General features: G+C 60.8%; 102 protein-coding genes, 1 tRNA gene and 1 CRISPR repeat array. Of the genes, 42 read left to right on the top strand and 61 right to left on the bottom strand.

Annotation, left to right across the window (positions count from 1 at the left end):
- Window positions 1-109 precede the first annotated feature (109 nt).
- A CRISPR array of direct repeats spans window positions 110-1,138; the repeat unit is 36 nt; unit sequence GTTTCCAATTTCTAGGGATCCCCCCGAAGGGGAACC.
- A gap of 246 nt (window positions 1,139-1,384) precedes the next feature.
- Both NW830_RS08460 and NW830_RS08455 read right to left on the bottom strand, forming a co-directional pair.
- Window positions 1,385-2,242, bottom strand: a complete 858-nt coding sequence (locus tag NW830_RS08460) for a Tab2 family RNA-binding protein (protein ID WP_414361630.1) — start codon at window positions 2,240-2,242, stop codon at window positions 1,385-1,387.
- A gap of 17 nt (window positions 2,243-2,259) precedes the next feature.
- A complete protein-coding gene (locus NW830_RS08455; protein ID WP_414361632.1) occupies window positions 2,260-2,739 on the bottom strand; it encodes a VOC family protein in 480 nt (159 codons plus the stop codon).
- 298 nt (window positions 2,740-3,037) lie between these two features.
- Between NW830_RS08455 and NW830_RS08450 the strand changes: the two genes are divergently transcribed.
- Together NW830_RS08450 and gcvT are read left to right on the top strand one after the other, a co-directional pair.
- Window positions 3,038-4,174: an energy transducer TonB gene (locus NW830_RS08450; protein WP_414361634.1), complete on the top strand. Its 1,137-nt coding sequence runs from the start codon at window positions 3,038-3,040 to the stop codon at window positions 4,172-4,174.
- Window positions 4,175-4,284: 110 nt separating this feature from the next.
- Window positions 4,285-5,409 (top strand): glycine cleavage system aminomethyltransferase GcvT, encoded by a 1,125-nt coding sequence (gene gcvT / locus NW830_RS08445; protein WP_414361636.1) that lies wholly within the window; start codon window positions 4,285-4,287, stop codon window positions 5,407-5,409.
- Here gcvT and NW830_RS08440 read toward each other — a convergent pair.
- Both NW830_RS08440 and NW830_RS08435 read right to left on the bottom strand, forming a co-directional pair.
- Window positions 5,406-6,362, bottom strand: coding sequence for a sigma-70 family RNA polymerase sigma factor (locus NW830_RS08440; RefSeq protein ID WP_414361638.1), 957 nt, complete (start codon window positions 6,360-6,362; stop codon window positions 5,406-5,408). The two genes, gcvT and NW830_RS08440, sit on opposite strands and share 4 nt — an antisense overlap.
- 575 nt (window positions 6,363-6,937) lie before the next feature.
- Window positions 6,938-8,176: a hypothetical protein gene (locus tag NW830_RS08435; RefSeq protein ID WP_414404665.1), complete on the bottom strand. Its 1,239-nt coding sequence runs from the start codon at window positions 8,174-8,176 to the stop codon at window positions 6,938-6,940.
- Between the two features lie 184 nt (window positions 8,177-8,360).
- Between NW830_RS08435 and ccsB the strand changes: the two genes are divergently transcribed.
- From ccsB to tig, 3 genes are all read left to right on the top strand, one after another.
- Window positions 8,361-9,365 carry a c-type cytochrome biogenesis protein CcsB gene (ccsB, locus tag NW830_RS08430; RefSeq protein ID WP_414361812.1) on the top strand — a complete coding sequence of 335 codons (1,005 nt, stop codon included), beginning with the start codon at window positions 8,361-8,363 and terminating at the stop codon, window positions 9,363-9,365.
- An 80-nt stretch (window positions 9,366-9,445) separates the two neighbouring features.
- Window positions 9,446-9,829, top strand: coding sequence for a LapA family protein (locus NW830_RS08425; protein WP_414361642.1), 384 nt, complete (start codon window positions 9,446-9,448; stop codon window positions 9,827-9,829).
- Between the two features lie 51 nt (window positions 9,830-9,880).
- Window positions 9,881-11,482 carry a trigger factor gene (gene tig, locus NW830_RS08420; RefSeq protein WP_414361644.1) on the top strand — a complete coding sequence of 534 codons (1,602 nt, stop codon included), beginning with the start codon at window positions 9,881-9,883 and terminating at the stop codon, window positions 11,480-11,482.
- A 34-nt stretch (window positions 11,483-11,516) separates the two neighbouring features.
- Here the strand turns inward: tig and NW830_RS08415 are convergent, their stop codons facing one another.
- The 5 genes from NW830_RS08415 to trmH all read right to left on the bottom strand — a co-directional run bounded on the left by NW830_RS08415 (window position 11,517) and on the right by trmH (window position 16,232).
- Entirely contained in the window at window positions 11,517-12,638 is a 1,122-nt protein-coding gene (locus tag NW830_RS08415; RefSeq protein ID WP_414361646.1) for an extracellular solute-binding protein, read from the bottom strand.
- Window positions 12,610-13,035, bottom strand: a complete 426-nt coding sequence (locus tag NW830_RS08410) for a resolvase (RefSeq protein WP_414361648.1) — start codon at window positions 13,033-13,035, stop codon at window positions 12,610-12,612. Before NW830_RS08410 ends, NW830_RS08415 begins: the two co-directional genes overlap by 29 nt.
- 12 nt (window positions 13,036-13,047) lie before the next feature.
- The gene (locus NW830_RS08405; protein WP_414361650.1) at window positions 13,048-14,427 is read right to left on the bottom strand and encodes a DUF3084 domain-containing protein; all 1,380 of its coding nucleotides are present in this window, start codon (window positions 14,425-14,427) and stop codon (window positions 13,048-13,050) included.
- A gap of 53 nt (window positions 14,428-14,480) precedes the next feature.
- Complete coding sequence (locus NW830_RS08400; protein ID WP_414361652.1) at window positions 14,481-15,458, bottom strand: alpha-ketoacid dehydrogenase subunit beta; 978 nt, start codon at window positions 15,456-15,458, stop codon at window positions 14,481-14,483.
- Between the two features lie 189 nt (window positions 15,459-15,647).
- Entirely contained in the window at window positions 15,648-16,232 is a 585-nt protein-coding gene (gene trmH, locus NW830_RS08395) for a tRNA (guanosine(18)-2'-O)-methyltransferase TrmH (RefSeq protein WP_414361654.1), read from the bottom strand.
- A 107-nt stretch (window positions 16,233-16,339) separates the two neighbouring features.
- On the opposite strand from trmH, the gene NW830_RS08390 reads away from it, so the two are divergent.
- Window positions 16,340-17,347 carry an o-succinylbenzoate synthase gene (locus NW830_RS08390; protein ID WP_414361656.1) on the top strand — a complete coding sequence of 336 codons (1,008 nt, stop codon included), beginning with the start codon at window positions 16,340-16,342 and terminating at the stop codon, window positions 17,345-17,347.
- On the opposite strand, the gene prfB is transcribed toward NW830_RS08390, so the two are convergent.
- A protein-coding gene (gene prfB, locus NW830_RS08385) for a peptide chain release factor 2 (RefSeq protein ID WP_414361813.1) occupies window positions 17,344-18,475 on the bottom strand; the annotation gives its coding sequence in 2 pieces (ribosomal slippage) (window positions 17,344-18,402 and window positions 18,404-18,475; 1,131 coding nt in all). The two genes, NW830_RS08390 and prfB, sit on opposite strands and share 4 nt — an antisense overlap.
- 143 nt (window positions 18,476-18,618) lie before the next feature.
- Here prfB and NW830_RS08380 point away from each other — a divergent pair.
- On the top strand, window positions 18,619-19,008 hold the full coding sequence (locus NW830_RS08380; RefSeq protein ID WP_414361658.1) for a DUF4359 domain-containing protein: 390 nt from the start codon (window positions 18,619-18,621) through the stop codon (window positions 19,006-19,008).
- Here NW830_RS08380 and NW830_RS08375 read toward each other — a convergent pair.
- On the bottom strand, window positions 19,005-20,126 hold the full coding sequence (locus NW830_RS08375; RefSeq protein WP_414361659.1) for a methyl-accepting chemotaxis protein: 1,122 nt from the start codon (window positions 20,124-20,126) through the stop codon (window positions 19,005-19,007). The two genes, NW830_RS08380 and NW830_RS08375, sit on opposite strands and share 4 nt — an antisense overlap.
- 814 nt (window positions 20,127-20,940) lie before the next feature.
- On the opposite strand from NW830_RS08375, the gene NW830_RS08370 reads away from it, so the two are divergent.
- The 3 genes from NW830_RS08370 to NW830_RS08360 are packed head-to-tail and all read left to right on the top strand — an operon-like array spanning window position 20,941 to window position 22,626.
- The gene (locus tag NW830_RS08370; protein WP_414361661.1) at window positions 20,941-21,483 is read left to right on the top strand and encodes a DUF3110 domain-containing protein; all 543 of its coding nucleotides are present in this window, start codon (window positions 20,941-20,943) and stop codon (window positions 21,481-21,483) included.
- Between the two features lie 44 nt (window positions 21,484-21,527).
- Window positions 21,528-22,253, top strand: coding sequence for a hypothetical protein (locus NW830_RS08365; RefSeq protein WP_414361662.1), 726 nt, complete (start codon window positions 21,528-21,530; stop codon window positions 22,251-22,253).
- Between the two features lie 7 nt (window positions 22,254-22,260).
- Window positions 22,261-22,626: a hypothetical protein gene (locus NW830_RS08360; protein WP_414361664.1), complete on the top strand. Its 366-nt coding sequence runs from the start codon at window positions 22,261-22,263 to the stop codon at window positions 22,624-22,626.
- 23 nt (window positions 22,627-22,649) lie between these two features.
- On the opposite strand, the gene NW830_RS08355 is transcribed toward NW830_RS08360, so the two are convergent.
- From NW830_RS08355 to larE, 3 genes are all read right to left on the bottom strand, one after another.
- Window positions 22,650-22,931 (bottom strand): DUF1830 domain-containing protein, encoded by a 282-nt coding sequence (locus tag NW830_RS08355; RefSeq protein ID WP_414361666.1) that lies wholly within the window; start codon window positions 22,929-22,931, stop codon window positions 22,650-22,652.
- Window positions 22,932-23,185: 254 nt separating this feature from the next.
- Window positions 23,186-24,988, bottom strand: coding sequence for a DUF3769 domain-containing protein (locus NW830_RS08350; protein ID WP_414361667.1), 1,803 nt, complete (start codon window positions 24,986-24,988; stop codon window positions 23,186-23,188).
- 3 nt (window positions 24,989-24,991) lie between these two features.
- The gene (gene larE, locus NW830_RS08345) at window positions 24,992-25,855 is read right to left on the bottom strand and encodes an ATP-dependent sacrificial sulfur transferase LarE (protein ID WP_414361669.1); all 864 of its coding nucleotides are present in this window, start codon (window positions 25,853-25,855) and stop codon (window positions 24,992-24,994) included.
- A gap of 179 nt (window positions 25,856-26,034) precedes the next feature.
- Here larE and ebsA point away from each other — a divergent pair, with 179 nt between their 5' ends.
- From ebsA to NW830_RS08315, 6 genes are all read left to right on the top strand, one after another.
- Window positions 26,035-26,406 carry a type IV pilus biogenesis protein EbsA gene (gene ebsA, locus NW830_RS08340; RefSeq protein WP_414361670.1) on the top strand — a complete coding sequence of 124 codons (372 nt, stop codon included), beginning with the start codon at window positions 26,035-26,037 and terminating at the stop codon, window positions 26,404-26,406.
- Window positions 26,396-28,063 carry a citramalate synthase gene (gene cimA / locus NW830_RS08335; protein ID WP_414361672.1) on the top strand — a complete coding sequence of 556 codons (1,668 nt, stop codon included), beginning with the start codon at window positions 26,396-26,398 and terminating at the stop codon, window positions 28,061-28,063. Before ebsA ends, cimA begins: the two co-directional genes overlap by 11 nt.
- Window positions 28,064-28,081: 18 nt before the next feature.
- Complete coding sequence (gene coaE, locus NW830_RS08330) at window positions 28,082-28,735, top strand: dephospho-CoA kinase (RefSeq protein ID WP_414361674.1); 654 nt, start codon at window positions 28,082-28,084, stop codon at window positions 28,733-28,735.
- 48 nt (window positions 28,736-28,783) lie between these two features.
- Window positions 28,784-29,257, top strand: coding sequence for a hypothetical protein (locus NW830_RS08325; RefSeq protein WP_414361676.1), 474 nt, complete (start codon window positions 28,784-28,786; stop codon window positions 29,255-29,257).
- Between the two features lie 57 nt (window positions 29,258-29,314).
- A complete protein-coding gene (locus NW830_RS08320; RefSeq protein WP_414361678.1) occupies window positions 29,315-31,255 on the top strand; it encodes a DNA polymerase III subunit gamma/tau in 1,941 nt (646 codons plus the stop codon).
- Between the two features lie 174 nt (window positions 31,256-31,429).
- Window positions 31,430-31,822: a hypothetical protein gene (locus NW830_RS08315; protein WP_414361680.1), complete on the top strand. Its 393-nt coding sequence runs from the start codon at window positions 31,430-31,432 to the stop codon at window positions 31,820-31,822.
- Window position 31,823: 1 nt separating this feature from the next.
- Here the strand turns inward: NW830_RS08315 and NW830_RS08310 are convergent, their stop codons facing one another.
- The gene (locus tag NW830_RS08310; RefSeq protein WP_414361682.1) at window positions 31,824-32,420 is read right to left on the bottom strand and encodes a chromophore lyase CpcT/CpeT; all 597 of its coding nucleotides are present in this window, start codon (window positions 32,418-32,420) and stop codon (window positions 31,824-31,826) included.
- Window positions 32,421-32,542: 122 nt separating this feature from the next.
- On the opposite strand from NW830_RS08310, the gene rlmN reads away from it, so the two are divergent.
- Window positions 32,543-33,631 (top strand): 23S rRNA (adenine(2503)-C(2))-methyltransferase RlmN, encoded by a 1,089-nt coding sequence (gene rlmN, locus NW830_RS08305; RefSeq protein ID WP_414361684.1) that lies wholly within the window; start codon window positions 32,543-32,545, stop codon window positions 33,629-33,631.
- 4 nt (window positions 33,632-33,635) lie between these two features.
- Here rlmN and NW830_RS08300 read toward each other — a convergent pair whose 3' ends face one another.
- The 3 genes from NW830_RS08300 to NW830_RS08290 all read right to left on the bottom strand — a co-directional run bounded on the left by NW830_RS08300 (window position 33,636) and on the right by NW830_RS08290 (window position 37,869).
- Window positions 33,636-36,551, bottom strand: coding sequence for an ATP-binding protein (locus NW830_RS08300; protein WP_414404664.1), 2,916 nt, complete (start codon window positions 36,549-36,551; stop codon window positions 33,636-33,638).
- A 132-nt stretch (window positions 36,552-36,683) separates the two neighbouring features.
- Window positions 36,684-36,887, bottom strand: coding sequence for a hypothetical protein (locus NW830_RS08295; RefSeq protein ID WP_414404663.1), 204 nt, complete (start codon window positions 36,885-36,887; stop codon window positions 36,684-36,686).
- A 391-nt stretch (window positions 36,888-37,278) separates the two neighbouring features.
- Window positions 37,279-37,869: a thioredoxin family protein gene (locus NW830_RS08290; RefSeq protein ID WP_414361690.1), complete on the bottom strand. Its 591-nt coding sequence runs from the start codon at window positions 37,867-37,869 to the stop codon at window positions 37,279-37,281.
- Window positions 37,870-38,031: 162 nt separating this feature from the next.
- Between NW830_RS08290 and NW830_RS08285 the strand changes: the two genes are divergently transcribed.
- The 3 genes from NW830_RS08285 to NW830_RS08275 all read left to right on the top strand — a co-directional run bounded on the left by NW830_RS08285 (window position 38,032) and on the right by NW830_RS08275 (window position 41,911).
- Entirely contained in the window at window positions 38,032-38,850 is an 819-nt protein-coding gene (locus NW830_RS08285; protein WP_414361691.1) for a TatD family hydrolase, read from the top strand.
- 123 nt (window positions 38,851-38,973) lie between these two features.
- Window positions 38,974-41,493 carry a GAF domain-containing protein gene (locus tag NW830_RS08280; protein ID WP_414404662.1) on the top strand — a complete coding sequence of 840 codons (2,520 nt, stop codon included), beginning with the start codon at window positions 38,974-38,976 and terminating at the stop codon, window positions 41,491-41,493.
- Between the two features lie 4 nt (window positions 41,494-41,497).
- Window positions 41,498-41,911 carry a DUF309 domain-containing protein gene (locus NW830_RS08275; RefSeq protein ID WP_414361694.1) on the top strand — a complete coding sequence of 138 codons (414 nt, stop codon included), beginning with the start codon at window positions 41,498-41,500 and terminating at the stop codon, window positions 41,909-41,911.
- Here NW830_RS08275 and NW830_RS08270 read toward each other — a convergent pair whose 3' ends face one another.
- The 3 genes from NW830_RS08270 to NW830_RS08260 form a co-directional block, all read right to left on the bottom strand.
- Window positions 41,912-42,064 (bottom strand): hypothetical protein, encoded by a 153-nt coding sequence (locus NW830_RS08270; RefSeq protein WP_414361696.1) that lies wholly within the window; start codon window positions 42,062-42,064, stop codon window positions 41,912-41,914.
- Window positions 42,065-42,123: 59 nt separating this feature from the next.
- Window positions 42,124-42,213 carry a cytochrome b6-f complex subunit PetN gene (locus tag NW830_RS08265; protein ID WP_414361698.1) on the bottom strand — a complete coding sequence of 30 codons (90 nt, stop codon included), beginning with the start codon at window positions 42,211-42,213 and terminating at the stop codon, window positions 42,124-42,126.
- Between the two features lie 96 nt (window positions 42,214-42,309).
- The gene (locus tag NW830_RS08260; RefSeq protein WP_414361700.1) at window positions 42,310-44,562 is read right to left on the bottom strand and encodes a ComEC/Rec2 family competence protein; all 2,253 of its coding nucleotides are present in this window, start codon (window positions 44,560-44,562) and stop codon (window positions 42,310-42,312) included.
- 320 nt (window positions 44,563-44,882) lie between these two features.
- Between NW830_RS08260 and NW830_RS08255 the strand changes: the two genes are divergently transcribed.
- The gene (locus NW830_RS08255) at window positions 44,883-45,083 is read left to right on the top strand and encodes a hypothetical protein (protein WP_414361702.1); all 201 of its coding nucleotides are present in this window, start codon (window positions 44,883-44,885) and stop codon (window positions 45,081-45,083) included.
- Between the two features lie 68 nt (window positions 45,084-45,151).
- Complete coding sequence (locus NW830_RS08250; protein WP_414361704.1) at window positions 45,152-46,003, top strand: prepilin peptidase; 852 nt, start codon at window positions 45,152-45,154, stop codon at window positions 46,001-46,003.
- On the opposite strand, the gene NW830_RS08245 is transcribed toward NW830_RS08250, so the two are convergent.
- The 9 genes from NW830_RS08245 to NW830_RS08205 form a co-directional block, all read right to left on the bottom strand.
- Window positions 45,973-46,626 (bottom strand): DUF721 domain-containing protein, encoded by a 654-nt coding sequence (locus NW830_RS08245; protein ID WP_414361706.1) that lies wholly within the window; start codon window positions 46,624-46,626, stop codon window positions 45,973-45,975. The genes NW830_RS08250 and NW830_RS08245 overlap by 31 nt on opposite strands.
- An 11-nt stretch (window positions 46,627-46,637) precedes the next feature.
- Window positions 46,638-48,443, bottom strand: a complete 1,806-nt coding sequence (locus NW830_RS08240; protein ID WP_414361707.1) for a mechanosensitive ion channel family protein — start codon at window positions 48,441-48,443, stop codon at window positions 46,638-46,640.
- A gap of 78 nt (window positions 48,444-48,521) precedes the next feature.
- Window positions 48,522-50,609, bottom strand: coding sequence for an excinuclease ABC subunit UvrB (uvrB, locus tag NW830_RS08235; protein WP_414361709.1), 2,088 nt, complete (start codon window positions 50,607-50,609; stop codon window positions 48,522-48,524).
- A 12-nt stretch (window positions 50,610-50,621) separates the two neighbouring features.
- A complete protein-coding gene (locus tag NW830_RS08230; protein WP_414361710.1) occupies window positions 50,622-51,446 on the bottom strand; it encodes a hypothetical protein in 825 nt (274 codons plus the stop codon).
- Window positions 51,443-52,390: a GTP-binding protein gene (locus NW830_RS08225; protein WP_414361712.1), complete on the bottom strand. Its 948-nt coding sequence runs from the start codon at window positions 52,388-52,390 to the stop codon at window positions 51,443-51,445. Before NW830_RS08225 ends, NW830_RS08230 begins: the two co-directional genes overlap by 4 nt.
- Window positions 52,391-52,468: 78 nt before the next feature.
- Window positions 52,469-53,485 carry a M14 family metallopeptidase gene (locus NW830_RS08220; RefSeq protein ID WP_414361714.1) on the bottom strand — a complete coding sequence of 339 codons (1,017 nt, stop codon included), beginning with the start codon at window positions 53,483-53,485 and terminating at the stop codon, window positions 52,469-52,471.
- Window positions 53,486-53,711: 226 nt separating this feature from the next.
- The gene (locus tag NW830_RS08215; protein ID WP_414361716.1) at window positions 53,712-55,181 is read right to left on the bottom strand and encodes a glutamate-cysteine ligase family protein; all 1,470 of its coding nucleotides are present in this window, start codon (window positions 55,179-55,181) and stop codon (window positions 53,712-53,714) included.
- Window positions 55,182-55,316: 135 nt separating this feature from the next.
- Entirely contained in the window at window positions 55,317-56,669 is a 1,353-nt protein-coding gene (locus NW830_RS08210) for a TldD/PmbA family protein (protein WP_414361718.1), read from the bottom strand.
- Between the two features lie 123 nt (window positions 56,670-56,792).
- Entirely contained in the window at window positions 56,793-57,188 is a 396-nt protein-coding gene (locus NW830_RS08205; RefSeq protein ID WP_414361720.1) for a hypothetical protein, read from the bottom strand.
- Window positions 57,189-57,296: 108 nt separating this feature from the next.
- Here NW830_RS08205 and NW830_RS08200 point away from each other — a divergent pair, with 108 nt between their 5' ends.
- Both NW830_RS08200 and ispF read left to right on the top strand, forming a co-directional pair.
- On the top strand, window positions 57,297-57,611 hold the full coding sequence (locus tag NW830_RS08200) for a TIGR02450 family Trp-rich protein (RefSeq protein WP_414361721.1): 315 nt from the start codon (window positions 57,297-57,299) through the stop codon (window positions 57,609-57,611).
- 262 nt (window positions 57,612-57,873) lie between these two features.
- Entirely contained in the window at window positions 57,874-58,347 is a 474-nt protein-coding gene (gene ispF, locus NW830_RS08195) for a 2-C-methyl-D-erythritol 2,4-cyclodiphosphate synthase (RefSeq protein WP_414361722.1), read from the top strand.
- A 25-nt stretch (window positions 58,348-58,372) separates the two neighbouring features.
- Here ispF and NW830_RS08190 read toward each other — a convergent pair whose 3' ends face one another.
- The 3 genes from NW830_RS08190 to NW830_RS08180 form a co-directional block, all read right to left on the bottom strand.
- Window positions 58,373-60,538 (bottom strand): glycogen debranching N-terminal domain-containing protein, encoded by a 2,166-nt coding sequence (locus NW830_RS08190; protein WP_414361723.1) that lies wholly within the window; start codon window positions 60,536-60,538, stop codon window positions 58,373-58,375.
- 57 nt (window positions 60,539-60,595) lie between these two features.
- On the bottom strand, window positions 60,596-61,678 hold the full coding sequence (locus NW830_RS08185) for a glycosyltransferase family 4 protein (RefSeq protein ID WP_414361724.1): 1,083 nt from the start codon (window positions 61,676-61,678) through the stop codon (window positions 60,596-60,598).
- Window positions 61,679-62,051: 373 nt separating this feature from the next.
- Window positions 62,052-62,783 (bottom strand): hypothetical protein, encoded by a 732-nt coding sequence (locus NW830_RS08180; protein WP_414361725.1) that lies wholly within the window; start codon window positions 62,781-62,783, stop codon window positions 62,052-62,054.
- A 483-nt stretch (window positions 62,784-63,266) separates the two neighbouring features.
- Here NW830_RS08180 and purF point away from each other — a divergent pair, with 483 nt between their 5' ends.
- Both purF and def read left to right on the top strand, forming a co-directional pair.
- Entirely contained in the window at window positions 63,267-64,856 is a 1,590-nt protein-coding gene (gene purF, locus NW830_RS08175) for an amidophosphoribosyltransferase (protein ID WP_414404661.1), read from the top strand.
- A 40-nt stretch (window positions 64,857-64,896) separates the two neighbouring features.
- Window positions 64,897-65,430: a peptide deformylase gene (gene def, locus NW830_RS08170; protein ID WP_414361727.1), complete on the top strand. Its 534-nt coding sequence runs from the start codon at window positions 64,897-64,899 to the stop codon at window positions 65,428-65,430.
- A gap of 148 nt (window positions 65,431-65,578) precedes the next feature.
- Here def and gltX read toward each other — a convergent pair whose 3' ends face one another.
- The gene (gene gltX / locus NW830_RS08165; RefSeq protein ID WP_414361729.1) at window positions 65,579-67,018 is read right to left on the bottom strand and encodes a glutamate--tRNA ligase; all 1,440 of its coding nucleotides are present in this window, start codon (window positions 67,016-67,018) and stop codon (window positions 65,579-65,581) included.
- Window positions 67,019-67,242: 224 nt separating this feature from the next.
- Here gltX and NW830_RS08160 point away from each other — a divergent pair, with 224 nt between their 5' ends.
- Window positions 67,243-67,593, top strand: a complete 351-nt coding sequence (locus tag NW830_RS08160; RefSeq protein WP_414361731.1) for a hypothetical protein — start codon at window positions 67,243-67,245, stop codon at window positions 67,591-67,593.
- Between the two features lie 100 nt (window positions 67,594-67,693).
- Window positions 67,694-67,906, top strand: coding sequence for a DUF2555 domain-containing protein (locus NW830_RS08155; RefSeq protein WP_414361733.1), 213 nt, complete (start codon window positions 67,694-67,696; stop codon window positions 67,904-67,906).
- Window positions 67,907-68,339: 433 nt separating this feature from the next.
- On the opposite strand, the gene NW830_RS08150 is transcribed toward NW830_RS08155, so the two are convergent.
- Window positions 68,340-68,615, bottom strand: a complete 276-nt coding sequence (locus tag NW830_RS08150; RefSeq protein ID WP_414361735.1) for a DUF4404 family protein — start codon at window positions 68,613-68,615, stop codon at window positions 68,340-68,342.
- 183 nt (window positions 68,616-68,798) lie between these two features.
- Here NW830_RS08150 and NW830_RS08145 point away from each other — a divergent pair, with 183 nt between their 5' ends.
- From NW830_RS08145 to NW830_RS08130, 4 genes are all read left to right on the top strand, one after another.
- Window positions 68,799-69,059 (top strand): hypothetical protein, encoded by a 261-nt coding sequence (locus NW830_RS08145; RefSeq protein WP_414361737.1) that lies wholly within the window; start codon window positions 68,799-68,801, stop codon window positions 69,057-69,059.
- Between the two features lie 194 nt (window positions 69,060-69,253).
- Window positions 69,254-69,901, top strand: a complete 648-nt coding sequence (locus NW830_RS08140) for an SIMPL domain-containing protein (RefSeq protein WP_414361739.1) — start codon at window positions 69,254-69,256, stop codon at window positions 69,899-69,901.
- Between the two features lie 57 nt (window positions 69,902-69,958).
- On the top strand, window positions 69,959-70,867 hold the full coding sequence (locus NW830_RS08135; RefSeq protein ID WP_414361740.1) for a shikimate dehydrogenase: 909 nt from the start codon (window positions 69,959-69,961) through the stop codon (window positions 70,865-70,867).
- Between the two features lie 132 nt (window positions 70,868-70,999).
- Complete coding sequence (locus tag NW830_RS08130; RefSeq protein ID WP_414361742.1) at window positions 71,000-72,679, top strand: hypothetical protein; 1,680 nt, start codon at window positions 71,000-71,002, stop codon at window positions 72,677-72,679.
- 50 nt (window positions 72,680-72,729) lie between these two features.
- Here the strand turns inward: NW830_RS08130 and NW830_RS08125 are convergent, their stop codons facing one another.
- The 4 genes from NW830_RS08125 to tgt form a co-directional block, all read right to left on the bottom strand.
- Window positions 72,730-73,026 (bottom strand): hypothetical protein, encoded by a 297-nt coding sequence (locus NW830_RS08125; protein WP_414361744.1) that lies wholly within the window; start codon window positions 73,024-73,026, stop codon window positions 72,730-72,732.
- 6 nt (window positions 73,027-73,032) lie between these two features.
- Window positions 73,033-74,274 carry a hypothetical protein gene (locus NW830_RS08120; protein WP_414361746.1) on the bottom strand — a complete coding sequence of 414 codons (1,242 nt, stop codon included), beginning with the start codon at window positions 74,272-74,274 and terminating at the stop codon, window positions 73,033-73,035.
- Window positions 74,275-74,340: 66 nt separating this feature from the next.
- Window positions 74,341-74,952, bottom strand: a complete 612-nt coding sequence (locus NW830_RS08115; protein ID WP_414361748.1) for a hypothetical protein — start codon at window positions 74,950-74,952, stop codon at window positions 74,341-74,343.
- A 101-nt stretch (window positions 74,953-75,053) separates the two neighbouring features.
- Window positions 75,054-76,157, bottom strand: coding sequence for a tRNA guanosine(34) transglycosylase Tgt (tgt, locus tag NW830_RS08110; RefSeq protein ID WP_414361750.1), 1,104 nt, complete (start codon window positions 76,155-76,157; stop codon window positions 75,054-75,056).
- Between the two features lie 113 nt (window positions 76,158-76,270).
- Between tgt and NW830_RS08105 the strand changes: the two genes are divergently transcribed.
- A tRNA-Leu gene (locus NW830_RS08105) sits at window positions 76,271-76,353 on the top strand.
- A gap of 104 nt (window positions 76,354-76,457) precedes the next feature.
- Here the strand turns inward: NW830_RS08105 and NW830_RS08100 are convergent.
- Window positions 76,458-76,835: a hypothetical protein gene (locus NW830_RS08100; RefSeq protein WP_414361752.1), complete on the bottom strand. Its 378-nt coding sequence runs from the start codon at window positions 76,833-76,835 to the stop codon at window positions 76,458-76,460.
- 378 nt (window positions 76,836-77,213) lie between these two features.
- Here NW830_RS08100 and NW830_RS08095 point away from each other — a divergent pair, with 378 nt between their 5' ends.
- A complete protein-coding gene (locus tag NW830_RS08095; RefSeq protein WP_414404660.1) occupies window positions 77,214-81,788 on the top strand; it encodes a GAF domain-containing protein in 4,575 nt (1,524 codons plus the stop codon).
- Window positions 81,789-82,011: 223 nt separating this feature from the next.
- On the opposite strand, the gene NW830_RS08090 is transcribed toward NW830_RS08095, so the two are convergent.
- From NW830_RS08090 to recJ, 8 genes are all read right to left on the bottom strand, one after another.
- On the bottom strand, window positions 82,012-82,182 hold the full coding sequence (locus tag NW830_RS08090) for a high light inducible protein (protein WP_414361756.1): 171 nt from the start codon (window positions 82,180-82,182) through the stop codon (window positions 82,012-82,014).
- 75 nt (window positions 82,183-82,257) lie between these two features.
- Window positions 82,258-83,322, bottom strand: coding sequence for a spermidine/putrescine ABC transporter substrate-binding protein (locus tag NW830_RS08085; protein ID WP_414361757.1), 1,065 nt, complete (start codon window positions 83,320-83,322; stop codon window positions 82,258-82,260).
- Between the two features lie 175 nt (window positions 83,323-83,497).
- A complete protein-coding gene (locus NW830_RS08080; RefSeq protein ID WP_414361759.1) occupies window positions 83,498-84,460 on the bottom strand; it encodes a CHAD domain-containing protein in 963 nt (320 codons plus the stop codon).
- 167 nt (window positions 84,461-84,627) lie between these two features.
- On the bottom strand, window positions 84,628-85,275 hold the full coding sequence (gene tmk / locus NW830_RS08075) for a dTMP kinase (RefSeq protein WP_414361761.1): 648 nt from the start codon (window positions 85,273-85,275) through the stop codon (window positions 84,628-84,630).
- Window positions 85,276-85,298: 23 nt separating this feature from the next.
- Window positions 85,299-86,399, bottom strand: coding sequence for a hypothetical protein (locus NW830_RS08070; protein WP_414361763.1), 1,101 nt, complete (start codon window positions 86,397-86,399; stop codon window positions 85,299-85,301).
- A 194-nt stretch (window positions 86,400-86,593) separates the two neighbouring features.
- On the bottom strand, window positions 86,594-87,187 hold the full coding sequence (rdgB, locus tag NW830_RS08065) for an RdgB/HAM1 family non-canonical purine NTP pyrophosphatase (RefSeq protein ID WP_414361765.1): 594 nt from the start codon (window positions 87,185-87,187) through the stop codon (window positions 86,594-86,596).
- 70 nt (window positions 87,188-87,257) lie between these two features.
- Window positions 87,258-87,923 carry a metallophosphoesterase family protein gene (locus NW830_RS08060; protein ID WP_414361766.1) on the bottom strand — a complete coding sequence of 222 codons (666 nt, stop codon included), beginning with the start codon at window positions 87,921-87,923 and terminating at the stop codon, window positions 87,258-87,260.
- Between the two features lie 3 nt (window positions 87,924-87,926).
- Complete coding sequence (gene recJ, locus NW830_RS08055; RefSeq protein WP_414361768.1) at window positions 87,927-90,371, bottom strand: single-stranded-DNA-specific exonuclease RecJ; 2,445 nt, start codon at window positions 90,369-90,371, stop codon at window positions 87,927-87,929.
- 97 nt (window positions 90,372-90,468) lie between these two features.
- Between recJ and NW830_RS08050 the strand changes: the two genes are divergently transcribed.
- Both NW830_RS08050 and NW830_RS08045 read left to right on the top strand, forming a co-directional pair.
- Window positions 90,469-90,876 carry a hypothetical protein gene (locus tag NW830_RS08050; protein WP_414361770.1) on the top strand — a complete coding sequence of 136 codons (408 nt, stop codon included), beginning with the start codon at window positions 90,469-90,471 and terminating at the stop codon, window positions 90,874-90,876.
- Window positions 90,877-91,067: 191 nt separating this feature from the next.
- Entirely contained in the window at window positions 91,068-92,096 is a 1,029-nt protein-coding gene (locus NW830_RS08045; protein WP_414361772.1) for an SPOR domain-containing protein, read from the top strand.
- Window positions 92,097-92,349: 253 nt separating this feature from the next.
- Here NW830_RS08045 and NW830_RS08040 read toward each other — a convergent pair whose 3' ends face one another.
- The 3 genes from NW830_RS08040 to NW830_RS08030 all read right to left on the bottom strand — a co-directional run bounded on the left by NW830_RS08040 (window position 92,350) and on the right by NW830_RS08030 (window position 95,295).
- A complete protein-coding gene (locus NW830_RS08040) occupies window positions 92,350-93,132 on the bottom strand; it encodes a DsbA family protein (RefSeq protein ID WP_414361773.1) in 783 nt (260 codons plus the stop codon).
- A 59-nt stretch (window positions 93,133-93,191) separates the two neighbouring features.
- Entirely contained in the window at window positions 93,192-93,719 is a 528-nt protein-coding gene (locus tag NW830_RS08035; RefSeq protein ID WP_414361775.1) for an RNA recognition motif domain-containing protein, read from the bottom strand.
- A gap of 232 nt (window positions 93,720-93,951) precedes the next feature.
- Complete coding sequence (locus NW830_RS08030) at window positions 93,952-95,295, bottom strand: glutamate-5-semialdehyde dehydrogenase (RefSeq protein WP_414361777.1); 1,344 nt, start codon at window positions 95,293-95,295, stop codon at window positions 93,952-93,954.
- 243 nt (window positions 95,296-95,538) lie between these two features.
- Between NW830_RS08030 and ctpC the strand changes: the two genes are divergently transcribed.
- Together ctpC and argF are read left to right on the top strand one after the other, a co-directional pair.
- The gene (gene ctpC / locus NW830_RS08025; protein WP_414361779.1) at window positions 95,539-96,837 is read left to right on the top strand and encodes a carboxyl-terminal processing protease CtpC; all 1,299 of its coding nucleotides are present in this window, start codon (window positions 95,539-95,541) and stop codon (window positions 96,835-96,837) included.
- 54 nt (window positions 96,838-96,891) lie between these two features.
- Complete coding sequence (argF, locus tag NW830_RS08020; RefSeq protein ID WP_414361781.1) at window positions 96,892-97,812, top strand: ornithine carbamoyltransferase; 921 nt, start codon at window positions 96,892-96,894, stop codon at window positions 97,810-97,812.
- 28 nt (window positions 97,813-97,840) lie between these two features.
- On the opposite strand, the gene NW830_RS08015 is transcribed toward argF, so the two are convergent.
- Together NW830_RS08015 and NW830_RS08010 are read right to left on the bottom strand one after the other, a co-directional pair.
- Window positions 97,841-98,266: an ExbD/TolR family protein gene (locus NW830_RS08015; RefSeq protein ID WP_414361783.1), complete on the bottom strand. Its 426-nt coding sequence runs from the start codon at window positions 98,264-98,266 to the stop codon at window positions 97,841-97,843.
- Window positions 98,267-98,269: 3 nt separating this feature from the next.
- Window positions 98,270-98,962, bottom strand: a complete 693-nt coding sequence (locus tag NW830_RS08010; protein WP_414361815.1) for a MotA/TolQ/ExbB proton channel family protein — start codon at window positions 98,960-98,962, stop codon at window positions 98,270-98,272.
- 173 nt (window positions 98,963-99,135) lie between these two features.
- Here NW830_RS08010 and purH point away from each other — a divergent pair, with 173 nt between their 5' ends.
- Window positions 99,136-100,743: a bifunctional phosphoribosylaminoimidazolecarboxamide formyltransferase/IMP cyclohydrolase gene (gene purH, locus NW830_RS08005; RefSeq protein WP_414404659.1), complete on the top strand. Its 1,608-nt coding sequence runs from the start codon at window positions 99,136-99,138 to the stop codon at window positions 100,741-100,743.
- On the opposite strand, the gene NW830_RS08000 is transcribed toward purH, so the two are convergent.
- From NW830_RS08000 to NW830_RS07985, 4 genes are all read right to left on the bottom strand, one after another.
- Entirely contained in the window at window positions 100,740-101,522 is a 783-nt protein-coding gene (locus NW830_RS08000) for a transporter substrate-binding domain-containing protein (RefSeq protein ID WP_414404658.1), read from the bottom strand. The two genes, purH and NW830_RS08000, sit on opposite strands and share 4 nt — an antisense overlap.
- A 17-nt stretch (window positions 101,523-101,539) precedes the next feature.
- A complete protein-coding gene (rplT, locus tag NW830_RS07995; protein ID WP_414404657.1) occupies window positions 101,540-101,896 on the bottom strand; it encodes a 50S ribosomal protein L20 in 357 nt (118 codons plus the stop codon).
- Window positions 101,897-101,992: 96 nt separating this feature from the next.
- Entirely contained in the window at window positions 101,993-102,193 is a 201-nt protein-coding gene (rpmI, locus tag NW830_RS07990) for a 50S ribosomal protein L35 (protein WP_414361819.1), read from the bottom strand.
- 117 nt (window positions 102,194-102,310) lie between these two features.
- Window positions 102,311-103,537, bottom strand: coding sequence for a class I SAM-dependent methyltransferase (locus tag NW830_RS07985; RefSeq protein WP_414404656.1), 1,227 nt, complete (start codon window positions 103,535-103,537; stop codon window positions 102,311-102,313).
- Between the two features lie 62 nt (window positions 103,538-103,599).
- Between NW830_RS07985 and glcD the strand changes: the two genes are divergently transcribed.
- Window positions 103,600-105,090, top strand: coding sequence for a glycolate oxidase subunit GlcD (glcD, locus tag NW830_RS07980; RefSeq protein ID WP_414361795.1), 1,491 nt, complete (start codon window positions 103,600-103,602; stop codon window positions 105,088-105,090).
- Here glcD and NW830_RS07975 read toward each other — a convergent pair.
- From NW830_RS07975 to NW830_RS07965, 3 genes are all read right to left on the bottom strand, one after another.
- Window positions 105,087-106,961, bottom strand: coding sequence for an AAA family ATPase (locus NW830_RS07975; RefSeq protein ID WP_414404655.1), 1,875 nt, complete (start codon window positions 106,959-106,961; stop codon window positions 105,087-105,089). The two genes, glcD and NW830_RS07975, sit on opposite strands and share 4 nt — an antisense overlap.
- 123 nt (window positions 106,962-107,084) lie before the next feature.
- Window positions 107,085-107,648, bottom strand: a complete 564-nt coding sequence (locus tag NW830_RS07970) for a phycobiliprotein lyase (RefSeq protein ID WP_414404669.1) — start codon at window positions 107,646-107,648, stop codon at window positions 107,085-107,087.
- A 47-nt stretch (window positions 107,649-107,695) separates the two neighbouring features.
- Window positions 107,696-108,238 carry an HNH endonuclease gene (locus NW830_RS07965; RefSeq protein WP_414361800.1) on the bottom strand — a complete coding sequence of 181 codons (543 nt, stop codon included), beginning with the start codon at window positions 108,236-108,238 and terminating at the stop codon, window positions 107,696-107,698.
- A 175-nt stretch (window positions 108,239-108,413) separates the two neighbouring features.
- Between NW830_RS07965 and NW830_RS07960 the strand changes: the two genes are divergently transcribed.
- Window positions 108,414-110,621 carry a glycoside hydrolase gene (locus tag NW830_RS07960; protein WP_414404654.1) on the top strand — a complete coding sequence of 736 codons (2,208 nt, stop codon included), beginning with the start codon at window positions 108,414-108,416 and terminating at the stop codon, window positions 110,619-110,621.
- Window positions 110,622-110,647: 26 nt separating this feature from the next.
- The gene (pip, locus tag NW830_RS07955; protein WP_414404653.1) at window positions 110,648-111,598 is read left to right on the top strand and encodes a prolyl aminopeptidase; all 951 of its coding nucleotides are present in this window, start codon (window positions 110,648-110,650) and stop codon (window positions 111,596-111,598) included.
- A 48-nt stretch (window positions 111,599-111,646) separates the two neighbouring features.
- Here pip and NW830_RS07950 read toward each other — a convergent pair whose 3' ends face one another.
- Window positions 111,647-111,823, bottom strand: a complete 177-nt coding sequence (locus tag NW830_RS07950) for a hypothetical protein (RefSeq protein WP_414361807.1) — start codon at window positions 111,821-111,823, stop codon at window positions 111,647-111,649.
- Window positions 111,824-112,577: the final 754 nt, after the last annotated feature.

Below are 112,577 nucleotides of genomic sequence, written 5' to 3'. Positions count from 1 at the left end.
GCAGCAGGCTGCCGATCGCTTGGTACAGGTGGAACGCCTCATCCAGCCCGATTCCGAGTGGGTCAAGGCCTATGCCGAGATCTACTCGGAGTTCCGTAGCCGCCTTTTCTTTTCCAATTTCTAGGCATCCCCCCGAAGGGGGAACAAGAGAGCCTCTAGCCGCCGCTAGGGGCTTTCTTTCTGTTTCCAATTTCTAGGGATCCCCCCGAAGGGGAACCACACCGGAGGGCGGCACACCCAGCCGTGCATACCTAATAGTTTCCAATTTCTAGGGATCCCCCCGAAGGGGAACCGCAGTCAAGCAGCCGAAATGCTGCTTCTAGAGCTTTGCAGAGTTTCCAATTTCTAGGGATCCCCCCGAAGGGGGAACTTATCCTTCTCTGCCTCGCCGCGGCCCTGGTGAGGCTAGGGTTTCCAATTTCTAGGAATCCCCCCGAAGGGGGAACCTCCGGGCATCAAAACCCCGGACTAGACGCTGCCGGGTTGTTTCCAATTTCTAGGGATCCCCCCGAAGGGGAACCAACTGTGCGGGGGATGTCACCGGAGGCGGGATTAGGGTACTCCGTTTCCAATTTCTAGGGATCCCCCCGAAGGGGAACCACAGGTTGATGGGCCCATCCGGAGAGAAAAGCAACAAGGATGAGTGTTTCCAATTTCTAGGGATCCCCCCGAAGGGGAACCTCTACTAAAGTCCTTCTAGACCAGCTTGGCGTCGACGTTGGTTTCCAATTTCTAGGGATCCCCCCGAAGGGGAACCCCCGGGCTGCCAACTACGTTGGCGGCCTCTCTCTGCTCCTGTTTCCAATTTCTAGGGATCCCCCCGAAGGGGAACCGATGTTGAGGTGGGTGGAAAGACCATCACCGTCGGCCAGGTGTTTCCAATTTCTAGGGATCCCCCCGAAGGGGAACCTTTCCTCGGTCCGCGAGACCGAGGGTGGTTTCATACTGTTTCCAATTTCTAGGGATCCCCCCGAAGGGGAACCGAACGTATATGCCCTTCGAGTGGTCTCTGGCTATTTGAGGTTGTTTCCAATTTCTAGGGATCCCCCCGAAGGGGAACCCGAACTGACGTCCTTCCCGCCAACGAGTACACACTAATCATGTTTCCAATTTCTAGGGATCCCCCCGAAGGGGAACCTCTACCCCTATTAAACCCAAGCGGGGCAAGGAATGCAAGACCCATTTGCGAGGGGGTCGGTCGAAGACGGCAAAAAAGGGCCTAGAAGAGGGGGGGCAAGAGGCCTGAAAGCCTTGTGGCGCAAGGCATCGAGCGGGTCAACGAAAGAATCGGCCTTTGCGGGATTTGGCGAGGCGCTCGCGGAGCTGCTGCTACCGTTTTTGTGTTGCTTTGCCAACACAGCTACGTAAGGGGCCGACAACGGTTTTAAAAAGGATGCTGCATTAGCCAAAAGCCGGCAAAGGACTGGGCCCGGAAATCGCTTTGGATGGCGAGGAAGTGGATCCCTTGGGCTTGGCGTTGGCGTTGGGCAAAGCCTTCTGCCTCCGCTTGCAGCTTTTCATCTTTTAGTTGCGCAAACAGGTAGCAATCGCTGAGGCCAGCCTCGAACAGCAGCCGTCCCTCCGCCACCGTCAAGTAGGCAGGCTCCATACCGCTTAGCCAAGCTGCTATGGGCAGCGCCCGCCGCGAGGCAATCACCAAGCCAGGAATAATGGTGTCGGGCGCCAAGGTTTCCCAGTTTAGCGGGAACAGCTCACCAAATTCCATTGGCCAGGTCTCGGCATCCCGCAGATCCCTGGCCCGCAGGGTAACGAACGCCCAGCGCTCTCCCTGCAACTTGTCCGGCAGGGGAATGGGATCCGGCGGATCCGGCTCCAATGGCGGCTCGGGGCTATAGGTAAATTGGGTTTCCTGAGGGTAAACCTGCTCTGCCCGTTCCCGCATCCAGGCCCGGAGGGCATAGACCCGGCGGCTGGGCAGCATCGGGATCCCAACGGCATTACAGGCCCGTTGCAAAATGGAGCTCATGCGGGCGCGGAAGACGCGAATGGCCGAAGGGGGCTGGGGGGCCATTTCCAGATAGCTGCGCAGCTGTTGGGCCACCCAGGTGCTATTGACCTCTTGGTTGCTGCAGTACTTGGCCTGGCGAAACTGACCCGTGGGATCGCACACCAGCAGCTCCCAAACCCGCCGCTCCTGGGCATCCCGCAGCGGGACGGCGTTGAAATCCATCTGCCAGATGGGGCCGCGCCTAGGGCCAGAACGAGGAGGTTGAGTGGCCAAGGTGTTCCTCCCGTTTGCTACGCGCTCCTGGGAGAGGGGTTCGGCAACTGTTGGCCTGGGCCGTAGGAAGCAGTATCCCCGACCAGGGCCCATTCCCGCTCCCCAAAAATGGCGGCAGGGTAGCGGTAGTACTTAAACTCCAGCAGGTTGTAGAAGGGATCCTGCAAAAAGAACGTGCCGTGCTCCAGGGGGGTGCCGACAAAGCGCCAGCGCGGCTCCTGATAGAAGAGCAATCCCCGTACCTGGGCCCGCTCCGCCAGCGCCTGCCAATCTGCTTGGGTAGGGAAGATCAGGCCAAAGTGGCGGGGGTAGATACCCCGCTGCGGCGTCAGCTCTTCCTGGGTGAGGTGGGCCACCAGTTGATGGCCATAGAGGTTCAAAATAACTGAAACAGGGGTTTCCCGACCAATTTGGCAACCCAAGCCCTCGCCGTAGTAGGTCTTGGCCAAGGCAATATCGGCAACGGGAAAGGCCAGATGAAAGCGGATGGGTTCCATGAGTTCTCCTAAAAGCAAAGTAGAAAGCAGCCTGGCCTGGCCGAAAACGGCACCGCCCCCCCGCTCAGGATCCCTGCTCTTTATCCAAGTTAGCGAACAGGATGAGTGCGGGGGTATGGCACGAATTTCAGAACTGCTGCAAGCTGGGATCCCTTCCCCAGCCGAAGGTACGCCTTTGCGCAGGAAGCCCAACCGCTCGGATGCTATAACCTAGCATGTAGTCTGCTCGCGTCAGTGGGGCAGATCCCTTTGGCTGAGTTTGCAGCAAGAGAACTCGCTGGGTGGGTCAATCTTGGCCATGAGCAGCATCTGGGTTGAGCAGCGCCGCCGTGAGGAGGAAGCGCGCCATTTTTTTTGGATGGTGGCGCTGTCCTTGCTACTGCATGGGCTGGCGCTGCTGGCCTTGCTCTCCTGGAGTCGGCTTTGGCCGCTTCGCCAGCAGGAACAGGAAGCCATTGAGTTTATCTTGCTGGAGCCAGAAGATCTCGAGCCGCCGGAAGAAGCAGAGCTGGTTTCAGAAGTGGATTCCCGCGATGGGGGCAAGCGGGTAGAAGCCCCTCCTTCCCAGGGCAGCCCACCCCAATCCCAGGCTGCCCCCCAACAGAAAGCTCCCCCACCGCCTCCGCCCCAACCCCAGCCGCCACGGCCGCAGCCGCCTGCCCCTGTGCCACCCCCTGCCCCGGCGGAAGTTGCCCTGGCCACTCCTAGACCTACCCCACCCCCCACGCCAACTGCACCTCCGGCTCCTCCTCGGCCTGCGGCAACCCCAACTGCAGCCCCACCTCCGCCCACCCCAGCCCCCAGATCCACTCCCACCCAGACCCCGCCGCCTGTGGCGGCTGCTTCCCCTGCTCCGCCAGCTCCTACGCCTCCCCCCACTGCCGAGCCTCTAGCTATGCGGCCTAGTGAGCGGGCCTCGGATCTCAGCCAATTGCAGCCGGCTGCGCCCGCTCCCCAACCGGAGGTTCTCCCCGCCGAGCGGCCCTCCGATGCTTCCCAGTTGGGGCCGCCCCTGAGCGCTTCTGCTGCCAGTGAAGGGGCCGGGATCCAGGGCCAGGGAGCCAGCGGCTTGGCCAACCCCACCCAGTCGGCTCCCAACCCCCCCAGTGTGGCGGCGCGGGCCAATGTGGACTGGGGCCCTTGGCTGGCGGCTTTGCAGCGCAAGGTGGAACAAAATTGGATCCCAGGGCAGACTGGCACTTCCCGCCGCACGGTGGTGATCTTCACGGTGGGGCGGGGGGGAGAGCTGCAGAGCATCCGCCTGGCCCGCACTTCCGGCAGCCAGCAAACCGACGACGCGGCACTGACAGCCATCCAGAGAGCAGCTCCGTTTTTGCCCCTGCCTGAGGCCTACGAGGGCAACTCGGTGACGATTAACTTCACCTTCGACATCAATGTGTTGGGACAATTAACCGTAGGTGGGTCGGCTAACTGACAACGGCTTCACGGTGCTGCCTCCCAAAACGGGGACAGAAGGCCCTGGACAAGCTCTGGGAATCGGCGACGGTGCGTTTATCCTAGTCCTTAACCTTCAGAGATCCGTTGATGGGCACAACTTCCCTGCAGCGCACCCCCCTGTTTCCCTTCCATCAAGCCCTGGGGGCGCGGTTTGTCTCCTTTGCCGGCTGGGAAATGCCCCTGCAGTATCGGGGCGTGGTGGCCGAGCATCGGGCAGTGCGGGAGCGGGTGGGGGTATTCGACATCTCCCACATGGGCAAGTTCGAGCTCTGGGGGCCGGAGCTGGGATCCCACCTGAGCCGGCTGGTGCCCAGCGATCTGGCCGCTTTGCCAGTAGGATCCGCTCGCTACACGGTTTTGCTCAATCCGCTGGGGGGCATTGTGGACGATGTCATCTTCTACCGGCATCCACCGGAAGGAGAGCTGGAGCACTGGAGCCTGATCGTCAACGCGGCCACCCGCCACAAAGATAGGGAGTGGCTGCAGCAGCAGGGGATCCCTGGACTGGAACTGCAGGATCACACTGAGTCGCAAGTGTTGCTGGCGGTGCAGGGGCCGGCAGCAGAAGAGGTTCTTCAGCCTTTTTTGGCGGGATCCCTGAAGGCTTTGCGCCGCTTTCAACACGGACAGTTTGCTCCTCAAAAAGGGGGATCCTCAGGGGCAAGGGTCTTTGTGGCCCGCACCGGCTACACCGGAGAAGACGGCTTTGAGATCTTGCTTAGCCCCCCAGAGGGCTGCTGGCTCTGGGAGCAACTGGTGCAGGCAGGAGTACAGCCCTGTGGCTTCGGCTGCCGCGATACCCTGCGCCTAGAAGCTGCTTTTTGCCTCTACGGCCAGGACATGGACGAGAGCACCACCCCCCTGGAAGCCGGCTTGGGCTGGCTGGTGAACAATCCAGGGGACTACATTGGCAAGCTGGCCCTCGAACGTCAACGCGAGCAAGGGATCCCGCGTCGGCTGGTGGGGTTTCGCCTGTTGGAGCGAGCCATTCCCCGCAGCGGCTGTGCCATCTACGCTCCCAACTCCCCTGAGCCGATCGGCCGGGTAACCAGCGGCAGCCATTCTCCTACCCTGGGCTACGGCATTGGCCTGGGGTATGTGGATTCAACCTGGGCCGAGGTGGGATCCCGGCTGGAGATTGAGATTCGGGGCCAGCGCCGGCTGGCCGAGGTGGTGAAAAGGCCCTTCTATCGCTCGCAGGCCCTGGCTTAGCTAGAGGGGTCGAGCCGTTTGCCCATCTTGGGGGTAGCATATTCCTGCTGCAGCCGCCGCAATTTCCGTAGGGCCCGCCGCTCAATTTGCCGCACCCGCTCCCGTGAAAGGCCAATGTGTTCCCCAATCTCCCGCAGCGTCATCCCCTTTGATCCATCCAGGCCATAACGGGCTACGATTACCTGCTGCTCGCGTTCGCTCAGTTGCTTCACAAGGGCGCGGACTTCCTCCCAATGAGCAACCCGATTGAGATGCTCGACCGGATCGTTGTCCTCGTCGGGGATAAAGTGCTGCAGCTCAGTGCCGTCCTCATCGCCCACGCTCACGTTGAGAGAACAGATCTCGGCCATGTGGCGGGTGATTAGCTCGCGGTAGTTGTTGCTGATATCTAGCGAATCGAAAACTTCTTCTGCAGCAGGCCGGGATCCCCGCTCAACGGATAGCTCGCGGTAGCGCCGCTTCACTTGGGAGACCTTCTCGTACATATGGGCGGGCAGCCGGATGAGGCGTCCCTTGTTTTGGATGCCCCGGTTCACGCTCTGCCGGATCCACCAGGTGGCGTAGGTGGAGAACTTGTACCCCAGGGTTGGATCAAACTTTTCCACAGCCCGCGTGAGGCCGATGGTGCCTTCTTGGATGAGATCCAGGAACGGCAAGCCGCGGTTGCGGTAGCGCTTGGCAATCGATACCACTAGGCGCAGGTTGCACTCCACCATGCGCTTTTTGGCTGCTTCCCCCTGCCTCAGGATCTGCTGCAGCTCCTCTAGGGGGATCCCTACCCGTCGGCTCCAGTCCTCCAGGGACTCGTGCTGCCGCCGCTGTTGCAGGAGGGCCATCATCCGCTGCACCTGGTGGGCCAGGCGAAGTTCCTCTTCGGGGGTGAGCAACGAGTAGCGCCCAATTGTTTTCAAGAAACGGCCTACTGCATCTTGCAGGTCAAGACTTTCCGACATATCCCACCTCACACCCTAAGCCACGCCCTGTCTGAGTTTTCGCTCCTCCTGTTGGGTTAACAGCACCTCATTCATACCAGAGGGAAAACCATTTTGTAAAGGTTTTGTCGCCCTAGAACCTTGGCTCTTGGTAAACACTTGGCTCGCCGGATCTACTGAGGCTGTCCTGCCTGACTCCGCCCACAGTGTTTTTTCAACCAGTACCTTAAGCTTTTTACACTACCTGTGGATGTTGCGAAAAATAAACAGCTTTGCTGCCCAAAATGAAAACTAATAGAAACAAACAGAGAAAAAATTGCCTCTATCGATATTTTTTCGAGATACATAACCTCTTGAATTGAGACAAAAAGCCTGGAGAAATGGATAGGTGGTTTGATTGCAGAAACCCGCCCCCTCGCCCCGCGGTTAGCCAGCCTCAGAGGCTTGCTCAGCAAGATCTTGAAAACGGTGAGCAGTTGCTTTGAGCTTTCAACTTGCCCTAGCCCAAAACCAGCCAAGGCCAACCCTAGGAAAAGCCATAACGGCGGCTATCCCAAGTTTAGAGTATACCAGGACATTTGACCCTATATATGGGGTCAAATCCTAGAGCTGAGCTCCTGCAGCAACTCGTTGCCTGAGTAGGGGCTGCGCAGCCCAGGTGGGAAAAGTCGCAGTCCCTGTGGACGCACCCGCCGCTCCGGCCAAGGAATGGGTGTAAGCCGCGGCAAAGGAGTGGCCTCGGGGGGGCTAGGCGTTGGGGTCGGTGTAGGGGTGGGTGTTGGAGTTGGCGTAGGCGTTGGGGTCGGCGTAGGAGTCGGCGTAGGGGTGGGTGTTGGAGTTGGAGTTGGAGTTGGCGTAGGCGTTGGAGTCGGTGTAGGGGTGGGTGTAGGCGTTGGCGTTGGAGTCGGTGTAGGAGTCGGCGTAGGGGTGGGCTGAGGCTGCAGGATAGCTAGGGCTTCTTCTGCTTTCAACTCTCCCCGAACCAGCTGGGAGAGGGTATCTTGGCCGCCGGGGCTGTAGGTGATTTCGCGGGCGGCACTGTTAAACACATTGCGGATGGGATCCCCTTTGCTATCGACCAGCTCAACTACTATCACGTTGCGGCCAGGCTTCCAACCCTTCAGGTAAAAAGCCTCCCAGCGATCCAGCAGGCCGGACTGACCGTTGAGGGTGTAGCGGATGCGCCAGTCACGGGGGAGGTCGGCCAGCAAGCTCTCCCGCACCGGGGCATTGGCCAGCCAAAAATCGACCAGAATTGGCTCAGCTCCGTAGCTGCCGCTGGGAGAGCTGTAGGTGAGTAGTGGCAACTGCGGCTGCGGCACGTACTCCGGCGTAGGCGCTAGCACATGGAAGCTGACTTGGGCGTAGGCCTCGGAGTTTTTAAAGCTCTCGTGCCAGGGCTTGACGGCAAACACTCGCAGAGTATGGGATCCCGGCTCCAAGTCCTTGAAAACAAGGGGAGCCTCCGCATCGTAGTGGGAAATGTAGGGGCGATTGTCCAGAACCACATGCAAGTGGGGACCAAGACCCAGCTGCGGATCTTTGAAAATTGGGTACCCCCGTACCGCCAAGCGAACCGTAACCTGGCGCTCCGGCAAGATCTCGCCAGGTTGGGGGCTGAGGATCTGCACCTGCGGACGATAGTGCTGCAAGTAGGCATCCAGCTTGGCAATTTCTGGTGGCGCCGGCACTTGCTCAACCTGAGGTAGCTGGGGTTCCTGGGGTTGTTTAGGCGCAGATCTCCCACAGGCAACCAGCAGCAAAGCTGTCAACAGCGCCATCCACCACCCCACTCCCCGTGCTTTCAAGCTGGCATTTCCCGCGCGTCCTTGCATGAGCTTCACATCCCACACTTGCCAAGCCGCAGACAAGCCATCCTCACAACATTACCAGGATGTGTCCTTCGGGGAGGATCCCCTCCCCCGCCGCCCTAGAATGGGATCGGCAGGTTTGCTCCTGTCAGGAAAAGCTTTGAGGTCATCTATGACTCCAGTGGCAGCGACAATAGCCCTCGCGGGCCTGGATCTCACTCAGTGGCAAGCTCTCCTCAACAACCTCGCCTTTGCCATTTGTTTGGGAGCCATGCTCTTTTACTGGGGTGGAGCGGCATTTCCCCAAGTGCCACTTTTGGCCGAACTGGGCTTAGCAGGGATGGTGGGGACCAACTTGACAATAGCCGCTCTGCTAACGGCTCGCTGGATCGACGCCGGCTACTTCCCTTTGAGCAATTTGTACGAGTCTTTGTTTTTCTTGGCCTGGGGGATCACTGCCTTGCACTTGCTGGCTCTCCATTGGACCCGCCGCCGCTGGGTGGGGGTGATGACTGCCCCACTAGCAACGGGTATTGTCGCCTTTGCCGCCTTGGCCCTGCCGGAGGATATGCAGGCAGCTCAGCCGCTAGTGCCGGCTCTGCAGTCCAACTGGCTGATGATGCATGTTACCGTCATGCTCCTGGCCTACGCAGCCCTCTTGGTGGGATCCCTGTTGGCCATGGCTTTTCTCATCCTCACGCGTGGACAGGAGGTGCAGCTCAAGGGCAACTCCCTCGGCCTACAATTTCGACCGCCCCGACCTGCAAGTCAGCCAGAGCTCACGGAAGCCGCTGTTTCTTCCTCCAGCTGGGAACTTGCCGGGAGCCGCTCTTCTCTGTCCGCCGCTAAACTTCCTCCCTCGCCGACCCCCGAAGGGATCCCTCCCCAACAATTGAGTCTGGCTGAGATCTTGGACAACACTAGCTACCGCTTCATTGGATTGGGGTTTCCGCTACTTACCATTGGCATCATTGCCGGCGCTGTTTGGGCCAACGAGGCCTGGGGCACCTACTGGAGCTGGGATCCCAAAGAAACCTGGGCCTTGATTACCTGGTTGGTTTTTGCTGCCTACTTGCACGCCCGCATCAGCAAGGGCTGGCAGGGCAAGCGTCCCGCCCTCCTGGCCAGCTTGGGCTTTGGGGTGGTTTGGGTGTGTTACCTAGGAGTGAACTTTTTGGGCAAAGGCTTACACAGCTACGGTTGGTTCTTTTGAAGTAGGTCACCTCTGGCACCCCCCTTTACGGGTATTCTGATGCTGGCAAGCCGTTGTGGATACCTCCCGAGGAGAAAAGGATGCGTCTGTTTAACTACATCGTCTTCTTCTTGGCCCTCCTGGGTGTTGCCTTCTTTGCCATGCAAAACGCTAGCCCGGTGGTGATTACCTTTGCCCCCGGCGTTAGCATCGAGAGCCCGTTGGTGATTGAGCTTTTGGCTTCTGCCGGGATCGGGGCTGCTTTGGCCTGGGTCTATAGCCTTTGGATGCGGCTGCAATTTAGCCTCGAAGCCCGCGAGAAAAATCGGCAACTGCAAGAGAAGGAAGTCACCATTAGCGAGCTCAAGGAAATGGTGGTGGAGCTGGAAGCCAAAGTTAAGCAACTGCCCCCCAGTAAGCGGGCTGAGCCCCAGGAAGACCTGCAGGACGTTAAGGAAGTTACCACCGAGGGATCCCCTGCCTAGGCCGCCCATGCGGTACAATTAAGCTCCTGCTTGCCTTTCCCACTAGCACCTATGCAGGTTACCCAAGAAAAACGCCCTGGTAGCCGGGTTGGCTTCAAGATTGTGGTGGAAGCTGACCGGGTTAAGCGCTCCTACGAAAAAACTCTGCGCCAGCTGGAGCGGAACATTCAAATTCCAGGGTTTCGCAAGGGCAAGGCTCCGCGCAACCTGGTAGTGCGCCAGGTGGGCCGCGAGCGGATTATTGCCAGTGCTATCGATAACCTCATCCACGAAGCTATCCAGGAGGCCCTCCAGGAGGCTCAAGTCAACCCCATCGGCCAGTTTGAGCTGGATGAAGAGGTGAAGCAACTTCTGGATCGCTTCAACCCAGAAGCCGACTTCAGCTTCTCGGGGTATGTGGAAGTGTACCCTGAGGTTCGTCTTGGGCAGTACAAAGGGCTAACCGTCACGGCAACCCGGGTTGACATCAAGCCTGAGGAAGTTGACCAGCTTATCGACCAGTTGCGGGATCAACGGGCTACTCTCTTGCCTGTGGAGGATCGGCCTGCCCAGTTGGGAGATGTGGTGGTGATTGATTTCCAAGCCCGTGACGCTGAGGGCAATCCCCTCAAGGAAATTGCCGCCCAAGACTTGCAGCTGGAGCTGCAGGAGGAAAACTTCATTCCTGGTTTTGTGGCAGGCGTTGTTGGCATGCAGCTCGACGAGACCAAGGAGATCACTGCCACCCTGCCCGAGGATTACTTTAGAGCAGAGCTGGCTGGGAAAACGGTTACCTTTACTGTCTGCCTCAAGGAGATTAAAACCAAAGAGCTGCCAGAGTTAGACGATGCTTTTGTACAGGAGGTCAGCAATTTCCAGACAGTAGCCGAGCTGCGGGAACACCTGCAAAAGCGCCTTGAGCAAGATGCCCTAAGACAATCTGAAGAAAACCTCGAGGCGGCCATCCTCAAGGCCATTTTGGCAGCTACCGAGGTGGATCTGCCCGAGAGCCTTGTTGAGCAAGAAACCACGCAACTGCTAGCCCAAGACCTGCAGTCCCTGCAGCAGCAGGCAGGGGCTAGACCGGGAGAAATGCGCAAGTTCCTGGCCCAACTGCCGCCTGAAACTCTCAACCAACTGAGGGAACGCCACCGGCCCGCGGCCATCGACCGACTGCGACGTGCCCTTGCCCTCAGCGCTATTGCTCGGCAAGAGCAAATTGCCGTCGGCCCCACCGAATTGGAAGTAGAAGTAGAAGAGGTAATGAAGGCCTATGCCCAGCAGGGCCAAAAGTTGGATCGGGAGGGGGTACGCCAAGTCGTCTACGAAAATCTGCTCACCCGCAAGGTGATGGCCTGGTTGAAGTCGCACACCACAGTTAACTGGGTCGATAGCGAGGGCCATCCCACCGAGGCACCCGCTCTCCCCCTCAGGGCTGGATCTGGGTCGGTGGCAGAGGCCGAGCTGGAGACAGCAAAGGGCTCTGGGCTCCTGGAGGCCTCTGGAGAAACGGCAGCGCCCTCTTCTAGGGCAGCTGAAGCCAAAACCGCGCCAGAGCCGGCCTCTACTGCCGAGGAGAGGTTGGATCTGGAAGCTGAATCTGCCAGCTTGCAGCTGAAACAGCCAGACCAGGCCAAGCCCAAGTCGGACAAAAAGAGCAAAAAGGGCAAGTAGACTCCTTCCTCCCTCGGGGAAGCTCTCCCAATTCCTACAGGAGACCGCGCCGCATCTGATCCCAAAGGCGGAGGTAGGACTCGGCTTCAGCTAAGCTTAGGGGCCGCCAGATCTCGGCCTGTTCCCAGGTGGAGGGGTGAAAGTCAGGCCGGCGGCGCAGCCGCCAGGAAAGTTGATCCCAATCCAGGGGCAAAACCGAAGGGATCCCGCTCAAATTGACAAGGCGAGGGGCGAACTCGGGATTGAGGACAAAGTCAATCCACTTGGCCCGCAGGGATTCCAGCTCCCTCTGCTTCTCTAGGGGCAGGAGGAGGGGCTCGGCAGCGCGGGGCCGCACCCAGACATCCCACCAGACGGCGGATCCCGAAGCCGGGATCACCACCTCCAACTCGGGGTAGCTGGCCTGGGTAGCGTAGAGATCTTGCGACCAGCCCACCGCTACCCAGCTATCGGCCAGGCGCAACATGGGCAAGTAGTCAGCGGAGGTATAGGCCAAAACTTGGCGGTGCAAGGAGCCCAGCTCCCGTCGCAGCTCCGCCTCTTCCGGGTCAAGGGGATCGTTGTAGGAGCGGCCCATCTTTTTCAGGGTCAGCCCAATCACCTCCCGCGGGTGATCCGGCAGCGTAATCTTGCCAGCTAAGTCAGGCCGCCATAGGTCAGCCCAATCCTCAATGGGCTTGCTAACGCGGTCGCGGCGGTAGGCGATGGCCGTCACCCCCCAGCGCCAGGGCACACCCCAGACCTGCCCCTCCCGCAGGGCTGCCGCCTGCCAACGGGGATCCAACTGCTGCCAGCGCTCCCCCAAGAGGCTGGGCGGCAAGGGATCCAGCCAGCCGGCAGCCAGAGCCCAATCCAAAGCGTCGGCCCCCAGCAGGCTAAGAGCTGGTACTGGCAGTCGTTGGCCGAGCCGCCACCAGGACGGCTGGGATGCCTGGAGGCTTTGGCGCAGGTAAGCCAACAACTGGCTTCGCTCATCCACCAGCTGCAAGCGAAAGCGGGCCTGGGTGCGGCGGTGGAATTCGTTGACTAAGCTGAGAGGGATCCCCTGCTTGAGGGCGAGGATGAGGGGCAAAGGGACGCCAGGCCCGCCACAGCCGGCCACTGCCAGAGCAGCCAGGTAGAGGAATTCACGCCGGCTTAGCTGCTGCTTGCCCACGCCAGTACCGCTCCACCAGAATCAAGGCCACTAGATCATCGTAGGCCTTGTCCGGCACCCGCAGCCCCTTGGGCAGCAGGCGCTGCCACCCCCGCGGCTGGTAAACCTCCCAGTAGCGCCGCCGGGCTTCTTCTGAGCTGTGGCGTTCGTCCACAACCACGATCTGCTGCGGTAGGAGGAGCGACTCCAGTTGAGCCTTCCACTGCCGCGCCGTTGTCTGATTGCCGAGGATCAGCCGCTCGGCTCCAAACTGCTGCCAAAGAGCCCCCAACCTGGGCAAGGCCTCCCCCGCAGGAACCACCTCCCGATGCAAAACTTGCCAGGCTGGCTGGGTTTGCACAACCGCAAGGCCGCATTTGTCCCGCCCTGGGTCAAAACCCACTAGCACCCGCTCCATAGCCTTGATCCCCTATCCCTCCCTGCGCCCTCTTAGCTGAGCTGGAGCGGGGCCGTGTTGGCTGGAGGCCTGCGCCATGAGAAAACTCACCCGCAGCGGTCCTGCCGTGTAGATGTCGGCGTCGGCCACTAGCTTTACATCCAAAGGGGTGGTGCTTTGGCGCAGCTGCTGCACCACCTCCAAGAACCTGACCTGGGAGAACTCCCCAACGGTGCCGGTGATGGGATCAGCAAGGAGACCTTTTTCTTGGGAGCGCTGGTTGGCCTCGTTTAGCAGCTCCAGCAGCCGCTGCTGGATTTCATTTTCGCTCAAGCCCGGCTGGATCACTCCTTGGGCCAGCACGGATCCCTTGGCAAAAAGGCGCTGGTTGGGGTAAATCTGCACCAGCACGGGCACAGGCTCACCCTTGAGCCGGTTGGTAAGAGAGAGGATGCGCACTGCCCAGCTGCCGGGTTCTTGCAGCTTTTCCAAAGCTCGCTCTGCATCCTCGCGGCGGAGGAGGATGGTGTTTTCCAGAGGGGGCACCGGCTGGGATCCCAGGGCCAGGGCCCGCTGTTCCGCCTGGGCCAACAGTTGCTCAAACTGCTGCCGGATGGCCTCTGGCTTTGCCCCTACAGGAGTCTGGACTACCCCTGTAGCTAAGACTTCGCCAGCCAAGATGGCTAGCTCCCCCCGCCGCAGTCGCACTGCCAACTGGTTGAGCTGGGCAATTTCGCGCTCAAGCTGGTTTTTCTGGGTCTCCAGTTGGTTTAGGGCTGCCTGGGCCGCCTCCAGGGAGCGCTCCAGTTGATCCCGATCCAGTTGCAAAGTCCGCTTTTGCGACTCCAGGGTGGCGATGGTTTGCCGCGCCAGTTCCACCTCTTTCTTGACTGCCGCCAGCTCTGCCTGGGCCCGCTCCAGCCTGGGCTGCGCCTGGGCCAGTTGCTCTTGGGCTGCCGCCAACTTGGCCTCGGCCTCTTGGCGCGCTTGCAGCGCTGCAGCCAGTTGCTCCCGAACTGCACTCAGGCGGGTTTGGGCTGCCGACTGCTGGCTGCGAAATTGCTCAAGATCTAGCCTGAGGCGATCCCGCTCGGCTCTAAGGGCAGCATTCTCGGTCTCCAGCCAAGCTTTTTGGCGATTGAGGGCCTGCAGCTCCTGCCTAGCCCGAGCAATTTGGTTGGTATAGCTAAAAAGGGCTTCGGAAAGGGAGCGGTTGAGAAGCAGCAGCGTGCCCAAGGTTAGGGCTGAGATGCTTACCCCCGTCATCACAGCTACCAAGACGGCCGTGTGGCGAGGGCGCAGGTTAAACCAGGTGAGGCGCTTTTTGCCAATGCGATGCCCTACCCGATCCCCAACTACGGCAATCAGGCCGCTGATAAACAGCATGTAGAGGATCAGTAGTACGCCTTGCATAGACCGGGATCCCTGCCATGGAAATCTTAGCAAGGCGCTATTTGGCCAGGGTTTTAAGCGTAGAGCAGCCGCTCCACGGCTGCCACAATGTCTTCTGGCTGCACAATGGTGGCTGCTTCCAAAGTGCCGTTGTAGGGAGTGGGAATGTCTTGGGAAGCCAGGCGCACCACCGGCGCATCCAACTCGTCAAAGAGTTCTTCCATAATGCGAGCAGTTACCTCTGCTCCGATGCCACCAGTTTTCACATCTTCCTCCACAATGACCACTCGGTGCGTTTTGCGCACCGAAGCTGCAATGGTCTCCATATCCAACGGCTTGAGGGAGATCAAATCAATCACCTCAGGATCGATCTCCTGCTCCACCAAGGTCTCCACGGCTTTGAGCACGTGGTAGCGCATGCGCGAGTAGGTAAGGAGGGTAACGTCGGATCCAGGACGGACAACTTCTGCTTTATCCAGGGGCAAAAGGTACTCCTCCTCTGGCACCTCCCCCTTCACGTTGTAGAGAAGAACATGCTCAAAAAAGAGAACGGGATTGTCGTCGCGGATGGCCGACTTGAGCAGACCCTTGGCGTTGTAGGGAGTGGAACAGGCAACGATCTTTAGCCCCGGCACCGCCTGAAAGTAGGCCTCCAGCCGCTGCGAGTGCTCAGCCCCCAACTGCCGGCCCACGCCGCCCGGCCCGCGGATGACAATTGGAATCTTGAAGTTACCGCCGGAAGTGTAGCGCAGCATGCCGGCATTGTTGGCAATTTGGTTAAAAGCCAGCAGCAGAAAGCCCATGTTCATCCCTTCCACCACGGGGCGCAAGCCGGTCATTGCCGCTCCAATGGCTAGGCCGGTGAAGCTGTTTTCACAAATGGGGGTGTCCAGCAGGCGCATCTCCCCGTACTTGCGGTATAGGTCTTTGGTGACTTTGTAGGAGCCGCCATAGTGGCCCACATCCTCTCCCAAAACAAAGACGTTGGGATCCCGGGCCATTTCTTCGTCAAGGGCGGCACGCAAAGCGTTGTAGAGGAAGGTCTCAGGCATAGGGGGCAACTGTTGCTGGAAAATGGGGCGAGTCTTTAACATTAAACAACATTAAACCACCAACCTCCCCATCCTGACCGTGTTTGCCCGCCAAAGCGGTAGCCACACCCTTGGTCAGCGCCTCTCTCGCCTGACCTGCTGCAGATGGCTCTGGCCTTCCTTGCCCTGCTTGGGTTTCGCTCTAGAAAACTACTTCATAAGCCAGTCCTCCAAAATCTGCTGGTACAGTTCGGGATCCAGGCGCGGTGTATCGTAAAGCCCTGCTTGGAGCCTTTGTCTTTGAGCCTCAAAGAGAATCACTGCTGCTGCCACCGAGACGTTTAGGCTCTGCACCATGCCCAGCATGGGGATATGGATAAGCGCATCAGCTAGGGCCAAGGCCCGCTCGGAAACCCCCCACTTCTCGGCTCCAAAGACGATGGCGGTGGGGTTGGTGTAGTCCACCTCGCGGTAGTTGCGGGCCCCCTCCTTTAAGGCAGTGGCGTAGATTTGGAAGCCTTTTTCTCGAAGGTGCTGGAAGGCCTCCTCCGTGGAGGGGTGAATCTTTAAATAGACCCACTTGTGGCTGCCGCTGCTGGTCTCGTTGAAAGTGGGCACCCCCTCCGTGGGGTTCACGGCGTGGACCCCTAGCACCCCTACAGCATCGCAGGTGCGCAGGATGGCAGAAAGATTATGGGGTTTGTGGACGTTTTCTAAAAGCACCGTGAGGTCCGGCTGCCTGCGCCTTAGAACCTCCTCCAAGCGTCTTCGCCTCTCTGGAGTGCGCTCCTTCATGGGTGGTACCTGGAGAAACCTTCGCTTTAGCTTAAAGGCCTGGCGGTGAACTACCCCAGCTCTGCTACCCGTAAGCTGGCTCTCGGTTACCTTTGGGGGAGGATCGCTTGCTGGCCCGCCTTGAAGTTTGCTGCTATTGGCGACCTTTCCAGCAGCCCTTGCGCACCCGTTATGGCTGGTGGTCAGTGCGCAAAGGAATCCTCGTCCGCCTGACGGATCTGGAGACAGGTCAGCAGGGCTACGGGGAGATAGCCCCTATTCCTTGGTTTGGCAGTGAGACCTTTGAGCAGGCTCTGGCCTTCTGTCGCCAGTTGCCGGCCAAGCTCTCAGAGGCGCAGATTAAGGAGATCCCGGCAACGCTGGCCGCCACTCGCTTTGGGCTGGAATGCGCCTGGTTGGCCTGTCGGGATCCTGGCTGGCTGACTAGGGATCTCTCCGGCCTTTCCTTTTGTGGGTTTTTGGGGAAGGCTCCCCCCCCAGGTTCCTACCCAGTCTACAAGGGCAAGGTAGGAGTGGATCCCTTCGCAACGGAGTGGAAAAAGCTGGAAAGCTGGCTGGAGCAGTTGCCGGCGGGAGCCCGGCTGCGTCTGGATGCCAATGGCGGCTTGACCCTAGCAGAGGCGCGGCAGTGGCTGGCTGCCTGCGACCGGCTCAATCGGGAGTACCCGGGCAAGATTGAGTTTTTCGAGCAGCCTTTGCCGCCAGAGCAGTACGCTGACTTAATCCAACTGAGCCGCGAGTTTCAAACCCCCATTGCCCTAGATGAGTCGGTGGCCAGCCTAGAGCAGTTGCAAGCTGTCCACCGCTCCGGCTGGCAAGGGATTCTGGTGGTCAAACCCTCTTTAATTGGGTCGGGTCTTGCCCTCAGGGACTACCTCAGCCAACACCCGGGGCTGGATTTGGTGTTCTCCTCGGCCCTGGAAACCCCCATCGGCGCTTGGCATGGGCTAGCCTGGGCGGGATCCCTGCAAGCCAAAAGCGCCTACCCTAGGGCCGTAGGATGGGGAGTGGGGGAGCTTTTCCAGGAAGGGGATCCCCTTGCCCTGGTCAAGCTCTCCGCCCAGGAGCGGGCCGCTCTAATGCAGGCAGTGTGGGAGCGCTACAGCCAGTCCTAGACGGCAGCAAGCTGCTGTTTAGCATGCTCTTGCCGCAAGTAGGCCTGGATAAAGCGCATCAGCTCCTCCGGCTCGCCATTCATAAACGCCTCGACATTGTAGGTTTCGGCGTTAGTCCGGTGGTCTTTGATTAATTTGTAGGGATCAAAAGTGTAGGTGCGAATCCGGCCCCCAAAACCCTGGGTCACTATCTCGCCGCGGATCTCGGCTAGCTTTTGCCGGCGCTTCTCCTCTTCCAATTCAATTAGCTTCGCCTTCAGGATCTGGATGGCCCGCTCCTTGTTTTGCAGTTGGGAGCGCTCTTCGCTGCAGCGCACGGCAATACCAGTGGGCTTGTGGATAACCCGCACTGCCGTTTCCACCTTGTTCACGTTCTGGCCCCCTGCCCCGCCCGAACGGCAGGTCTCGAACTCCAGATCCTCCATCCGCAGCTCAAACTCGTTCTCTTCCTCCAGGATGGGCATGACCTCCACGCCAGCGAAGCTGGTCTGGCGCTTGCCATTGGCGTTGAAAGGGCTAATGCGTTCCATGCGATGGTTGCCCTTCTCAGCGGAAAGATACCCGTAGGCATAGGGCCCCTCAATCAGCAAAGTGGCTGACTTGATGCCAGCCTCTGCCCCTTCTGAGTACTCCGAAAGGGTAACCTTGTAGCCCTGGTTCTCCGCCCAGCGGGTATACATCCTTAGAAGCATTGCCGCCCAATCCTGGGCATCGGTTCCTCCAGCGCCGGCGGTGATGGTGAGGATGGCCCCGTTTTTGTCGTAGGGGCCGGAAAGCAGTTGCTGCAGCTCCCATTGGCTGAGCTCCCGCTCCACCGCCGCCAGGGATCCGGACACTTCCGCCAACAGCTCCGGGTCGGGATCCTCTTGCAGCAGCTCCAGGGCGCTGGCGGCATCTTCCAGGCAATCCTTCCAGCGGTGAACTTGATCCCAGGAGGCCTTGAGCCTGTTGAGCTGCCGCAGATGGCGGCGGGCCGCCTCGGTATCATTCCAAAACTGCGGCTGCGCCGCCTCTTGCTCCAAAATGGCGATCTGTTGCTCTAGGCGGGGCAGGTCAAAGATAGTCCTGAGCACTGCTCAGGCGCGCGGTGAGCGATTCTAGGCTGCGTCTTAGATCGGCCAGTTCCATGGGTTTGTAGATGCTATCTGAAGTCATCGGGTCTGGGATCCCATCTTAACTTCCTAGCCCGCTGACGGGCGCATCTGGATTGGGGAAATGGCTGGAGGGATCCGAGCCCAGAGGAAGATCCGGATCTTGTTTTGGAGGCTGCCATGGCGAAGGTTCTAGGCTTGCTGTCCGGACTGGCTCTGGCCATCTCCAATCCCACCCCGGAAGCGTACGGGGCCTACGCAGGGGAACAATTGGCTGCCTATGCTACACGGGAGTACTGCGCCCAGCTCCCGGCTTTTTTGCCCACCCTCATTGAGGAATGTCACGCCCTTGTCCAAGAGCTGCAACCGGAGTTGGCAGAGCTGTTCCTGCGCCAGACCCGCCGGCAAAACTTCATCCTCTTCAGCCTCTACAGCACCGATTTGTCGTTGCTTAACTTTGGCCCGCTGGGGAGCTCCTTGCCCACCTACCACTTCCAAACTCTGGCAGTGGCAGGGCAGTTTTACACCTACGAGATCCGCGAGGGCCAGACCACTCCCAAAAAGGGCTAAACCTGGGCCCGCTCCAAGAGGGCTTGCAACTCCTCCAGAGCCGCCTGGGCCGACTGGGCCTGCTGGTAAAGGGATTGCACCATCTCGGCGCTGGCCTGGGCTGATTGCAGGGTGGATTGACTCTGGCGTTGGATGCGCTCTGCCAAGCTGCGAATGCGGTTGCTGGCTTCGGTGGTGCGCCCCGCTAATTTGCGAATCTCCTGGGCAATGGCACCAAAACCGCCGCCCCCACCCCTGCGGTTGGCCTCCACAGCCGCGTTAAAGGAGAGCAGGCGAATATAGCCCGCCACCTCTACGATCAAGTCAACGATGGTGTTGATTTCTTTGAGCTCGCGGGAGAGCTCCTGGTTGCTGTCGGCAATTTCCTGAAATAGGCGGCGCACGGCCTCTACCCCGGCAAAGGTGGCGGCAAAGGCGGATTTGCCCTTCTCCGAGAGCACCGAGCTGATCTCGATGATGCGGGCGTTGAGGCGGGCCAGCTCCTCGGAGCGCTGTTGCGCTTGCCGACGTTCCTGATCCAAAGCCAGGTTTTGGCGGAGAATCTCGGCTTTTTGCCGCTCCAGATCGCGGGCGTACTGAAGGCTGCGGTTTTTTTCCTGCTCCAGCTCGGCCAGGATCCGTTGCATCTCCTCCTGCTGTTCCCGCAGCTTCTGCTGCGTAGCCAGATGTACCTGAGACTGGGCCACCAACAGCACCGGCACGTCCAAAAGGCGGTAGTCCTGGGGACCAACTTGTACCACCACCGGGTCGTAGATGGTCTCCTGGGGCCGCCGGAAGGCCTGGCTGGCCGCCGCGAGGACATCGCAGTCGCCGGGGAGCAGCAAAAAGCCCCGTCCGTGGAACTCCACCAAGGAGCTGATGGGCCGCTTCAAAAACACCTCTAGGCCATAGGGCTTGCTCAGCATCCACTCCAAAATGGCGCGGCGGGTCAACATCCCCCTCACCTGCGATTGCTCATCCAACACGACTACCCCCGAAAGGCTGGGATCATCTTCTAGGCGGCGCACCACGTTCTCACAGGGGGTGGACTCGTTCACCTGAAAGTCCACCAGGTCTAGATCGCGCAGCTTGGTATCGATCGATAGGGTGGGAGTGGGCGGATTGGTCAAAATGGCCATCCCAGGGATCCTCAGAGCGGCTTGGGCAGAGACAGGTGGCTATGTATAAGCAGGAACATGACTCCACTCGGCTTTCCAAGGGACTAGGGGCAGAGCGAGCCAGTCATCTCCAGTTTGCCTCGTGATCCTACTAGCTACAACTCTCCAGGGGACTTTGCGAAAAGAGGCCCTTGATTGGTGGGCAGGCAAGGGACCCGACCAGGATCCGGGTGGATAGGTAGGCATTTGTGGCCAATCTTTGCCGTGGGAGTGGAGAAGCTGCCTCCGTTGAGAGAAGGCCCACCGCTTCAAGCTTACTGTGGGGCTGGAGATGCTTCCTCCTCCCCCAGAGGTTTCTTCGCCCAACAGCTTTGGCAATGCAAAGGCTCACCCCCGCTTGGACAGCCGTTGCTGCCGTTTTCCGCCTTGCCGCTTGACTAGGGTTGCGGACTTGGGGGTAGGGCCTGGTTACCAAGCAGCCTGCAAAGCGCTTCCGGCCGACAGCGGGAGTCTGCAAGCGGGCAGAGGGGAGTCTTTGCAGCAGAGGTAGCAATGGCTTGACTGTGGGGTTATTCCGCTTGGCCGCCTTGGCGGCAGCTGCTACCTGTCAGTGCGCCAGGTTACAAGCCGAGGGCAGAGGGATGGCAACTTCCAATTTTGGAGCTGGCGCTTATAGGGCAGGGCTCCTGTGGATTTTAGCTGGAAAACCCTTGGCTGGCGGTCTTGGTGGGCTTTGTCGGCGCCAGGGCGGGCCAAGCATGTTCCTCTCCCCAGCTTCTCAGAGCGGTTAGTCTAGACGATGATAGGGAACAGTCGAGGGGAGCAGAGCTAGTCAATGGACACTACTGAGGCCCTCCAAGTGCTCAATCTGCCGCCAGATGCCAGCGAACAGGAAATCCGGAGGAAATGGTTCCGGGAATACCAAGCTCTCACTGGCGCTCTTCTTGAGCTGGACGACGAACGCCAAAGGCCCCTGCTGGAGGCGCAACTGGCACGGCTAAATGAGGCTCGGGATGTACTGCTGGGCGGCGGATCCCAGACCGAGACGGTCTCGTCTTGGACGAGTGCAGAAGACCTGCCCCCACAGGTGATTGTGCTGCTGTACCGAGCCAATGGCCAGGAAGGGATCTGCACCCGCCAAATTGGCGGCAAGGACATTGTCATTGCCTTTGAGAGCATCTTTGGGGCGAAAAAGTACGCCCAGAGGTTGGCCCAGCAGGGGTTGCCCAAACCTGTGACCGAGCGCTTTGACACGCGGGAGATCGTTGATTTTTGCCGTGAGGGGGGCTATGGGTTGATGGTGGTTCCAGCCAACGAGGTGCTGGAGCCACTGCCAGAGAGTACGGAAGCGGCGCGCAATTGGCAAGACCAATCCTGAGGAGCTGAACTGGAGTCCACTCACCTCGGTCAGGAGGGTCTTCAATGATCACTGCTGAGCCGATCTCTGCAGAGGAGTTTCACCAGATCCTGGCGGCGGATCTAGAGGCTTGCTGTGAGGCCTTTGGCTTGAGGGCGGAGTACTTGCGTCTGCAACAGCAACAACTGCGTTTCTGGGTCATGCTGGCCCTCTGCCTGTTGGTGATTGCTCTGGTGATCCTCTTGGGAGCCCGCGATCCCGGCTATTGGCTGCTCTATGCAGTGGCAGTCTTGTTGCTGGGAGTAGTTTTCCTGGGGTTGCTCTGGGCTCTCCTGGAGTTGCGGCAAAACCTGCAGCGCATTCGTCAGCGCTGGAAAGAGGCCCATCTCCTAAATAGCCCTGCCAAGATCATGGAGTTTGCCAGTGACCTAGCCTGCAAGGTTAAGGAATACAACCACTGGGTTCAGGAGCTGCAACAGTCTTTGGAGGAGGGCCGTTATTGGCAAGACTTTCGCCAACTCAGCGAGGCAGAAAAGCAGTACATCCAGTCGCTGCTTTTGCAGGTACGAGCTCAGTTGATCACGGCCTTGCAGATGTGCAGAGCCTTGATGGAAAACCCAGGGGCCTCCGTGGAGCAGTATTTTCGTCAAGTGGTTTCCCGGGATCAGCAGTTACTCGAGCAATTTATTGCCAAAAACTTGACCGCTAACCGCTACGCCGCAATAGCCCGCCAACTCTCGGCGCTGGAAGCAGATCTGCAAACTCGGATCAGTGCCCTGGCCTTCCGCTAGTTTGGCTATGCTCAAGCCCTTGGTGAAGAGAACCCTCATCGTCCTGCTAGCTAGCGGACTGGGCCTGCTGGGATGCGGGGATCCCAATGTGCCGCTAACCCAACCTCCCCCCGATGCTTTCCGGGTCAGCACCCCCCGTCCGCCACGCCTGGATCTTTACCCTACCCCACCACCACCGCCCCCTTCTACGCCAGCGCCGCCCCCCAGCCTGCTAGAGCTCACGGCTCGCTGGCTCGGGATCCCGTGGCCGCCGCCCCAGCGCGAGACCAGCCCCCTGAGGCTGAGCGCCCGTTTTCTCGAGATCCCCCTGCCACCCAAGCCCTCCCCTCGCCCGGCCAGGAAAGAGGAGAGGCGGCAAAGCCACAAGACCTAAGTTCTACTCTGTGGCCTGGAGGCTTAACCAACCACCGTCACCGGCTCCGTTTCTCTCACACGCAGCTTTTCGCAGGGGATGATGTCTGTCAGGATGGAGCTGGCCATCATGCCTGTGTGGATCTCCAGCTTGGCTCCTGGCAGCGCCTCAAACAGCAGCCGCTGCCCAGGAAAAACTACCCGCTCAAAGTACCAGTTTTCAATGTTGGTAATGCGAGCCACCTGAATTGAGCTGGTTGCATTGATATAGCTACAGGTTATTCGCTCTGCTTGTTTTTTCGCGGGGATGGCATCGAGAGTTTGCATAATAGCTCACCAGCCTGCCTTGCTCAGCTTGTCATCTAAGCTAGCACCGTCTGGGGATCATTGCAGTAGCCTGCGATACGGCGATCCCAATTAACAAAAACTAAGTCCCAAAAGACCTCTGTTCTTACGGTTCCGATTTCTAAAATGCCTTTTGGGAACAGGCTGGATTGAGCCAGGGATCCCTTCCCGGAGGGGCGCAGTTGCTATAGAAAATCTCCAGATAGCAGTAGCCAGAATTACATTTTTTTCCTTGCTCAGGACTCTGGGAGCAAAGCTCCTCGAGGCTCGAGAGGGTCGCCGCTGGGATCCCAGTTCAGGCCTTCCACCCGTAGCTCTAGCGCTCCTGACTGCCGCAGCGGATTGTATTGCAAGCTAAGGCCATAGGTGCGGCGGTCATAGCTGAGGCGGTAGGTAATATCCACTTGCTGGCCTGACTGCAGATCCAGGGCCGTCTCTGCCCCCACTCGCAGCGGGCCATACAGCTGCTGCAGAAAGCCCAAGACCAGCTGCTCCCGGGTGGTGATGCGGTCAAACAAAAACGGCGAGGCCCCGGCCAGAAAGCCATTGGAGTAGGTTACCCTCAAGTTGGTGTAGTCAAAGGCATCTGCTACAAAAGCCCCAATCACCGCCTCCAGGCCAATGCTGCCGGCGGTGTAGCTTTGGGTGCGGCCATTGGAGTAGAAGGACTGGCTGCTGCTGAGGCCAGTGTTGAGCCAGATCCCCTGTTCCACGGGCAAAGCGGAAAAGCGGGGCGGCGGCTCGGCTGCACTCTTGGGGGGCCGCCAGAGGGGAAAAGAACGAGTTAGGGTTGCCCCCAGCTGCAGACGGGCAAGCTGGATGCGCTCCTTGGTATTGGCCAAAGCCCGCTGGGGATCAGGGTCGATGGTGCCGAGCTGTCCGAGGGCGTCGAGGTAATCGGCAGCTAGGCGGTAGCGGAAATCCAAGCCGCTGTTGCCAAGGCGAAGGGTGGGCGAACTGTAGCTAGCGCCAAAGCGATTCTCCACGATCTGGAACCCCAGGCGCCCGCTAAAGAAGCGCTCCCGGTAGGCGTAGGTGTAGGTCACCTGGCCGCCGTTGCCGGTGGTAACGCGATGTTCGAGCTGGGCTCGCAGGCGCTGGGCAAACTCCTCAAAGACAACCCCCCGCAGCTCGGCAAACAGGGAGGTTTGGGCAGGGGGCTGCTGCCAGCGCAACTCCGCTCGCAGCCCAACTCCGTCGCGGATCCCTTGGAGGCTCCCCCAGAGGCGCTGGGGATACAGTTGCGGGGAGAACACCAAACTGAGATGGGGATCCTGCAGCAGCTCAATGTTGGCTTGCAGGATTAGACCGCGCCGCAGCTCTTTTCGGTCGAAGTCATCGTAGAAAAGGCTAAGGGGCGGTTGGCGCTTCAAGGAGTCAAAACGCAGCCGCAGGGGCAGGGGCAAAAAAAAGACCTGGTCGAAAACCACCTGCCCCACCTCAGCAAGCAACAGGCTGGAGCCATCGGCCTGCAAGGTGGAAGTCACCCGTGGGCTGCGGATCTCCAGCTCCGGCGGCTCCAGGGGATCGTTGGTCAACTGCACCCGCTCCCCTTCCCAGCTGTTGGCATCAAAGCGGATGCGAGCAGCCCGGAAGCGCACCAGACGCTGGGGGGAGAGTCCGGCAGCCGGCAGCTGGCCAAGATCCACCTGGCCAAAGGCTTCTTCTAGAACTCCTCGCTCTTGCTCAAAGTCGTATTCCAGGCGGGATCCCTGGAGGCGCTGCTGCTCCAGCTCCACTGAGACATTGCCCTCGGCCACCGCCCGCCGCTGCTGCAGCTCAAGGCGCAGGCGGTCTGCCCGCAGTACAGAGCGGCCCAGCCGCATCTCAACGTTTCCTTCGGCCAAGAAAACCTGGGCCCGCTGATCAAAGGTTTGCCGGTTGGCGCGTAGCCGCAATGTGCGATCCGCAAGGGCTGCGAGGGTACTTGTCTCCACAGGCTGGGCGGCTGCCACTTGGCCTTTCTGGGCTGACGCAGGAGCAGCCGTGGCCAGACCAAACACCCCCAAGCAAAGCCAGAGCCACCAAAACCCCTTCATGCTTCAGCTCAAACTCCCAGGCTGGGGAGGGTTGAGGGCGCGGTTGAGCTTGCCACTGCGGTAGCCCTCCAAATCGAGACTGACGTAGAGGTAGCCAAACGATTGCAGAGCCCTGACCAGCGCTTCTAGATCGGTTTTTTGCACAAACTCTCGGATCTGGTGGGGGGGGAGTTCAATGCGGGCAGTATCTTTTTCCGAGCGCACTCGCACCTGAGGCCAGCCCAAGCTGCGCAGATAGCGCTCAGCCAATCCCACCCGCCGCAGTTTCTCGGCAGTGATGACCTCGCCATAGGGAAAGCGGGAACTGAGGCAGGGTTGGGCCGGCTTATCCCACCAGGGCAGACCCAAGTGGCGAGACAACTGCCGCACCTCCAGTTTGCTCATCCCCACCTCTGCCAAAGGGGAGCGCACGCCACGCTCCCGGGCGGCTTGCACCCCTGGCCGGTAGTCCGCCAAATCGTCGGCATTGAGGCCATCGGCCACGTAGTCGTACCCCTGGGTTTTAGCCAGCTGGAGCAGCGTGGTGTACAGGTAACTTTTGCAGAAGTAGCAGCGGTTCGGGGGGTTGGCAGCATAGCGGGGATCCTGCAACTCCTGCGTCTTGACGATCTGATGGCGAATGCCGATGTATTGGGCTTGCCGGCTGGCCTCCTCCAGGTCTTCGGGCAAAAGCGCCGGGGAAGCGGCGGTGACAGCCAGAGCCTGCTCCCCCAACTGATCCCAGGCCAGTTTGGCCACCAGGCTGCTATCGATCCCTCCCGAGTAGGCCACTACAACCCGCTTCATGTCGGCGAAGATTTGGACAAGCTGCCGAAACTTGTGCCGCAAAGCGGGATCTAGGGTGGCAGGGCCAACAGGTGCGTGCATGAGGCTAGGCAGGCAGTAAGGTTTGGGCCAGAGCAGAAAGCAGGGGGTGTTTCCTTAGTCTATTGTTTCCTGGAGCTTCCTGACTATCCAAGGCTTTCAAGGCCCCTCTCTAGGCCAGTGGGCCACCGACGCGGTAGGCTGGATGGCAGGGAGATCCCTGCCTCTCCTTCTGACCTGCCATGACTTTTCAGGTTGAACCGGCCAGCCCGCCAGAGGTGGCCCTCTATCAGCCCTACTACGCCCTTGCCCGCCGGCAGTACCTGGCTCTAGCCGTGGGCCTTTACAAGAAGGGCAGCCTAGAGGGACAGCGGCCCATTGAAGGAGACAAGCCCGTCCCTTTCTTGGCCAGTTGGCCCGTGTTGCCTCTGCCCTCCGACCTAACGGTGGTGCAGGTTATCTTCGACCAAGACCCAGATCTGACCTATCAGCTCTCCCTAGCCAACTATGAGTTTGTGGACTACCTCATCGATGTGGTAGCGGCAATGCAGCGGGGCCAGCCGCCCAATTTCACCACCGCCTTTTACAAAAAGCTGATGCGGTATGAAGACTGAGGCCAATTCTCCAGTTGCCATCACCCTCTACGACACGACGCTGCGGGATGGGGCGCAGCGGGAGGGGTTGTCCCTGTCGGTGCAAGATAAGGTGCAAATTGCCAAGCTGCTGGATCGCCTGGGGATCCCTTTCATCGAAGGCGGCTGGCCGGGGGCCAATCCCAAGGATGTGCAGTTTTTCTGGCAGATGCGGGAAGAGCCGCTGGAGCAGGCGGAGCTGGTGGCCTTTTGCTCCACCCGCAAACCAGGGCGGCGGGCGGCTGAGGATCCCCTGCTGCAAGCCATCTTGGCAGCGGGCACCCGCTACGTGACGGTGTTCGGCAAGTCCTGGGATCTGCATGTTACTGAAGGGCTGGGCACCACCTTGGCTGAAAACCTGGCCATGATCCGCGACACCATCACCTATTTGTGCTCCCAGGGGCGCCGAGTGATCTACGATGCTGAGCACTGGTTTGACGCCTACCGCCACAACCCCGACTACGCCCTGCAAACCCTGGCAGCGGCTGCCGAGGCAGGGGCGGAGTGGCTGGTTCTCTGCGATACCAACGGCGGCTCCCTGCCCCACGAGATTGCCGCCATCACTGCAGCCGTTTTGGCAGAATCCCATCACTTGGGGCATTTGCCCATCGGGATCCACACCCACAACGACTCCGGCACTGCTGTGGCCAATGCCCTGGCGGCGGTCCAGGCGGGAGCGCGCATGGTGCAGGGCACCATCAATGGCTATGGGGAGCGCTGTGGCAATGCCGACCTGTGCAGCGTCATCCCCAACCTGCAACTGAAGCTGGGCTACCGCTGTCTCCCTGAGGGCAAGCTGCAACTCCTAACAGAAATCTCCCGGGCCATTAGCGAGGTGGTCAACCTGGCCCCCGATGACCATGCCCCCTTTGTGGGCCGGTCGGCCTTTGCCCACAAGGGCGGGATCCACGTTAGCGCTGTCCAGAAAAACCCCCTCACCTACGAGCACATTGCCCCGGAGCAGGTGGGCAACTGCCGGCGCATCGTGGTTTCGGAACAGGCGGGGCTCAGCAATATCCTCAGCAAGGTGGCCGGCTTCGGGATCCGGCTGGACAAGTCGGATCCGCAGGCGCGCTTGATCCTAGAGCGGCTGAAAACCCTGGAGCTGCAGGGCTACCAGTTTGAGGCGGCCGAGGCCAGCTTTGAGCTACTGGTGCGCGGCCTGTTGGGGCAGCGCTCCCAGCCCTTTGAGGTGCTCAGCTTCCATGTCAGCGCCACCACCCGCTCTGACTGGAGCAGCAGGAACTGGGATCCCAGTGGTGAGGCAGCGGAGGTGCAGTCCTTAGCAGCGGTGAAGATTGCCGTGCGGGGGCAGACGCGGGTGACGGCAGCGGAAGGGAATGGGCCAGTGGCCGCTTTGGATGGGGCGCTGCGCAAGGCCTTGCTGGAGTTTTACCCGCAACTAGAGGTCATTCACCTGACCGACTACAAGGTGCGGATTCTGGATGGCCAGGCCGGCACTTCAGCCAAAACGCGGGTGCTGGTGGAGTTTAGCGATGGCCACCGCCGCTGGACCACGGTGGGAGTTTCCACCAACATCATCGAAGCCTCCTGCCGGGCCTTGGTGGAAGGCTTTGAGTACAGCCTCTTGCCAGAACCTTGCCTTTCCCCACCCTCTGCCCAAATGGCTGCACCTTGAGGGGGATCTTCAACCACCATGAGAATCATCGGCCTGACGGGCGGCATAGCCACTGGCAAATCCACGGTGGCCCGCATTTTGGAACGGCACGGGATCCCAGTGGCCGATGCAGACCAGATGGCCCGCCAGGCCCTTGCGGTGGGATCTCCCATCCGCAAGCGGGTGCTGCAGCGCTACGGCCCGGCCATTCTAGATCCCTCTGGAGAGCTGGATCGCCGGCGGTTGGGGCAAATGGTGTTCGCCGATGCTTCCGAGCGGGCCTGGTTGGAGGCCCAGATCCACCCCTTTGTCAAAGCGCGGCTGCGGGAGTTTCTCGAGTCCCACGGAGCTTCTGCGCCGCCTGCAAATCCTCAAAAGGACGGCTCTCCCACCGTTTGCCTGATGATCCCGCTGCTGTTTGAGGCCCACATGGAAAACTGGGTCAGCGAGATCTGGGTGGTAACCTGTACCCCTGAGCAGCAGCGGCAGCGCCTGGCCCAGCGGGATCCCCTGCTGACGCCAGCAGAAATTGAAGCTCGCCTGGCCAGCCAGTGGCCCCTAGAGGAAAAGGCCCGTCGTGCCCAGGTGGTGCTGGACAATTCCGGATCCCTGGCGGAGCTGGAAGCGCAAGTGCAACAAGCCCTGGCGGCAGCGGGGCAGAAACCCTTGGCCTCGCCGCAGCAGGCTGGATAGAGTAGCGGATGGAGATCCCTTGCGCTTGGGTGAGTGGAGGCAAACGCAATGCAAGAAGCGCTTTGCGGCGGTGAGACGCTTGGCAGCAGCAGGCCGGAGTCCTGGTGGGCGCAAGCCCTGGCGGCGCGGGAGCAGGAGATCCAGGCTTTGCAAGAGCGCAACCGCCTCCTGCAGAGCCAAATTGATCTTTTGGAGTTGCGCCAAGAAAAGCAGCAGCGGCAACTGCGCAGCTACGAGGCAGAAATTGAGCAGCTCTACCAAGAAAAGCAGGTGTTGGAGCATCTGCTCCAGGAGCTGCCGCAGCTCTACCGCAGCAGGCTGCAGGCCCGCCTACAGCCCATCCGCGAGCGCATTGCTGCCCTTCAGGCAGAAAACCGCCGGCTTAAGCGGGAACTGGACCAGCTCAGCTACCGGCTGCAGGGCATGGATCAGTTGGATACCCCAAGCTGGAAGCTGCCCCTCCCCCCTCTCCCTGGCCTGCGCCGCTGGGATCCCCAGGACCCCTCTCCGCCTCGCCCTTGAGTTTCGCCCCAGCCCTAGGAGCGCAGTCGAGGCGCTGCTTGCTCGGAGATGTGGGAAATGGCCTATGAGCCCCTGCACCTAAAATACCGCCCGCAGCGCTTTGCCGAGGTCGTCGGTCAAGGAGCAGTAGTGCAGACTCTGGCCAATGCCATCCGACAAAACCGGGTGGCGCCGGCTTATTTGTTCTGCGGGCCGCGCGGCACGGGCAAGACCTCCAGCGCCCGCATTTTGGCCAAGTCCTTAAACTGCGAGCAGGGGCCGACGCCGGATCCCTGTCAGGTGTGCAGCCAGTGCCGCGCCATCACCGCCGGCTCTTCTCTGGATGTGATTGAAATTGACGCCGCCAGCCACACCGGCGTGGACAACATCCGCGAGCTAATCGAGCGGGCCCAGTTTGCGCCGGTGAGTAGCCGCTACAAGGTCTACATCATTGACGAATGTCACATGCTCAGCAACGCGGCCTTCAACGCTTTGCTGAAGACCCTGGAAGAGCCGCCCCCCCGCGTGGTGTTTGTCCTCGCCACCACCGACCCGCAGCGGGTTCTGCCCACCATCGTTTCCCGCTGCCAGCGCTTTGACTTTCGCCGCATCCCCCTCGACGACATGGTGGCCCACCTGGGCAAGATCGCCGCCCAGGAAGGGATCCCCATCACAGCAGAAGCCCTGCAGCTAGTAGCCCAAATTGCCCAGGGCGGGCTGCGGGACGCCGAGCGCCTGCTGGATCAGCTTAGCTTGCTAGAGGGATCCATCACCCCAGAAGTTGTCTGGGATCTGGTGGGCGGGATCCCGGAACGGCAGCTTTTGGAGTTGACGGATGCCCTGCTGGCCCAGGATGTAGAGGGGGTGCTGGCTCAAACGCGGCAATTGCTGGAGCGGGGCAAAGAGCCGCTGGTGGTGCTGCAGAACCTGGCGGCTTTTTACCGGGATCTGCTCCTGGCCAAGACGGCCCCCCAGCAACGGCAGTGGGCGACGGTAACGGATCCCACCTGGGCGGCCCTGCAACAGCGGGCCCCTCGCTACTCCGTAGAGATGCTGCTGGCAATCCAGAGCCATCTGCGCCAGTGCGAGCCGCAAATTCGCCAGAGCGGGCAACCCCAGCTGTGGCTGGAAATTGCTCTGCTGGATCTGCTGGGCCAGCTGCGCCCAGGGGCTGCAGCCAGCGCCGCGATCCCCCTTGCCTCTGCGGGCTTACCTTCTGCTGAGAAAACTGTCGATGCCTCCCCCCGCACCCCAGCAGAACAAAAGCAGAGGGCTACGGCAACAGCCACCCCAGAGTCCTTCACCCCTTCCCCTAGCCCAGCAGGGGACTTGACGCCCCTGGGACCCAGCCCACAAGAGCCGCTCCCTCCGGAAAAGGCAAAGGATCCGGCGCCTGCCCAGGTGTTGCGGCCCCACTGGGAGCAGTTTCTTGAAAACCTCCGCCCCATCACGCGAGGGCTATTGGCATCTGGCCATTTGCAGCAGGAGGCTCTTGTTTGGCTCGATGGGACGGAGACCTTGGAAATTACCCTTGCTTTTCCCAATAAGGGCCTGGTGGAGAAGGTGCGCAGCAAAGAAGCCGAGGTCCACTCTGCTCTTTACAACCTGCTGCGGCGCCCGGTGCGGCTGAAGCTGGTGGTACAGCCACCGCCTCGCCTACGGGAGGGGCATGCTGGCCCAGCTGCGGCCCGTGACTCAAGGTTGGAGAGCAGCCCTCCTTCCCCCGAGCTCTCTCTTCCAAGACAGGCGGAGCTGAGGGCCCCGCAATCTACTGCCCCAGTGGTGCAAACCGCAAGGCCACCCTCCTACGACCTGGCCCATGAGCTGGCGGAGGTGGCCCGCCGCTTTGCTGACCATTTCAGCGGCAGTCTGGTGGATTTGCAAGGGATCCTGGCCGGGCCCCCAGAGACAGCAGCGGACCTGTCTGCCCTGGAGGGGTCTCCAGACTTGGGTGAAACCGACGGCTTGTTGACAGGCCAGGCCCCTCTGCCCCCCGAAGAGGAAGGGCAGCCTTTTTAGCGCTAGGCTGGGATTGTCTCAACCCCTGCGTCTTGATGGATGATCTTCCCCATCTCGCCCTTGATCCGCTTCTCAGTCCAGGCACTGTACTGGGCGCTGGTCCTGCCCCTACCGCTGTTGCTAGCCCGCTAAGGAACGCCCCTAGCGCTGGGATCCCTGCTGGCGGCACTGCTGGTGGGATGGGGGCTGCTCGTGGGATCCCTAAGCCAGCAGGTTCAGGTGGACGAGGTGGGCATGCAATCCACCTACCCCGCCTGGGTTCCGCCTTGGCTGCGCCAGGAGTGGCAAATCCGCTGGGCCGATGTCGAGCGCCTTGAACCCCGCTCCACCAGCCAAGGGGGCCTGGTGTACTACCTGGTCAGCCGAAGGGGGGATCGCGTCCTTTTGCCCATGCGGGTAGCCCGCTTCCGGGAACTGGTGGCGCTGGTGCATTACCACACTGGCCTTGCGATAGATGGGCTGCGCCCCTATGTCCAGCCCTGGATGTACGCGCTACTGGGCGGCTGCGCCCTGCTGCTCTTGCTCTGGGATGGGATCCTTGCCTTCTGGGTTTGGACGGGGGGCTAACTTAGCTCCAGCGGGGCAAGTAGCAGGAAAAATCCTGTTTCTTAACAAACCGAAAGGGCCCGGAAAGGGATCCCCAGACCACTTGATCCGTTTCCGGGTCGCGGCCCTGATCCAGGCTGTGGAAGTAGTCGGCCCCAATCTCGAACTCGCTATAGAGGTAGGTGGTTCTGCCCTTGCGCTCGACGATACAGCCTTTGCCGGGCACGCTGCGGCCCCGGTAGCAGGATCCCGTCCACTCCACCTGGATTACACAGCCGGGCAAGAGTTCCAGCTCTGCCGCCGTCAGGCCGGCCAATTGCTCCAAGTTCCGACCGGCACATTTATAGGCCTCTGGAGAGGTCAGGGCGTAGTTTTGGATGCGGATCCCGTCGGGGGTCTCGAAGAGATGGATGACCCGCTGCCGGTAGGGCTGGTCGGGGTAGATATCGTACAGTTGCTCCACGTAAAACCCTATCCCCTGAAACACCGACCACGGCAGGGGGCATTGGTAGACGTGAATGTTGGCAAACCAAACCGGCTCGGCCAGCGCCTGGTGCAGATTGTTGAAATGTCCGGCCATCCAGGTGGCCAGTTGGGCCAGTTGCGGCGAAACCGACATAGCGCGGGCAAAATCCTAACCAAGGGCAAATCTATTATCCAAGACGCTCGTCCTAGCTGCCAAAGCAAGCCTTTAGGGCCGCGAGCTAGAGTAGAAGAATGCAATCTGTTGCCACTTGGCCTATGTCTGCGGCACCTCTTCCTCTGCTGGGGCAATCTTTGGCTGCCTTGAAAGAGTGGGCAGTTGAGCAGGGGCAGCCGGCCTACCGCGGCCAACAACTGCACACTTGGCTCTACCAAAAAGGGATCCGCTCCCTGCAGGAAGTGACGGTCTTTCCCAAAGCCTGGCGCGAGGCGCTGCAGGATTATCCTGTGGGGCGCTCCCAGGTTGTGCAGCGGATAGAATCCCGCGACGGCACCGTTAAGTTGCTGCTGCAGCTAGCGGATGGGGAGTTGATTGAGACGGTGGGGATCCCAACCGCCAAGCGGCTAACTGTCTGCGTTTCCTCCCAGGTGGGCTGCCCCATGGCCTGCGACTTCTGCGCCACTGGCAAGATGGGCTACCGGCGCAACCTCAAGTTGCACGAAATTCTGGATCAGGTGTTAACGGTGCAGGAGGACTTTGGCCGCCGCGTCAGCCACGTGGTCTTCATGGGTATGGGGGAGCCCCTGCTCAACCGCGACACCGTGGTGCAGGCCATCCGCCGCCTCCACCAAGATATCGGCATTGGCCAGCGGCACATTACCCTTTCCACCGTGGGCGTGCCCCGGCAAATTCCCTGGCTGGCAGAGCAGAATCTGCAGATTACCTTGGCCGTCAGCCTGCATGCCCCCAACCAGGAGCTGCGGCAGCAGTTGATCCCTTCCGCAGCCCACTACCCCTTAGAGGCCCTGATCCGGGATTGCCGCGACTACATGCTGCGCACCGGGCGGCGGGTCAGCTTTGAATATACGCTGCTAGCGGGGGTGAACGATCTGCCCCTCCATGCCCGCCAACTGGCGCGTCTGCTACAGCAGGCCAGCCAGGCGGGGGCCCGCCTGCACGTCAACCTGATCCCGTACAACCCCATTGCCGAGGCCAACTATCAGCGCCCCCACCCAGCGCGAGTGGCGGAGTTCGTCCGGCTGCTTGAAGAGCACCACGTGCGGGCCAGCGTGCGCCAAACCCGCGGCCTGGATAGCAACGCCGCCTGTGGTCAACTACGGGGATCCTTTCTGACCGCTTCCCCCCCGCCCTTGCCTTCCCCTGGGCCAGCCCTTGGCCGTCCCTAGACGCTCAAGTCCCCAGTTTTTTTGCAGTTGCCACCGGCGGGGCAGAAGGCAGCCAAACGCGAAAATGCGTCCATCCTTCCGAGCTGCTGACGGAAATCTGGCCCCCCATGTGCTCCACCAGTTGCTTCACCAAGGCCAGCCCCAGGCCGGTGCCGCCGTGCTTCCAGCGATCCGACTGCGGGATGCGGTAGAACTTCTCAAAGATGCGGGGCAGCTCCGATTCCGGAATCTCGCTGCTGTTGCTGCAGACAAAGAGGATCCCTTCTCCTTCCCGGGCCCCCTGCAGGTGGATGGATCCCGCGGGGGCGGTGTATTTGACGGCGTTGTGCAGCAGCTCGCGCAAGATGCGGCCCAGGGCTGTGGGATCCGCCTCAAGGGGTGGGATCCCCTCTTCTAGATGCAGTTGCAAACTTTGGTTTTTGGCCTGGGCTAGGGGCTGAACTGCTGCCACCAGATCCCGCAAATAGCGCGGCAGGAAGATCTCTTCGGGTTGGAGCAGATACTTCTCGGCTGCCAGCCGCTGCATGTCCAGCAGGTCGTTGATGAGCTCAATTTGGCGGTTGCATTCCTTGAGGGCGATGGCGAAATAGTGCTGCTGCTTCTCGGGATCATCGCGGGCTATTTGCAACATTTGCAGGGCCATGCGCACATTGGTCATGGGGGTGCGCAGCTCGTGGGAGACGGTGCTCAAGAAATCGTCTTTGAGCAGGTTGAGCCGCTCCAATTCCTTCACCTGGGCCTGGGCCGCCTCATACAGACGGGCCTGCCGCAGAGCCAGAGCAGACAGGTTGGCCACCTGATAGGCCAGTTGTCTCTCCGCTTCGGAAAACTCCTGCTGCCGCTCCAACAGCAACAGCCCCAGCCGCTCTTGCTTGTCCCAAAGGGAGCAAGCCAAAAGCTGTACCCAGTGCCCCTCTCGCTCCTTTTGACAACAGCAGTGGACTTCCCAAGGCTGCTCGAGAAAAGCATGGGAGTGCAGCAGGTGCCTCAGCTCGGGATCGTTGAGGTAGGCGGGATCCGCCCTCTCCGGAAACGAGCAAGCCGGGATCCAAGAGGATCCATCGGCGCCAGTCAAGAAAACATGACAGCCGGTTAGGTTGAGGGCCTCGGCCAGGCTCTTGACCACCTCTTCCAGGATCTCCCCCTCCTTGAGGCTGGCCACCATCTGGCTGCTGAGGGAGCGCAGCACCGCCTCAAAGCGCAAAGCCTGCTGCAGCTTAGCGGTACGCAGCGCCACCTGGGCTTCCAGCTCGCGGTTGAGGGCTTCTAGCTGCTGTTGGATCCGCTTTTGCTCGGTGATCTCCCGCCCCACCGACAGGATCTCCACCAGTTGGCCCTGGCTGTCGAAAATGCCCTGATCCACCCAGCTCACCCAGCGGGATTGGCCATCTTCGCCGGGGTACTCCCGCTCGCTGCGGTGGTAAGGGTGCTCAGGCGTCAGAGCCGCCAGCGCCTGCAGCACCGCGGCTTGCTCTTCTTCCGGGAGCAGATCCCGCCAAGGTCGGCCCAACACTTCTTCTGGGGAACAGCCAAAAAAGCGCAAGAGCGCAGGGTTGCCGTAGGTAATTCTCCCATCGGGCTGAAAGCGGCAGATCAGCTCCGTCTGCTGCTCCACCACAGCGCGGTACTGCTGCTGCTGTTGCCAGAGGCGATCCAGCAAAGCTTGTTGGTTGGTGGCCGCCTGCTGCCAAGCTTTGGCCAGGGTCTGCACTTCTTGGATAGGGCCGGGATCCACAGGGGGCCAGGCCGGGATCCCAGTGTGCACAAATTGCTCCGCTATTTGGGTAAGGCGGCGCAGCGGACGAGAGAGGGCTTCGCTGAGGAGGATCCCGGCGGCCAAAAAGCCCAGCAGCAGCCCACCCCCCAACAGGGCCGCCTGCCGAGCACTGGCATAGACGGGGGCTAAAAGGGCGCCCTCCGGGATCCCGCAGATGAAGTAAAAGACCAGCCCCCATTGATCCTGAATGGCCGTCACCTGCAGCCGGTAGGGGATCCCGTCCACCTCAAGGCGCAGCAAACCCTTAGCGGCAGCCGTTGTCCAGGATCCCACCTGCTCTTGCACAGCCAGCAGCAGCGGGTGGGGAGAGAGCTCCTCCGTGCCGGCCACCACCTGGCCCTCTTCATCCAGCAACCAGCTCACCCCTGGATACGCCAAGCTGGCCTGCAGATCCTCCAGAAAAGCCTGCAGTTGCTGAGCCGAGAGAGCAGCCACCCAGCTGCCGTAAACCCGCCCCTCCGCCCCGGCCAAGGGCAGCGCTGTCAGGATCAGCCGCTCCGGCCTCTGATTGGGAAACTCGACAAAAAAGTTGCTCACCACCCAGGTACGGCGGGCCCCTTCCTGTTGTAGGATTTCGGAAAACCAAGACAGCCGCCGCAAATCCACCCAGCCCAACTGCCGCGTCAAGCCGGTGGGAGCCCCGCTTTCCGGATCCCGCTGGCGGCCCTGGACGGATCCTGGCTTCAGGCCCGGCGTGTGGTAAGTCCAAATCGACCCATCGGCGTGGCGGCGGGCGGTTACAAACCCCCCCTCCGCTGAGACAAAGCCGATGTAGCTCAGCTCGGGAAACTGCTGCAACTGGCGGGCAAAATAGGCCTCAAGCCTCTCCAGATCTTGCGGCTGAAGCGCGGCCAACTTGGGCAGTAGCTCCCACTGCACTGCCCCTTGATTGAGGGCATTGACCTGAAGGGGAGCTTGGAGATAGCCCCTGAGGTGCTCTTCAGTGCGATGGTGAACCTCCCTCTTCAGGCGCTCGGCCAACTGCAGCGCCATCTGCCGCCCAGCCCGCCAGGAGAGATAGCCCACGCCGCCTGCTCCCCCAGCCACCGCCAACAGCAGCAGCAGCAGCAGCGCAACCCGCAAAGGGATGGGTTGGAGAGGCCAGCGGGATTGCCCCTGGGAAGAACTCCAGGAAGATTGCATGGGATCCCTAGCCTAGGCCTGGGAGATGCTCCCCGACGGTCATCTTCCCAATGGGCCGAGAAAGCTGTCCCAGAAAATACTCTCTCTACTCTAGCAAGGGTTAACCTACCACCAGGGCCAGATTTTGAGTGGCTAGGCCGCAGAAGCCGAGATTGGCTTTTCCACTGCAACCTTTTGGCTAAGCAGCGCCAGGGTCAACTGATCCAGAATTTCTAGGTCGGCCTCCGAGTAACGTCCCTGCAAAAGCAGTTCGTTGATGAGGCTCTCTTGCTCTAGGCTGAGGAAGCTACTCTGAAACACTTGCGCAACTACTTCCTGGATACCGGGGGTATTCATGGCTGTCTCCGTTTGGGCTTTACTTACTTCAGGGACGCTTGAGCCTTATCTGCAGCAGGAGCCTTGTCCTGCCACTTTAGAGAAACCCTCCGCAGTTTCCCCAGGGAGAGGTTCTCGCTCAGCACCATTGCCAAGCGGTAAGTCCGGTAATCTAGGGTTAAGTCGAGAGGGGCCTGCATGCTGTTTTCTCCGTACTTCTAACGAGTTTAGCAAGTGCTCCGGGATATCACGTAAGCGATTTCTACGTTTTTTGTACACGATCTGGCGGAAACAAGCAAGGAGGAGCAACCCCCCGCAAGGGGGGTTGCCTGCGAGCCTATGCGCCAGGGCGAAGATGGGGTGACCGCGGCAGCAGCTCTCCGGGAAGCTCGGGATCCGCCCTGCGGGAGGCTTAGGCTTGCTTGAAGTAGTCAGGCTCGTTGCCGGGCTTCCACTTGATGTTGCAGCCGAGGCTGGGCTTTTGGTTGGGATCGATGGGCTTGCCTGCTAGCAGGTTATCCAGGGCTGCCCGCAGATCTTTGCCGGTGACTGGCACATCCGTCAGGCTGGGACGGCTGTCATCCAGTTGGCCCCGGTACACCAGCTTGCGCTCTGCATCGAACAAGAAAAAGTCAGGGGTGCAAGCAGCCCTGAAGGCCTTGGCCACCTCTTGGGTTTCGTCGTAGCAGAAGGGGAAGGTAAAGCCCAAGGTCTCGGCCATTTTCTTCAAGTTCTCGGGGCTGTCCTCGGGGTAATTCTCCACGTCGTTGGCGCTAATGGCTACAATGCCGACGCCGCGGTCCTTGTAATCTCTGCCAATACGGGCCAGCTCTTCTTGCACATGCTTCACATAGGGGCAGTGCTGGCAGATGAACATCACTAGCAAAGCGGGCTTGTCGGCAAAGGTGGAGAGGGAAATGGTTTGTCCAGTTACCACATCCGGCAGGCTGAAGTCTGGGGCCGGGGTGCCCAAAGGTAGCATGGTCGAGGGAGTACGGGCCATAGCAAACCTCCAGCGTAAGGTTTCCTTAATCATCATGGCTCATCCCCCTCCCCAGAAAACCTCACCAGGGGATCGCGCCAGTAACTTGAGGATCCCAAGTAGGCCGGGAACAGCCTTTACAATTTGGATGAAGTCCGTAGCACTTTGTCCAGGAGCTAAGCCTTGAGCCCCACCGTCTTGTCCGCTGCTCCCCTAGTGGACACCCACGTCCACTTGAACTATCCCGACTTTGCAGAAGATCTGCCCCAGGTGGCCGAGCGCTGGCGCCAGGCCGGGATCCGGCACCTGGTGCACTCCTGTGTAACGCCAGCAGAGTTTCCCCAGCTGCAGGCCATTGCCAACCAGTACCCCGAAGTCTTTTTGTCGGTGGGGCTGCACCCTTTGGAGGCGCGCCAGTGGCAGCCGGATCTGGCCGAAAAGATCGCCCAGTTGGCCGCCAGCGACACGCGGGTGGTGGCCATCGGGGAGACGGGCTTAGATTTTTACAAGTCCGACCCGGCGGATATCGAGCGGCAACAAGCCTCCTTCCGTGCCCACATTGCCATTGCCCAGGAGCAGGATTTGGCCCTAATCGTCCATTGCCGTGAGGCGGCAGCAGCCACCTACGAACTCCTCAAGGAGGCCCTGGCCACCGGGGGGCCGCTGCGGGTGGTGATGCACTGCTGGAGTGGATCCCCGGAGGAGACGCGGCTCTTTGTGGAGCTGGGCTGCTTCATCAGCTTTAGCGGCATCGTGACCTTCAAGAACGCCGAGACGGTGCGCCGGTCGGCCTTGGAGGTGCCCCTGTCCCAACTTTTGGTGGAAACCGATTGCCCTTTTTTGGCCCCCACCCCCTTCCGCGGCAAGCGCAACGAGCCGGCCTACGTGCAGCGGGTAGCCCAAACTCTGGCGGAGCTGTTGCAGATCCCCTTGGAAGACCTGGCCCAACAGACCAGCCAAAATGCCGCCCGCCTCTTCCGCCTACCCCAGCTTCCTTTGTGAAGGAGAGTGGAGAACTTTTGAATTCTTTAAGCTTTTCCCTTGCGGCTCTGTAACTTCCCGGCAGGGGGCGCTATCGTGAAAGAGGGAGTGTAGCTTCCAATACTTTTGCTCCTTTATGTAGAGATGGCTACGGAAAACTTGGCCCCTGCAGCCTGCACCAGCCGGGATGTCCTCATCAACCGCATTACCCACCAGATCCGGCAATCTTTGGAGCTGGATCAGATCCTGAGGGCAACCGTAGAGGAGGTGCGGGCCTTTTTGGGCACGGATCGGGTCAAGGTGTACCGCTTCGACCCGGAAGGTCATGGAACGGTGGTGGCGGAAGCGCGCCAGCCGGGGCGGCTGCCCTCTCTCCTGGGTTTGTCTTTTCCGGCGGGGGATATTCCTGAGCAAGCGCGGCAGCTGTTTCGCCTGGCCCAGGTGCGGGTCATCGTGGATGTGGAGAGCCAGACCCGCTCCCTCAGCCAGCCGGAGCCCCTGGGCCGCTTTGCCCAGGCCCAGCCTTTGCCTCTGGGAGAGGTGCCGCAGCGGCCGGTGGATCCCTGCCATGCCCATTACCTCAAGTGCATGGGGGTGGCCTCTTCCCTGGTGGTGCCCCTCCTGCATCACCAGCAATTGTGGGGGCTCTTGGTCTCCCACCACGCCGAGCCGCGCTCCTACTCTGCTGAGGAGCTGCAGGTGGTGCAGTTGGTGGCGGATCAGGTGTCGATTGCCATTGCCCAGGCGGAGTTGCTGGAGCAGGCGCGGCAGAAGGCGCAGCAGGAACGCTTGATTAACCAAATTGCGGCGCTGGTGTACTCGCCGCTTCACCCCGAAACCACCCTGAGCACCGTCCTGGAGCAGCTTACCGCCCAGCTCCAAGGGATCGGGGCACGGCTGCGCCTCCAGTTCCTGGGCTTGGAGACTCTCCACTGCTATGGGAGCCAGCCGCCGGCAGGATACGACGCCTGGCTGCAGGAGCAGGTGGGAAGAGGCAAGTCGGCAGGGAACGGGGTGAGAACCTGGTCGCTTTCGCAACTGGACAAGTGGCCAGAACTGCAGTTAGAGGTGCAGCAGACGCCCATCCGCGGGCTGCTGGCGGTACCGCTGCTTTGGAACGAGCAGGTGGTGGGCTGGCTGAGCGTGTTTCGTGGCGCCATCTGCCAAGAGACCCACTGGGCCGGCTACCGCTGGCCCGCCCAAGGGGAAGGTTGGGAGGATCCCCGTCAACAACTGCCCTTGATCTCTTTTGCCGCCTGGCGGGAGCTGAAAATTGACGAGCCCAAGGCGTGGTCGGCCTCTGACCTGGAGCTCGTCAGCCGCGCTGCCGTGCACCTGGCCCTCTCGATCACGCAAAACCAGCTCTACCGCCAGTTGCAAGATCTCAACGCCCGTCTGGAGCAGGAGGTGCAGGAGCGGACCGCGGCCCTGCAGCGCTCTCTAGCAATGGACGCCCTCCTGCAGCGGGTTACCGACCAGGTGCGCACCACCCTGGACGAAGCCCAGATCCTGCGGGCAGTGGTGCGGGAGTTGGCCCTAGGGCTGCCCATCCAAGGCTGCGATCTCTGTCTCTACGATCTGGAGGCCGGCCAGGCCACGGTGCGCTACGAATACACCGCCGCCCTGCCGCCCGCCGGCGGGATCACTCTAACCCTAGCCGACTACCCGGATCTCTACCGGCAACTGCAAAGGGGGCAAGCGGCGCAACTGTGCCATTTGTCGGGGCAAAGCTGGATCCCGCGGCGGGAAGGGCTAACCCTCTTGGTATGTCCGCTGCGGGATGGCCAGGGGTTGGTGGGGGATCTCTGGCTAGTGAAGCCGGCAGACGAGTGCTTTGATGAGCTGGAGGTGCGGGTAGTGCAGCAGGTGGCGGATCACTGTGCCATCGCCATCCGCCAGGCCCGTCTCTACCAGGCCTCGGTGCAGCAAATCAGTGAGCTGGAACGCCTCAACCGCCTCAAAGATGATTTTTTAAGCACCGTCTCCCACGAGCTGCGCACCCCCATCACCAACATGAAAATGGCCATCCAACTGCTGAAGCTGGCCCGCACCCCGCAAAAACGGGAGCAATACTTGCAAATCCTGGAGCAGGAGTGCGAGCGCGAGGCGGAATTGGTCAACGATCTGCTGGATCTGCAGCGGCTGGAGCAGGGATCCAAACCCCTTCATCTTGAAGAAGTGTCCCTGGCCGCCTGGCTGCCCACTGTGCTCCAGCCCTTTGTGCAGCGGGCCCAGGCCAATCAGCAACAGTTGCGGTGGCAGATTGACCCGAAGGTGGGCAAGATAGTGACGGATCAGCTGGGTCTGGAGCGGGTGGTGCAGGAGCTGGTCAACAACGCCTGCAAGTACACCCCGCCTCACCACCGCATCACGGTGACGGCGGGCCGCCTCAGCGCCGACCAGGTGCAAATTCGGGTCATCAACGAGGGGGTGGAGATCCCCCGCAGCGAGTGGGAGCGCATCTTCGAGAAGTTCTACCGCATCCCCAGCGGGGATCCCTGGAAGCGGGGCGGCACCGGCCTGGGGCTGGCTTTGGTCAAGCAGTGGATGCAGCGGCTGGGAGGCTGCGTCTGGGTAGAAAGCGGCCACGGCAAGACCTGCTTTACCCTGCTGTTGCCGCAGGGATCCCTGCAGCAGCCGCCCCTGAGTCGCAACTGTGCCTAGACCCATGAGCGATGGCCACCCAGAAGCCCTGCAACTGGCCGTTGGGCAATTCAACCGGGGGGAGTTCTACGCCTGCCACGACACCCTGGAGGCGCTGTGGATGGAAGCGGTGGATCCGGAGCGGCGCTTCTACCAGGGGCTGTTGCAAACCGCCGTGGCCTACTACCACCTGCAAAACGGCAACCGCCGCGGCTGCATGATCCTGCTGGGGGAGGCCAACCGCAAGCTGGCCGATTTTCTGCCCACCTACGCCGGCTACAACCTGCAGGCTCTCTGGGAAGCCAACCAGAGTCTCCTGCAAGAGCTCTTTTGCCTCCAGCCTGAGGATCCCTTGCCCTGGGTGGCCCCTCCTGTCCTGAGAACCGTTGACGACAGGCCCGATCGCGAGGCTTCTTGGAATCTCCCAGAACCCCAGTAGCTACCGCCGCTTGGAGCGACGAGCTTGCCGTTCTGCCTCGTGGCGCCGCCGCCGATCCCGCCAGTCAACAAAGGTGATGTAGCCAACCCCCAGCGTTACAGCCAGCAAGAGCAAAAAGATGCTGCCGTAGGCAAGGCGGACAACCCAGGACAAGTCAAGTTCCATAGAGCAGGAGGAAGTCCTTTAGCAACAACAGGGCCAGGCGGGATCCCCTACATGCCGTTACGGCCCCAGACCACAAAGGCAATGGAAAGGGCAAAGAAAGCAGCAACGGCAACCCAGCCAAGGGTAATGATGTCCATAGCTCTAGCTCAGCAAAGAGAGTCCATCGAGGTAATCCCATTTTAGGGGATGGGATCCCCCCGCCTCCCCCCTCGAGCCCGACTGGGGGGGAGGAGCTAGAGATCTTGCGCCCTCAAGGTTTGCACGCCCCGGGGCGACCAGGTTACCGCTCCAACGCGCTCGGCAATGTAGAGGGGCCGCTGCTTTTGCCGAAACCAGGTGGCTACTGCCTCGCCAACAGGGCCGGAGCTGATGCCTGCCTGCACCTGAAAGCGCTCCAGCAAGTCCAAGATTATGGATCCCCCATCCCACCACAGCCAGTCGATCTGGGCCGGCAGCAGGGGGGATCCGGTTAGCTCAGCCTGGACGTTGGTGCCGGCGGATCCCAAGAGCAGCCAACGGGATCCCTCCGCCTCCAGGGTCAACACCAGAGGGTTGGTGTGGACAGCCTGCAGCTTGAGCCGCTCCGAAAAAGGGATCCAATCCGCAGGCCGCAAGACTTGATAGGGGATCCCGGCAGCTTGCACGGCGCTAAGAGAGCGCAGGTAGCTGTCCGAGGCGGCATTGACGCCGCCCCCGTCCCAGAACTGCCCGATGGAGAAAGCTGAAAGCAGGATCTCCCAGCCCCCATTGGCCGAGCCGGCAGAGGTCATGGCCACCGCCCCCTCCAGACGGCGCAGGCCCTGTTGCCGCAAAAAAGGGAGCACCGTACGCTCGGCCAAGCGGGGATCGCCGCTGTTCAGTAAGAGGTGGCGTCCTTCGGCTTGGATGGCCAGGATGGGGATACGGCCACTGGCCAAAGCCGTGATTTGAACTGGCGGCCCCGGCCACAGCCTTGGCCCCAGCAGGATGGCGGCCATAACCAGAGCAGTGCCCTGCCAGCGGAAAGCCCGCCGCCAGCGGGGCCAAAAGGTCAGGGCCACCAGCGCCCCGTAGAGGAGCAGGCACTGCAGCAACGAGACCCTGCCGGTGTAGTAGGAGCTTAGGGGCCAGCTGGCCATCCAGCTCACCCAGTTAATCAAGGGGGTGAGCAAAAACGTCAAGGGCCGGGCCAGCAGGGATCCCAGCCCCGGCCAGATTAAGGCCACCAAGGCCGCCCCAAACCCTGCCACCAGCAGCGGCACCACTAGAAGCAATAGCAGCGGGTTGGCCAGCAGCGAGTAGGTGGGGATGCGGCCAAAGATAACCACCTGTAGCGGCAGGGTCCAGATCTGGGCGGCCAGCGGAACGGCCAGAGCGGTAGCCACCGCCGGCGGCAAGAAGTCCAGCCGGGACACGATCGGCGCCGTCCCCACCAGCAGTCCCAGGGTGGCAGCAAAGCTAAGCTGAAACCCCAAGTCCGTAATCCACAGGGGCTGGTAGATCAAGAGCAAAACTGCCGCCACCAGCAGCGTCCCCAGGGGGTCAAGCCTAACTTTTCCTTCCAGTCTGGGCTCCGTCAGCACCAGCATGGCCGCCACCCCCATCACTGCCGCCCGCAACACCGAAGGCGTAAACCCCGTCAAGGTGAGGTAAAGCCCCAAGACCGCCAGGAGGATCCCTTGCTGCAGGCGCACCGGCAGCCGTCGCGTTAGGACAAACACCACCCCCACCACCAGGGACACGTGAAACCCAGAGGCCGCCAGGACGTGGGCCAGACCGACTTCCCGAAAGGCATCCTGCAAATCAAAATCCAATTGCGCAGCGCGGGATCCCAGCACCAAGGAAGCCAAGAGGTTCCCCTGCCGCTCCCCCAGCCCGGCAATGAACGCCTCCCGCACCCGCCGCCGCACCACCCAACCTCCCCAGCCTCTTCCTCCTGGCTGCGGGATGACCTCGCGGGCGCTGAACCCCGCAAAAGCCCCCTGGCGCTGCAGATAGGCCTGAAAATCAAAGCTGCCTGGGTTTAGGGCGGGACTGGGGAGGTAGAGAGATCCCGTCAGGCGCACCCGCTGGCTGGGATGGAGATCCTGGCTTGGGAGAGCTTCAGGGCTGGCAGTGACGTAGAGCTTGCCGCTCACCTGGCGAGCGGTGGAGTTGGGCTCCAACACCTGCTCCGCCTCAAGCCAAAACTGCCGCCGCTCGCTGCGGGTGGGACGGGGTTCTGAAAGAACGGTGCCCACCAGACTCATCTGCGGCTGTGGGGCCAGCAGGCTGATATCCGTCGGGCCGGGAACCGGCTGTCGCCAGCCCAGGTAGGTCCAGGCTAGACACCCCACCAGCCCCATCGCCAGCCAGGTGCGGGCCAAACGCCGTTGCCGCCGCCACAGCAGGGATCCCGCCAATCCCAACGCCAGCGGGATCCCCCACCCCCAGCCCCCTACTGCTGGCCAGGCCCGCAGCAACAGGCCTAGGATCCAGCCCAGCCCCAGCAGATAGGTTTTCTCCATCCCCTTTCAGCGCCCTTGCTCCCACTCTACTGTTGCGCTCAGGTGGGATCCATGGCGTTGTCTTAACCTTGAACGCTTGCCAACCCCGCAAGACAATTGCCACCAGCCGCCTTCTCCCGGCAGAGGGGCAACGCACCCCCCAATCCCTAGCCCGCAAACTTCCTCTTGCCAGTTTTGCGAAAGATGGCCCACTGGCTCGTGAGGGCGATATCCTAGAGTTGAGGCTACTGCGAGGGGAGGCGGATCCGCTCCCCTCTGTTCCATCCCATTTGGGAATGTCGTTAGGGTGATAGTGGGCTTCGCAAGGTGGGGAAGCGCACATGGACAGCACTTTGCTGCAAGCAGCTCGCCAGATCTACCAGCTTCATCTTCAGCACCGACCAGAGGTGGTGGAGCAGCCACCGCGGGGTGTGGTCATCCACCGCCGTACCCTGCGAGGGGATCTGATCTTTTCTGAGTTTCCCATTCTGCTACCCCAAGAAACCTTCATCCCCCTGCAGCAGCTGGAGTCGCTGCAGTGAGGCAGAAGGGCTACCCTTGCTTTGGCTGCCCTGCTCAACCTTCTGCGCTGCTAGGCAGCGCTTGCGCAATGTGGCTGAGCAACGTCGACACGAACAGCCCCTGGGAACTGCGTCTGCTGGGTTGGGTGCTGGTGTTGGTCCTGGGGGCCTGTGTGGGCAGCTTTATCAACGTGGTGGTCTACCGCCTGCCGCGGGGTCTCTCTCTGCTCTATCCCGGATCCCATTGTCCCCACTGCAAGACCCCCCTGAGCCCCACGGAAAACCTCCCCCTCCTGGGTTGGTTCCTGCTGCGGGGTCGCTGCCGCCACTGCGGGGATCCCATTGCCTGGCGCTACCCTGCCGTTGAGGCCTTGACCCTGGGGCTGTTTGGCCTCAGCATCGCCATCTTAGGGTTTTCCCCCCGCGGGATCCTCACCTGTGTCTTGTTGAGCTGGCTGCTGGCGCTGGCCCTGGTTGACCTAGATACGTTTCTGCTGCCGGAAGCGCTCACCCGCTCCGGCTTGGTGGCGGGGCTGCTGGCCCGCTTGCTCCTGCCCTGGTTGGAAGGGTCGGGATCCCTGGCGGCCATGGGCTGGTCAGTGGTGGCCGGGATTGCTGGCGCGGTGCTCGGCATTTGGCTGTTGGAGGGTATTGGCTTGGTGGCCCGCCAGGTTTTGCGGCGGGAAGCCCTAGGCGGAGGAGATGGCAAGTTGCTTGCCCTGATTGGTATGTGGCTGGGCTGGCAGGGGGTGGGGGTGACCCTCCTAGTGGGTTCGGGGTTGGGCTTGCTGGCTAACTTGCTGGCCCTGGCCAAAGGAAAGGCCCGCCTGGGCAAACCCGTCCCCTTTGGACCCTACTTGGCTCTAGGCGGAGCTGTGGCTGCCTTGGCAGGCTCCCCGCTGGTCGAAGCCTACCTGCGCTGGTCGGGGTTGCTGGAGTAGGGGGAACGCCTATTCAGCTCCTGCCAGTCGCGGTAGGGAGGGCCGGGCCTGCGCAAGGACTGGCGATGGCAAAACCCACAGACAAACCAACGCTCCAGCTCGGCGGCAGGGGTGGGGCAGCCGCAGGCAGGGCAGGGGAACAGGTTTTGCTGGGTCTGGTGCTGTTTCACTCGCTGAGCCCAGCGCTCAAAGGCAGCTTTGACCTCCTCAGAAGAGGGAGGTAAGCCAGAGCAGCAAGGGGCAGCAGGCCGCTTTGGCGGTGCAGGGGAAAGGGGGTAGAACTTGTCCACCAGCTCCGCATCGGCAGCAAAAGAGTTAGCCAAGCCAGATCTGGCATGCCAAGCAGCGGGGCTAAAGCGGATATCAGTGAGGGGAGAGGGCAGGCGGCTGTTGAGTTTCTTAAGAATCAGTTGGCGCTGCAAGGTGAGGTTCTGAGCCCAAGCGGGGGTAGAGGTGGCCACCTGCAGCACCTGACGGCGCAGGTTGACGGGATGGGTTTGCGCGGCTACCGCTTCTCCCACCACTTCCGGCCAGATCTGCCGCAGGGTCTGCATTTGGCTAAGCTCGGCCCAAAGGGGGTGAGCGCTGAAACTTGCCAACACATGCTCTAGGCTTTGCAGCATGGGGTCTTGCCCTAATCGGAAAGGCCGCTTTTGTCTTCCAGGAACTGGGCTGCTTCGCTGAGGGCCGACTGGATGGAAGCGGCATCAGGTAGAGAACGGGATCCGCCATTGGGGCTGAGGGAAACTAGTCCTTCCAAGCTGCGGATGTGGATATCTTGCTGGGGGAAGGGGATGCGGATCCCACGCCGCCGAAACTCTGCCTCAATGGCAAAGTTGAGCTCGCTAATCAAGACAAATTGATCCTGAGGACGGTTGATCCACACCAGCAGCTCAAAGTTAAGGGAAGAGGGCCCAAAAGATCTAAGCCACACCTGCGGAGGCGGGTTGGTCAGAACCCGCGGATTCCCTCTAGCAACCGCAAGGAGGGCTTCGGTAACCACGGCCGTATCGGAGCCATAGGCTACACCTACGGGAATGTGGATGCGGCAGCGGGGATCCCGGTAGCTCCAGTTCACCACCTTCGACTCGGTGAAGCGGGAGTTGGGCACAATCACAAAGATGCGATCCAAGGTGCGCAGGACAGTTGCCCGCGGGCCAATGTGCTCCACCGTGCCCAGCAAGTTATCCACTTCGACGAGATCCCCAATCTGGATGGGGCGCTCCAGGAGGATGGCGAGGTAGCTAATGTAGTTGTTGGAAAGGTTTTGCAGGCCAAAGCCAATGCCCAAGCCCACCGCCCCCGCAATCACAGCTAAGGAGCTGAGGTTGAGGCCACTAAAGGGCAGCACCAGCAGGATCCCAAAGAGAGTGAGGACGTATTTGAAGATGGCCGCCGTCGACTCCTGGGTGCCCAAGTCTAGCCCAAGGCGACCTAATAGTCGCCGCTTCAAGCCAACGCTGATGTAGTGGGCAACCGTAAAAACCAGAGCGGCCAGGACAAAGAAAACCAACAGGCTAGCGATGGAAACATTGGAATTGGGCAGCGGTTGGGTGAGAACGCCCAGCGCCGTGTCCACCACCTGCTCCAGGCGCGCGTAAAAAGCCCGCTGAAAGGGTCGCAGGGGGGGTATGAAGCTGATGCCGCGATCCAGCGAGATGCCGGCAATCAGCATTGCCCCCAGGCTGCGCAGCAGGGATCCTCCCACGTCAATCCAGCTGCCCCAGCCTGGGTCGGCCCGGAGCTCTAGCCACCTCTGCAGGCGGACAAGGCTGCGGTCAAACAGCCGCCAGAGAAAGAACCCCAGCGCCAAAGTGGCCAGCCCAGCTAGGAGAGTGAACAGCAGCACGCGCGGATCCCGCGTCCGCTGCAGATCCAGCCGATCCTGCCGGTACTCGGCAATGGCTTGTTCCAGCCGTCGTGCCCAACTGTTGGCCACCAGACGCACATCGTTGAGGCTCACCTGGCCCAGCGGTATCCTGCGCTCGGCAGCCGCATCGGCATAGGTGACAGTAAACAAATACCGTTGGGTGGCCTCAAAGCGGCCTCTTTCTCCCAGACGGAGGACGTACTGCCCATTGGCCTCCTGGGCCACCCGCACCTCTGGCTCTGGCAACTGGCCTTCTTCTAAAAAGCGCTCGATGATGGCCCGCACGTTATCGGCCCGCACGTCACTGGGGTACTCTGCCGTCTGCAGGCGAAACACGGGGACCTTCCCCACCAAGACTTCTGTGCCCTCTTGGCCAGTCAACGGGATCGGAGGGGGGGATCCCTCAGGGGCAAGGCCAGGAGTCTGTAGCTCGAGGGCCTGAGCCAGGCGGCCCTCAAGGGGGGCAGAGACGGCAGGGGAAAGCCAGAGACCGATCCCCACCGTCAGCCCTAGCACAGCTCCCTTCAGGAGGATGGACTCTCGAATGGCGCGGCGGAGACAAACACCCATGGTTGCAGAGATCCCGGGGAGGCTTGGCGGTATGCCTATGGTGGCACAAGCAGATCCCAAGGGAGGTAGGCTAAGCGTTCAGAGGCTCTGAGGGTGGCCCAAAAGCCGTTGGCGCAGCTTTTTAATCTGGTCGCGCAGCCGGGCAGCTTCTTCAAATTCCAAGTTTTTAGCCGCCGCCTTCATCTTTGCATCTAGCTCGCTAATTAGCTCTGGAATTTTTGATAGCGGGATCTCATCTGGTGCTGGAAAGGCTTTTTCTAGATCCCTGCCGTTGAGTTTGCGGGAGATAGCTAAAAAAGACAAAATAGCATTGCTGTTTTTCTTAACGATGGGCTTGGGGGTGATGTTGTGCTGGCGGTTGTATTGCAATTGAATTTCCCGGCGGCGCTGGGTTTCGGCAATAGCCCGGGCCATGCTGCTGGTGAGAGTGTCGGCGTACATCACCACCGTGCCGCGAACATTGCGCGCTGCCCGCCCAATCATCTGGATTAGGGATCGCTCCGCCCGCAGAAATCCTTCTTTATCCGCATCCAAAATGGCCACCAAGGAGACTTCCGGCAAATCCAACCCTTCCCGCAACAAATTGACTCCCACCAGGACATCAAAAGCTCCTTCCCGGAAATCTTGGAGGATCTCGATGCGCTCGATGGGGGTAATCTCAGAGTGTAGGTAGCGAACGCGGATGCCGCGTTCCTGCAGGTATTCTGTGAGATCTTCGGCCATGCGTTTGGTGAGGGTGGTCACGATTACCCGTTCGGCAGGGCCCTGCTGCGAGCGCTCTAGCCGCAGATAGATCTCCCCCAGCAAATCCTCCATCTGCCCGGCGGTAGGGCGCACATGCACCTCGGGATCCACCACGCCGGTGGGCCGAATGACCTGCTCTACAACCCGACCCGTACCCGGCACATAGAACTTTAGGGTTTTGCCGTTTTCCACCACTGTTTCAAATTGGGCTCCGCTCTGCTCCAGTTCCCAGTTGCCGGGCGTGGCGGAAACAAAGATGCATTGGTGGACTTTGGCCCAAAACTCTTCGGCTTTGAGGGGGCGGTTGTCGAGGGCACTGGGCAGGCGAAAGCCGTGATCCACTAGCACCTGTTTGCGGGCGCGATCCCCATTGTACATGCCACGGATTTGCGGCACCGTGACGTGGGATTCGTCCACCACCAAGAGCCAATCGTTGGCCTTAAAGTAGTCCACTAAGCAGGCAGGTGGCTCTCCTTCCTTGCGCCCTGTCAGGTGGCGGGAGTAGTTTTCAATGCCGTTGCAATAGCCCACCTCCCGCAGCATTTCCAGATCAGCGCGGGTGCGCTGCTCTAGCCGCTGGGCTTCCAAGAGCTTGCCCTGGCAGCGAAAGAGAGCTAGCTGCTCTTCCAGTTCCTGCTCAATGCTGCGGATGGCCTGTTCTAGCCGCTCTTCTGGTGTTACAAAGTGGCGAGCTGGATAAACCCTGAGGGCGCTGACGCTGGTGAGGATTTGACCTGTTACTGGGTCAATGAGGCGAATGGCCTCAATCTCGTCGCCAAAAAACTCAATGCGAATGACTCGGTCTTCGTAGGCAGGCACAATTTCCAACACATCCCCTTTGACGCGAAACCGCCCCCGCGCCAGTTCCAGATCATTGCGCTCATACTGGATGCTGACCAGATCCCGCAAGACTTGCCGCTGGTCAATTTGCTGGCCAACTTTGAAGGGGATGGAAGCCTTCAGGTATTCCTCCGGCATGCCCAAGCCATAGAGGCAGCTTACAGAAGCCACAACGATGACATCCCGCCGTTCAAAGAGGGAGCGGGTAGCCGAGTGCCGCAGCATGTCAATTTCTTCGTTAATGGAAGAGGACTTGGCAATGTAGGTGTCGGTACTGGGCACATAGGCCTCCGGCTGGTAGTAGTCATAGTAGCTGATGAAATACTCAACAGCATTGTAGGGAAAAAGCTCGCGCAGCTCGTTGCACAGTTGTGCGGCCAAGGTTTTGTTGGGGGCCATCACCAGGGTCGGCCTGCCAATCTGCTGGATAGTATGGGCAATGGTAAAAGTTTTGCCAGTTCCGGTTGCCCCCAGCAGAGTTTGAAAGCGATGGCCCTCCAAAATTGACTGCACTAAGCCAGCAATTGCCTTAGGCTGATCCCCGGTAGGTTGGTAGGGCGAAACCAGTTGAAACTCGGACATAGGTCTAATCCTTTACAAGCTGTAGATTTGTCCATCTACCAGCAGGTAAGTAATGCCTTTTTTTTGCAACTGCGAGCGCACAATTTCCAGAATGTAGCCGGGAAATTGGATGACCCGGTAGGGCGGGTGGGTGTTGCTACCCCGGCGGCTCATTTCGGAAAAGCGCCGAGCCACCTTGTGGTTGTCAAAAATGGGCAGCGTATTGGCATTCTCGATCCCTTCCAAGCATCCCGGCCCCAAAAATTCTCTGAGGGGGCGGGTGGCCAATTCTTGGTAGCGATCCACCACCACATAGCAGGTCTCAGGCGGATTCAGCTCCTCCAGGGGGAGCACCCGAATTTGATGGACAGGCTCTGCGAGGAGATCTGGTCCTGCCTCTGCGCTGTCTAGAAAATCGTCGCTAGGGTCCTCCTCGTCTTCCTCTTCTTCTTCCAGCTCTCTGTCTTCGTCTGCGGCCAGATCTGCCTGTAGCTCAGCCACCAGGTGGGCCGGCAATGCTTCAGGAGGCAGTTCTGCTCCTGTTGTCCCCTCTCCCTCGCCCGCCTGAGGGGAGGCGTCGGCAGCCTCTGGAAACAGACCCTGTTGCGGCTGGGGTACCTCGGGAGTGTCTAGGGGAAGGGTAAGTTCCTTGCCCTTGTCTTTGCGGCGGGCTGCTGAGCGTTTGAGCTGAATGAGCCGCTGGTACTCCTCAGGAGGGATATTTTCCTTGAGAACGCGGGTGATGGTGGAGAGGCTGACTCGGAATTGCTCCGCCAATTCAGCAACAGTAGCCACCGAGCTGCGGTAGGCATTGACAATCTGCTGGTGTTCCTGCTCTGAAAGTTTGCTGCGAGTCATGGCCATTCCCCCCTCCCAAAACTTATGGGCAGGTGGCGGTTGAGCGGCACACCTGCTTGAGGCCGGCGGCCAGGGCTTCCCGGTCTAGCCCCTTGCCAGTGAAGACCCTTTTGGACAGGCGCCGCTCCCGGGGATCCCCTGCTCACTCCAACGAGAGGGTCCGCCGACAGCCCAGCTGGTGAAACATAACCCGCTGTGGCTCGTCCACCCCACCCCAGTACTCCCTTAGCGCAAACAAGGGTCTCCGGCACCTCCTGCCGCCAGTCCCCCAGCGGCTGCTGCAGTTGAAAGCTCAGGGATTGGCTCCCGTCTGGGGCTAGGCGGTGGCTGGGGTAGGCGTGAGCTTCAGCCTCGGCAGCGGAGAGCTGGGGATTCCAGAGTTCCGGGCAAAAGGCGTGCACCTCCAAAATACGGGCCAGGGGAACTGGGGTGGTGAGCAGACAAGAGACCGCAGAGTTGTAGCGGCGCAGGTCAAGTTCAGCAGCGGTGATTCCATCCGCTTTGTTGAGCAGCAGGAGGTCAGCGCCGCTAATCTGGTGGGCAACAGTTTGGGAGCGCTGGAAATTGCGCCAGTACTTGGCCCCGTGGCCCAAGGTTACCACGGCCGCAAGGCGCAGCTCCGGGCGGAAAGTTTTCTGGACAAATAGCTCGGTTGCGTGCCTGGGATCCGCTACCCGGTAGTCCAACGCCTGGGCAGGCGGGGGCAGCTCCCCAGCGGCCCCTTCAAGGTCCTGCCGCACCCTGCCCCAGAGACAGCCATTGCTAAGCTGCAGCAGCGCTCCTGCAGCCAGGTGGGCTAGGTTGCCCTCGAGGGAGATCCCACCCAACTCGTTGCGGATCACTCCACTGCCCAGCCCCTCCTCCTGCAAGAGGCGCCTGAGCAGTGGGGTTTTGCCCCTGCCCCAAAAACCCGTCAAAATCGTAACCGGAAGCTGGGCTTTCATTCTCCCTGCGGCTGACCGGCGGCTTCTCTTCAGGAGCTCTACTAGCTTAGCTCCAGGACTGCTTGTGCATCTTTCAACTCAACCCGCTAGCGAGTAGCGCTCCATCAGGTAGCAGAGGCAATCTTGGCGGATGATGCGGCTATTGAGGGTGAGCATGCCCGGCACCAGGGGCACGCGGGTGCGAATTTCCCCATTCTGGGTATAGAAAAAGCGCTCCGCCACATCTTGGCCTTGCTCGTCTTGGACCTCCAGGTGGAAGCCGTTGTTCGTCCAGCCGATGCAGGTGTGGGGAGGGAGCTCCCGAAAATTGAGGAGATCCAAATCGGGGAGAAAGCGCAGGTGTGGCTGGGATCCCTTGGGTGCTTCCCCCGCTTCTCCAAAGCTAAAGCTCACCTCCTCCGGGATCTTGACGATGGCGACGCTGTGAAATAAATCAATATCTTGTCGCAGGACGGGGCGTTGCGGCAGCGCCGACAGGTGCAGGCAGGCTTCCAGAAATTCGTAGGCATGTTGGGTGCCGTGGGGCTGATCCGGCTTGCCACATTCCAGGGTTACCGCCGGGCAGAAGCGCCCAAAGGCCATACTCTGCACCCCTTCTGGCTTGGTGAAATAGAGGACGGTGCGCCCAAATAAGGTGGCCAGGTGCAAGGTAGAGCGATCTAAGTAATTGACACAGGCGTAGTGGGGATTGGTGCCCGTGTTGTTGTGGAGGTCAACGCTGGCAAACACGCCGCGTTGCTGCATCTGCCGCAGGACGGCCTGAGCCATAGCGTGTTCGGGAGTGGAGCCGGGGCCCCAAATGCGGTTGTAGTCCGGTTGGCCGTCTAGCCGCCGTTGCCCGTGGCGGGCAGCTTGCACATTGCCAATGAACAGGGAAAGGGAGCGAGGCAACTCCCGCCCGCGGTAGCAGCGCAGAAGCTGGCGCACTGCCTGCCAGCCGGTAGTCTCGTTGCCGTGCAGCAGGACGGAAACAAACAGAGGGGGATCCCGCCGTCCCGCCAGATGGATGAGGGTTGGCCCGCCCAATCGGTCATAGAGGTGATGGGCTTCTAAATCTAGGAGTTGCTCCGGCAGGTGATCAAGAACGGTGAGCATACGGTTTTTTGGGCAAGCACCTCAACGCAAACCTTTTGGCTGCTTAAGAAGCCCTCACCCCCAGCCCCTCTCCCGTTGGGAGAGGGGAAAGGGAGATTGGGGTAGCGAACTGTCTCATCCTTAGCTGGAAATCAACAACTGGCTGCCGTGCTTGTGGCTTAGGTCGTCGTCCTGACTTTTGAGAAAGCATCCCTCAAGCGGTGACTTATCCCCCCTGCCGGCTTCCCTAGCCGAGATCCCAGGTGTGTACCGGCTGACCTTGCCGCTGTCGTTCCCAGTAGGCACAGGTCAATTGTTGCATATCTTTACCATGCCGAGCCACGTAGCGGCGCTGCCAGGTGGCCCCATTCTGCCCCGACTCGACACGGGCCCGGAGAATGCCCAGGTACTCCTGGATATCCTGGGGGTCCAAGTCCAGTTGCGCCAAGCCCGCCTCTGCTTGGGGGAGCAGCTCTTGCAACAACAATTGGCGCAGGGATCCCTGCCACCCCTTGAGCCAGGTGATGGGGGCCTCGAGGCCAAAGCGGGCAGCCGCGTAGAAATTGGCGCGGCACTGGGCAAAGCTCAGCTCCTGCTCCGGAGGAAGGGGTTGGGATCCTAGAGCTTGCACCAGGCCAAAGTAGAAGGCCGCATTGGCAATCATGTCCGGCAGGGTGGGGCCTGCTGCAGTCACCCGCTGTTCGATGCGCAGGTGGGGAACGGGATCCAAGCCGATGAGGGGGCGGTTCCAGCGCCAGATGGTGCCGTTGTGCAGGCGCAGATGGGCCAGCTCTGAGGGAGCAGCAGCTAGCCTTTGCGGCAACACCACCGGGTAGCGGTGCAGATTTTCCCAAAACAGCTCCATTAGGGATTCCTGGACATAGCCTTGCCCGAAGGTAACGCGAGCTTGGTGGGTGGGGGCGAGGGGGGGTGGGCCATCCAACGCCTGCTCAAACACCGGGATGCGGGTTTCCGCCCACAGGTCGTGCCCAAACAGATAGGGAGAATTGGCTGCCAGGGCCACCAGGGGGGCCGACACCAGGAGAGAAGCATTGAAGTAGCGGGCTGCCTGGTGGGGCGACACCTGCAGATGGATCTGAAAGGAGGTGGTGGCTGCCTCCAGCATAACGTTTGGGTGGGTGACGCGCAGTAGGGTGGCAGGCCCTGCAATCGCCAGCCCCAGGGGCGGGATCCCTGAAGGTTGCTCGCGCCGGTGCAGGTTGAGGATCTGCTCGTTGAGGGCCAGGTAGCGCTTGCGGGGCGAGATCATCTCCAAAGTGAGCTGCTGCTGCTGCAGCGTGGGCAAAATGCCGATCATCACCAGCCCCGCCTGCAGTTGCTCGGCCACTCGGCAGCAGTGAGCCCAGGTCTGCGCCAGCTCTTGCTGCAACTGCCGCAGAGCCGAACCGACCAAAACCTGAGGCCGGCCGTTGATCTCGATGTTGAAGCGGGCCAGTTCCGGCACCACCAGCGGGTTGTTGACGGCCTCCAGGTAGGCGGAGTTGATCGGGGCCGGCTCTCCCTGGGGGGTGACCAGCCAAGCTTCCAGCTCAAACCCGCCCACCAGGGATCCCTGGGCAAAGGGCCGACAGGCGGGATCCAGCCCCGGCACGCCGGCCAGCCAGCGCTCGAGCAAATCTGTTTCTTGCTGCAGCCGAGCTTTGAACTCAGTAAAGTCTTCGTCGCTAAAACTCAGGCAGGTGATCTCCTGGCCCATGGAAACAACTCCGCGGCTTTTGGGAATAAGACCACTGTATCGCTGCTACTGGGGATCGCGGGGGGTGGCAGTTTGCCGCTGTCGCTTCCTGGCCAGGTCCTAGCCTAAGGGTGCTGGCTAGGCCACTGAGCTGGCTCAGCCTGCCGTGATCGAGACATCTTCAATGCGCAGAGCGGGAAAGGCAGCCGTGCCGTTGAAAACGGTTACTTCCTGGGAGATGGCAGAGATATTGCGCAAACAGTCGTAGAGGTTGCCGGCAATGGTGGTCTCCAGGATGGGGCGCTTCTCGCCACCCTTGACCAAAAAGCCCCCCTTCACCACCCCAGAAAAATCCCCTGTGATGGGGTTGCTGCTGCCGGAAAGCCGCGTGACAATGATGCCCCGCTCCATCGCGTACAGCTCCGCCAGGGGCGTCGTTCCCGGGGTCACCCTCAAACAGGCTGGCCCCACTCCTGGCAAGCTGCCCGCCCCCCCGGTGGCGTGGCCATTGGAGGGAACGCCAGCAGCCCGGGCTTCGTAGCTGTTGTACATGAAGTTGCAGAGGATCCCCTCGTGGATCAGGGGGGTAACCTGGCGTGGCATCCCCTCGCGGTCAAAGGGCTCAATGAGATAGCCGGGCAAGCCCAGTCCCTCGGAAACCAAGGTCAACAGGGGGCTAGCAATCAGGGATCCCATCTTCTGCGCCAGGGGGCTTTTGCCCTTGCGCACCGCGTCCGCCCCCAGCACAAAGAGGAGGTCTCCCAGAAACTCCTCCACCACCTCCGGGGGCAGGACGATGGGACCGCGAAAACTCTCCCCCTCCCTAGCCCCTAGAGCCCCCACACACTTTTGCACAAAGCGATTAAAAGCCCGCTCCAGGGCCGGCACCAGATCCGCCCGCTTCTGGACACTGTCGCCGTCGTAGGCAAAGCTGCCCACCTCATCCCCATCGATGGCCATGCCAAACAGGGATCCACCCGCCTCGACGCTGTGGTAGTTGGCGCGGATGCCGGTGGAAGAAGCAATGGCCACGGTGTCCTCTTCCACGCTAAAGGAGCCGCTGTCAATGGTGATGCGGGGGTCTTGAGAGCGTACCCACTCCACCAGTTGGGATCCCAGTTGCGTCAGCTCGGCAGCATCCAGTTCCAGTAGGCCCGGGTCGAGGGCAAAGGGCACCTGGGGCAGAGGCTGGGGATCCGGCAGGCCGTTGAGGGGATCCGCCGGCGAGGCCTTAGCCATGGCCACCGCCTCAGCTGCTGTCTCGGCCAGATCCTCTGGGCGGTTGGAAGTGGCAAAGCCCAGCCTGCCGCCGCAGAAAACCCGGATGCCAAACAGGGTCTCACAACTAGTGCGAACCAGGTTGAGGTCATTTTTCTCAAAAGTTACTTCCGTCTCGCGGCCTGAGTTGGCAAACACCTCTGCTTGGTCAGCTCCGGCAGCCAGGGCCTTTTGCACCCCCTGTTCGCAGAGATCCAGCAGGTTTTCAGGAGCAATGACGGAGCCGGCCATAGAACTTGAGATTAGATCCTGCAAGAGAACAGTTCTATTATCGACCCTGCTGCCAAGACCCGCCCTAGCAGCAGGGGGCAGAGGGGTTGCTCAGGCTCGGGAGTTTTGCGGATCCCTGCCGCATCAGGGCTGCTCCAGCGGCTGATCCGAGAACAGCAAGGGGGCAATGTTGGCGGCTTGGTTGAGCGGGATCTCGTCGTGGATGGGGTACTGATAAAACTGATCCAGCCGCTGACACAGACCTTCTGGGGTCAAAGCTTGCACATTGGAGCTGATGATGTAGCTCTGGGCAGGAGAGGCCCGAAACGCCTGAAAGGCTTTGCGACAAAACGCCTGCTTGGCCTCAGGATCCGCCTGGCGCCACTCCGGCCCTGTGAGTTTGCCAGAGAGTGCCGGCTCAGTTGCCGCCCAAGCGCTGGACGCCACCAGGGGCAGTCCCGTTGCCCAAACCAGGCAGGCCAGGAGGAGCAGCAATACCTGCTGCCAAGAGAACCCAAGCCGTTGCTCGTGCTGCACCATAGGTAGATAAGCTGAGGTAGGTAGCTTGGAATGCCGAAGCACCCTTAGCGATCCTATCGCCCCCGGTCTCCCCCATCCAGCCAAGGACAGCCCTGGAGCTCTCTACTTATGGCTCGCAGCAAACCCCGCCGAAAACAGCGCTTTCCCCATCTGCTGGGCTCCAAGTGGACTTCTGTTCAGCCTGTGATGGGTTGGCGCCATTTTCAGGTCACCGCTCGCCAAGAGGGGCAAGGGGGGCTAGTGTTTGCCGAGCTGAGGGCCGTTTGCGATCCCCAGGTGCGCCTCTGGGTCAACGCCGCCACCCTCAAAAACCGGGATCTCTGGCAGCCGGGCTGGACGCCGCTGGAAGACGGGATCCCCTGCGGAGCTGGCTCTCTGGGGGTTCAGGGATCCCCGGATCCCTCTAGCGCTGTATTCTTCTAGCTACAAGACTTTTTTGAGGAGAAAACGATGCCCAGGTGTGATGTCTGTGGGAAAGAGCTCGGCTACAGCGACTATCAATGGGCCAAGCGCTGTACCAATCCCTACGGGAAGTCCCACCTTATCTGCTTCGACTGCTACAGCGGTTCCTCCTGTCCCATCTGCTACTCTCCTCTCGAGTCAGCAGAATAGATAGCGGCAGTTTCACCTCTGCGGGGGGGAAGTTGGCAAAAGTCTCGCTGGTGTTCCCAAGGGAGCCGCAACAGTGCGTATTGGCCAGGGCTATGACATCCACCGCCTTGTAGAAGGGCGCCCCTTGATCCTGGGCGGGATCCGGATCCCTTATGAAAAGGGTCTGCTGGGCCACAGCGACGCGGACGTGCTCACCCACGCCATCATGGACGCCCTCCTAGGAGCCGCCGCCCTGCGGGACATCGGCTACTACTTTCCCCCGGAAGAGGAGCGCTGGAAAGGGGCAGACAGCATTCTCCTCCTGCAGCAGGTGGTGCAGTTGGTAAGCCAAGAGGGCTGGCGCATTGCCAACGTCGATAGCATCGTGGTGGCAGAGCAGCCCAAGCTCAAGCCCCACATCCCCGCCATGCAGGCTCGTCTAGCCGAGGCCATGCAACTATCGCCCAAACAAGTAGGCGTGAAGGCCACCACCAACGAAAAACTCGGCCCCGTCGGCCAGGGGGAGGCCATGGCTGCCTTTGCCGTGGCCCTGCTGGTGGAACGCTGAGGGTAGCTGCTTCTGGGCTGGATCCCTACCTCACCGTTAGCTCCACATCCCCTGTGCTCCTAAGGACGTTGATCCCCACCCCTCCTGCCTGAAGATACAGGCCAATGTCCAGGGATCCCCGCCCCACCTGGATGTTCTCAAGAGTTACATAGGGCAGCCACAGGGGCAGGGTGGGCTGGGTGAGGCGCACCTGCTGGGCCAGCCCGTCGATCTCCAGGCCTAGGCAGGCTTGCAGCAGCAGGAACACACTGGCCGCTGCCCAGGACTGGGGCAGACAGGCCACCGGGTAAAGAGTGGGGCCTTCCCGCTGGCGCCGGCGAAAGCCACAGAACAGCTCCGGCAGCCGCCGCAGCTCTAGAAACTGGCTGGCATCAAACAGGGCCGTCAATACTTGGGCTGCCTCCGCCTTGTAGCCATAGCGGGCCAAACCTGCTGCAATCAGGGCGTTGTCGTGGGGCCAGATGGAGCCGTTGTGGTAGGACATGGGGTTGTAGCGCCCTTCCCCTTCCGCCAGGGTGCGGATGCCCCAGCCGCTGAAAAAAGCGGGCTCCAAAAGTTGCCGCGCGATGCGCTCGGCATGCTGCGGGTGGGCGATCCCGGAAAACAGGCAGTGGCCCATGTTGGAGCTGCGCACACGGCAGGGCTGCTTGCGCCCGTCCAAAGCTAGGACATAGCCGCCCAGCTCCTCGCACCAAAACTGCTCCCAAAACCGCCGCTGCAGTTTCTGGGCCTGCTGGCGCAGTTGCGCTGCTTGCTCGTGCCGCCCCAACAGCTCCGCCATCTCCGCCGCCAACAACTTGGCCTCGTAGGCGTAGCCCTGCACCTCGCACAGGGCTATGGGTGGCTCCGCCAGGGATCCGTCGGCATAGAAGATGGCATCTTCCGAGTCTTTCCAGCCCTGGTTGCGCAGGCCCCGCCGCGCCTTGCCGGCATACTCCAAAAAGCCGTCGCCGTCGGGATCCCCGTAGGTGTCCATCCAGTGGAGAGCTGCCTCGATATTCGGCCACAACTGCCGCAACAGCTCGAGATCCCCACTGCGGCGCACATAGCGCCCTGCTAGCACCACAAACAAAGGAGTGGCGTCGATGCTGCCGAAGTAATTGCCAAAGGGGATCTCGCGCGTCTTGGCCATCTCGCTGTAGCGCTGCTCGTGCAGGATCTTGCCGGGCTCGGCATCGCGGCTGGGATCCACCTCCTGCGCCTGGTGGGCTGCCAGGTACAGCAACACCCCCCGGGCCAAGTCGGGGAACCACCAGAGGGTGGCCAAGGCGGTGATTAGCGCGTCGCGGCCAAAGACCGTGGCAAACCAAGGCACCCCGGCGTGGGGATAGAGCCCATAGGGGGTGCGGGCCAGCATCATCACCAGGTCGTCCCGCGAGGCGTTGAGCCACTCGTTAAACTGGGCGTTGCCGGTATCGATGCGGTGGGCCAGAGCTCTTAGCGCCGCCCGCTGCTCCCGCTCCGCCTGCAGCGCCTCCTGGTAGGTTAAGGGCGGGATCTCCTCGCCGCCATAGCTGCAGACGACCCTCACCTCCAAGTCCCGCTCCTCCTGCGGCGCCAGCGGCACCCACCACTGCGCCAGCTTTTCCGAAACCATGTCCGGAGGAGGGGAAAACAGGATCCGGGTTTGCCGCTCCACCCCGTCCAGGCCGTGGTAGCGCAAGGTTACCCCTTCTGAGCTCACCTGGGCCGGCAGCAGTTGTCCCCGCTTTGTCCGCCGGATGCCGCGAATCTCAAACATATCGGCAAAATCGGCCTCAAAGCGCAGGGTAAGGGGCACGCGGAGCGTCTCCAAACCGTAGTTGTGAAGGTGGATCCGCTCATAGGCCACGTTGTTCCATAAAAAAGTGGTGCGCAGGACGTGCAACGTCTCCTGCTCAATGAACTGCCCCTCCGAGGTGGTGAACTCGGGGTTGGTGAGATCCACCGCCAGAATATCCTTGTCTTCCCGCACCTCCGAGCTGAGCAACAGAAACTGCTTCCCCTGCAAATCCAAGACGAGCCGCGACAAAAAGCGGGTATCGTCGCGGAACAGGCCGTGATCCCGGATGCCGAGGGGGCGCATGTTGCCCAGGCGGTCAAAAATAGCAAAGCAGTTGTCCTGCTTGAGGACATGGGGACGCGCCTCCACCAAGGAAGCGCTGGCGCGGATGTAGTACTGATCCTGAATCTGGATGATGTCTTCGGCCATCTGCGTCTTCCCACCCAACCAAAGGAGCAAAACAGGAGCCCCCAGATAGCCCCAGCTTTACCTGGGCAGGGTTGACAGGCCGGGGGTGGCTTTCTTCGAGCGCTCCTGCCGTTCGTTCACCAATTGGTTGTAAAGAGCTTCGTATTCCGACACCATCCTCTCGACGCTAAACCGCTCCTCAAACGCCTGCCGCACCCCCGCTCGGTCAAGGGATCCCACCTTTTCCAGCGCCTCCACTGCCTCCTCCACCGAGTCAACAATAAAGCCCGAGCGGCGGTCGGCCATCACTTCTGGCACCGAGCCAAAGCGAGTGGCAATCACCGGCGTGCCACAGGCCATCGCTTCAATCATGACTAGCCCAAAGGGTTCCGGCCAGCGGATGGGAAACAGCACTGCATAGGCCTTGCCCAAGAACTCGCTCTTCTCTTGGTCAGTGATTTCCCCCACGATCTCCACATTGGGGTGGCGCCTGGCCAAAGGCTTAATCTCTAACTCGTAGTACTGGCGATCCACGGCGTCAATTTTGATAGCAGCTTTCAGGGGCATCCCTGCCCGCGCGGCAATTTCAATGGCCGTGTCCAGCCCTTTCTCCGGCGAGACCCGGCCCAGAAAAGCCAGGTAATCTCCCTTTTCTGGATAGAAACGGTGGAGATTCAGGGGCAAGCCATGATAGACCGTCCCCACCCAGCGCGCCTGGGGCAGGGGCCGCCGCTGGGCGTTGGAGATGGAGACCACTGGGATGTCCTGAAACTCGGTGTAGAGCGGCTGCAGCTCCGGAATGTCCAGTCGCCCGTGCAGGGTGGCCAAAAAAGAAACTTCAGGGTGGCGGCGGGCCAGGGCGTAGGGGTAGTAGTCAATGTGGCCGTGGATGATGTCAAACTCATTGGCCATCTGAAAGGCTTTCTCCACCATCAGGATGTGGGGAGCCACCGTGTCAATAGCCGTGGGATCCAAGCGCAAAGCCCGCTCCCGAAAAGGGATGAGACGCGCTTGGGTTTGGGAGTCGCCGCTGGCAAATAGAGTCACCTCGTGCCCACGTCGCACCAGCTCTTCAGTTAACCAAGAAACCACCCGCTCCGTACCGCCGTAGAGCTTGGGGGGCACGCTCTCGTGCAACGGGGCAATCTGGGCAATGCGCATCGTTATCCTCCCAACTAAGTAAGTAGCCGTCCAGGGTGGTTGGTGTTTCTGAGCGCTGACCCTGGCCCTACAGTTTTGTGAATTTTCTTGCTGCGGCTAAAGCAGGATAAAAAACAGGATAAAGTAAGGGAGCCCGCCAGAGCCAGGCCTAACCCCCTAGGCCAGCTGGTTAAGCTTGCTGCAGGGGTTGCGAAAATTCCCCAAATCTGCTCGATCTTTTCCAGGTCCAGCAAGCGAGGAGCCTCGGCAGCATCCTCAGCGGCCTCGAGGGGCAGAGGGCTGGCCGTTGGGTTGAGGCTCTTCCCTCTGCCGACTTGAACAGCTGCTGCCCTGCAGGCACTCCAGATCCACTGCAAAGAACTGTCTCCGCTGGTTAGGTGGGTCTAGGGCTAGGTGTTGGCGTAGGCGGAAAGCTGGGACGAGGGGAAGGGCTGGGCGAAGGCGACACGGAGGGAAAAGGATTGGGCGTGCCGGTCGGGGTTGGCGCCACGGGCGGCGGCAGTACCCGCAAGGGGGCTTTGGCGGAGGCAATGCGGCCTTGGCTGTCTGCTACCATGGCCGTAACCTCGTAATCTCCAGGGGGGGCAGAGGCCGGAATGGTGATGGGAAGGGTGCCGATGCAGGTTCTGCTGTTGGGCTGGCAGCCGGCGGCAGCGGCGGTGAAATCAAACGTGAGGGTGAGAGAGTTCTGTCGGATTTCCACCCGGAAGCTGATGCCGCTGCCCAAACCCGCAGGAGTTGTAACGGCCACCAAGACATTGAAGGGTACCATCTGTCGGGCGTCCGTCAGGGCCACCACGGCAATCGAAGGTGGCTCTGCTGAGAAAGGTGTGGTGGGGGAAGGACTGGGGCTGGGGAAAGGATTCCAGAGTGGAGTGGGGGTCGGGGTGAGCGAAGGCGTCGGGAGAGGACTGGGGACGAGAAAAGGCGTGGGCGTTGGCGCCACAACCGTTACTGGCACAGGAGTAATGGTGACTGAGGGTTGCTCGCGGCCATCTTCTTGGCAGGCCACCAGTGACAACGACAGAAAGGCGGCTACACTGGCTTTCATCCAAGAGACCGCTAGCGCCCAACTGCGGCGAAATCCAGAGGACGGCTGTTTCATGGGCTTTAGCTCCTCACAACACAAGCTTGGGGGTTTTGTTAGGAAAACCGAGTCTCGGCAGTGTTCAACTCAAAACCCGCACAGTCCTGCTCCCTTGACGGCGAAAGCAGAATCTCGCAGGTGCTCCTAACACTATAGATAGAGCCTCATCTTTTCGCAAACACTATGAGTGGCTCCTGCTGCGGATCCGCCCTGGCGGCGGGATCTCAAGAGCGCTCGGGTTAGCCCCGCACTGCATGGGTGAACTGTGATTACTCCAGAGCCAATCAGGGTCGGGATGAAAGCCGTTCGTGCCACAATTGAGGAGAGCAAGTTCACTCTCTAGAGAGTTTCCCGCGGTGGGTTGCACGGTGGCATCACGCTGAGACCTCTGGACCAACAAGTCGGTGAAGCAGGAAGCCGTACTCTATTCGCGCAGCGTGGCGCAAGCCATGTTGACTCGACGAAGAGGAGTGTTGGGAGTCGTTAGCAAGACGAGAATCCATGGCAGCGAAGGTGGGAGCAGAACCATCGCCAGCTCAGGAAGGGGCGCAAGAGCGGCCTGCCGAATCCTGGAACAACCAGGAAGGGCCCAAAGAGGCCTGCGGAGTATTTGGCATTCTGGCTCCAGGGGAGGAGGTGGCTAGGCTGGCCTACTTTGGGCTATTTGCCCTCCAGCATCGTGGCCAGGAATCGGCGGGCATTGCCACCTTTGAGGGAGCCTTTTGCCGGGTTCACAAGGCAATGGGGTTGGTCTCGCAGGTTTTTGATGAGGTCAACCTAGCCCAGTTAACGGGTGAGTTGGCAGTAGGCCACACCCGCTACTCCACGACTGGATCCAGCCGCATGGCCAATGCTCAGCCGGTGATTGTGGAAACCCGCTTGGGGCCCCTAGCTTTGGCTCACAATGGGAACTTGGTCAATGCCGAAGAGCTGCGCAAAGAACTGGAAGCTGCCGAGTGCCACCTCACCGGTAGCACTGATTCGGAGTGCATTGCCCACGCCATTGCCCAAGCGGTGAACCAAGGTCAAGACTGGGTGGGAGCCACCTGTCAGGCTTTGCGGCGCTGCCGCGGGGCTTTCAGTTTGGTTATCGGTACGCCAGAAGGCCTGATGGGGGCGCGGGATCCCTATGGCGTGCGCCCGCTGGTGTTGGGGTTTTTGAGCAGCAACCCTGCCCTAGAGGAGCTGCTGCAGCCGGAGATGGCAGGGATCCTCTGCAGCGACGGCACGTTCAACCCCCCTGAAGCCCGGCCGCTGCACTACGTGTTGGCCTCAGAAACCTGTGCTTTGGATATCATCGGGGCGGATTATCTGCGCCAGGTGGAGCCGGGGGAGCTGGTGTGGATTGACCGTCAAGGGCTGCAATCCCTGCGCTGGGCGGAGCCCAACCCCAAACTGTGCATCTTTGAGATGATCTACTTTGCCCGCCCCGACAGTTGCATGCATGGAGAGAGCCTCTATTCCTACCGCGTGCGGCTGGGGGAACAACTGGCCAAAGAAGCCCCGGCGGAAGCTGACTGGGTAATAGCAGTGCCTGATTCCGGCACACCGGCAGCCATTGGCTATGCCCGCCAGTTGGGGATCCCCTACACCGAGGGGCTAATTAAAAACCGCTACGTGGGCCGCACCTTTATCCAACCCACCCAGTCGATGCGGGAGCGGGGCATTCGTATGAAGCTCAACCCCCTCGAAGACGTGCTGCGGGGGAAGCGGATTGTGATTGTAGACGACTCAATTGTGCGGGGCACCACCAGCCAAAAGATCGTCAAGGCCCTGCGCCAGGCGGGGGCCACCGAGGTTCACATGCGCATCTCCAGCCCGCCGGTTACCCATCCCTGCTTCTACGGCATTGACACCGACAGCCAAGATCAGTTGATTGCCGCCAAGTATTCGGTGGCAGAAATTGCTGAGAAGATTGGGGTGGACTCACTGGCCTACTTGAGTTGGGAAGGCATGCTGGCCGCCACAGGCCAGGATCCCAATTCCTTCTGCTCTGCTTGCTTTACCGGTCACTACCCCATTCCCGTTCCTGAAGGGCTGAAGCGCTCCAAGCTGGCTCTGGAGACGGCAGCCAGCCGCAAGGATCGCTAGCAAATGCTGGAGAGTCTGCAGAGGGGTCTGAGAGCACGTTATGACCTTGCGCCTGCGACAACTAGGGGATCCCATCCTAGGGCAAGTAGCCAACCCAGTGACAGAGTTCAGAACGCCGGCCTTGCAGGATCTCGTAGAAGGCATGTTGGCTACCCTGAAGGAGGCCCAGGGGGTGGGCTTGGCTGCTCCTCAGGTGGGATCCCCCCTCCAGGTCATCATTGTGGCCTCCCGCCCCAACCCTCGCTATCCCGACGCACCCCAAATGGAGCCGGTGGTCATGGTTAACCCCCGTCCCTTGGCCTTGAGCCAGGAGCAGGTGCTGGGGTGGGAAGGTTGCCTGAGCGTACCCAACTGCCGTGGCCTAGTGGCCCGCGCCCGCGAGGTGGAGGTGGAGTATTACACTCCAGAAGGTGTCCAGCAGAGGGTAACTTGGCAGGGCTTCCCAGCAAGGATTTTCCAGCACGAATACGATCACCTCTTGGGCCAGTTGTTCCTAGATCGGCAGCCGCAGCAAGTGCTGACTGAAGCCGAGTATCAAGCCCAAATTCTGGGGCGGGAGTACACCTTGCCCTAGCTGAGGCGTCTAGCCACCCTAGGCTAGGCTGGGGCTATCAAATCCCATGGGCGGCGCTTTTGTTGTCCAGCCAGGGGAAGCCGACCTAGCCCAAGAAAACTGGGTTCGCCCCACTGCTGCGCGGTTTGGTCGGCGGCCAGAGAGATAGCTAGGCCGCTACCTTCCGCACTGCTTCCAGCCGCCCCAGAGCCCAGCCTCGCCGATGCAATAGCGCAAAAGAGGTCAGTAAATCCGGTCCCTGCAGCTCCCCTGTCAAAGCAGCCCGCAGGCTTTTCATGAGCAAGCCCTTTTTCATCCCCTGGCTTTGAGCCACCTGCTCCACCAGCGGCTGTAGGCTGTCGGCAGTAACTGGCTGGGGCAGCTCGGCGGTGGCCAACGCAGATGCTGTGGCGGCCATCGCCTCTACGACTCCTGGCAAGCGCAACTGTTCCAGGGCAGGCAGGCTGTAGCTAAGGGGCTCTACAAACAAGAAGCGACTCAGGGGAGGGGCCTCCGCCAGGCGGTCGATACCCTCAGCCACCAGGCAGGCCACATCCTCCAGCCAGGTGGGATCGGGCACCGATGTCAGATCAAATCCCGCCGCCTGCCAAAAGGGGGTAAGTCGCTCCACCAACTCCGCTGGCGAAAGCCGCTTGATGTACTGGCTGTTGATCCAGTTCAGCTTGTCCCAATCAAAACGAGCAGCGGCCCGGTTGACCCGGTCGAAGTCAAACATCGTAGCCGCCTTTTCCAACGGGAAAATCTCTTCCCCATCCGGGGGAGACCAACTGAGCAAAGCCAGGTAATTTTTGAGGGCCTCTGGCAAAAAGCCCATTTGCTGAAACTCGGTTACCGATGTGGCTCCATCCCGCTTGGAGAGCTTCTTCCCTTCTTGGTTCAGGATCAAGGGAGAATGGGCAAATTGCGGCGGTTCATGCCCCAGTGCGCGGTAGAGCAAGATCTGCTTGGGGGTGTTGCCAATGTGGTCTTCGCCGCGGATGACGTGGGTGATGCCCATGTCAATATCGTCGACCACCACTGCCAAGTTGTAGAGAGGGTAGCCATCTGCCCGCGCAATTACCATGTCCCCCCCTAAGTCCTGGGTGTTCCAGGTAATGGGGCCACGGATGAGATCCACCCACGACACCTCCATCGGCTCCTCAATCTTAAATCGGATCACCGGCTGCCGCCCCTCGGCCTCGTAGGCCCGTCGCTGCTCCTCCGTGAGAAAACGGTGGCGGTTGTCGTAGCGGGGGGCTTTGCCGGCGGCCTTCTGGGCAGCCCGCATTGCTTCCAGCTCCTCCTCAGTGACGTAGCAGCGGTAGGCCAACCCCCGCTCCAAAAGCTGCTGCACCACTTCCCGGTAGCGCGCGATGCGGTTGGACTGGTAGATAGGCCCTTCGTCCCAGTCCAGTCCCAGCCAGGCCAGCCCCGCTAGGATGTTACGGGTGTAGCGGGGGGAAGAGCGCTCGCGGTCCGTGTCTTCGATGCGCAAAATGAACTGGCCACCGTGGCGGCGAGCGTAGAGCCAGTTGAACACCGCCGTCCGGGCAGTGCCGATGTGCAAGTTGCCAGTTGGGCTAGGGGCAAGACGAACGCGAACACTCACAGGCAACAGCTCCCGAACAGAGCATCCCGATCCTAGTCGGCAAGGGGATCCCTTGTCACGTTGGGATCCGCAAGCGGTTGCCAGTTGGCGCATTTTGGGTAGAATCCGCCTTAGCTGCCGGTCAAGAGGTAGGCTCCTCAGGGGTAAAAGTTGGTGGGCAAAGCCCAGATCCTGCTTTTTCCGGTGTTGAGGAACAAGCTGTAGCGTAGGAGGAACCACAGCCCATGCGTCTGACCTTGGCAATTGTTCTGGGCTATCTGGCTGCCGGGATCCCGGTTGGATCGGCTTTTGCCCAAATTGCCTACCCTTCTTATCCGGTGGGGGAGGCTCTAGATCGAATCTTGCTGGATACGGGCAAGGAGGCCGATCCAGTCATTTTCCCTGAGGAAGTGGTGCGCTCCCAGGCCCAGCAAGTTACCGCCTTCTTCACCACTTTGCTGAACCAGCGCACCAACATCCCGCCCTTGCGCTCGCTGGATTTGCCCAGCCCCTATCAAGCCTCGGTTCGCACCCAGGCCGGCTACTATCGCGTCACCCAGACAGAGCCTGTTTTAGACTCCGAGCTCCTCCGCTAGTCAAGGCAGATCCCAGCCTGCCCTGTTGCAAATTTGCGTTTTCGGCCAGGGGGCGTCGGGCCGAGAGGCTAAGATCGGCTTGTAGTGTTTCAGGCTACCTATGTCTGCCCGATCCAAAGTAGAAGCCAGGGATCCCCGCCAATTCACTGCAGCCGATGTGGCGGCCATTGCAGAGCGGCTGGAGCGCAACGAGTACCCTAACGTCTTTGACTGCTTAGAAGATTGGCACACCCTGCGGGCTATTGCCTTTTACTCTCCCGAGCTGGTGGCTCCCTACGCCCACCTGTTGGAGTGGGAAGTGGATGAGGACTAGATTTGCTCAGAAAGAATCCCCCCTCCTCAAGTAGAAGGGGGAGAGGAAGTCTGCGAATAAGATAGCGCACTTCTTCGAGGAGAACGTTAAACCTCTGGTCATTCTCGATCTGACGCTGGTTGATGGCCTGGATGGCGCGTTCGTGCTCTTGTTGCAATGCAGTAAGAGTGATGAGAGCTTGAGTTACTTCCTCAGCCCATTCAGCCAAGTGTGCTAAATCTGAGCGGGTCTCGCGGACAACTTCCTGTAAGTCTCTCAAACCTTGCGCCTGGGCCATATTTTGCTCGTGGCTTTCTCGGATGGCCTGGCGTAGCTCTTGGATCTCGCGGCTGTTGGCCGCAATCTGCTCGGCTGCCTGAGCTAGGAGTTGTTCTGCTCGATCTAAGCGGTCTTGGCTGTTCATTCTGAAACCCTCGGATACCCACTGGGGGAACTACAGACCCATCCCTGCCAATGTGTCGATCACTTGCTCCAGGATCAGGGTGAGGTTGGGGTGAGAGGTTTCAAATAGGGCCAGCGCTTCCCCAATGCGATCTTTGCGCCCTTGGTTTTGTTGGCCCTTGCTTGGGGATCCCAGCTCGGCCAGCACCGCCTCTACCTCCTGGCGAATAGCGGCAATGTGCTGCCGCTGCTTTTCATCCAAGCCAGGGGTTTTTTGCAGCTCAACATCCAGGTCATGCAGCAGTTGTCGCAGTTTCGAGGCAGCCATTCTCAAAAAGACCTTATTAAAATCGAGTTTTGACCACGCTGACTCAATCATACGCCCTGTGGGCAGGAGCGGGGATCCCTCTTTTGGGAGCGGCTGAGGCGGCAAAGGTTAACTTTTGCAGCCGGGGATCCCAGCCTTGGAGCAACTCCCATAGGATGGGCAATAGCCTTGCTGTCTATCCCTATGTCTGAGCTGGCATTGGCCCTGCTGGGGACAGTGGTTGCCGTTGCCCTGTTCCTGGGAATTTTTGTCTGGGAACAAAGACGCAGCCAGGAGCTGCTGCAGCAGTGGGCGGCAAAGCATGGCTACTCCATTGTGAGCCGGGAGCCGCGGTATTGGCGGCTGGGGCCTTTTTCCGGCAGCACTTCCATGTATCAACGGTATCAACGCGTGTTTTATGTGCGGATACACAATCCGGGGGGCAAGAACGCAGCGGCTGGGTGAGGTTAGGGAACTGGTGGCTGGGGCTTTTGTCAGATCAGGTGGAGGAACGGTGGGAGTAGGCTGGGGTTAACGACTGAAAGGGGGAAGCAATGGACAGGCTCAAGGGGTGGAAAAGGCTGAAGGGGGTGGCCTGGCTGGGCGTGGTACTGGCGCTGGCACTGTTGGGTTGGAACGCAATCGCTGGAGGCGGGGCAATGGCCAGTCCCGGTGAGGGATCCCGAACCTTGACGGTAACCGGCCAGGGATCTGTTGCAGTGGAAACCTCCATTGCCGTAATCCGGCTGGGGGTGGTGCTTCAAGGGGAGACAGCCCAAGCGGTCCAGCAACAGGTGGCCGAGCGCTCGGAACGCCTGGTGAACCGCCTCAAAGAGCTGCAGGTGAGCGCCCTGCAGACTACCGGCATTTCTCTCTATCCCCAATACGACTACCAGCAGAGCCCACCCCGCCTGACTGGGGTACGGGGGCAAAACAGCCTGCAATTTGAAGTACCCATAGCCCGAGCCGGAGAGGTGCTGGATGAAGCCGTGGCGGCTGGAGCCACCCAGGTGGAATCGGTCAGCTTCCAAGCGGATGAGGCCACCTTGTTGCAGGCACGCAGCCGTGCCCTGACCCAAGCCGTGGAAGATGCCCAACGTCAAGCCAGCGATGTGTTGAAGGCCTTGAACCTGAGCATCCGTTCTGTGGAGGGCATCCAGGTTCACAGCGATAGCTATGTTGCACCCCTGCTCCCTCTAGCAGGCAGCGGTGGAGCCGAGTACGCTCGTCTACAGGCAGCCTCCACGCCAGTGGAAGGAGGGCGGCAGACAGTGCGTGCCCAAGTTACCCTTGAGATCCGCTACTAGCTGCTCCCCTGCGCTTCTGGATCTGAGGACGTTAGAGGGATCCCTTAAGGGACTAGAGTGGACAGACGGATTTCAGGAAGCACCCAGTTACTGGGCCTGATCGGGGATCCGGTGGCCCACAGCCTATCCCCGGCAATGCACAACGCCGCTTTGGCGGCCATGGGAGAAGACTACTGCTATGTGCCCTTTCCGGTGGCGGCAGAGCGCTTGGCGGTGGCGGTGGCCGGGCTGGCGGCCATCGGGGTGCGGGGGTTTAACGTCACCATTCCCCACAAGCAGGCGATTCTGCCTTTGCTCAGCCAGGTGGAAGCGCGGGCGGCAAAGGTGGGAGCAGTAAACACGGTCTACGCCTTGCCGGAGGGAGGCTGGGGCGGCACCAACACCGATATCGACGGCTTTGTTCAGCCTTTGCGGGGCTTGGAAAAGGGGATCCCGACCCTGATCCTGGGCTGTGGCGGGGCGGCGCGGGCGGCCATCCAGGGCTGTTTGGAGTTGGAGTTGGGGCCAGTACGGGTGGCCGGGCGATCCCCTGAGAAGTTACAGGCTTTGCAACAGACCTGGCCGCAGGTGGAAACGCTGAGCTGGGCCGAGCTGGATCGCCACTTGCCCGAGACTTCCCTTGTGGTCAACACCACCCCCGTGGGCATGTACAAGCCGGGATCCCCTGCCGAGCTGTCTCCCCTTAGCCGGGAGCAGCTGCACCTTCTGCCCGCCGGCGCCGTTGTCTACGATCTCATCTATGTACCGGATCCCACTCCCCTGCTGCGGATGGCCGCAGAGTTAGGCCATACCCCCATCAGTGGCCTGGAGATGCTGATCCACCAGGGGGCCAAGGCCCTCTCCCTCTGGCTGGGGGGCAAGCCTGTGCCGGTGGAGGTGATGCGGCAGGCGGCCCGGCAGCAGTTGGCCCAGATTGAGGCAGATAGGGCAAGGCATCCCAAGCCCCAGCTCTCCTCTCCAAGTTGAGCGCAATTGGCTGGGGGCGGGAACAATTGCCTCGGGCCTGCCGATCTCTAGGGGGAGATAGAGCTAAAGCAATTCTCGATGGGGTTAAGGGTGTTAAGGTTGCCGAGGCGGCAGCGGAAATGGCTTGTAGGTGTGCTTGGCGCACTGATGTGGCTGGGATCCGGAATTGCCGCCCAGGCCCAATTCCCTAGGTTTGGCCATTCTCTTTTCCCGGACTCCGGTTCCGCGCTTCAGGGCAGCGAGAACCAGACAGGATCCCTGTCTGCTCCTCAGCTCGATGCCTTCTGCCGGCAACCCCCTGAGGAAGTGGAGCGCAAGGCTCAACTGCGCCAGCGGGCCACCCAGTCAGAGGCCGCTTGGGCCGAATACACCCAAGTCTTAGCCGAACATCGCGCTGCCTTGATGGCCTGCCGCAGCCGCCGTTGGCCGCAAATCCAAGCCATTTGGGTGCGCTTGCATCCCTGTGATGCCAAGCCGGGCGTACTGGATCAGGTGTTTGACCAAGTGGTGAACCTGGGCTACAACCGCGTTTTTATCGAGACGCTTCACGATGGCCGCGCCGTTCTGCCCGATGGAGCGGGCGGGATCTGGCCCAGCCTGCAGCCCAATGCTGATTTGTTGGATTTGGCTTTCAAGGCGGCGCGACGGCGGGGGCTATCGGCCTATGCCTGGGTGTTTTCCCTCAATTTCGGCTACAGCTACGGGCTTCTCCCAGATCGCCAGAAAGTTCTGGCCCGCAACGGCCGTGGCCTCACCACCGTCTTGGATCCGGCGACAGCCCTTGCGGAAGATTTGGGCAGCCCGGATGAGGTGTTTGTGGATCCCTTCCATCCCGTGGCGCGACGGGATTTTGCCGAGCTAATCCGCCGCATCCTGCAGCGGCAGCCGGATGGGATCCTCTTCGACTACATTCGCTATCCGCGCGGCTCTGGGGGATCCAGTGTGGCAGCCACTGTTCGGGATCTGTGGATCCATGGGGAGGCGGCCCGGCAAGCCTACCTGGATTTGGCAGAAAACCCGGCGGGCCGAGCCTTGCTGGAGCGTTACCTCAGCCAGGGCTATATTACTGTGGCGGATGTTCTCCATCTGGATGCCACCTATGCCGAAGAGCCCCGGTGGCGCCAGCCAGGGAATCCCAAGCCTAGCGCAAGCAGGGAGCGGCCGCTTTCTCCAGAACTAAGGGACGGGATGGCCCAAAGCAGAGCAGCTGGGAATGGGGATTCCACCCCTGCTGATTTAGAAGGTGATTCAGGGAATAGCGGTTTAGAGAATTTGGCGGCTCCCCGTCCAGAAGCAGCGCCGCCGGATCCCACGCCCACCCCTAGCGCCGCTCTCCGACAGGAGCGCTGGCAAGAGCAGCTCTGGCAGCTCAGCGTCGAGTTTGCCCGCCATGGGATCCTCGATTACCTACGGCAAGCTGCCCAACCGGCCCAAAGCCTTGGGATCCCGACCGGGGCCGTCTTTTTCCCCGAGGGCAATCTGGAGGTAGGAGAGGGGTTTGATGCCCGTCTCCAGCCTTGGGATCGCTTTGATCCCGGCATGGAGTGGCACCCGATGGCCTATGCCAAGTGCGAGGCTAGCTCCTGTGTAGTGCAGCAAGTGGAGCGAGTCTTGGCTGTGGCTTCTCCTCAAACCTTTGTGTGTCCGGCTATTGCCGGCCTGTGGGGACAAGCGCAGCGAAAACGGCCCAGCTTGGAAATTCAGATGGCAGAACTAGCCCGCCGCTTCCCCCAGTTGCCCTGCGTGAGTCACTTTTCCCTCTCCTGGATTGAACCGGAGCTGGAGCACAGCCGTCGCACTTGTCAGCTCTAAGGCTGGCCAGCATGCAGGGCGCTTGTTGAGGGAGTACTGTAGAGGGCTTGCTATGGCTCCTGGGCCTCAGGATCAGCCGACTTCACCAACTGCTGCAAGCAGTTTAGAACCTGGGCTTCAACAGCGGCGTCGTAGAGCCGCAAAGTTAGGCGAGGTACCCGCAAGGAAGCGGTAATTCGCCCTGCCGGCAGATCCAACCACACCAGTTGCTTTTGAAAACAGCGGCAGGTGGCCCCTATCTCCTGCGCCAGCTCTTCCACCTCCGGCCAGCTCAGGCAGCGCGGCAGCAGCAGGTCTGTGGCCCAGCCCCTTCCACACTCTCGCCGCCTCAGGATGCGCACCTGCATGGATCCCTAAATCCGCTCGGCGTAGAACTCACACCAGGGATCCCCTTTCTCTCTGGCTTTGGTCTCCTTCCCGTGAAACAGCCCACCCCGCTGGAAGAGGCGGTTGTAGAAGACTTGATCCAGAATCGGCTTCTGCTGAATGTTGCCGTTGTAAACCAGGTTCATCAGCGCCGGCACCGCCCCTTGGGCAAAATAGCAGCTCGGATAGTCTGCCCGTGGGTAGGAAGCCAAAAAGTAGTTGGTCTCGTAGTTGCCGTCAATAGCCACCCGGCAGGAATGATCGCTCACCACCTCCAAAGCCTGCCAACGACCGAACCCCAAGCTGCTGGCTACAGCATAGGCCCCGTGGATCCAGTCGGTATCCTTTTCCAGCATTGGCCCCACAAGGGTTTCCCACTCCAGGGACTCCATGATGTTGCCCAAGGTGTAGAAGACACAGACATGGCCCGATTCGCGAATTAGATCCTCTGCCACCTGCTGCAGACCGGGTTGCACTGCTTTCAGCTCTTCCAAAAAGCGGTACTGGATGCGGTTGTAGTAATTGGCAGGCATGCGCGTGAGCAGCACGTTGAAGGCGCGAATCTGCCCCCGTTTATCTCCTGCCAAAGGCAGGCTCCACAGAGCTTCGTTGACCGCGTCATAGTCCACCGCTGTTATCGGCTTGGGCAGATCGGCTGGACGTTCAATGAGCTTGCCCATGCCGGGGCTAGGAACCAAAGTCTGAGGCCGTGGCAGCCGAGTAGCCTGGATCAGGCAGCGATCCTTGCGCGTAACCGCCATGCACTCCGTTTCCTCTGCCGTGTAGCTGCCCAGCTCGCCAAAAGTGGCATCCAGCGCCGCCGCCACATAGCCCACGGCTAGATGATCGATGGGGCGGGTGCGGTTAGCCTGATCCCCGTACTTGCTCAGCCAGCCTTCTGCGTAGTGGGAGTGGGTGAGCTGGGCTTCGCCACCGCTGGGGCTGGCCTGCAGCTCCAGTCGCCCCAAGCCGAGAAAGCCGAACAACTGGCACGCCACCGCCAGCCGCTCTGCTGCCTGCTGCACTCCCAAGGTTTTAAAAGCGCCCTGGAGCAAGCTGTAGAAAATCTCCTGAGCTGCCGTGCGCAGGATGCTCACCCCATCAATCCAGTCGGGATCCTCAATGGTCTGCTGCAGAAATAGGTTGTAGTGGTGGCAGTGGAAAATTACCGGCTCGCCGAAGAGAGAAATTAGCTTGCGAGCGCGGTCAAGGCGTAAATGCTCCAACATAGATGGCCTGAGCTCGAGGGGATAGGAAGGGAGAACAGTTAACGACTCCCACAACCTTAGCCTTCTTTAGCTAGGCAAGGCAATCGGCAGATGTTCTCTGCCCAAAAGATCGGCCACCGCTTTGTAGAGAATGCGCAGCTCCTGTCGGTTCAGGGTGCCTTTTTCAAGGCGGTTGCGGTCAATGCCCGTTTTCAAAGACAGGCGCAGGGCGACAAAGTTGGGATCCGGAGCGTAGCGCTTGGCGTAGCTAATCAAAGCCTGAGCAGTGGATAGAGTGTCGTCTTGAACAGGGGGCAGCAGTGGTTTGCCGTCGATGAGGATGGCCTTAATCCGGTCTGAAATCGCCTTGAGGTCGGTGATGGAACGGGTCAGAAACAAAACAAAGTAGGGGCTTTTGGGAAAGGCTTTGATGACAACCCGCAACGCCGGAGTACCTGCCAAAAGGTAGTCCGCCTCTTGGCCGGGGCTAACGGTTTGACAAAGGCGGCTATTGGCCTGCAACAAGTCGCCGGCGTAGGTGCCTAAACGTTCTAGGGCTTGCTCCTCTTGGGAGTCGCTGGCATAGGTTACTTTGGCTACTGTGGCACCGTCAGTGACCCGCCCTATCAAGACGGCAATGAGGCCAGGGAGTCCAGCAATATGCTGCTCAATTACACTTTGCAGGGTGCGGACAGCCATGCTCTCCTCTGAGGTTAAGACTAGGTTATCCCCTTATTGTAGCGATTAGGAAGCCTAACCTACGAATATTTACCGATGTTAACGAAGCTCCCCGAGGAGGCTCAGCCCTCGCGCCACGGATCCCAGTTCTCATGAAATTTGCCTTCCAGAATGGCCTGGCGCATTCTTTGGGTGTAGCGCACGAGCTCCGTGATGTTGTGGATGGAAAGCAGAGTGTAGCCCAGGAGCTCTTGGGCGCGGATGAGGTGGCATAAATAGGCGCGGCTGAAGTGGCGGCAGGTGTAGCAGGGGCAGTCGGGATCGATGGGATCCAGGCTGCGGCGGTGTTCGGCATTCTTGATGTTCCAGCGTTGGCCGCGGCTGATCACGGTGCCGTGGCGGGCATAGCGCGTGGGAATGACACAGTCAAACAAGTCCACGCCGGCAGCCACTGCCGCCCGCATCTCGGCATAGGTGCCCACCCCCATGAGATAACGGGGGCGATCGGCTGGCAAGAGGGGGGCTGTTTGTCGCACCACCGCGTGCATTAGCTCCACCGGCTCTCCTACGCTGACGCCGCCGATGGCATAGCCGGGTAGATCCAGCCGACAGACTTCTTCCGCTGCCTGCCGACGCAGCTCCGGGTAAACCCCCCCCTGAACAATGCCAAACAAAGCCTGGTCGGAGCGACGGTGGGCTTCCACGCAGCGCTTCAGCCATTGAGTAGTCCGCCGCACCGCTGCCGCCACCGCCTCAGGGCTGGCAGGATAGGGGGGACACTCGTCAAAAGCCATGATGATGTCTGCCCCCAAAGCATTTTGGATCTGGATGGAGAGCTCAGGAGTGAAGTGAATAATTCGCCCATCGTAAGGCGAGCGAAACGTTACCCCTTCCTCGTCGATTTGGCGGATGGCGCTGAGGCTAAAAACTTGAAAGCCGCCTGAATCCGTGAGGATGGGACCGGGCCAGCCCATGAAGCGGTGCAGGCCCCCCGCCGCTTGAATGATCTCTTCGCCGGGGCGTAGGTGCAGATGATAGGTGTTGCTGAGGATAATGTGGGCGCCGGTCTCCTTGAGTTGAGCAGGCGTGAGGGTTTTCACATTGGCCAGCGTTCCCACCGGCATAAAGCAGGGGGTCGGGATCTCGCCATGGGGGGTAATGAAATAACCCGCCCGCGCCTGTGTGTTGGGGCAGGTGCCCTCGCAAACAAAAGTAAAAGCCGCCAAGGTCAGCGCTCTGGATCCATTGCGTGCGCAGCCGAGCTTAGCATAAGATCCCCTTCTAAACCCCCCCAGCCCTTGACAGGGATCCCCTTTCTTGGGCATGCTTATAGATCGCTGCGGAACTGGCGGAATGGTAGACGCGCTAGATTCAGGTTCTAGTGGCAGCAATGCCATCGGGGTTCAAGTCCCCGGTTCCGCATTTCTTTGGATTGGTCGCTACCTACCCCATTACCTCAACGTAGAGTACCTCAATGCAGAGCAAGCTCTAAAAGAATCTTGCTTGGCTGCGGAACTCCTGTGAGGTTAGAGAGTCAGCTCTTTTTCAATTTGGGAGAGCTTGATACGAGCAAGAGCCAAGTTGCCTTTCTCTCGATCCAAAGCCAGATAGAAAAATAGCCCAGGTATGTGCTTAATTAGATACATCAGGTGATACTGAGTCTCCAGAATAATAAGTATCTCTTCGATTCTGTCGGTGAGCTTAAGAGACTCTGCAGCTCGCATCTTGGCGCGGATCACCTCGGTGTTTCCGGCAATGGCCAGCTCCAGGTTAGCTTCGGGAAAGGCAGGGCTGTTGGTGCCCTTAAACCCCAGACACATTCCGGTCTTCCAGTCCCCCAAAGCGATGCCCAGTGCTCCGTCAATGGTGAGAGCCTTCACCAGACTGTCTTGAAGCTTGTTCATAAGGCTGCCCTACCCCCAAAAGCCTGATCCTGAAGTCTGTCCGACCATCATAAGTCTCTAATCGGAAAGTTTCAACTTAAAAGTACTAGAACCTGCTTATTTTTAAGATAAGTAAAACTAATGCTAAGCGAGGGTCGTCGAGATTTTCTTGCCTTTACGTGATAGTTTCTTGAAAGCCAAGCCCCTGGGATCACCCTCCCAGAACAAGGGCATTTCCCTCAAGTCAGGCAGTACGGCTCCCGCTTAGTTCGTTTGGGGGCATAAGATCCCTAAGGATTCCGGCAGGGCGGTCGGGGAGTTATGCTGGGGTTGTCTCTTTTACCAGGCTGCTGAGGTTCACCCACGGCAGCGCCGGATCCCGTCTCTCCAGCTTGACCTATGCCCAAGGCTCCCCTTCCCCCCAACGAAGAAGAGCGGCTGGCTGCCCTACGAGAGTATCAAGTTCTCGATACAGCCCCTGAAACTGCCTTTGACGAGATCGTCCGGCTTGCTGCCTACATCTGCGGCACGCCCGTCTCGCTGGTCTCTCTCATCGACGAGCATCGCCAGTGGTTTAAGGCTAAGTTCGGCATTGAGGGCATCGAGGAAACGCCGCGGGATGTGGCCTTCTGTGCCCACGCCATTCTCTCGCCCAAAGAGCCGCTGGTGGTGCCGGATGCCACCCAGGATCCGCGCTTTGCCGATAACCCTCTTGTAACCCAAGAGCCGCATATTCGCTTTTACGCCGGTGTGCCCTTGGTAACGCCGGAAGGGCACGCGCTGGGTACCCTCTGCGTGGTGGACTACCAACCCCGCCAGCTCAGCCCGGAGCAATTGGAGCAGCTCAAGGCCCTGGCCCATCAGGTGACAGCCCAACTGGAGCTGCGCCGCACCTTGCGGGAGTTGGCCAAGGCTCCCTTGCTTCCCAAAGCTGGCGAGAGCAAGCCTGCTCGCAAAAACCGCTTTCTCCTCAAGGTCAGTGCTGGCCTGGGCCTGGCTGCCCTGATCTTGGGCGGGATCGCCTACTCTGCCCAGCGCAACGCCAGTCGCCTGCCCCAACTGACGGAGCAAGTGGCCCATACCTTGGAAGTGATCCAGAACCTGGAAGGATTGCTCTCAGAGCTCCGTGCTGCCGAGGCAGGTAAACAGGGCTACTTTTTGACCAACGAGACTCGCTACCTCGACGAGTACAAGGCCAGCCTTGAGGCCATTCCCACTCGTCTTAGCTGGCTGCAAGAGTTGACAGCCGACAACCCTCTCCAGCAAGGGCGCCTGAAGTGGCTGGAGCTGCTTTTGGAACAGCGTCTGAACCTTGCCCAAGATCTTATCCGGCTCCGGGATCAAGAGGGGCTGGCCGCTGTTCAAGAAGCCTTGAAGAGGGGCGAAGGGCAAAGGTTGATGGAGCGGATCGCCAACCTAGTGGAGGCGCTCCAGGAGCAAGAGCGGCTTCTGTTGCAGCAGCGCAGCGGGCAGTTCCAGCTTGCTTGGGTTAGAACCAATGCCATCCTGCTGGGGGGGCTAGCTTTTACCTACTTGCTGTTGGCCGCAGTTTATGTCCTCATTCGCCGCGAAACTGCCGAGCGGGAGCGGGCGGAAACCTTCCTCAAGCAGGAGCGGGACTTTACCAACGCCATCCTCGACACGGCAGGCGCTGTGGTGGTGGTCATGGATCCCGAAGGGCGCATCCTGCGCTTTAACCGCGCTGCCGAGCAGCTTTCTGGCTATTCGCTGGCAGAAGTCAAGGGCCAACTGCTCTGGGACTTGGGCTTGATCCCGGCGGAGGAGATGGCCGGCGTGAAGCAAGCTTTTCAACAACTTAAGGGCAGTCGCTCCCTTTTCTTAAACCGCCATGAAAACTTCTGGCGCACCAAGCAGGGGGCGCTGCGGCTCATTGCTTGGACCAACACCGCCTTGGTCGATGCCAAGGGTGAGGTGGAGTTTATCATCAGCACCGGCATCGACATCACCGAGCGCAAGCTGGCGGAGCTGGCTCTCAAAGAAAGCGAAGAGCGCTACCGGGATCTCTTTGAAAATGCCAGCGATCTCATTCAGGCTGTCAATGCCGAAGGGTACTTTCTCTACGTCAACCGCGCCTGGAAGGAGACCCTGGGCTACGACGAAGCTCAAATCCACCAAATGAGGGTTTTCGACATCATCCACCCCGACTATCGAGAGCACTGCCAGGTCGCTTTCCAGAAGCTTTTGGCTGGCCAACCTCTGGACAAGGTGGAGACGGCCTTTGTCACTGCCAAGGGCGAAACCATCTGGGTGGAGGGAAGTGTTAACTGCCGCTTTGAAGATGGGGTGATGGTCTCCACGCGGGGCATTTTCCGCAACATCACCGAGCGCAAAAAAGCTGCCGAGGAGCTGGAGCGGCAGAGCCGGCGGGCCCAACTGCTGGCCGATCTCAGCTTAAAGATCCGCCAATCGCTGGATATTGCCGAGATCCTGGAAACGGCAGTAACGGAGATCCAAGCCCTGCTCAAGGCGGATCGCGTTTTGGTCTACCGCTTCCAGCCGGATGGATCCGGGATCATCTCCAACGAGAAAACCCAGCCCGGCATCCCTTCCCTTTTGGGCGAGGTGATTGAGGATCCCTGTTTTCAGGAAAAATATGCTGAGCTCTACAGCCAGGGCCGGGTTCGCGCCATCAGCGACGTGGAGGCCGAAGGGCTGGAGCCCTGCTACCTGGAGCTGCTGCAAACAATGCAGGTGAAGGCCAACCTGGTGGTGCCCCTCTTCATGGAGCAGCGGCTATGGGGGCTGTTGTTGGCCCACCAGTGTTCTGCACCCCGCCAGTGGCAGCCGTTTGAGATCGAGCTGCTGGTGCAACTGGCCAACCAAATCGGCATTGCCCTCACCCAGGCAGAGCTCCTGGAGCGGGAGCGGCAGCGCAGCCTCGAGCTAGAACAAGCCCGCAAAGCGGCAGAGCAGGCTTCTCAGGCCAAAAGCAGCTTCTTGGCTACCATGAGCCACGAGATCCGCACCCCCATGAACGCGGTGCTGGGGATGACGGGCTTGTTGCTGGAGACACCCCTGACCCCAGAGCAGCGGGACTTTGTCGAGACCATTCGCATCAGCGGCGATGCCCTGCTGACCCTCATCAACGACATCCTGGACTTCTCCAAGCTGGAAGCCGGGGAGATGGAGCTGGAGATCCTGGACTTCGACCTGAGGGCCTGTTTGGAGGAGGTGGCGGATCTCTTTGCCCCCACTGCCCATGCCAAGGGCCTGGAGCTGGCGGTGCTGATGCCGCCGGAAGTGCCCCGCTATCTGCGGGGGGATGCGTCGCGGCTGCGCCAAATCCTCAACAACTTGGTGAGCAACGCCATCAAGTTCACCCATCAAGGGGAGGTGGTCATCCAGGCCGAGCTGCTGCAGGAGACGGCCACCCATGTCCAACTGCGGCTCTCGGTAAGGGATACAGGGATCGGGATCCCCAAGGAAGCGCAAGCCAAGCTGTTTCAGCCCTTCACCCAAGTGGATGCTTCTACCACCCGCAAATACGGGGGCACAGGCCTGGGCCTAGCCATTTGCAAGCAACTGACAGAGCTGATGGGGGGCAAGATCTTCCTAGAGAGCGAGGTGGGCCGCGGCAGCACCTTCAGCCTCGAGCTGACCCTGGAAAGACAACCCTACCCCCGCCAGATTGCCCAGAACCCCGCCCGCATCCCTGTCGATCTTCAGGGCAAGCGGCTGTTGGTGGTGGACGACAACGCCACCAACCGCAAGATCGTCCGCTGCCAGGCCACCGCTTGGGGCATGGTGGTGGAAGAAGCCGAAAATGCCTACCAGGCTCTGGACAAACTGCGCCAGGCCGTGCGGGAAGGGATCCCCTTCCCCTTGGCGGTTTTGGACATGCAGATGCCGGAGGTGGACGGGGAGACCTTGGGCCGCTGGATCAAGGCGGATCCCGAACTGTCCCCGACGCAACTGGTGATGATGACCTCGCTGGGGTTGGGGGAGCACTCCCGCCGCGCCGCCGAGATTGGCTTTGCTGCCTACCTAACCAAGCCGGTCAAGCAAACGCGATTGCAAGAAGCTCTGATCATGGCGCTGGGCAAGTCTTCCGGCCTGGCCACCGCGCTGCTGGGCATGGGCCCACCCCTTTCGCAAAGTGCGCCCTCCGCCAGCCGTCCCCAGCAACCCCTGCGCATCCTCTTGGCCGAAGACAACCCCGTCAACCAAAAGGTGGCCCTGCGCCAGCTCCAGAGCTTGGGCTACCTGGCGGATGTGGTGGCCAACGGCCAGGAGGTTTTGGATCTGCTGCAGCGAGTCAAGTACGACCTCATCCTCATGGACTGCCAGATGCCAGTGATGGACGGCTACGAGGCCACCCGCCGCCTGCGCCAGCAGGAGCGGGGATCCGGCCACCGCACCGTCGTGATTGCCATCACGGCCAACGCCATGCAAGAGGATCGGGAGCGCTGCCTGCAAGCGGGTATGGACGACTATCTCAGTAAGCCGGTGCTAAAGGAGGATCTAGAAAAAGTGCTCAACCACTGGAGCCAAAGGATCGCCCCTTCCGCAGCAGGAGCAGCCAACGGGGCGGCTTCGTCCGATCCGCCTTCTCCTGAAGCTGCCGGCGGTGACCCTGCTCCCACGCTGCCCTACCCCATCGACGCCGCCTACTTGGAGCGGGTTACGGCGGGCGACCGCCAGTTTCAGCGGGAGCTGCTGCAGGTGTTTGTCCAGGATTGCCAGGAGCAGTTGCCGCGGCTGCGCCAAGCTCTTGCAGCGGGTAATGCCGAAGACTTGAGGAAAATTGCCCACCGCCTCAAGGGAGCCAGCGCCAACGTGGGGGCCAATGCCTTTTCTCAAGCAGCCCGCGAGCTAGAACACCTGGGGGTGCAACTGGCGCAGCCGGGATCCCAAGCTGATGACCCAAAATGGGCAGGCGCTTCCCAGAACCTGGAGGAGCTGGAGCGCATCTTGGCCGACATTTGCCAGTACCTGCAGGGATTGAAAGGCTAGGGCGATCCCAGACTTGTTGCCCTCACCTCCAGCCTCTCTCCCAAAGGGAGATGGGGATCAAGTGGGGAACCGTTGGGGGCAGAAGGAACAACTACTTTCGGCTGTTTGGCTTCGCTCTGGCTCGGAACTGCAGCAAAAGCCCGGCTGCTTGATCAGTCCGGAAGAGGACAGCCGGGCAAAAAGGTGTCTAGCTAGTGCTTCGACCCAATCAGGCGGGCTGGGATTACATCAGGCCAATTTGAGAGAGGATCCCTTGGCCCGTCAGCAGCTCGGTCAAAACGCCAATCACAAAGCCCAACATTGCCAGACGGCCATTCCATTTTTCGGCGAAGGTGGTAAAGCCGAACTTAGCTTCTTGGTTTTCCATGGTTGCAACTCCATCAAGGGGTGACATCTCCAATCTGGCTCAGATATTAAAAAGTGTCAAGTTTTGTGTCGAGAGCTAACAAGGTGAGGTCGACAAGGATCCCTAGCTGCTTTTGACGGCAGTCCAGACAGCGTCCACGAGACGGAGCTCCTCCTGCGACAGCACTTTGAGGTACCTCAGCCTAGCAAAGGTTGCCTCATCGGGATAGATAGCTGGGTTTTGGCGATCCTGCGGATTAATCTTAGGCAGGGCGGCAGCATTGGGGGTGGCAAAGCGGTTGTAGTTGCTCAGTTGGGCGCCAATTTCCGGCTCCAGAAGGAAGTTGATGAAGCGGTTGGCCAGCTCCGGGTTAGGAGCTTTGGCTGGGATGGCCATCACATCTAGCCAGATGTGAGCGCCCTCGCGAGGGACAAAGTAGCCAATGTTGGGATTTTCCTCAGCAGCTTGCAGGGCATCGCCGCTGTAGACAACCGCCACGTTGGCTGTTCCGGAGACCAATTGATTTTTGCCGCCCACCCCGCCAATAAGTCCAGCGCTGCGGCGTTTGGCTTGAATTAACAGCTCCTGAATCTGCTGCAGCTCCGAGGGAACGGTAGTGTTGGGGTCAAAGCCTAGATAGAAAGCAGCCGCCGCCAGCATAGAGCGCATCTCGTCGATCATGACAAAGGGGCCGTACTGCTGCTGCGGGTCGAAAATCAGCCCCCAGGAGCGCTCGAAGTTTTCCGGCAGGCGGTCTTTGCGGTAGCCAATGCCGGTGGTGCCCCACTGGTAGGGAACCGTGTAGGTGTTTTCTGGGTCAAAGGGCAAGCCGACAAACTTCTCCCCCAAGTTGCGGAGATTGGGAATCAGGGCTTTGTTGAGAGGCTGCAGCAGGCCCAGCTCCACCATGTTGGGCACAACGTAGTCCGTGGGCACGACGACGTCGTACTGGCTCACGCCGCCCCCCCGCAGCTTGGCAATCATGTCCTCGTTGGACTCGTACACACTTACCACCACGCGGCTATTGGTGGCTTTCTCAAAGGCAGTGAGAATGGCCGGGTCAATGTATTCCGACCAGATGTAGAGTTGAAGGGTTTGTTTTTGGGCAGCCGTTCTCAGGGGCCAGAAGAAAAGCAGAACCCCTAGACAGCAAAGCAAGGCAGTGGCCCTGGCGATTCCCTTTTTCATGGGCATTTTCAGAGAAGGGGCAGGAAGCTACTGGGCAGGTGGCGGTGAAGGTGTCAGGACGTCCTCGGTGAACAAAAGCCGACCTCCCCTAGCGTTGACACAAAAGCAGGTCTCAACGCCGTCCCTGCAAATTAGCAGGCCATAGACTGAGAGCAGGCTTGTCCACCCCTACGCCCTAGCCTACCACCTGAGCTTCCCCGTTGCTGCTTTCCCTAGCCGAGAATAGCAGTTGATATAGCCGCTGCTGCTCAGCGGGGTTGCAGTAGCGCTGTTGCTGCAGGGGCCAGTCCTGGAGAGCCAGCTTCTGCTGCTGCTGCAGCCAGTTTTGCAGACTTAAGTCGGCAGGTAACTTGGCCCGCAGAACTTGCAAATCGTGAAAGCGGCCCAACTGTTCCTGCAAGCCCTTGAGGGTCTTCACCCAGTCTTGGAGAGCCTCCCCGTAGAAAGGAGCAAAAAACTCTAGCTGGTAGCGCAGGCGTTTGGTAGCTTTGCGCAGGTCGTGCAGTTGTTCAGCCTGAACTTCAGTTTCCGGGAAGGCCGGGATCCGCCAGCCCGGCTGCAGGAACCAGGCAGCTAGCAAAGGGGCCAACAGGTGAGGTAAGCTCTCCTGCAGGGAAAGCTGGGCCGCAGGCCGGTAGCGAGGGGAAACCAGCCACTCTTCGCAAGCGGCCTGGAACTCAAGGAAGTCTTCCTCTGTCAAAATGCGGCGGGAGTGTTTCTCAGCTTGGGCTTGGCGCCGCTGCAGCTTTTCCCTCAGCTCCTCCAGCTCCCCCTGCTGGTCTGCCGGGATTTGCTGCCAATAGGGCTCTTGGAGGATTTCCAGCAACACGTCCAAATCCCGCTGCTGGCCCAGGGTTCTGGTCAACTTTTGCAGACGTTTGGGCTTGAGTGGCTTGGGCAGGCGCACGGATCCCTGAAACACCTCCACCCAGGTGCCGATGCGGCGCAGGCCCACCCGAATCTGATGGAGGGACTCTGCTGCCTCGGGGTGTTGGTTGAGCACTCTCCCCACGTGCTTCTGCAGCCGCTGCCATTGCTGGCTTAACAATTGGTGGGCCCAAGCGGCCACGGTGGGTGGAGGGGAAGACGCCAGCAGGATCGAGTGCTCGCTTTTCTGCTCAGCAGCAATGGCATTCACAGCAAATCTCCTCTACCTCTTAAAACAGGGCCTAAAAAGGGCAGAAGGCTTTCCCTGCATAGCCCACTTACCTTACCCTGAGGTCACCCGCGCCCTCTTCTTTTTTAACCTAATCTTAACCTCTGAGCAGGGTATGGCCAGGGAAACGGTTGAGACCGCCCTTCGAGCTAGGAGGGCGGAGCCTTTGGTAGGCGGGGCCTGACCGCTGCCCAGATGCGGGTGGCCACCTCTGCTGGGGATCCCTCGCCGGGAATGCGAACAATCCGCTGCGGGAACTCGGCAGCTAGAGCTTGAAATCCGCGGTAAACTCGGCGGTGAAACTCCAGGTGTTCTCGCTCGAGTTTGTCGGCCTCTGACTGTGGGGAACGGGTAATTGCTACGCGACGCTGACGCGAACGCGCCAGCCCCACCTCAGGGGGGAGATCCAACCACAGGGTGAGGTGCGGCTGCAGCCCGCCGGTAGCCAAGTGGTTGAGCTGGCGGATCTTCTCCAAGTCCAGCCCGCGACCATACCCCTGGTAGGCCAGGGTAGAGTCGGTGAAGCGGTCACAGAGCACCACCTGCCCGGCTGCTAGGGCGGGAAGGATGCATCTTTGCACGTGCTCGGCCCGGTCTGCCGCGTACAGGAGCAACTCGGCCAGCGGCGTTATGGGATCCCCGTGCAACAGCAGCTCCCGCAGCGCTCGGCCTAGGGCTGTCCCTCCCGGCTCGCGGGTACACAGGCAGGCATAGCCTTCTAGAGTAAGCCGCTGTGCCAGCAGCGTCTGCTGAGTGGTTTTGCCCACTCCTTCTCCACCTTCTAAGGTGATGAACACAGCAGTCTCCCTAGAAAGGAGAGCTAGCGCAGATTAAGCTGCGGTTGCAAGTTAAAGGAGTGGCCCGGGATCATCACGTACACGTCGGGGATGTTGGTGGGCTCTAGGCTTTGCAGGGCCAGCCCCTCGAGGTTGGAGCGCAGGGCGTCGTTGATGGTGGTTTCCAGTTGGGAGAAAACCTGGGCCTCATTACCCTGACTGGCCAAGCCAGGAAACTGGTTGTAGATGGCGCGGGCCAAGCTGCTGGCCAGAGGGAGCTGGATGAGGGTGAGGTTGGATCCCCCCAGTTGCGGGCCTAGGGTGTTGGCTCGGCCACGGATGCCCAAGGCCTGCAGGGCGTTGGCGGTTTGGCTGACGGGGATGGTGCAGGTGTCCATCTTGTAGACGGGCACAGAAGCCATGGTGAGGGCGGAAACGCTGGTTAGTTGCACCACGGTAAAGGAAGCCGTGCCGTTGTAGGCAAAGCAAAAATCCCGAAAGGCCGCTGGTACATTGGCCGCGCGGATGGGGCGCTCATCGTCAAAGCCACCCGACTCCGCGAAGAGGTTGCGGATGGCAAACCCCCCAAAGAAAGCCAGCAAGGCCACCACCAGCAGGATTGTCAGATCCGAAGAGGAGACTCCCCCTGAGGAGCTGCTGCTGCGCCCTCCACCTCCATACCCCCCACTTCCCCCCGAGCCGGCAGGGTAGCCGTAAGTTGCAGAACGGCTGTACTCGCCCCGGGAGGAGCCGGCATAGGCGGCGGATGCCGCGTAGCTCCGGTTGCTGGAGACAGGGCGCCGGGGAACCAGGGCCTGTCCAGGACGGCTGGCCCCCGGCCGCGAGGACCCTGTCTCGGCATCTTGCGAAGAGCCAGCCCTTCCTTCTCTTCCGGTATCCTCTGCTCGCGGCGCGCGCCCAGAGAGACGAGTAGCGGACGCCTTCCCGTCGTTTCGCTCCTCTTCCTCTTCTAGCCAGTCTTCGGCACCGTCGGGGGAGGGGGCAGAACCTTCCTCCGGCAGAGGGGGCGGGGAACGCCGGCCTTGGGACTCTGAGCTGCTGGGAGCTTGGCCGCGGCTTCCCTCACCGGCAGCAGCCGTTGAGTCTGGAAAACGGTTTGGATCGCGCTCCTCAGAGAAGGTCATTCTTCAGGCTCCCAACGCAAAACTGGCATTCCCATCTTCCTGTACCGAGGAAACCTTTTGGCAGGTAGGATCCACAGAGCTGCAGCCTTGGGGTTCAAGGGATCCCCTCAGCGGCATTGTGCAGCCTTTTCTGGCCCAGGTTGCTGCCGTGATCTCGGGCTCTTGTCGTGGACAAATGCCGCCGTACCTCCAAGCTAGCCTAGACTGCGCTCCAAGATCAGGAGCTGTTCTTTCAAGGCCCTCAGGGCCTGGCCGCGGTGGCTGACGGCTTCCTTTTGCGCCGGGCTCATCTCGGCAAAGGTCAGCCCCACCTCCGGCACCCAAAAGAGCGGGTCATAGCCAAATCCTCCTGCTCCCCGGGGCTGAGCCAGGATCTCCCCGTGGCAGATGCCCTCCACCAAGGCCCGCACCTGCCCCTGGGGATCCACCACAGCAATGGCGCAGTGAAAGCTGGCTTGGCGGTTGGGGATCCCTTCCATCTCCCGCAGCAGCCGCGCGATGCGGGCGGCATCGTCGGGGGCATAGCGGGCCGAATGGATCCCGGGGGCGCCGCCAAGGGCTGCCACCGCCAGCCCAGAGTCATCGGCAATGGCCCACTCCCCCAGAGCGGCTGCTACAGCCTTGGCCTTGAGAAGGGCATTTTCGACAAAGGTGCTGCCGCTTTCTTCCACTGCTATCGCCGCCGGCAGGGGGCGCAGATCCCAGCTGGGAGCATGGGCCTGGAAGAAGGTGTTGAACTCCCGCCATTTACCAGGGTTGCTGCTGGCCAAGATCAAGGGGCGCGCCATAGGCTGGGGATCGCGGGAAACACAGGTATCTTAGCGGAAGAAAGCAGACAGCAGAGGGCTGCCCAGGTCCTTAGGGGATTTCCAGAACCATGTTGTGCAAGGCCGTGTTGATCACCAGGGTGGAGCCGCAGCGTTCCACCTTTCCCCCGTCCCAGTGCATGTGGCCGCAGATGTAGTAGCGCGGCTGTAGGTGATCCAACAGGGGGCGCAGGGTGGGCATGCGGCGGTGGTACCATTTGCCGCCTTCGTCCAACAGGCCCCGCGGCGGCGCGTGGCTAAGCAGCAGGTCAATGGGGCGAGGAGGCTGGCTATAGAGGGTAAGCAGCTCCTGCAGATGGCTGCGGGTAAGGGTCCAGCTCCAGCCGCAAGGGGGAGTCCAGGGCACCGCCAACACTTGCAGCCCTAGCCACTCAAAGTAACAAGACTGGGTGATGGCCCGTCCCCACCTGCCAGCTAGGGCATCCAACACGGCAGCGGCTGGGTCGTGGTTGCCAGGCAAAAAGAGCCAGGGCTTGCCCAGGCCGTCTACTGCCGCCAGGAAAGATTGCAACTGGATGACCTCAGCTTCGGCTGTTGGGTAAAAGCCTTGGGTGGCGTTGAGGGAGGGCTTGCCAGCCTTGGAGCAGAAATCGCCGCAGTTGATGTAGCCATCCACCTGGGGCAAGTAGGCTAGGGCTTGCCGGATCAGCCGGTCGTTGCCGTGGTAGTCAGAGCCAAGAAGCAGTTTGATCCCCATGGGCTAGCAGAAGTCGGGAGGGGAAGCCAGAACCCTGTCTGGCGACTGGGATCCCTGCAGCAGGGCAGCCACCTGTGGCCAGGAGCTGCGGTACCAGGCCCGTTGGGCCTCCAGTTCCTCTTCCAACGATCCTGTTGGGCCAAACTCCGGACAGGCATACCCTAGCGAGCGCAGGCCCGCCACCAACAGCGCTGGCGATAGCCACCAGTGCTGGCCTAGGCGTAACAGATCCACCTGAGGCCGGGTTTGCAGGTAGTGGCGTAGCTGCCGCTGTAAGGTGGCCGCAGAGGGCAGGGGCACTGTTTGCTGGTGCACGACAATGAGCGGCGCTTCGCCAGCAAGGTAGTGGAGCAGCCACTTGAGGTGCTCTAGAGAGGGGGGCCAGCTCCACAGCCACAGCTGGTCGTAGCGGTGGCCGGCCTGAGGACGGTCGTAGTGAAGAGTTAGCGGGGAGCGCCGCTCAGGATCCAGGACAAAGGTGGGGCGCCGAAAGCCGTAGAAGAGGATGCTTCCCTGCGCCTGGGGCAGGAGGGCAGAAAAGCCATCCACAACTTGCCAACGCAGGGGTCGGGTGAGAGGCGGAGCAGGGCGGCAGATCAGCAGGGGCGAGGGGACTGTTCCCTGCTGGGGAGAAGACTTTGGAGAACCAGCCGCTTGAGCAGGCCGGATCCCGACAATTTCCAGCTCTAGTTGGCTCTCTTCTCCCCACCGCTTGGCTCTGAGGGTGTAGGCGACGTCAATCCGCTTAGGCAAGGGATAGGCTGCGGCTCCCCGCCAGAGAATGGCCCAGAGGGGACGGCTGCAAGTCTTGGCTTGCAGGGGGGATCTGCCGCTGTGGTGGCAAGGCTCAGAGGGATCCTGCAGGAGCAACTTTAGGTGGCTGGGGGTATCCTCCCCCTGGGCAGGCCGCGGGCCAAATCGCTGCTGTTGCACCACCTGCAGGTTGCGGCTGCAAAAGACCGGCTCCGGGTTGCCAATGCCGTAGGGCTGCAGCCGTTGCAGCTCCTGGTAGAGGTCGAGGGTGAGATCTGCCAGGGCCACCTCAGCATCGATCTGCACCAAGGGCCGGATCTGTTCCGGCTGCAGACGCTGTTGGGCCAATTGCCGCAGCCGCTCTTCCAAAAGGGGCCAGTTTTCCGCTTTCAGGCTAAACCCGCCTGCCGCTGGGTGGCCGCCATGCTTGATCAATAAATCTTTGCAGAGCTCTAGGGCCTGGAACACGTCGAACTCGGGGATCCCCTGCCGCGCCGAGCCGGTGATCTCCCCCTGGCGCGACTGGCTGCCGATAAACACTGGACAGCCAAAGCGCTCCGCCAGCCGCGAAGCCACCAGGCCAATCACCCCTTTGTGCCAGCGCTGCTGGGGAGCTCCCAAAAGGATTAACACCCGCTCCTGCGCTAGATCCCGCTCTTGCCGGGCCATCTGCTCCAAAGCCTCCGCCTCAATGCGGCTGCACATCTGCTGCCGCACCTGGTTGAGCCGTTCACAGCGGCGGGCCAGTTTCTCTGCCTGCTGCGGGTCGTCGGTGGTCAGCAGCCGGATCCCCAGCTCCGGTCGGCCAATTCGCCCAATGGCATTGATGCGGGGCCCCAGGCCAAACCCTACCCACTCTGGTCGCAGCTCCTCTGGGGATCCCGTCATTCCCATCACTGCCAAGAGGGCACGGATCCCGGCCACCTGGGCAGTAGGCAAAAGGGCTAGCCCCTGCCGCACCCAAAGACGGTTTACCCCCGTCAGGGGCGCCAAATCGGCAATGGTGCCCACCGTAAACAGCTCCAGCGCCATTCGCCCCAGCCGTTCATCGCCGCGGCGCTCCGCCAAGGCCTGGGCTAGGAGGTAGGCCACCCCCACCCCGGCCATTCCCCGGTAGGGAGACGACTCTGGGAGCTGCTTGGGGTTGAGGATGGCGTCGGCAGGGGGCAACTGGGGCGGCAGGTCGTGGTGATCTGTCACGATTACTGTTAGCCCTAGCTCTTTGGCTAGACGAATGGGCTCGTGGGCAGCAATGCCGTTGTCCACCGTGAGGATGAGGCGCACTCCCTCGCGGTGCAGCTCCTGCACCATGCGGCTGTTGAGGCCATAGCCCTCCGTAAGGCGGCTGGGAATGCGGTAAACCACCGGTGTGCCCCGCAGCGCCCGCAGCAGGAGGGCCGTGCTGGTCATGCCGTCGGCATCATAATCGCCGCAGATGGCAATGGGCTCCTGCCGGTGCAGGGCCTTCTCCAACAGCTCTATCGCTAGGGGCAGGTCGGCAAAGTCACGGCTGGGTGGAGGCAAGCAGGAGGGATCTGGCTGCAAATAGTGGCCAATCTCAGGGAGGCTGCGGAGGCCGCGGTTGAGCAGGATCTGGGCTAGGAGAGGCGAAATCCCCGCTGCTTTAGCCAAGTGGCTTGCCCTTGGCTTATCCTCAGGCTGAAATAGCCAGCGCTGCTTAAAAATTGCAGCCATTCCCCGAGTCGGACAGCCAGCTGCCAGTGCTACAGTTGGCCTATAGGTGGGCCCTTTTTGAACTTACTCCAAAACGCTCCTCCGCTGACTAGCTTCGATGTACTCTCTACTGCTTACCTATAGCCTCAACCCTCTAGTGGGACTGAAGCTGCTGCTGCGATCCCCTGAGCAAACTTCCCTGTGGAGTTTGGCGCGTCAGCTCTGGAGATCCCGGGGAGGGGGATCGCGGCTTCAGATTGCCCTAGGCCGCCTGGTGCCCGAGCAAACTGAGCACCTTTCCCCCTGGGAGGTGCTGCTGCGATCGCGGTTTTTCATTGCTCTGGAAGCTGCCTTGCCGGATCAGGTCCTGCCTGCTCTCCCTTCTGGGCAGGGATCCGCCATTCAGCTGGCCCGCTACACAGAAGGCTCCCAACCCTACAAGACTGAGATCCTCCGCTTTTCCCTGGGAGGAGCGCCTGCTCTTGCTGCACCGCGCCGCTACAGCTACCGTCGCCGTTGCTTCTAGGGACTGCAGGTAGCAGGCGCCTCCTTACCTATGGCGGCAGGTCTATACTGGAGGGGGATCCAATCTGCGCTTCTCCCGTGAACGCTGGGTTGCGTAACGGCTGCCAGAGGGGGGCAGGGGGTGGCTGGGGAGGAGGGAGTGGTCTCCTGCGGGGCAGTCCTTGGCCGCGCCTAACAACAGCGGTAGCTCTCTTGGGGGGCTCCCTAGCAACTGCTTTCCTTGCCCTGCCTGCTGCCTTTGCCCTCACCCGCTACCAAGTCCACGTCTTGGCCAACGAACCCGAAGCCTTAGCGCGGGTGCGCCGCCAAGTAGCGGATGCCTACTTTGTGCAGGAGGAGGGTCAGGTCTTCATTCTTGCTGGAACGTTTGTTAACCGTAGCCACGCCCAACGCCGCCAAGCTGAGTTGGCACGGCTGGGGTTGCCAGTGCGGGTGGTGAGCCGCCAAGAGACAGATCCACCCCTGCCGCCGGCTTTTCCCGCCCTGCCGGCGCCAACGGCTCCTCCCTTTGATCCGCGGCGGCCCTTTGCCACCCACGTGCCCAACCCCCATAGGGATCCGCTGCTGGAGGAGCGAGTGCGCCGCTTCTTTCCCCAAGCCATTGGAGTGCTCTACCGCGGCCAGCCTTCCCTGCAGACGGGGACTTTCTCTCGCCTATCGCTGGCGCAGGAGCAGGCCCGCTGGTTGACTGCCCAGGGATTGCCGGCAGTAGTTGTGTCACTGGCAGAAGGGAATGCTGCGTCACCGCCCGAGGAGCCTGCCCAAGGAGAACGCTATTGGGTGTTGGTGGCCGATCCCAGCGGCGAGAAATTGGCGGCCTTGGAGCAGCTCCTGCCAGGATCTGTGCCCCTGATCTACGACAACCTGCGGGTGGTGCGCACCGGTGGCTTTGCCGATCTCGCAGGGGCCACTGAGCAAGTGCGTTACCTAGCCCGCCAGGGCTACGCAGCGGGGATCTTTCCCGCTGACCTGCGCCGCTCGCGCCCTCTTCTGGTTCAGGATTCGCCTCCCGCTCTGCAGGAGGCTAGCCCGGGGGGGTTCTGGGTGGTGGTTCAGGCTGGCGAAGAGGCGCTGCCCAAAGTGCAGCAGTTTGCACCCGATGCTTTTGTGCGCGGCTCAGTAATTCAGGTGGGCACTTACCGGCAGCGGGCCAATGCCGAACGGGCACAGCGCAGCTTGGCGGAGGCGGGGTTTGACGCCCGCATTCTGCCTGTGGAGTAACCGCGGTCGTCTTCAGCCGTTTTGCTGCTGGTTAAGCATTGCCATTGGCCCTCCTTGCGGCAGGGTGGGTCCATCGCCGCCAGGTTTGCCGCTGGCAGTTGGGTGGGCTTGACCCAGGAATACTGCACCCCTGCGGGCCTCCCCCAGGCGCTGAGGGTCAAAGCTCCTCTTCGGCTGGATTTTCTTTGCTGCGGCTGAGCCAGCGCCGAAGGCGGGGCTGCTGGCCGCCCCGCGCTGAATAAAGTTGGGGCCCCTAGAGGGACTGCTTGGCCTGTTGCAGCGTCTGCTCGAACACCTCCAAAGGCTGCGCCCCCGAGAAGGCGAGGCCATTCAAGATGAAATAGGGGGTATGGCTAATGCCCAGTTGGGAAGCCAGATCCATGTCTCGCTGCACAGCCCGCTCCGCCGCCCGGCTGCGCCGATCCCGATTGAACTTCTCCACGTTCAGGCCCAACCTTTGGGCAGTGGCTACGTAGAATTCCTCCCCCAGCTGGGATTGGTTGGCAAAGAGCTCGTCGTGGAACTCCCAAAACTTGCCTTGCCGGTGGGCAGCCCACGCAGCGCGAGCTGCCGCCACTGCTTCAGGGTGAATGCCGGTCAAGGGCAGGTGCTTGTACACCAAGGTTACCTCGTCCCCATGTTTAGCTAGGAACTCCTTCAGGGTCTGCTGGGCCCGGGCGCAAAAAGGGCATTGAAAATCAGAAAACTCGACCAACACGAGCCGCAAGGACTCGGAGCCGGTGCGGGGGGAGTCACCAATTACAGCGCGGGGGTTTTCCCTCAACTGCCGGCCAAATTCCTCTACCAACTTCTGCTGCTGCTTCTGCTGCTCTTCGTACTGCCGCTGCTGGTACTCCTGCACCGCCTCCAGGATTACCTGAGGATTTTTGCGAATAATCTCCAGCACCTGCTTCTCCAGGTCTGCCGGAGCTGCAAAGACAACGGGCACTCCCAGCCAAACTAGCAGCAGGCCGAGGAGCCCAGCCTTGGCTAGGTGCCGTAGCCCCCTGCAAAAAACCCTTGCCAGGTTCTCCATTTTTCAGCTCCTCCCTCAATGCGCTTTGAGCCACCCTGTCTAGCCTGCTTTTAGCGCAGCTAGGAATTGGCAGCTTGCAAAAGCTGCTCTTTGATCCGCTGCAACTGGCTGGCCCAGCGGGGATCCGGCTCAACGGCCTCTTGCGGGCCCCCCTTGACACCCCTCCTTTTGCTACTGTGCTGGCGCTGCTTCTTGCCCGAAGCAGACTTCTCCCCTGCCGTTTTGGAACCTTTGGCAGAACTCTTGGGCGCTGCTTCCCCAGCTGCCTTGGGATCCGCGGCAGACTCCTTAGCTGGGGAAGGGGAGGCAGCTGCTTTGGCTTCGCCACCTTCCCGTTTGTCGCGCGGCTGGGCAAGTTCAATGCGCAAGTTGACGTCGCCAAAGCTGTGGCCATTGAATCTCTCAATATACTGCTGGGCCTGTTCCTCGGTGCTTACCGTAACAAAGCCGAAGCCGCGGCATTTGCCCGTCTTCCGATCCCGAATCACCTTGGTGGAAATGACCTCACCTGCAGATCTAAAGAGCTTCTCCAGTGCCTCGCGATCTACCTCTGCTGGCAGATTTCCAACGTACAAACGAACGGGCATAATACCGTGAAGCTCCTTACCGAGGGGATAGAAGTCCAACCTGCAAAGGGCCAGTCCAGAAGGGCTGCTCCAAGGGGAAACCCAGAACTCCAGCGTTCCCCGTTTCCTCAGAGGGCAGTACAGTCTATGACCCTTGCAAAGCCTAAAGCTACCTTTTAAATTTACCTCAACCTCAGGCCAAAAAAGCTCAGCAAAACTAGCTTGCTCAGTTGGGGCAAGCCAGGGATCCTTCCTAGGCCAGGCCAGTGAGGTTCAAGCGATCCCGATGCCGAAAGGGACGGGCCTGGGGGCCAGTGTAGTCAGCTACGAGATGGCCTCGCCCCCGCAGCTGGTAGCGGTAGGTCACGAGGCCTTCCAAGCCCACCGGGCCGCGCGGCGGCAGCTTTTGGGTACTGATCCCCACCTCTGCTCCAAAACCGTAGCGAAAACCATCGGCAAAACGGGTGGAGGCGTTGTGAAAGACCCCTGCTGCGTCCACTTCATCGAGAAAGCGCTGGGCAGCGGCGGCATCTTCGGTCACGATGGCCTCGGTGTGCCGAGAGCCGTACCGTTGGATGTGGGCAATGGCTTCGTCAAGAGAATCCACCATCTTGATGGACAGGATCAAGTCCGCGTACTCGGTGCTCCAGTCGGCCTCAGTGGCCGGGAGCAAATCTGGCACCAGCTCGCGGCAGCGGCGATCCCCGCGCAACTCCACCCCTTTCTCGCGCAGCGCCTGCACGGCCAGAGGCAAAAACTGGGGAGCAATGTCTGCGTGCACCAGCAGGGTCTCAATGGCATTGCAGGCAGCGGGGTACTGGGTTTTGCTGTCTAGCGTCAGATGCAATGCCATCTCCACATCGGCAGCCCGATCCACGTACAGGTGGCACAGCCCATCGGCATGGCCCAGCACCGGGATGCGGGTATTTTCCATAATGTAGCGGACAAAGCTGCTGGAGCCGCGGGGAATAATTAGATCCACCAGACCTTCCAGCTGTAGCAGAGCTTGGATCTCCTCGCGGCTGGTAAGCAACTGCAAAGATCCCGAAGGAAAGTCGGGAACTTGCTGTAGCCCCGCCTGCAGCGCGGCCATCAACGCCTGGCAGGAGCAGAGTGCCTCCGCTCCGCCTTTGAGCAGGACGCTATTGCCCGTCTTTACCGCCAGGGCAGCAATTTGCACCAGGGCGTCGGGCCGCGACTCAAAGATCACGCCTAGCACCCCTAGGGGATAGGTGCGCCGCTCCAGCACCAGCCCCTCGTCCAGCTCGCGGATAAGAAGGGATCGCCCTACTGGGTCAGGCAGCCGCCTCACCTGCTGTACCCCGGCTACCATCTCGGCCAATTTGTGGGCATCCAACTTCAGCCGGGCATAGGCTGCGGCCGACAACTCCCCGCTTTTGAGTTGCTCCGCTGCCCGCTCCAGATCTTCCCGGTTGGCCGCCAGGATGGCCTCTTGCTGCTCCAGCAAAGCAGTGGCCATGGCCTCGAGGGCCGCATCCTTGATCTCCGTAGGCAGGGTGGCTGTGCGCTGGGCGGCAGCCCGAGCCGCTTGCACCTGAACTAGCAGGGAGGAGTTGGCAGGAGTTGCAGGAGACATTGGCAGAGAGGCAACAAGACCCAACCCAAAGGGCTACAAAAAGTTGCAATCTCCTCAGTCAATGGGCTTCTGGCAGCCGCTTTACCAGGATCCCTATGCTAGCTTGGGCAAAATTGGGCAGTGCTATTAGCAGCCTATCAGAATTTGGACGCTGCGCAGACTAGCCGGGCAGGCTGCTGGCGGACAAGGAAGCCCAGCCCATCCTCAAGTATCAATCTAGTAGCGTGTCTTCCAGGAGAGCCGATGAGAAAGCGTGGGTTTGTGGTGAGTGCAACGGCTGCCGTAGTTACAGCCGTGTCATTGGTTGGCGTACAGCTATCCATGCCGGGTTGGGCGGGGTTTCGCCGGGATCCCAAAGAGGTGGTGGACGAAGTTTGGCAGATTGTCAATCGGGAGTACGTCGATCCTTCCTTTAATTCCGTCGACTGGGAAGCGGTGCGCCGCGATCTGCTTAGTAGAGAATATGCCACCCGCGAGGAGGCCTACGAGGCGATTCGAGAGGCTCTCAAGAAGCTCAACGATCCCTATACCCGCTTTTTGGATCCGGATCAGTTTGCCAGCATGCAGATTGACACCTCGGGGGAGCTGACGGGCGTGGGGATTACGCTGGGTGTGGATCAGGAAACCAATGAGTTGGTCGTGATCTCACCCATCGAAGGCTCCCCTGCCGATCGCGCCGGGATCAAGTCCAAAGACGTGATCGTGCGCATCGACGACAAATCCACCGAAGGCATGGACACCAACACCGCCGTCAGCCTCATTCGCGGCGAGCCGGGCACACGGGTGCGGCTGACCATCCGTCGCGAGGGGGAAGGGCTAAAGGTGTTCGACCTGGTGCGGGAGAGAATTGAGCTGGCTACCGTGCGCTACGAGGCTCGCCAGGAAAAAAATGGCCTGCTTATTGGCTACATCCGCATCACCCAGTTTTCCGGCAACGCTGCCGACAAGGTGCGCCAGGCCATTCGCGAGCTGGAAAAACAAGGGGTGGCCGCCTACGTGCTGGATCTGCGGGCCAATCCGGGAGGGCTGCTCTACTCCAGTGCCGAGATTGCCCGCATGTGGATTGACCGGGGGAGCATTGTCTCAACGGTGAACCGGCAGGGGGAGCAGGATCGCCTGGTGGCCAACAACAGCGCTCTTACCGACAAGCCTCTGGCTGTCCTGGTGGACGGGGGATCCGCCAGCGCCAGCGAGATCCTCTCAGGAGCCTTGCAGGATAACCGCCGCGCCGTGATTGTTGGCACACAAACCTTTGGCAAGGGCTTGGTGCAGTCGGTGCATCCCCTCTCCGATGGGTCAGGGTTGGCGGTAACTATTGCTCGCTACCGCACGCCCAAGGGCACCGATATCGACCACAAAGGCATCACCCCCGATATTGTGGTGGAGCTCTCAGAAGAAGATCTCGAGCGCCTCAGCAAGAACCGCGAGCTGGTGGCCACCGCCGCTGATCCCCAGTACGCGGCTGCCGTTCGCGCCCTCCAGTCCCAAATTGCAGCCCGCCAGCAACCAGCTCCCGAGGTCGTTCGGTCCTCCTCCCGTTAGCCGCTGCTGGAGTATCGTGGGCAGGTAGGCCCAATGGCGAGGAGGGCAGGATCCATGAATTTGGCTGGACGGGATCTGCTCAAACTGAGCAACTTGACGTCAGCAGAGCTGGCGGCCCTGCTAGCCCAGGCAGCGGAATTGAAGCGGGATCCCTATCGGGTGGATCTGCGGGGTCGGGTGCTGGGGCTGTTGTTCCAGAAGGCTTCCACCCGCACCCGCGTTAGCTTTACCGCCGCCATGGCCCAGTGCGGAGGCAGCACCCTGGATCTGGTGCCGACGGCAATGCAGATAAGCCGCGGTGAGCCCTTGCCGGATACAGCCCGTGTCCTCTCCCGCTACCTAGACGCGATTGCCATTCGCACCTACGACCAGCGGGAGCTGGAAATCTTTGCGGAATATGCCGAGATCCCGGTAATCAACGCCCTCACGGATCAGTTTCACCCCTGCCAAGTTTTGGCCGATCTGCTCACCATTCAGGAGAACTTCGGCCAACTGGCGGGCCTGACCTTGGCCTATTGCGGCGATGGCAATAATGTTGCCCATTCCCTGCTGCTGGGCTGTGCCATGAGCGGGATCCACATCCGTGTCGCCACGCCCCCCGGCTACGAGCCGGATGCAGCGGTGGTGGCAGAAGCGCAGGCCTTGGCCCAGGGATCGCAGGTGCTGGTGTTACGGGATCCCTACGAAGCGGTCGCGGGAGCCCAAGTGGTCTATACCGACGTCTGGGCCAGCATGGGCCAAGAAGACCAGGCCGAGGCCCGCAAAGCCCACTTCCTACCCTACCAGGTCAATGCCAAGCTGCTGCAACAGGCAGATCCCGAGGCTATTGTGCTCCACTGCCTGCCCGCCCACCGGGGGGAGGAGATTACGGCCGAGGTTTTGGAGGGATCCCGGTCCCGTGTTTGGGATCAGGCGGAAAATCGCCTCCACGTGCAAAAGGCGCTGCTAGTTCAACTGCTGGGGGCAGGGGGATAGTCCCCCTCCTCTCGCAGCGGGGAGCCTGTTAACGGCTATTGCTAGGGCGGCGGGCAGCAATGGCCAGGCTGACGTTGGGCAGCCGCTGCAGGGCATCCATGACCTCCACCACTTTGCCGTGGGAGAGGGCCAAGTCGGCATTGATCACCACCAAGCGTCGCCCTTCAGCCGGCTTCTCGGCCAGGATGCGTTCCACTGCTGGGATCAGAGCGTCAAGATTGGCAATTTTCTTGCGGTTGACGGCAATTTGGCCCTCAGCCGTGATGCTCACCGTAACGTCTGGCTGGCGGCGGGCTTCGGCTGTGGAGGCCTCTGGCAAATTGACCTCGAGAGCCTCGGAGCGGGTAAGCACCAGGCTGGCGATGACGAAAAACACCAAGATAGAGAAGATGACATCGATGAGAGGCACGATGTTGATCTCGGCGGGTCTAAAGTTTTCTTCTGGGATGCGCATAGGCTAGGAGGGCTCAAGCGGAGAGTAGGGGGGAAGGGTGGAGCTGCCGCTGGGGCCGGGCTGGGTGTAGGAAAACTGGGAAAGCTGCTGGGCTTGCATCTCTAGCCGTTGCCGGTGCAGCAACTCCAGCTCACCGCCGTACTCCTGGATCTTGGAAAGTTGCCGCAGGTACAGAGAGCGAAAGACATTGGAGATCAGCAAGGTGGGAATAGCCACAATTAACCCGAAGGCCGTCGAGTAGAGGGCCTCGGCAATTCCTTGTCCCACCCCCTGGGTATTGGTGCCGCCAATATCCCCCAGTTGGATGGAGCTGAGGATCTGGATAATGCCAGTCACAGTGCCCAAGAGGCCTAGGAAGGGGGCAACGGTAATCACCGTGTCGAAGAGGGTGTTAAAGCGTTTCAGCAGGGGCACTTCTGCCGCCAGGGCTGTCTCTAGGGCCAGTTTAAAGTCCTCAGGGCTGGCTTCGTTGAGCTCCAGGGCGGCCAAAAAGATGCGGGCAATGGGGAGATCCGCATTCTGCTCCAGCAGGTACTGGGCGGCTCTGGGGTTGCGGCGGTACTGGCTGAGGGCTTGCCGCACCACCTCCTCCTGTCGGTGGGTCACCTTCCACCAGAACAAGGCCCGCTCGAGACAACAGGCCACCGAGAGAACCGAGAATGTCAACAGGGGGATGGAATAGTACCAACCCTGGATCAGGAGCTGCAAGACTCTGGCCATACAACCCCGACGACTCACGCCCCTCTTGTCATAGCACTTTCCCAGCAAGGCTGGGATCCCCTTTTGCCCACTTGACGCCAAGCTGCTGATTTAAGGCGTGGAATCAAGAGGCTGCTGGTGTATTTTTTGTTTGAGGGAACCAACAACCTATGCCTGCTCAGCCCTTCCCCCCTGTGGCGCTTCTCAGTGTCTTTGATAAAACTGGCCTGATCCCGCTGGCTCAGGCCCTCGTGCAGGAGCACGGCTTTCAGCTGCTCAGCAGCGGAGGCACCGCCAAGGCGCTTTTAGAGGCCGGGATCCCGGTCACCCCTGTTTCAGACCATACCGGCGCCCCGGAAATCTTGGGGGGACGGGTGAAAACGCTGCACCCCCGCATTCACGGGGGCATTCTGGCCCGTCTGGAGCGCGGCGAAGACCGGGCAGATCTGGAGGCCCTAGGGATCCCTCCCATCCAGTTGGTGGTGGTCAATTTCTATCCTTTCGAGCAGACGGTGGCCCGGCCAGGGGTGTCGCTGGAGGAGGCTTTCGAGCAGATTGACATCGGCGGGCCCACGCTGGCGCGGGCGGCAGCCAAAAACTATCCCCACGTTACCGTGCTCACCGATCCCAGCCAGTACCCTCAGTACTTGCAATTGCTCTCTAGCTCCTCCAGCGAGGCGGAGCGGCTGGCCTTTCGCTTCCAGTGTGCCCGCCGTGCCTTTGAGCGGGTGTTGAGCTACGACCGTGCCATTGTCCACTACCTGGCCTGCTCCGAGCTGTCCCACTCCTCTCCAGCTCCTGCAGCCGCTGCCGCAGAGGTTTTTCAACTGCAAGGGATCCCGTGGCAGCGCCTGCGCTACGGAGAAAACCCTCACCAAGCCGCCACCTGGTATGTGGTGGATGCGGCTGCTCCCGGCTGGCACCGGGCCAAACAGTTGCAGGGGAAAGAGCTGAGCTACAACAACCTGCTGGATCTGGAGGCGGCCCGCGCCCTGGCGGCAGAGCTCAGCCTAGGGCTGGCCAACGGCCCTAGGCCAGCGGTGGCGGTGATTGTCAAGCACAACAACCCCTGTGGGGTAGCCGTTCGCCCAACTCTGGCTGCCGCTTTTGAGGCGGCTTTGGCCGCCGATCCCGTCTCCGCCTTTGGGGGCATCGTTGCCCTGAACCAGACGTTGGACAGGGAGACTGCCCAGCGCCTGGCGGAGCCTTTTTTGGAGTGCGTGGTTGTCCCGGCCTGCCCACCTGAGGCAGCTGAGCAACTGGCAGCCAAAAAGAACTTGCGGCTTTTGGTTTTGCCGGACTTTGAGGTTGGGCCAACCCAAAACCTCCGCACACTGGCGGGGGGTTTTCTGGTGCAGGAGGCCGACTTGCCCCAGGAAGCCGACCGCCGGCAGTCCTGGCGGGTGGTGAGCGAGCGCCAGCCGACACCGGAAGAGTGGGCGGATCTGGAGTTTGCCTGGATAGTTTGCAAATACGTCAAATCCAACGCCATCGTCGTTGCCCGGCAGGGGCAGACCCTCGGCATTGGCGCAGGCCAGATGAACCGGGTGGGCGCTGTCGAGATTGCCCTTCGCCAGGCCGGCTCGCAGGCAGCAGGAGCGGTTTTGGCCAGCGACGGCTTTTTCCCCTTTGCCGACAGTGTGGAGGCGGCAGCCCGTGCTGGGATCCGCGCCATCATCCAGCCGGGAGGCAGTCTCCGCGATGCCGATTCCATTGCTGCTGCCAATGCTGCCGGCATCGCCATGGTCTGCACTGGCATCCGTCACTTTTTGCACTAGGGCAGACCCCAAGCTCTGGCCCGCTCCGCCAGCCAGCCCTCGGCGCGCAGGTTCTCCAGCTCGCGGCGCACCCGCAGCCGCAATTCAGCATGCTCCAGCCCCTTGGGCAGGGCAATGCCCAGCCCCACCGCCGCCAACGGGGATCCCAAAAACTGAAACTGGGGGTGCTCCGCCAGCCACCCCGCCAGCACCGAGCGATCCGCTGCCCAGACCTGTACCGCTCCTTTTAGGAGCAACTCCGCCCCTTCCCGGTAGGAATCCACCGCCACCAACTCAACCCCTGGGAGGTAGCGCTGCAGGTAAGCAATAGCAGCCGATCCGCGCAGGACGGCAATCCGCGCGCCGCCCACCTCCGACCAGCTCGTCCAGTTTTGGGAACGGGCCACAACCAAGCTGGAGCCATCCAGGTAGTAGGCCGAGGTCAACTCCACCTGGCGCGCCCGATCCGGCGTGATGCCAATTTGGGCAATGGCCAGATCCACCCTCCCAGTGGCCACTGCCTGCAGCCGCTCCCCATTGCTCACCGGCACCAGCTCCACCGCCGCCGGGGATCCCAGCAGCCGGGACCCCAGCTCGCGGGCTAGGTCAATCTCAAATCCCTGCAGCTTGCCTTCGGCATCGCGAAACCCCAAGGGCCGGAGGTTGTCTTTGACCGCCACTCGCAACTGCCCCGACCGAACAATCTCCAGCCAGGGGCGGGCAGCAGCAGGGATCCCCATCCCCCCGCCAGCTAAAGCTAGGCTGGCCGCCAAGCAAACCTTCCCGACCGCCGTGGCCAACGGAGACCGCGCTTCCATTAGGAGGCGCGAGCCTGGCGGGCTGCCTCCACCACTTGGGCAAAGGCTTCGGGATCCAGGAAAGCCAGGCGGGCCAACATTTTACGGTTGAGCTGGATATTGGCTTTCTTGAGGCCGTCGATGAACTCACTGTAGCGCAGGCCCTGGGCACGGGTGGCGGCGTTGATGCGGGCAATCCAGAGGCGGCGAAAATCCCGCTTCTTGCGGCGGCGATCCCGGTAGGCGCTGCGCAGCGCCTTCATCACCTGCTGGTTGGCAGTGCGAAACAGCTTGGAGCCGGCTCCGCGAAAGCCTTTGGCTAGCTTGAGGATCTTCTTACGACGCTTGCGGGCAACATTGCCGCGTTTGACTCTCATGGCAGTAACCCAATACAGATACCGAGGCCAACAGAGCTTGAGACTTCCAGCCTGCTGTGGCGAGGGCTCACCCTAGGCTGAGGGGGTGGATTCCCCCTAGTGGGTGTTGGGCAGCATCAGGCGCACATTGACCAGATCCTGCTTGCTCACCAAGGCCACACCCGCCAACTTGCGTTTGCGGTTGCTGGTTTTGTGCTCAAGTAGGTGGTTGTGCCCGGCTCGGCGGCGCAGGAACTTGCCGTTACCAGTGAGGCGAAAGCGCTTAGCGGCTGCCTTGCGGGTTTTGATCTTGGGCATGGCGATAACCCCAGAAATGGCCAGGGGAAAAGTCACAGTCTCCTAGCATAAGCTAGGGAAGTCCAAGAAAGCAAATGCCGCAGTAGCCTCTTTCTGTCCCAGACTCGCCAAGAGCCCTCAAAAACCCTTCTCTTGCGGCTCCAAGAGCAGCACCTGCCAGCGCAGCAACTGCTGCAACTGCGGCCAGCTCAGGGGAGAGTCTAGGCTCTCTTGAAGGGCTTGGACGGTGCGGATCCCGTCCACCTGCTGCAAAAAGGCAAAGGCCTCCTCGCTGAGGGAGATGGCCTCGTAGGCGTAGTTGAAGAGGCTCCGCCCTGGCCACAGACCCAGGCAGGGGCTGAGGTGAGCCACTGCCGCGGCCACCTCCTCTGGATGGGTCCATTCCCAGCGGCAAATGGGGGGCTTGCCGAGAAACAGCTCGTAGTGGGCCACCACCGGATCCAGCAGCTCAATCAGGCGGTAGCGCTCCAGCTCCGGCAGTTGAGCCGCCTGGGCTAGTAGGGCCTCATCCTGGCCCAACACCCGCTCCAGCCGCCAAAACTCCGGGTTGGAAAAGCGCAGAAACTGCAGTCCGGAGGCGCGGATCAGCTCAAATAGGGTCTCAATGTTGTAGTTCACCTCCTGCGGGTGCAGGTACATATCGGCAAAGCATTCGTCGTCCACGTTCTCGACGGCCCAGCGGGCCTGTTCCTGCTGCTGGATGCGGTTGCTTGCCGGCAGGATCTCGAAAAGACGGCGACCCACCTGGAGGGCCTTTTGCAATTGCTCTGGGGAAGCGAAGGGTTGGTGTTCAGAGCCGGTAACCAAGAGGCGGATGGCCTTCTGCATGAGGCGAATCTCATGGCGGCCCAGCTCGCCGTAGACAAACAAATGCAGGATTCCACCGGGAGCCAATTTGCTGGCCAGCGCCTGGAGCCCCGCTGCTGGATCGGGCAAGTGGTGGAGCATACCCACGCAGTTAATGAAGTCAAACTGCCCTGGCAGTTGGTCGATGTCGTAGACGTTGAGCTGGCGAAAGTGCACCGGTGGTGCCTGGGAAGCCCGACAGCGGGCCTCGGCAATCTCCAGAGCGCGGCTGCTTAGGTCAAAGGCCCAGATTTCGGCGTTGGGGTTTTGGTGGGCGATATACTCCGTCCCCACCCCAGAGCCGCAGCCAGCGTCCAGAATGCGCACTGGGCGGCGGCCTGGATGAGCACCTGTGCAGAAGGCATAGGCCTGGGGCCAGCTCCAGCGCCAGTTCCACCCTGGCGGGGGAACGGTGGCGATGGGCTGTGGCGGGAAGGGGTAGAGGTCGTAGAGCTGCCGCACTTGTTCGAGGATCTGTTCGGCGCTGCGGGACTGCATAGGCTCTCCGGCCAGACTATAGTGACGATATCTCCCCTGAGGACATTTCTCCCCGACGATCTATGGTTGTACGTCCTTCCCCTCCTCTGCAAACTGGCCTTACTTTCGACTGGATCAAGCTGACGGCTGAGCTCAAAAAAATTCTCGATCCGCAGCGAGTGATCAGCAAGCCGGAGGAGCTGCTGGTTTACGAGTGCGACGGGCTGACCAGCTACCGGCAAAGGCCGGCTTTGGTGGTGTTGCCGCGCACCACGGAGGAGGTGGCGCAGGTGGTGAAGCTGTGCAACCGCTATCGGGTGCCCTTTGTGGCCCGGGGATCCGGTACTGGCCTTTCGGGAGGGGCGCTACCCGTGGAAAATAGCGTCGTCATCGCCACCACCCTGATGAAACAGATCCTGGAGATTGACCTAGACAACCGCTGCATGGTGGTGCAGCCGGGGGTAATCAACGCCTGGATTACCCAAGCGGTGGCCGCCCAGGGCTATTTTTATGCCCCGGATCCCTCTAGCCAGTCGGTTTGCTCCATCGGCGGCAATGTGGCGGAAAACTCCGGCGGCGTCCACTGCCTCAAGTACGGGGTAACAGCCAACCACATCCTCGGCCTGACCGTGGTGCTGCCGGATGGGGAGGTGGTGCGCTGGGGGGGCAAGATCCCGGAGATGCCCGGCTACGACTGGGTGGGCCTGTTTGTCGGCTCTGAGGGCACCCTGGGGATTGCGACGGAGATCACCCTCCGCTTGCTCAAGGCGCCGGCTCAGGTGCAGGTCTTGCTTGCAGATTTTGAGAGCGTTGAGGCGGCAGGAGCCACTGTTTCCGACATCATCGCTGCTGGGATCATCCCCGCCGGCCTGGAGATCATGGACAACTTCAGCATCAACGCCGTCGAGGATGTGGTGCAGTTGGGCTGCTACCCGCGGGATGCGGCAGCCATCTTGCTGGTGGAGGTGGACGGGCTGGCGCTGGAGGTGGAGGAAGCTAGCCAACAGGTGAGGGCGCTGTGCCTCAAAAACGGCGCCCGCCAGGTGCAAGTTGCCTCTGACCCAGAAGAGCGGGCGCGGCTGTGGAAAGGGCGCAAGGCGGCCTTTGCTGCAATGGGCAAGCTCAGCCCCAACTACTACGTCCAGGATGGGGTGATCCCCCGCAGCCAGCTAGCCTATGTCCTCAAAGAAATTGAGCGCCTCAGCCGCGAATACGGCTACCGGGTGGCCAATGTCTTCCACGCCGGCGACGGCAATCTCCATCCGCTGATTCTCTACGACGAGTCGGTGCCGGGATCCCTGGAACAGGTGGAGAAGCTGGGGGGTGAGATCCTCAAGCTCTGCGTACGCCTGGGAGGCAGCATCTCTGGCGAGCATGGCATCGGGGCCGACAAGCGCTGCTACATGTCGGAGATGTTTACGCCCACGGATTTGGAGAGCATGCAGTGGGTGCGGCAGGTGTTCGACCCGCAGCATCTGGCCAACCCCGACAAGATCTTTCCCACCCCCCGCACTTGCGGCGAGGCGGCCCATGCCCACCGGCAACCGGAATGGCAAGGGATCCCTGTCTTCTAGCTGACCTGCCGCTGCTGCTGGAGCTCAGCGAAGGCCTGGGCAAAGTCCTCCTGGCCAATGACCAAGGCCTTGGCGTCTAAGGAGGCAGAAGTGGCGCGGTGGCGGCGAATGGCGGCAATGGCGGCACGGTTGCTTAACAAAGCCAGGTCGGCGCCGCTCCAGCCCTCGGTGCGCTCAGCCCACACCTCCAGATCCACATCTGGCCCCAGGGGGCGCCTGCGGTTGTGCACAGCCAAGATTTCCCGCCGTGCGGCGCGATCCGGCAGCTCCACACTCAGGTGCAGCTCCAGCCGGCCGGCGCGGGTGAGGGCGGGATCCAAACTCTCCTTGCGATTGGTGGCCGCCACCACCAAGACCCCCTGGCTGGAGCGGATCCCGTCCAGTTCGGCTAGGAGTTGCCCCAGGACCCGGTCGCTGACGCCACTATCGCCGGAGTAACTGCCCCGTGCCGGCGCCAGGGTGTCGATCTCATCGATGAAGATCACGCAGGGAGCGCATTGGCGGGCACGGGCAAAGAGTTCCCGCACCGCCTGCTCGGAGGAGCCCACCCACTTGCTCAAGAGCTCTGGGCCGGAGACGGCGATGAAGTTGGCCTTGGCCTGGGAGGCAATGGCCTTGGCCAGGAGAGTCTTGCCGGTGCCGGGGGGCCCACTGAGGAGGATCCCTTTGGGGGCTTGGGCCTGGGCCTGCTCGTACAGCTCCGGGTGCAGCAGGGATCCCTCGATGGCCTCCTGCAAAACCTGCTTGGCGTGCTCCAGGCCGCCAATGTGATCCCAGCTCACCTGGGGGGATTCAATTTCCACCGAGCGCAACACCGCCGGCTTCACTTGTTGCAGAGCTTCTTGAAAGTCCGCTGCCGTAACTTTTAGGGATTCAGGAATGGGGGATTCTAGATCCGGCACCTGGCGCCGCAAAGCCGCATAGGCGGCCGCCTGGCACAGGCCCCGCAGATCCGCGCCTACAAAGCCCAGCGTCTGATCTGCTAGGCTGTCCAAATCCACATCCTCTGCCAGGGGCATGCCGCGGGTGTGAATGGCCAGGATCTCCCGCCGCCCCTCCCGATCCGGCACCCTAAAGATGATCTCCCGGTCAAAGCGCCCCGGTCGCCGCAGGGCCGGATCCAAAGCTTCAGGTCGGTTGGTGGCTGCCAGCACCACAACGCCTTTTTGGGCCCCAAACCCGTCCATTAGCCCCAGCAGCTGGGCCACCAAGCGTTTTTCCACCTCCCCCTCGACGGTGCTGCGATTGGGCACAAGGGCGTCAATTTCGTCGATAAACACCAGACAAGGGGCAGACCTAGCCGCTTGCTCAAACAGCTGCCGCAGGCGCGCCTCCGCCTCGCCGTAGTACTTGCCAATCAGCTCCGGGCCCACGACGGCAATGTAGTTCACCCCCAGGCTCTCGGCCAGGGCGCGGGCCGTCAGGGTTTTGCCAGTGCCAGGGGGGCCAACCAACAGCACGCCACGGGGCGGCTCCAGCCCCAACTTAGCCAGTAGATCGGGCCGCTTGAGGGGAATCTCCACCAACTCCCGCAAGGCTTGCAGTTGTTCCTTAAGCCCCCCTACGTCCTTGAGGCACAACTTGGACCTTGACCCTGGGCGCTCGGCAGGGATTGTCCCAGCAGCCCCAGAGGTTTCCTGGAAGCGGGTTGCAGACATCCCTTGGGGCTCGCTGCTCCAGGAGGGATCCCCCGTCTGGGCGCTGCTGCGGCGACGGGGGATGGAGCCGGAAGGGGGGATAGAGCTGCCCAAAGGACGGGCCTGGATGCGCACCTCGGTTCGCAGCTCCCCCGTGTTTCTTTTCTCGTCCAGCTTCTGGGCTAGCTCGATAAGCTGCTCAATACCCTGGATAAAATTGCTTAGATCCGCCACAGCCGGGGTTTTCCGTCTACAAATAACCCACCAACAGAGGTTTTAGCCCATCCCTTGCTGGCTGAGGCTCTCCCCCCACCCAAAAGGAGCCAACTTTCAGCCAGGGATCTGGTCAGCCCCCGCCTAGGGAGAGCGGGACTCGGCCATGGCCGAGAGGGGGGAAGAGCTGGCGGAGAGCTTGCGCACCTCGGAGCAGAAAGAAGCCATGCTAAAGCCGCCGAAGCGCTTGACAATGCTAGTCCGCAGGCGGAGATTGGGGCTGGCAAACCAAATGCGCTCCTCCGACTCGGTCATTTCGTACTCGGTGTAGAGGGTGAGGGCGCCATCGGCTCCCATCACATAGGTACCCGCCACCGGCACTTTCTCAGCATAGCCCTGATCCCGCAGCAGTTGCCCCCGCATGGGGTTGTCAGGATCGGGAATCGGAACCAGCACCACATCGCCTTTGTACTCTTCGTTGTCCCAGTCCTGCTCCCCCTGCCACTGTACCCGTGCTGCCCCCACCGCCCGCTGCGGATCCACCTTGAACAGCTCGCAAACCCGAATGACAGCTGGATCGGTTGCCGCAAGGGTGGCAATTTGCAGCCGCGACCTCCCTCCTTCAGAGCGGCGAAAAGCCAAGTGATGGCTGGTGCGCTGACACATCCACTCGCCAGCGCTGAGGGCAAAAAACTCCATTACGGTCATCATGGCCGACGCGGATCCTCATCGATAACAACCGGGATTTGCCGATTCTAGCTTGTGCTGTAGCCGTAGATTTGCTCTTGCCGGCTCTGCTGTTTGTGCCAAAACTGCTCGGCAAAAGCCACCGTCGGGTGGAGGGGGGCGCGGGGTTTGCTGCGCAGAGGCATATTGGCCTCTTCAGGAGTGCGGTTGCCCTTGCGCTGGTTGCAGCGCTCGCAGGCCGTGACTACATTGTCCCAAGTGTGGGATCCCCCGCGAGAAAGAGGCACGACATGATCCAGGGTTAGGTTATGGGTGCTGCCGCAGTACTGACAGGTGTGGTGGTCCCGCCGCAAAACCTCCCGCCGGTTGACAGGGGGCACCCGCCAGGATCGCTCCTTGCCTTTGATGGTCAGGCGGATGTGCTCGGGCACCTCGATCACCTGGCTGGGGGAGCGCACTTTCCATACCGGCACATTCATCATCGCCAGCGGCTCTGCCTTGCCCGTCAGCAGCAGCACAATCGCCCGTCTAATGTTGACCCGGCTAATGGGCAAGTAGTTTTGGGAAAAGACAACAATCGACTGTTCTAGGACGTGGGTAGCAGCAGTCATGCCTTAGCTCTTCCATTTGCCGCCATTGTCCTGAGAAATCTGGCAAATGACAAGGTTTTCCCGCAGGGGGCCCCATCCAGGTGGAGCCCCACCATTCAACATTCCAGAGTTTCTTACGATCGGGAGGCGGACAGATGGGCTAGTATCCGGGTGATGGTTGGATCCCGTGCCTCCCATGACCCACCCGCTGTATGTTGCCCTGGTTTGGCACCAACACCAGCCCCTCTACAAAAGTCCGCTGGCAGGCAAGTATCGCTTGCCCTGGGTGCGCCTGCACGGGATCAAAGACTACCTGGACTTAATTTTGCTGCTGGAGCGCTATCCCCGCCTGCACCAAACGGTTAACCTAGTGCCCTCTCTCATTGTGCAAATTGAGGACTACGTGGCCGGCTCGGCCTTCGATCCCTATTTGGAGCTGACTTTATCTCCTGTCGAAAAGCTGACCCCGGAGCAGCGGCGCTTCATTGTCGAGCGTTTCTTCGACAGCCATTACCCCACCATGATTGAGCCCTACCCCCGCTACCGCCAGCTCTACGAACAGCGGGAATCGCAAGGGATCAACTGGTGCCTACAGTACTGGACAGCGCAAGACTTCAGCGATCTGCTGGCCTGGCACAATTTGTCCTGGTTTGATCCCCTCTTCCAAGAGGATCCGGAGATCGAGGGCTGGATTAAGATGGGCTCCGGCTTTACCCTGGCGGATCGGCAGCGGATCTACGCCAAGCAACAGCAGATCCTGGCTGCCATCCTGCCCCAGCACGCTAAGTTGCAAAGTAGCGGCCAACTGGAGTTGACCACTAGCCCCTACACCCACCCTATCTTGCCCCTGCTGGTAAGCGAGCGCTCGGCGCGGGTGGCCCGGCCCGGCTTGCCCCTGCCCCGCTACCCCTTCCACTGGGAGCAGGATGTCCACAGCCAACTGGAGCGGGCCAAGCAGATCTACCGGGAGCGCTTTGGCCGCGATCCGCGGGGGTTGTGGCCTTCAGAGCAGGCGGTTAGCCCCGCCATTGTCCCCATCGTCTGCAAGCAGGGCTTTGAGTGGATTATCTCTGACGAGGGAGTGCTGGGCTGGAGCCTGGGCCAGCCTTTCCACCGCGATGAGCAGGGCCATGTCCTTGAGCCGGAAAAGCTCTACCGGCCCTATCGTCTTGAGAGCGAGGCGGGGGATCTGGCGATTGTCTTCCGGGATCACCGCCTTTCCGATCTCATTGGCTTTAGCTACAGCACCATGCCTGCCGACGCTGCCGCCAAGGACCTCATTGGCCATCTGGAGAATATCCGCAACCGCCTGCCCCCAGAGCAGCCTTGGCTGGTCACCATTGCTCTCGATGGAGAAAATTGCTGGGAGTACTATCCCCAAGATGGCCGGCCCTTCTTGGAAAACCTCTATACCCGCCTCAGCCAACACCCGGCCCTGCGCTTGGTAACGGTCTCCGAGTTTTTGGATCAGTTCCCTCCCACCGAGTTTCTGCCAGCCGAACAATTGCACAGCGGCTCTTGGATTGAGGCCGACTTGACCACTTGGATTGGGGATCCCGTCAAAAACCGCGCCTGGGAGCTCCTGGCCCAAGCCCGCCAGGTGATCCAGGATCACCCTTACGCCACCCCCCAGGCCTGGGAAGCCCTCTGGGCGGCCGAGGGATCCGACTGGTTCTGGTGGTTTGGGGCGGGCCATTCTTCCGCCCACGATGCCGTTTTCGACCAGTTGTTCCGGGAACATCTACAGGCCCTCTACACCGCTTTGGGAGAGGCGGTGCCGGCGGCGCTGCAGTTTCCCCTCGAGGATCACGACGGGCTGGGGGATCGCCTGCCGCAGGGGTTTATCCATCCCACCATCAACGGTCGCCCCGCCGAACGGGAGTGGAGCCAGGCCGGGCGGGTGGAGATCGGCGCCGCTCGAGGAACCATGCACCGCAACAGCGTCGTCCGCCGCCTCTGGTACGGGTTCGATCACTTCAACCTCTATCTGCGGCTAGATTTTAGCTCGGTGGTGCAGCGGCCCAAGCAATTGCTGGTGCTCTGGTTTTATCCCAACCGCGTTACCGTCAACAGCCCCATTCCCCTGCAGGGATTACCCGCAGAAGCCCCCCTCAACTATCTCTACCGCCACCTGTTGAAGCTGTCGCTGCCGCCGCCTGGCACCGGCCAGCATCCCGCACCCGTCGAGACTCAGCTCTTGCAGGCAGGGGAGTACCATAGCTGGCACCCCATCAACCATCAGGTGAAGGCGGTGGTGGATGCCTGTTTGGAGGTGGCCATTCCCTGGAGCAATTTGGGTGCCCAGCCGGGGCAGGAGCTGCAATTTATCATCGTGGCCGCCGATGGCGAGACCTTCCAAGAAGGGATCCCCCCCAAGGCCACCATTGCCCTGCGCAGGCCCTAGAAAGCTGCTTGTTTCCAGATCTGCCTATGCAGCGCGAGCTCTATCCGCCCATCGAGCCCTACGATCACGGCTTTCTCCCCGTCTCTTCCCTGCACACCCTCTACTACGAGCAGTGCGGCAACCCGGCGGGCAAGCCGGTGGTGTTTTTGCATGGGGGGCCAGGGGGTGGAATCGATCCCCTCTACCGGCAGTACTTTGATCCCAGCCGCTGGCGGGTGGTGCTGTTTGATCAACGCGGCTGCGGCAAGAGCCGCCCCTACGCTGAGCTGCGGGAGAACACCACCTGGGATCTGGTGGCCGATATTGAGAGGCTGCGCCAGCACTTGGGCATTGAACGCTGGTTTGTCTTTGGAGGAAGCTGGGGCAGCGCCCTTGCCTTAGCCTACGGCCAGACCCACCCCCAGTCCTGCCTGGGGTTTATCTTGCGGGGGATCTTCCTACTCCGCTCCTTTGAAATCCGCTGGTTTTACCAGGAGGGGGCCAGCTACCTTTTTCCCGATGCCTGGCAACACTACCTCGAGCCCATCCCCCCCGAAGAGCGGGATGACCTGCTGGCAGCCTACTACCGCCGCCTCAACGACCCCGATCCTCAAGTGCGCCTAAAGGCAGCCCGCGCTTGGGCCATTTGGGAGGCCAGCACCAGCAAGCTGATCCCCAGCCCTGAGCTCATCGAGCGCTTTGGCCAGGAGAGCTTTGCCGAGGCCTTTGCCCGCCTAGAGTGCCACTACTTTATCCACCACGGTTTTTTGGAGGCGGAGGATCAACTCCTTAAGGGGGTAGAGCGCCTGCGCCACCTGCCGGCTGTCATTGTCCAGGGCCGCTACGATGTCGTCTGCCCTCCCATTTCTGCCTGGGAGTTGCATCAGGCCTGGCCAGAGGCGGAGTTTTACCTCATTCCTGATGCCGGCCACGCCATCACCGAGCCCGGGATCCGCACCGCCCTCCTGGCAGCCACCGATCGCTTTGCTCAGCTCTAAGAGCCTAGGATGACTTCAAAGCAGGTCTGCCATTTCCAGCACTAAGCCTCAGCCGGCCTCAAACTGGAGGGCATCGGGATCAACGTAGTAGCAGCGGGCATTGTCAGCACAAATGAGCGCCCAGCCGTTGCAGTTGGCATCGACTAGGACGTACTCTGATTGTGGGATAAAATGGCCTTGGTGGTTACGGGTCTCGCTCTTAACCTGAACTGTCTGCCGGTTCATTCCAACGTTCCTCCAACTCACGCTCAAAAAGACTTGAAAACAGCACCCCAGCTCGCTGCAAGCAGCAGCAAAGCCAGGCAAGAATTAGAGCCAATAAACCTACCCCTTTTGAGCTTCGGTAAGCTCGAGGGGAGGAAAGCTAAGCAATACCCTTGACTGGATAAGAGAAGTCTAGCACTGCCTCTCTGAGAATAGCGTTAAGAGTTACAGATTTAAGGTAAAAAGCTCTGGATTTTCGTAAATTCTTATTGCAAAATGGACTTGAGCCTATTTAAGCTTCTTCAGCTAATTGGCGGTGGATCTTGCTTACCTGCGGCCAATCGACGCCAGCAACCCGCTCAGGATCCCCACCTGTTAGTAGCCTGTCTAGAGCTAGCCGCTGGGGGTGTGGGGGTGGATCAGACTCAGGATAAAGATGGGGTAGAAGGGCCTTCCCGGAGTGTCTACCAGATCCCGTTGAAGTGAGAAGGCCGCGCTCTATGCGTTGGTAGGAGGGTGGCTGAAGCTCGCTGTAGGGCAGGTGGGGTGGCTCTCAGGGTGCTTTTGGCCTGTCCCTCTAGAAAGACAAGTCCAGGCTGCTGCCTTCGGGGATCCTGCAATGCCTTGGCGGCTTCCCCTGCCTTGTAGCGCCGGATATTCCTATTGGGGGCAACATGAACTACCCCACCGCGTAGGCAGGTGGGGTTTCCTCACCCGCTTGACAGCAGAGCTTTTGTCTCTTCTTCTGCCCCAGTTGCTTCATAGATCCCGTGTA

This window comes from Synechococcus sp. OH30, from assembly GCF_047462175.1.
Taxonomy (GTDB): domain Bacteria; phylum Cyanobacteriota; class Cyanobacteriia; order Thermostichales; family Thermostichaceae; genus Thermostichus.
This window is presented reverse-complemented; position numbering and strand designations above follow the sequence as displayed.

Excerpts from the sequence above, each read along its gene's own strand:
- NW830_RS08455 (WP_414361632.1), bottom strand. The coding sequence starts at position 2,739 with ATGGAACCCATCCGCTTTCATCTGGCCTTTCCCGTTGCCGATATTGCC.
- NW830_RS08450 (WP_414361634.1), top strand. The coding sequence starts at position 3,038 with ATGAGCAGCATCTGGGTTGAGCAGCGCCGCCGTGAGGAGGAAGCGCGC.
- gcvT (WP_414361636.1), top strand. The coding sequence starts at position 4,285 with ATGGGCACAACTTCCCTGCAGCGCACCCCCCTGTTTCCCTTCCATCAA.
- NW830_RS08440 (WP_414361638.1), bottom strand. The coding sequence starts at position 6,362 with ATGTCGGAAAGTCTTGACCTGCAAGATGCAGTAGGCCGTTTCTTGAAA.
- NW830_RS08435 (WP_414404665.1), bottom strand. The coding sequence starts at position 8,176 with ATGCAAGGACGCGCGGGAAATGCCAGCTTGAAAGCACGGGGAGTGGGG.
- NW830_RS08425 (WP_414361642.1), top strand. The coding sequence starts at position 9,446 with ATGCGTCTGTTTAACTACATCGTCTTCTTCTTGGCCCTCCTGGGTGTT.
- tig (WP_414361644.1), top strand. The coding sequence starts at position 9,881 with ATGCAGGTTACCCAAGAAAAACGCCCTGGTAGCCGGGTTGGCTTCAAG.
- NW830_RS08410 (WP_414361648.1), bottom strand. The coding sequence starts at position 13,035 with ATGGAGCGGGTGCTAGTGGGTTTTGACCCAGGGCGGGACAAATGCGGC.
- NW830_RS08405 (WP_414361650.1), bottom strand. The coding sequence starts at position 14,427 with ATGCAAGGCGTACTACTGATCCTCTACATGCTGTTTATCAGCGGCCTG.
- NW830_RS08400 (WP_414361652.1), bottom strand. The coding sequence starts at position 15,458 with ATGCCTGAGACCTTCCTCTACAACGCTTTGCGTGCCGCCCTTGACGAA.
- trmH (WP_414361654.1), bottom strand. The coding sequence starts at position 16,232 with ATGAAGGAGCGCACTCCAGAGAGGCGAAGACGCTTGGAGGAGGTTCTA.
- NW830_RS08380 (WP_414361658.1), top strand. The coding sequence starts at position 18,619 with ATGGCGAAGGTTCTAGGCTTGCTGTCCGGACTGGCTCTGGCCATCTCC.
- NW830_RS08375 (WP_414361659.1), bottom strand. The coding sequence starts at position 20,126 with ATGGCCATTTTGACCAATCCGCCCACTCCCACCCTATCGATCGATACC.
- NW830_RS08370 (WP_414361661.1), top strand. The coding sequence starts at position 20,941 with ATGGACACTACTGAGGCCCTCCAAGTGCTCAATCTGCCGCCAGATGCC.
- NW830_RS08365 (WP_414361662.1), top strand. The coding sequence starts at position 21,528 with ATGATCACTGCTGAGCCGATCTCTGCAGAGGAGTTTCACCAGATCCTG.
- NW830_RS08360 (WP_414361664.1), top strand. The coding sequence starts at position 22,261 with ATGCTCAAGCCCTTGGTGAAGAGAACCCTCATCGTCCTGCTAGCTAGC.
- NW830_RS08355 (WP_414361666.1), bottom strand. The coding sequence starts at position 22,931 with ATGCAAACTCTCGATGCCATCCCCGCGAAAAAACAAGCAGAGCGAATA.
- NW830_RS08350 (WP_414361667.1), bottom strand. The coding sequence starts at position 24,988 with ATGAAGGGGTTTTGGTGGCTCTGGCTTTGCTTGGGGGTGTTTGGTCTG.
- larE (WP_414361669.1), bottom strand. The coding sequence starts at position 25,855 with ATGCACGCACCTGTTGGCCCTGCCACCCTAGATCCCGCTTTGCGGCAC.
- ebsA (WP_414361670.1), top strand. The coding sequence starts at position 26,035 with ATGACTTTTCAGGTTGAACCGGCCAGCCCGCCAGAGGTGGCCCTCTAT.
- cimA (WP_414361672.1), top strand. The coding sequence starts at position 26,396 with ATGAAGACTGAGGCCAATTCTCCAGTTGCCATCACCCTCTACGACACG.
- coaE (WP_414361674.1), top strand. The coding sequence starts at position 28,082 with ATGAGAATCATCGGCCTGACGGGCGGCATAGCCACTGGCAAATCCACG.
- NW830_RS08325 (WP_414361676.1), top strand. The coding sequence starts at position 28,784 with ATGCAAGAAGCGCTTTGCGGCGGTGAGACGCTTGGCAGCAGCAGGCCG.
- NW830_RS08320 (WP_414361678.1), top strand. The coding sequence starts at position 29,315 with ATGGCCTATGAGCCCCTGCACCTAAAATACCGCCCGCAGCGCTTTGCC.
- NW830_RS08310 (WP_414361682.1), bottom strand. The coding sequence starts at position 32,420 with ATGTCGGTTTCGCCGCAACTGGCCCAACTGGCCACCTGGATGGCCGGA.
- rlmN (WP_414361684.1), top strand. The coding sequence starts at position 32,543 with ATGTCTGCGGCACCTCTTCCTCTGCTGGGGCAATCTTTGGCTGCCTTG.
- NW830_RS08300 (WP_414404664.1), bottom strand. The coding sequence starts at position 36,551 with ATGCAATCTTCCTGGAGTTCTTCCCAGGGGCAATCCCGCTGGCCTCTC.
- NW830_RS08295 (WP_414404663.1), bottom strand. The coding sequence starts at position 36,887 with ATGAATACCCCCGGTATCCAGGAAGTAGTTGCGCAAGTGTTTCAGAGT.
- NW830_RS08290 (WP_414361690.1), bottom strand. The coding sequence starts at position 37,869 with ATGGCCCGTACTCCCTCGACCATGCTACCTTTGGGCACCCCGGCCCCA.
- NW830_RS08280 (WP_414404662.1), top strand. The coding sequence starts at position 38,974 with ATGGCTACGGAAAACTTGGCCCCTGCAGCCTGCACCAGCCGGGATGTC.
- NW830_RS08275 (WP_414361694.1), top strand. The coding sequence starts at position 41,498 with ATGAGCGATGGCCACCCAGAAGCCCTGCAACTGGCCGTTGGGCAATTC.
- NW830_RS08265 (WP_414361698.1), bottom strand. The coding sequence starts at position 42,213 with ATGGACATCATTACCCTTGGCTGGGTTGCCGTTGCTGCTTTCTTTGCC.
- NW830_RS08260 (WP_414361700.1), bottom strand. The coding sequence starts at position 44,562 with ATGGAGAAAACCTATCTGCTGGGGCTGGGCTGGATCCTAGGCCTGTTG.
- NW830_RS08255 (WP_414361702.1), top strand. The coding sequence starts at position 44,883 with ATGGACAGCACTTTGCTGCAAGCAGCTCGCCAGATCTACCAGCTTCAT.
- NW830_RS08250 (WP_414361704.1), top strand. The coding sequence starts at position 45,152 with ATGTGGCTGAGCAACGTCGACACGAACAGCCCCTGGGAACTGCGTCTG.
- NW830_RS08245 (WP_414361706.1), bottom strand. The coding sequence starts at position 46,626 with ATGCTGCAAAGCCTAGAGCATGTGTTGGCAAGTTTCAGCGCTCACCCC.
- NW830_RS08240 (WP_414361707.1), bottom strand. The coding sequence starts at position 48,443 with ATGGGTGTTTGTCTCCGCCGCGCCATTCGAGAGTCCATCCTCCTGAAG.
- uvrB (WP_414361709.1), bottom strand. The coding sequence starts at position 50,609 with ATGTCCGAGTTTCAACTGGTTTCGCCCTACCAACCTACCGGGGATCAG.
- NW830_RS08230 (WP_414361710.1), bottom strand. The coding sequence starts at position 51,446 with ATGACTCGCAGCAAACTTTCAGAGCAGGAACACCAGCAGATTGTCAAT.
- NW830_RS08225 (WP_414361712.1), bottom strand. The coding sequence starts at position 52,390 with ATGAAAGCCCAGCTTCCGGTTACGATTTTGACGGGTTTTTGGGGCAGG.
- NW830_RS08220 (WP_414361714.1), bottom strand. The coding sequence starts at position 53,485 with ATGCTCACCGTTCTTGATCACCTGCCGGAGCAACTCCTAGATTTAGAA.
- NW830_RS08215 (WP_414361716.1), bottom strand. The coding sequence starts at position 55,181 with ATGGGCCAGGAGATCACCTGCCTGAGTTTTAGCGACGAAGACTTTACT.
- NW830_RS08210 (WP_414361718.1), bottom strand. The coding sequence starts at position 56,669 with ATGGCCGGCTCCGTCATTGCTCCTGAAAACCTGCTGGATCTCTGCGAA.
- NW830_RS08205 (WP_414361720.1), bottom strand. The coding sequence starts at position 57,188 with ATGGTGCAGCACGAGCAACGGCTTGGGTTCTCTTGGCAGCAGGTATTG.
- NW830_RS08200 (WP_414361721.1), top strand. The coding sequence starts at position 57,297 with ATGGCTCGCAGCAAACCCCGCCGAAAACAGCGCTTTCCCCATCTGCTG.
- NW830_RS08190 (WP_414361723.1), bottom strand. The coding sequence starts at position 60,538 with ATGGCCGAAGACATCATCCAGATTCAGGATCAGTACTACATCCGCGCC.
- NW830_RS08185 (WP_414361724.1), bottom strand. The coding sequence starts at position 61,678 with ATGCGCATTGCCCAGATTGCCCCGTTGCACGAGAGCGTGCCCCCCAAG.
- NW830_RS08180 (WP_414361725.1), bottom strand. The coding sequence starts at position 62,783 with ATGAAACAGCCGTCCTCTGGATTTCGCCGCAGTTGGGCGCTAGCGGTC.
- purF (WP_414404661.1), top strand. The coding sequence starts at position 63,267 with ATGGCAGCGAAGGTGGGAGCAGAACCATCGCCAGCTCAGGAAGGGGCG.
- def (WP_414361727.1), top strand. The coding sequence starts at position 64,897 with ATGACCTTGCGCCTGCGACAACTAGGGGATCCCATCCTAGGGCAAGTA.
- NW830_RS08160 (WP_414361731.1), top strand. The coding sequence starts at position 67,243 with ATGCGTCTGACCTTGGCAATTGTTCTGGGCTATCTGGCTGCCGGGATC.
- NW830_RS08155 (WP_414361733.1), top strand. The coding sequence starts at position 67,694 with ATGTCTGCCCGATCCAAAGTAGAAGCCAGGGATCCCCGCCAATTCACT.
- NW830_RS08150 (WP_414361735.1), bottom strand. The coding sequence starts at position 68,615 with ATGGCTGCCTCGAAACTGCGACAACTGCTGCATGACCTGGATGTTGAG.
- NW830_RS08145 (WP_414361737.1), top strand. The coding sequence starts at position 68,799 with ATGTCTGAGCTGGCATTGGCCCTGCTGGGGACAGTGGTTGCCGTTGCC.
- NW830_RS08140 (WP_414361739.1), top strand. The coding sequence starts at position 69,254 with ATGGCCAGTCCCGGTGAGGGATCCCGAACCTTGACGGTAACCGGCCAG.
- NW830_RS08125 (WP_414361744.1), bottom strand. The coding sequence starts at position 73,026 with ATGCAGGTGCGCATCCTGAGGCGGCGAGAGTGTGGAAGGGGCTGGGCC.
- NW830_RS08120 (WP_414361746.1), bottom strand. The coding sequence starts at position 74,274 with ATGTTGGAGCATTTACGCCTTGACCGCGCTCGCAAGCTAATTTCTCTC.
- NW830_RS08115 (WP_414361748.1), bottom strand. The coding sequence starts at position 74,952 with ATGGCTGTCCGCACCCTGCAAAGTGTAATTGAGCAGCATATTGCTGGA.
- NW830_RS08100 (WP_414361752.1), bottom strand. The coding sequence starts at position 76,835 with ATGAACAAGCTTCAAGACAGTCTGGTGAAGGCTCTCACCATTGACGGA.
- NW830_RS08095 (WP_414404660.1), top strand. The coding sequence starts at position 77,214 with ATGCCCAAGGCTCCCCTTCCCCCCAACGAAGAAGAGCGGCTGGCTGCC.
- NW830_RS08090 (WP_414361756.1), bottom strand. The coding sequence starts at position 82,182 with ATGTCACCCCTTGATGGAGTTGCAACCATGGAAAACCAAGAAGCTAAG.
- NW830_RS08085 (WP_414361757.1), bottom strand. The coding sequence starts at position 83,322 with ATGAAAAAGGGAATCGCCAGGGCCACTGCCTTGCTTTGCTGTCTAGGG.
- NW830_RS08070 (WP_414361763.1), bottom strand. The coding sequence starts at position 86,399 with ATGACCTTCTCTGAGGAGCGCGATCCAAACCGTTTTCCAGACTCAACG.
- rdgB (WP_414361765.1), bottom strand. The coding sequence starts at position 87,187 with ATGGCGCGCCCCTTGATCTTGGCCAGCAGCAACCCTGGTAAATGGCGG.
- NW830_RS08060 (WP_414361766.1), bottom strand. The coding sequence starts at position 87,923 with ATGGGGATCAAACTGCTTCTTGGCTCTGACTACCACGGCAACGACCGG.
- recJ (WP_414361768.1), bottom strand. The coding sequence starts at position 90,371 with ATGGCTGCAATTTTTAAGCAGCGCTGGCTATTTCAGCCTGAGGATAAG.
- NW830_RS08050 (WP_414361770.1), top strand. The coding sequence starts at position 90,469 with ATGTACTCTCTACTGCTTACCTATAGCCTCAACCCTCTAGTGGGACTG.
- NW830_RS08040 (WP_414361773.1), bottom strand. The coding sequence starts at position 93,132 with ATGGAGAACCTGGCAAGGGTTTTTTGCAGGGGGCTACGGCACCTAGCC.
- NW830_RS08035 (WP_414361775.1), bottom strand. The coding sequence starts at position 93,719 with ATGCCCGTTCGTTTGTACGTTGGAAATCTGCCAGCAGAGGTAGATCGC.
- NW830_RS08030 (WP_414361777.1), bottom strand. The coding sequence starts at position 95,295 with ATGTCTCCTGCAACTCCTGCCAACTCCTCCCTGCTAGTTCAGGTGCAA.
- ctpC (WP_414361779.1), top strand. The coding sequence starts at position 95,539 with ATGAGAAAGCGTGGGTTTGTGGTGAGTGCAACGGCTGCCGTAGTTACA.
- argF (WP_414361781.1), top strand. The coding sequence starts at position 96,892 with ATGAATTTGGCTGGACGGGATCTGCTCAAACTGAGCAACTTGACGTCA.
- NW830_RS08015 (WP_414361783.1), bottom strand. The coding sequence starts at position 98,266 with ATGCGCATCCCAGAAGAAAACTTTAGACCCGCCGAGATCAACATCGTG.
- purH (WP_414404659.1), top strand. The coding sequence starts at position 99,136 with ATGCCTGCTCAGCCCTTCCCCCCTGTGGCGCTTCTCAGTGTCTTTGAT.
- rplT (WP_414404657.1), bottom strand. The coding sequence starts at position 101,896 with ATGAGAGTCAAACGCGGCAATGTTGCCCGCAAGCGTCGTAAGAAGATC.
- rpmI (WP_414361819.1), bottom strand. The coding sequence starts at position 102,193 with ATGCCCAAGATCAAAACCCGCAAGGCAGCCGCTAAGCGCTTTCGCCTC.
- NW830_RS07985 (WP_414404656.1), bottom strand. The coding sequence starts at position 103,537 with ATGCAGTCCCGCAGCGCCGAACAGATCCTCGAACAAGTGCGGCAGCTC.
- glcD (WP_414361795.1), top strand. The coding sequence starts at position 103,600 with ATGGTTGTACGTCCTTCCCCTCCTCTGCAAACTGGCCTTACTTTCGAC.
- NW830_RS07970 (WP_414404669.1), bottom strand. The coding sequence starts at position 107,648 with ATGACCGTAATGGAGTTTTTTGCCCTCAGCGCTGGCGAGTGGATGTGT.
- NW830_RS07965 (WP_414361800.1), bottom strand. The coding sequence starts at position 108,238 with ATGACTGCTGCTACCCACGTCCTAGAACAGTCGATTGTTGTCTTTTCC.
- NW830_RS07960 (WP_414404654.1), top strand. The coding sequence starts at position 108,414 with ATGACCCACCCGCTGTATGTTGCCCTGGTTTGGCACCAACACCAGCCC.
- pip (WP_414404653.1), top strand. The coding sequence starts at position 110,648 with ATGCAGCGCGAGCTCTATCCGCCCATCGAGCCCTACGATCACGGCTTT.
- NW830_RS07950 (WP_414361807.1), bottom strand. The coding sequence starts at position 111,823 with ATGAACCGGCAGACAGTTCAGGTTAAGAGCGAGACCCGTAACCACCAA.